Raw genomic sequence first — 115343 nt, forward strand, 5'->3', positions numbered from 1 at the left:
AATGACCAGGCGCAAGATCTCGGCCTGCTGTTCCTGCGGGTCGCCAGCGGACTGTTTCTGCTGTTCGTCCACGGCTTGCCCAAGCTGCTGGACTTCACCGCACAGCTGCAACTGATCGAAGATCCGTTCCACCTCGGTACCCACCTCACTTTGATTCTGGCGATCTTCGCCGAAGTCCTCTGTCCGCTGCTGATCGTCGCCGGGGTGCTGGCGCGTCTGGCGTGCTTGCCTATTCTCTTTGTGCTGCTAGTGGCGCTGCTGCTTGTGCATCCGCAATGGAGTGTGGCCGAAGGGCAGTTCGGCTGGTTGCTGTTGATCCTCTTCACCACTGTTCTGATCGCCGGGCCCGGACGGCTGGCGCTCAATGTTCGTTTGCCCGGAGTACTCCGTTATGCCTGATGCCCAGACCCTGAAAAAACCGGGACCCGAAGAAACCGTGACGCTGATCGTCAAGCACCGGGTCAAGGCCGGATTTGAAGCGCCTTACGAAGCCTGGCTGCGCAACATCGTCAGCGTGGCGGGGCGCGAAGAAGGGCACTTGGGCGTGGACGTGATGCGCAGCCAGCAGGGCGGGCTCGCACTGTTCACCTGCGTGCTGCGTTATTGCTCGACCGAGGCGATGCAGCGCTGGCTGGACTCACCGCAGCGTCAGAAACTGATCGACGAAGCCGCGCCGATGCTCGCCGACGGCGACCAGACCGAAGTCAATGCGGCCAACGAATTCTGGTTCACGCCGCTGGCCGAGGCCGGCTCACCGCCACCGCGCTGGAAGCAGGCTGTAGTGACGCTGCTGGTGATCCTGCCGCACACCTTGCTGGTGCCGCTGATCTGGGGGCCGCTGCTGCAACTCAATGCCTTTCTCTCCAACTACGTGGTCGCCACGTTCCTGATCACCCTGACCATCGTGGTGTCGGTGGTCTACGTGTTCATGCCGCCCGTGACCCGTCTGTTCGCGCCGTGGCTGGAAGCCGGTCAGTCACACAAACACCTCGAATCCAACGCCAACCCGCCGCGCTGAGCCGGCGGGTTCGCTCCGTTTCACTTATCTCGAAGGAACTGCGATGAACGCCGATCTGATTCTGTTCAATGGCCAATTTCATACGGTAGACCGCGAAAAACCCCTCGCCAGTGCCGTGGCGATCAAGGACGGTCGTTTCGTCGCCGTCGGTAACGATGCCGAGGCGATGGCCCTCAAGGGCGCCGGCACTCAAGTGGTCGACCTCAAGGGCCGCTGCGTGATTCCCGGCCTCAACGACTCGCACTTGCACCTGATCCGTGGTGGCTTGAACTACAACCTCGAACTGCGCTGGGAAGGTGTGCCGTCGCTGGCCGATGCGCTGCGCATGCTCAAGGATCAGGCCGACCGCACGCCAACGCCGCAATGGGTGCGCGTGGTCGGTGGCTGGAACGAATTCCAGTTCGCCGAAAAACGCATGCCGACCCTCGAAGAAATCAACCAGGCCGCACCGGACACTCCGGTGTTCATCCTGCACCTGTATGACCGTGCGTTGCTCAACCGCGCCGCGTTGCGCGTGGCCGGCTACACCCGCGACACGCCGAACCCGCCGGGCGGCGAGATCGTGCGCGATGCCAACGGCAACCCGACCGGCATGCTGGTGGCGCGGCCGAACGCGATGATTCTGTACTCGACGCTGGCCAAGGGGCCGAAGCTGCCGCTGGAATATCAGGTCAACTCGACCCGCCAGTTCATGCGCGAACTCAATCGCCTCGGCCTGACCAGCGCCATCGATGCCGGCGGCGGTTTCCAGAACTACCCGGACGATTATCAGGTGATCGAACAACTGGCCAAAGACGACCAGCTGACCGTGCGCATCGCCTACAACCTGTTCACCCAGAAGCCGAAAGAAGAGCTGACCGACTTCCAGAACTGGACCGGCAGCGTCAAGTTGCATCAGGGTGATGACTTCCTGCGTCACAACGGCGCCGGCGAGATGCTGGTGTTTTCGGCAGCCGACTTCGAAGACTTCCTCGAACCGCGCCCGGACCTGCCGCAGACCATGGAACAGGAACTGGAGCCGGTGGTGCGCCACCTGGTCGAACAGCGCTGGCCGTTCCGTCTGCACGCCACTTACAACGAATCGATCAGCCGCATGCTCGACGTGTTCGAGAAGGTCAACCGCGACATTCCGTTCAACGGTCTGCCGTGGTTCTTCGATCACGCTGAAACCATCACCCCGCAGAACATCGAGCGGGTGAAAGCGCTGGGCGGCGGCATCGCGATTCAGGATCGCATGGCGTTCCAGGGCGAATACTTCGTTGACCGTTACGGCAAACAAGCCGCCGAAGCCACGCCGCCGATCAAACGCATGCTCGCCGAAGGCGTGCCGGTCGGCGCGGGCACCGATGCCACCCGCGTGTCGAGCTACAACCCGTGGACTTCGCTGTACTGGATGGTCAGCGGTCGCACCGTTGGCGGTCTGGCGCTGTACGAAGAAGGGTTGCCACGCAGCACCGCGCTGGAACTGTTCACCCATGGCAGTGCCTGGTTCTCGTCCGAACAGGGCAAGAAGGGCCAGATCAAGGTCGGGCAACTGGCGGACCTGGCAGCGCTGAGCGCGGACTTCTTCAGTGTCGAGGAAGAAGCGATCAAGTGGATCGAGTCGGTCATGACCGTGGTTGGCGGCAAGATTGTGTACGCCGCTGGCGACTTCGAAGACCTCGGCCCACGTTCACTGCCGGTGCTGCCGGACTGGTCGCCGGTGGTGAAAGTCCCTGGCCACTGGCGCCCGAACTCGCCATTGCAGGCCCAGGTGCACCAGTGCAGCGGCCCGTGCGCGGTGCATACCCACAGCCATGAAAAAGCACGGATGTCGAATGCGCCGGTCAGCGATTTCGCCGGTTTCTGGGGCGCGTTCGGCTGCTCCTGCTTCGCGTTCTGATCCTTTTGAAAAAGCGCCGCTCTGTGTGAGTGGCGCTCCCCGCAACAACCATCCATCGAGGAGTTTCACATGAGCAACGTTCCTTACAGCCGCCTGAACAAAGACGATGCCGTTGTGCTGTTGGTCGACCACCAGACCGGTCTGATCTCGCTGGTACAGGATTTCTCGCCGAACGAGTTCAAGAACAACGTGCTGGCACTGGGCGACATCGCCAAGTTTTTCAACCTGCCAACCATCCTCACCACCAGCTTCGATTCCGGCCCGAACGGCCCGATCGTGCCTGAGCTGAAAGAGCAATTCCCGGACGCGCCGTTCATTGCCCGTCCTGGCCAGATCAACGCCTGGGACAACGAAGATTTCGTCAAGGCCATCAAGGCTACCGGCCGCAAGCAACTGATCATCGCCGGTGTGGTGACTGACGTCTGCGTGGCGTTCCCGACCCTGTCGGCCATTGCCGAAGGTTTTGAAGTGTTCGTGGTCACCGACGCTTCCGGCACCTTCAACACCACCGTGCAACAAGCAGCGTGGGCGCGCATGTCGGCTGCCGGTGCACACCTGCTGAACTGGTTCGCTGTGGCTTGTGAGCTGCAAGTCGACTGGCGCAATGACATGGAAGGCCTGGCGAATCTGCTGTCGCAGCGTCTGCCTAACTACCGCAACCTGATCAACAGCTATACCAAGTTCACTGCCAAGTAATTGGTAGAAAGAGAGATGCCCGCTGAAGAGCGGGCATTTTTTCGTCTGTAGCAAAGGGCTCAGCGCTTCTGCAACCACCCCAAAAACCCACCCTTGCGAACCGGCACAGGCTTGGCCATCAACGCCAACCGACTGTTCTGCTGCCGTACCGCCTGCAACTTGTTCAACGCGCGACCCACTTCGCTGCGCTGCTCCATGCACTGGCGGGTCAGGTTCTTGTCGAGGCGATAAATGATCGAAGACGTCAGCGCGGTAAACGTCGCCTGCGAAGGCGTGTCGGCCAGAATGCTCTGTTCGCCCATGACCTCGCTCGGCCCCATGCGCCCGGCCTCGGTGAAGCCGTTGCCGTCCGGCACGCTGGCGCTGACCACGCCGGTGGCGATCACGAACAGGCTGTCCGGGACTTCCTCCAGATTGAGCACTACCTGCCCGGCGCTGTACTGCTGCGCGACCATCGATTCGGCGAGGCGATCGCGTTCCTCATGGCTCAGCGAGCGGAAGATTTTCACTTCATCGAGCAACGCGCGAGCGCGGGTCGAAGGTTCGATCACGCCATCCGGGTGCCGCGAGATGCCGGCGGCTTCGAGGTGGCGGTGGGCGAGGTCGAACAATTGATTGCGCACGTCGCTTTTCTTGCCCAGTTCGGCGATGAAACCGCTGGCCACGTATTCCGACATTTCTTCGCCGGCCTCTTTCAGTACGGCTTTCGGCGCAGGCGACAGCAACAGGCTGCTGCTGCCTTGCAGCGTGCGGTCGAGGGCGTCGAGCACCCGGCGCGGGCGGATGTGGTTCGGCACCTTGATGCTGATCGACACGCCGTGCAGGTTGTTCGGCCGGCTGAGGTTGACGATCTTGGCCTTGGCCGCCACCGAGTTCGGCACCACGGCCAGAGTGCCGCTGCTGGACAGCAGGTGCGTGGCGCGCCAGTTGATGTCGAGCACCTTGCCCTCGACGCCGTCGATGACCACCAGATCATCCACCTGATACGGCTTGGTGGTGTTGAGCACGATGCCGGAAAACACGTCGGCCAAGGTGCTTTGCAGCGCGAGACCGATGACGATCGCCACCACGCCGGAGGTCGCAAGCAGGCCTTTGACCGGCAGATCCAGCACATAACCGGCCGCCGCGACGATGGCCGCCAGAAACACCAGCGCACCGATCACGTCCTGCAACAGCCGGCCGCTGTGGCCGATGCGACGCATCAGGATCAGGCCGATAACTTCGGTCAGCACCCGCGCGGCGTACAGCCACCAGAGAATCCCCAGCGCTGTCGCCCCGAGTTGCGCTACCGGGTCATCGGCAAACAACGGTGCCTGCAACGGGCTGACGCCGGCGTTGATGGCCAGCGCGCTGAATGCCAGAAACAGCACCAGCCGCACACCGACCCGCGGGGCACGGTGTTTGAACGGCGCCAGATGCCAGAGCAAGGCGTCGAGCGCCAGCAGCAGGGCGCTCCAGGACAGCAGATGGGCAGAAAAAAGGCTCATGAGTCGAACTCCGGCGGGCACAAAAGAAAAAGCCACACCCGAAGGTGTGGCGAGGGGTTGCACTCAGTTCAGATGGGTCTTGAGTTCTGCCGCTGCCTGGCGCACGGCGGCTTTGACTTCAGGAATCCCGTTCAGCGGGTTGAGCAGACCGAAGTCATGAATCATCCCGTTGTAACGCACCGAGGTCACCGGCACGCCGGCCGCGTCGAGGTGGCGGGCGTAGCCTTCGCCTTCGTCACGCAGCACGTCGAACTCGGCGGTCTGCACCAGCGCGGCGGGCAGGCCCTTGAGCTGTTCGGTGCTGGCGTTGAGCGGCGAGGCATGGATCTGTGCACGCTCGGCCGGGTTGGTGGTGTAGTTGTCCCAGAACCACTGCATCATGCCCTTGGTCAGGAAGTGGCCCTCGGCGAATTGCTGGTACGAGCCGTTATCGAACCCGGCGTTGGTCACCGGCCACATCAGCAACTGGAAGCGCAGGGCCGGGGTCTTCTGTTCCTTGGCCATCAACGCCACGACCGCAGCCATGTTGCCGCCGACGCTGTTGCCGGCCACCGCCAGACGCTTGCCGTCGACACCGATTTGCTTGCCGTGCTCGGCCACCCATTTGGTTGCCGCGTAAGCCTGATTGATCGCAGTCGGGTACTGCGCTTCCGGCGACGGCGTGTAGTCGACATACACCGCGACCGCGCCAGAACCCACCACCAGATCACGAATCAGGCGTTGGTGCGTCGGGAAGTCGCCCAGCACCCAGCCGCCACCGTGGAAGAACATGAACACCGGCAACTCGCCTTTGACCTTGGCCGGACGCACCACTTTCAGATTGATCGTCTGGCCGTCGACCTTGATCGCCTTGTCGCTGACTTCAACGCCGGACAGATCAACCTTCACCGAAGCCTGGGCGCCGGTCAGCACCGCACGGGCGTCTTTCGGGCTCAATTGCTCGAGCGGTTTGCCACCGCCGGCGGCGAGGGCGTCGAGGAAGGCCTGGGTGGTGTGTTCGACGCCAGTGCTTTCAGCGGCGAAGGCGTTGCCGATGGACAGGGCGAGGAGGGAAGTGGCGAGGGTTTTCTTGATGTTCATGTGCAATTCCTTTTTAAGTCGTTTGAGTTTTTGTATGCCTTGGGATCGGGCTGCTGTGGCGCTGGGCTTCAGGCCTCAGCAACACCGTGAGCACAGATTAATGAGGTGCCGGGAAGTGAAAAAGCGGCTATAAAGCGTTTAACTGTCCACCAGAGAGTGACAATGAACCCGTTCGAAGACATGCGTATTTTTTGCCAGGTGATGGACTCCGGCAGCTTCACGGCGGCGGCCGATCAGTTGGGCCTGTCCAAGCAGTTCGTCAGCCGTCGTCTGATGCAACTGGAAGAGCGCCTCGGCGTACGATTGCTCAACCGTTCGACCCGGCGTCTGGACGTGACGCCGCTGGGCCAGAGCTATTACGAATCGGCGCTGCGTTTGCTCGGTGAAGTGGAGTCGGTGGAGCAGGGCATCGCCGGGCAGACCGCCGAGCCGCGCGGGGCGATTCGCGTGAGTGCGCCGCTGTCGTTTGCGCTGGCCCATCTGGGCTGTTTGCTGCCGCCGTTTCTGCAGCGTTATCGCGAGGTCACGGTGGAAGTGGACCTGAGTGATCGGCCGGTGGATCTACTGGGCGAGGGGTACGACCTGGCGCTGCGCATCGGTGTGCTGGAGGACTCGACCCTGATCGCCCGACGCATCGCATCAATCGAACGGGTGTATTGCGCCAGTCCCGGGTATCTGGCCGAACGCGGTACGCCGGTCAAACCGGAAGACCTGCTCAGTCACGACTGCCTGCCTTACGGCCACGGACGTTCGGTGCAGTGGCGGTTCAATGCGGGGCAGGGCAAGCCGCTGCTGGTGAATGTCACCGGGCGGATGCGCGTCAACAACGGTGAGTTGCTGCGGGATGCGGCGGTGGCGGGGATGGGGATTACCTATCTGCCGACGTTCATCGTTGGCGCGGCGCTGAAGGACGGACGGCTGGTGCCGGTATTGGATGAGTTTCGGCCGGAGCCGCTCACGTTGTCGGCGGTGTACCCGCAGCATCGCCAGGCGTCGCGGCCGGTGCAGGCGTTGATCGAGTTTTTGCGCGAGCGACTGGATCAGACAAAAGGCGTTTTGTAGGCGCTACAAAACATTGTGGGAGCGGGCTTGCTCGCGAAAGCGGTGGATCAGTCAATACAGGAGTGACGGACCTGACGTTTTCGCGAGCAAGCCCGCTCCCACAGGGGTAGGGCATTTCAAAGTGATTTAGTTGGCGCGCTTGTCATCGCCAGGCTCGCCACCGACGTGTACGCCGCGATCATCACCGATTTCACCGGCACGGTGTACGCCGTGGTCATCGCCGATTTCACCGGCGCGATGCACACCGTGGTCATCCCCGATCTCTCCGGACCGATGCACACCATGGTCGTCGCCAGGTTCAGAATGCGTGCCGCTGCGACCGGATGACGCCGTGTTGCCGGAATGGCCCGAGCCGTGGTCACTGCCGCTGTGGCCACTGTTGCCACCGCCGCCACTGCCACTGTTGCCGCCACTGCCGCTGCCGCCGTGACCACCATTACCGCCACCACCGCCTCCGCTGCCGCCCCCGCCATTACCGCCACCACCGCCTCCGCTACCGCCCCCTCCATTACCGCCGCCACCCCCACCGTTACCACCGCCGCCGCCCCCGCCGCTTCCGCCACCACCACTTCCCCCATCCTTGGCCAGAACAGTCGACACCCCGGACAGGTTGTCCGGAATCAGTACGGTAGACGCCGACAGGACGGCGCCGATGGCCATTGCGAGCACGAGCTTTTGAATGTGCATAGCGTTCTCCGACTTTGTTGTCTTGATTGGGAACGTGGATGTGCCTTGTTTTTGCGTGTGATCCGACCCGTTCCCGAGGTCAGTGGATACTCGAAGCCAGTTCGAAGATCGGGATGTACATCAGGATCACGATCACCCCGATCAACAGGCCGATGAAGGTCATGAGCAGTGGTTCGAACAGCCGCACGAACCACTCGATCCAGCGGCTGATTTCCTCGTCGTAGAAATCGGCGCTGCGTTCCATCATTTGCCCCAGGTTGCCGGACTGCTCGCCAGCGCGCAGCAGGCGCAGGGACACGGGCGTCACAAGACGGTTGAGCTCAAGGGCAGTGGACAATGACTGCCCCTCGCGCACCCGCTCGCAGGCCTGGTCCAGCCGCGCTCGCGAGGCCACGGTGAGCAGGCCGCGCACCATGCCCATGGCGGTCACCAGCGGAATCCCGCCTTGCAGCAGAATCCCCAGCGACCGGTAAAACCGCGCCAGCTCGTACATGAAAATCCGCTGATGCACGGCGGGCAGTTTCTCCACCAGCCGATCCAGCCCACGGCGAAACGCCGGTTGTTTCTGCAGCACGGCGAGGGCGATGACGATCGTCGCCAACAGGCCGAAAAACTCGCCCTGATGGGCGTGTAGAAACATGCCGCTGCTCATCAGAATCTGCGACAGCCACGGCAGGTTCGAGCCCAGTCCTTCGAACACCAGGCTGAAGCGCGGCACCACGTAGCCCATCAAAAACAGCACCACACCACCGCCGACCACCAGCAACAGCAGCGGGTAGATCGACGCGCTGACGATCTTCTGCCGCACCTCGTCCATGCGCTGGCGATAGCTCACGTAACGGCCCAGCGCATCGCCGACCGCGCCGGTCTTCTCGCTGGACTGTACCAACGCCACGTACAAGGGCGGGAACACCGCCGACAACTGGCCCAGTGCCTGGGAGAAGGATTTGCCCTCGTACAGCAGCCGCACCAGCTCGCTCAAGGTTTTGCGGGCGGCGGGGGCGGTTTCTTTTTCGGCCAGGCTTTCCAGCGCATCGATCAGCGGCAGGCCGGCATTGAGCAGGGTGGTCAGCTCCTGGCTGAACAGCACCAGGTTGAAGGTCTCACGCTTGCTCAGGCGCAACGAACGCCAGTGGCGCTCGGCGTGCAGGCTGACCACGCGCAAGCCCTGATCCTCGGCGATGCGCCGTGCTTCGCTCTGGCCGGGCGCCTCGACGCTCAGCGACACCACCCCGGCCTTGCCCACTGCTTTGAGTTGAAATCGCATGCCGTGTGCTCCGCTTATTGCCAGTTGGTGACTTCGGCATTTTCGCCTTCGCCGCCGGGCTGGCCGTCCTTGCCCATCGAGAGCAGGTCGTACTCGCTGTTTTCGCCGGGATAGCGGTAGGTGTAATTACGCCCCCACGGATCCTGCGGCAGTTTTTTCTGCAAGTACGGGCCGGTCCATTTGGCTTCGTCGCTCGGTGCGGTCACCAGCGCTTGCAAGCCCTGTTCGGTGGACGGGTAGTGGCCGACCTCCAGCCGGTACAGATCCAGCGCCTTGCTCAGGCCTTCGATCTGCGCCTTGGCAACCTTCACCTCGGAGCGCCCCAGCTGGGCGAAATATTTGGGCGCGACGATCCCGGCCAACAGGCCGAGCACCACCAGCACCACGAGCAATTCGAGCAGGGTGAAACCGCGTTGGGCACGCGGACGAAATTGCAGCTTCATGATGACCTCCCGTGAGTGGCAGCCGTGTCGCCGCAAGGGCTTATGCAATTGCCATGCTCAGCCACCGATTATTTCGGCTGTCGGGCTGAAGCCCTTGTATTACGGGCTTTTCAAGAGTCGGCACAGTGCTTGCGTACGGCTGATCAACGACGGGTCAGTGGGGCATTTCCCCCAATTTTTCGGGGCCTGTCAGGGGAGGCCCAATGATCCATTCATTCACTGCAGGACTGCTCGGCTGCGTGCTGTCGGTCGGTGCCGCGCAAGCCGATGTCTTCGTTTCCATGGACGCCAAGGGCAGCTACGTGCTGTCCAACGTCCACCGTCCCGGACGCACTTACGAGCGGGTGATCCGCGAAGCCGATGCGCCACTGGTCAGCCTTGACCGGCAACCGCAATTGATCGCCAACCAGCCCTACGCCGAGCTGGTGTCAGCCGCCGCCAGCGCCAATCACCTGCCCGAGGCCCTGCTGCACGCGGTGATCAAGTCCGAATCCAACTACAACCCCGGCGCCACCTCGCCCAAGGGCGCCGGCGGACTGATGCAATTGATGCCCGACACCGCCCGCGAGCTGGGGGTGAAAGACGTCTACGACCCCAAGGCCAACATCCAGGGCGGGGCCAAATACCTCAAGCGCCTGATGACCCTGTTCGACAACGACATCGCCCTGGCCGTGGCGGCTTACAACGCCGGGCCGGACGCGGTGCTCAGCCGCGGCCGGGTGATTCCGCCGTTCGCCGAAACCCAGCGCTATGTCCCAAGCGTGCTGCGTCAGTACCGGCGCCTGCAGGGGCTGGCGGTGGATGCACCGTTGTAAAGCCTTTTTTTTCTAAATCCAGCCCCGGCTTTCCCCACTATCGGGGCAAACCCAAGGGGCCCGGAAAAGTGGGGAAACGGGTGGGGAATATCCCCCGTATTCTCAAGTGACCTGTGTAACTGATTGAGATGGAAGGCAATTTTTTGTGGCATGCGGATTGCTCTCAGGGCTTTAACGAGAATCGTTCCCTGTGAGCACCCACTACGAGGTTTCCGATCATGGTTGGCATTCACCACGCTCCGCCCCTGTTGAACTGGCTGCTGTTGCTGGTCTCGATGCTCAGTGTCGAACTGGCCAGCGCCGCCGTGCGCTGCGAGCGCAATCTGGTGGCCAATGTGGTCGCCTTCGATCAACCGCTGATGTTCAACCGCCTCGGTGCGCAGAATGCCAACGGCATGATGTACGCCCTGCGCCGCGATGTGGTCGATGAGCACGATGTCTCGCTGGCCTACGGCGGCAGTGCGGTGCCGGGCAAGGTGTCGCTGCGTGCGGACAAGCGTCCACGGCCGCTGGTGCTGCGGGTCGCCGCCGGTGATTGCCTGACGATCAACCTGCAGAACCTGCTCGATTATCAGGCCAACCCGAACAAGCATTTCGAAGGGCCTGAAGGCGAGGAGGGCACCGTGAACCCCGGTGGCGCCGATGCCTTCAAGGTCGACGAGCAGGTCGCCGACCGCCATGTCGGTTTCCAGGTCAACGGCCTGCAAGCGGTGAACAGCATCGATGACATTTCTTCCTACACCGGGCGCAACGCCAACACCCTGGTGCCGCCGGGCGCGAGCCGCTCGTACGTGCTGTACGCCGAGCGCGAAGGGGCGTTTGCCGTCAGCAGCCGTGGCGCGACATTCGGCGGGGAGGGCGCGGCCGGCAACACTGCCAATGGCCTGTTCGGCCAGGTCGTGGTGGTGCCGAAGTCGGGACGCACCTATCGCAACACCCTCACCGAAGAAGAAATGCGTCTGGCCACCACCGGCCGCACACCGGCCGGTCACCCCATCGTCGATTACCAGGCCCGCTACCCGCAGCGCGAACCGTGGTTGCGTGAAGGCAAGGCCGGCACGCCGATCATCAGCATGGTCGACGGCAACGAAATCATCTCCAGCGAAAGCGACGCGATCGTCATGGGCAGCAATGCCGATGGCAGTTTTGCGCCCAGCACCTATCCGCTGGAATCGGTGGGCAAACGCAACCCGGCGATCCCCAACCGCCTCGAGCCGTTTCGCGATTTCGCTTCGCAGTTCCAGGACGAAACCGCCGCCACCCAGGCATTCCCCGCTTACTGGGCTGACCCGGTCATGGCCCATGTGCTGGAGCCGACCCGCGACTCGTTCATGATCAACTACGGTTCCGGCGGCATGGGCGCCGAAGTGGTCGCCAACCGCCTCGGCGTGGGGCCGATGCACGATTGCCTGTCGTGCGCCTACGAAGAATTCTTCCTCAGCTCGCACACCGTCGGTGACGTGGCGATGCTGGTGGACGTGCCGGCCAACACCGGGCTCGAGAACATCGCCCCCGGCCAGACACCGAGCGCCGATCAGATCGGCGTGAAAGCGACCATGGCCCTGTATCCGTCGGAGCCGTCGAACGTCAACCACAGCTACATCGGTGACTTCGTCAAATTCCGCAACACCCACAATGGTCACGAGCAGCACATTTTCCACCTGCACGGCCATCAGTGGCTGTTCAACCCCAATGACGACAACTCCGATTACGTCGACGCTCAAGGCATCGGTCCGGGCGCCGGCTATACCTACGAAATTGCCAACGGCGGCTCCGGCAACCGCAACCGGGTGGCCGGCGATGCGATCTATCACTGCCACTTCTACCCGCATTTCGCCCAGGGCATGTGGTCGATGTGGCGGGTGCACGATGTGTTCGAAGAAGGCACCCGGCTGGAAGTCTCGCAACAGGGCGCCGATGGTTATCACAGCGAACCTTACGCCCTGCGCAGCGGTAAACCGGCCGCCGGTGCCCGCGCCTTGCCGGATGGCGAGATCATCGCCGGCACGCCGATTCCTGCCGTGGTGCCGCTGCCCGGCAAAGCCATGGCGCCGATGCCGGGCAAAGTGGTGGTGGTGCCGAAAATCGGCGAAACCCTGGTCGCCGGCAACGATGACGACGATGAGGAAGAAGAGGGCGATGACGACGGCGAACACCACGGCGGTAACGGTGGTTCGCAAGCCATCGGTTCCCTGGCACTGGTCGATCGCAGCGAAGCCAACCGCAACGCCGACGGCAGCCTGAAAAACCCAGGCTATCCGTTCTGGATCGGCGGCATGGAAAGTTCGGTAGGTCAGCGTCCGCCAACCCCACCGCTGGACATGCTCGACGCCGCCACCGCGCAATCGTTGAAAGCCAGCGGCAAAGCGCTGTGGGCCAACCTCGATCCGAATCAGTCCGGCGGCTGGGACGGCGGCTTGCAGCGTCACACCCTCGACGGGGTGGCGGCCGGAGGCGAGGCGCACACCGTGACCACCTCGCTGGACTTCTCCAAGGAAGTCACCCGCGCCAAACCGATTTACCTGCCTGAAGAGGGCACCGAAGTGGAACAGGCCGCGATGGCGTTCCACGCGAAAAAGGATCACCCAAGCTTTGCCTTGCTGCCCGGCAACCAGATCGTGGCCAAGGCCTTCCGCACCAACGGCGCCTTGCCGATGGCCGGCGCGCCGTACTATGAACCGTGCATGGACGACCGGCAAAAACGCCTGACCAGCAGCGCCGGCACCGGTGAATTCGCCAGTGGCGATCGGCTGGACGGTATGTCCTTCGTTGGCGCCTCGACCTTCACCGCCGACCGGCCACGGATCTACAAGGCCGCCAACATCCAGTTCGATGCGGTCTACAACAAAGTCGGCTATCACTTCCCGCAAGCGCGGATTCTGGCGCTGTGGGAAGACGCCTGGCCGGTGATCACCAAGCAGCGGCCGCCAGAGCCGCTGGTGATGCGCATGAACACCTTCGACTGCGTGCAATACCAGCAGACCAACCTGGTGCCTGCCACCTACGAGATGGATGACTATCAGGTCCGCACGCCGACCGACGTGATCGGCCAGCACATTCACCTGCCGAAATGGGACCTGACGGCCGCCGACGGTTCCTCCAACGGCTGGAACTACGAGGACGGCGTGCTCTCCCCAGGCGCTGTTCAGGAACGCATTCACGCGATCCGCGAATTCAACCAGTGCGAGAGCAGCGACCCGCGCGACGGCACCCAAGCCTGCCCGAAAGCCAAGGCACATCCGTTCTTCGGCCAGTTCGGGCGCAGTGACTGGATGGGCGCGCGCACGGCCATGCAGCGCTGGTTCGTCGACCCGGTGGTCAACGCCAAGGGCGTGGATCGTGGGCTCGGCACCATCTTCACCCACGACCACCTCGGCCCATCGACTCACCAGCAGATCGGACTGTATGCCACGGTGCTGGCGGAACCGGCCGGTTCCACCTGGTTCCACGCCGAAACCGGCGAGCCTCTGTACAGCGGCGCGCGCCAGGACGGCGGGCCGACCTCGTGGCAGGCGGTGATCAACACCGGCGACCTCGACGGCGACGGCAAGAACGACAGCTTCCGTGAGTTCTTCCTCGAATACAGCGACTTCCAGCATGCCTATGAAGCCGGTGTGTACGTGGGCGCCGGCCCCAACGGCGTGCCTAATCCGCAAGCTTTCCCGGCTACCGCCGACAGCTTCCGCTACGCGATCAACCCACCGGTGCGCAACAACGCCAGCACCCTGCTCGAAGGCGTGCTGGAAGTGCAGGGCGGTCAGGTGCCGGGCTGTCCGAGCCGGCCTTGCCCGCAGGCGATCTCCGTGGATGATCCGGGCATGTTCGTCGTCAACTATCGCAACGAGCCGCTGGCCCTGCGGGTCTACGATCCGAACAAGGTCGGCCCGGACGGCAAGCGCGGCATGCAGGCCGACGGCCTCGGCGGCGATCTGGCCTATGCCATGCAAAGCCGTACCGACCGGGCGATCCCGGCGATGAACCTGGCACCGAACCTGGTGACGGCTGCCACCGGCCCGACCGGCGGCACCACGCTGTTCCCGCCGCACATCAACAAGGGCGGTAGCGAGCCGGGCGACCCGTTCACCCCGATGCTGCGTACCTACACCGGCGACAACGTGCGTCTGCGGGTGCATGCCGGCGGCCACGAGGAAGAGCACAACGTCACCCTGCACGGCGTGAAGTGGCTGCAGAGCGGTTCCGGTTTCGGCAACAGCTCCAACTCCGGCTGGCGCGCCTCGCAGATGATCGGCATCTCCGAACAGATGGGCTTCATCGCACCTGTGTCGATGCTCTCCAGCTCTGCGGCGACCACCGGTGACTATCTGTACTCGATGGACGCTTCGATCGAAGGCTACTGGAGCGGGATCTGGGGCGTGATGCGCAACTACACGGCCAAACGCAATGACCTGTTCGCCATCCCCAACAACCCGAGTCCGGCCGGCATGCGCAACACCGTGGCGTTCGAAGGCAGCTGCCCACGGATCAGCGCCAACCCCAACGGCATCGGCACCCGTCCGACGGTGCAGCGCAACTATGAAGTGGTGGCGGCGCTGGCCAACGACATCCTCGGCAATTCGCTGGGCCTGAGCATCGGCGATTCTGCCGGGCTTGGTCAGCATGTCGGCGGGCCGCTGAATCCGGCGGGCGGCACCCTGGTGCTGAACTCGCGCACGGTGAGCATCCCGCAGGTCACGGTGACCGATCCGGAGGACGGCGAGACCATCACCATCGGTGGCCAGAGCGGGCCGCTACATGATCCGACGGCGATCCTGTACGTGCGCAAATCCGACCTCGATCCGGTCAGCGGCAAGCTCAAACCCGGCATTCCGGTCGAACCGCTGGTGCTGCGCGCAGCGGCCGGGGACTGCATCAATATCACCCTGGAAAACCGTCTGCCGAGCGTGATGCCCGACCTGACCCAGACCGCCGTGATGCAGGGCATCGTCAAACGTGATCGCAACAGCGGCCTGGGCTCGACCACTTTCAGCAACAACCTGATGCGGCCGTCCAGCCATGTGGGTCTGCACGCGCAACTGCTGGCCTATGACATCACCAAATCCGACGGTGCCAACGTCGGCGCCAACCCGGTCCAGACCGTCCCGCCGCGGGTGGGCAGCAGCGGCGCCTACCCGACCCGGACCTATCAGTACTACGCCGGGCACCTGGAGCGTGAAGGCAAACCGGTCACGCAACTGGGCCGCAGTGTCGACAACATCAACGCCACGGCCGTGGAGTTCGGTGGCCTGAACATCACCCCGGCGGATGTGATCAAGCAACCGCAAAAAGGCCTGGGTGGTGCGATGAGCATCCTGCCGATCGGCGCGACCTGGGTCGACGATGCGCGCAAGGTCAACGCCACGGTCACCGCACCGGGGCAGACGACTTACCGCGACTTCGCGACGGTGTGGCACAAGGCGCTGAACACCCGCTGGGCCAATGGCCGGCCGGTGGAAGGCATCGCAGCCGAGGGCTTCGGTGTGCCGACCGATCCGCAGGACAACTCGAGCATGGCGATCAACTACAGGACCGAACCGCTGTGGTATCGCTTCGGCCTCGCCCCGGATGCGCCGTTCGGTCATGCCGATGGCGCGGGTTACGGCGACATGACCAACGCGCACATGGCCTATAGCAATGCGCTGGTGGGGGGCGATCCGCAGACGCCGGTGCTGTATGCCAAACCCGGTCAGCCGTTGCGCACGCACATCCTGATGCCGAGCGGCGGCAGTCGCGGCACGACGTTCCAGCTCGACGGACACGTCTGGTCGCTCAACCCGTTCCAGGCCGAGAAGAGCGACACCGGCGGCTACCCGATGGGCACGCCGGGCGTGGGTTCGGTGCGCTTCGGCTACAACCCGATGTCGATGTACATCGGCGCTCACGAAAGCATCCTGCCGGCGGCGCACTTCAGCTTCATGATCCCGAGCGCCGGGGGCAGCAACGCGATACCGGGGGACTACCTGTTCCGCGATTACGGCGCCTATGGCAACACCTCGGGGCTGTGGGGATTGCTGCGGGTGACCAATGAGCCGGAGCCGGCGCCGCCTGCTCAGTAGGTGCCAATGCGCGACCTGTGGGAACCGGTGAACCCGCTCCCACAGGTGGGGACAGGATTTGTAGGGGAGAGCGACATGAACAGGATCATCAACATCATCGGCGTCTGCCTGCTGACGATGGCCGGCGCGCTGCTCACGCTGAGCGAGATTGCCCTGGCGCAGACCGGTGCCGGGCAGGTGCTGACCCGCGACGGTGTGTCGATCGCCTTCGATCTGAAGCCGCTGGCCAGCGACGGCCAGTTGCGTGAGGGCGAGTTCGCCGACGTGCAGTTTCGCGTCACCGACGGTGCGTCCGGCCAGCCGTTGTCCGGTGTGGCGCCGGGGGCGTGGATCGATCCGCAAGCCGTCGCCGCTGATCAGGCCCAGGGCCGTGATCAGAGCTGCAAGTCGCGGGTCGGCACGTTCCTCAAATCCAATATCGGCGCGCGGCCGCTGCTCGACCTCAACAGCTATTTCCTGCTGGTGATGAACCGCGATGCCAGCGTTTCGGTGGTCGACCCGTCAGTGTCGGTGGGCGGCATCACCAGCACCCTGGCGCGGATCGAACTCAAGCAATCGCCGATGGACTGGGTCACGCCCAAGGACAACAAAAAGGTCTTTGTGTCGATGCCGACGGCGGGGGAAGTGGCGGTGATCGACAGCGAGCAATTCAAGGTCATTGAATCGGTGGCCGCCGGCAGCCAGCCGGTGCGGGTCGCGCTGCAACCGGACGAGCGTTTGCTGTGGGTCGGCAACAACGCGAGCAAGGCTGAAGAGTCCGGCGTTACGGTGATCGACACCCAGAGCCTCAAACCGCTGAAACACCTGGCGACCGGTCGCGGCCACCACGAAATCAGTTTCAGCAAGGACAGCCGTTTCGCCTTCGTCAGCAACCGCGACGACGGCACCCTCAGCGTTATCGACATCGCCAGCCTGAGCCTGGTGCAACAGGTCAAGACCGGCTCCAGCCCGTTGTCGGTGGCCTACTCGCCGCTGTCCGGCGCGGTGTACGTGGCCGATGGCAAGGACGGCACCGTCACGGTGATCGACAGCAACAGCCGCGCCGTCCGCCGGGTGATCAAGCTGCAACAGGGCCTCGGCCCGATGGGCTTCAGCGCCGACGGTCGTTTTGGCGTGGTGCTGAACACGCTGGAAAACCGCGCCACGGTGATCGACGCGGCCAACGATTCGGCGATCCATGATCTGGAAGTCTCGGCCGAACCCTATCAAGTGGTGTTCACCCAGGCCTATGCCTACGTGCGCGGACTGGCCTCGCCGAAAGTCACCATGATCAACCTGTCTTCGCTGGGCGAAGGGCGTCAGCCGATTACCCAGGGTTTCGAGGCCGGGCCGCAGCCGCCACGGCTGGCCGGGGACCTGCCGCTGGCGTCGAGCCTCGCCGTATCGCGCGATGACAACGCGGTGTTCGTGGTCAACCCGGTGGATAACACCACCTATTTCTACGCCGAAGGCATGAATGCGCCGATGTCCGGTTACCCCAACCGGGGGCAAATCGCCCGCGCCGCGCTGGTGATCGACCGCAGCCTGCGCGAAGTCTCGCCGGGGCTCTATAGCGCCCGGGTCAAGCTGCCGGCGGCGGGGCGCTTCGACGTGGCGTTCCTGCTCAACCAGCCGAACATCATTCATTGCTTCAGCGCCCAGGTGGCGTCCGACGGCGCGCCGGAAAAACACCTGGGCGCGGCAAAAGTCGAGTTCCTGCTGGACAAGACCGCCGTGGCCCTCAACGACCCCTACGTGGTGCGCTTTCGCATCGTCCAGGGCAAACAGAAAATCCAGCGTAGCGGCGTGACCGACGTGCAGTTGCGCTACTTCCTCGCGCCGACTTCCCGGCCCCGTGAAGTGGCCGCACGGGAAGTCGCTGACGGCGTGTACGAAGCGCCGGTGACCCTCGACCGCAGCGGCGCCTGGTACCTGCATGTGCGCGCGGCCTCGCTGGGCGCCGGTTTCGACGACAAGACCTTTGCCAGTGTCCGGGTGCTGCCCGGCCAGACTCAGTGACGAGGAAACGACCATGAACCGATTTGCATCCCGTGGCCTGCTGACCCTGTGCCTGTTGGCCGTCGGTATCCAGCAGGCCAGCGCCCACTCGGCGGACGAACATGCCGGGCACACCGCACCGGCCGCCAACAGCCAGGAACACGCCCAGGTCAAGTTCGCCGACGTGCCGCTGCTCGACCAGAACGGCAAGACCGTGCACCTGGAACAGGATCTGGTGCACAACAAAATCGTGGTCATGAGTTTCATCTACACCAGTTGCACCACGGTGTGCCCGGTGGTCTCGTCGATCATGGGCAAGGTGCAGAAACAGCTCGGTGCCCGGGTCGGCACCGAGGTGCAGCTGGTGTCGATCAGCATCGACCCGCAGCGCGACGACCCGAAACGTCTGCAGGATTACGCCCGCACCTTCCAGAAAGGCCCGGGCTGGAGCTGGCTCACCGGTTCGCCGCAATCGATCAGCGCCACGCTCAAGGGGCTGGGCAGTTTCAGCGGCGACTTCAAGAATCATCAGCCGCTGATCCTCGTCGGTGACGGCAACAGCCGCCACTGGACGCGCTATTACGGCTTCACCGACCCGGCATTGCTGGCCAAAGAAGTCGAGAAACTCAGCGGCCTGCGCACCCACGCCAAACACACCGCGATTGCCATGGAGCAACAACCATGAGAACCCTGGACTGGATCACCCTGACGGTGTGTTTCTGGATTTTCAGCGCCATGGCCCTGGCTCACGAAGGCCACGAACAACCGGCACCGGCAACGACAACGACCAGCGCTGCGCCCGCACCGGCGAAAGGCACCCATGATGCGAAAACCTGGTTCACCGACACGCCGCTGCTGGATCAGAACGGCGACGTCCAGCGTTTCTACAGCGATGCGCTGCACAACCGCGTGGTGCTGCTCAACGTGATCTTCACCAGTTGCAATGACGCCTGCCCGCTGATCACCCGCAAGCTCAAGGAAGTCCGTGAGCTGCTGGGCGACAAGGCCGACGGCATCACCTTCATTTCCCTTACCAGTGATCCGCTGCGCGACACGCCGGCGGTGCTCAAGGCTTACACCTTGAAGCAGGGCGCCGATGACCCTCACTGGCTTTTCCTTACCGGCGACAAGGCGCAGATGGACCTGGTGCTGGGTCGCATCGGCCAGATCGTGCCGACGCCCGAGCAGCACTCGACCCAGTTGATCGTCGGCGATGTGGCCAACAAACGCTGGAGCAAAATCCGTCCCGACGCCCCGGCCGCCGCCATTGCCCAGCGCTTGCAACTGCTGACAATGCCTGTGGCCGGCCGCTGAGTCCGCGCCATGAACCTCGGCCGCGTCCTCGCCCTGATCCTGCTTGCTGGCGTCAGCCTCGGCGCGGCCGCGTTGCCGCTGACCGATGAAGAAAGCGCCGGCAAGCGCCTGTACCGCGAAGGCTTGTCCGCCAGCGGCGAGCCGATCATGGCGCGGGTCGGCGCGGCGGATGTGTTGCTGCCGGCCACCAGCCTGCCGTGTGCCAACTGCCACGGTGCCGACGGCCTCGGCCGGCCCGAAGGCGGGGTGCGCCCGCCGGAACTGAACTGGTCGCGGCTGACCAGCATCCACGGTCAGCAACAGGTCAACGGCCGCAACTACCCGGCCTACACCGACAGCAGTCTGGCGCGGGTGATCCAGCAGGGCCGCGACCCTGGCAACAATCGCCTTGACCCGAGCATGCCGCGTTTCCTGCTGTCGATGAAGGATCAGCGCAACCTCACGGCGTACCTCAAACGCCTGGCCGATGACCGCGATCCGGGGCTCGATGACCAGACCTTGCACCTGGGCACCTTGCTGCCCAGCCAAGGGCCGCTGGCCGAGGAGGGCGCCACCATCGCGGCGGTGCTCAACGGCAGCGTCGCGCGGATCAATCAGGCCGGTGGCATTCACGGCCGGCAGTTGCGCCTGACCGTGGCCGATCCCGGTCCGGATCGCGCCAGCGCCGAACAGGCCCTGCAACGGTTGATCGAGGAAGAGCAAGTTTTCGCCCTGATCGCGCCGTTGGCCCCGGCGCTGGACAGCGAGCTGGCGCCGCGTCTGGAGCAGTCCGGTGTGCCGCTGATCGGGGCCCTGTCGTTGCTCGGTCCGGTGCAGGCCAGCCCGCAGATTTTCGAACCGTTGCCGGGCCTGCGTGAGCAACTGATCGCACTGGCCGACTACGCCACCGCCAGTCTGCGAGTGCTGCAAGGGCCGACGCTGATTGCCTATCCCGATGACCCGGCCCAGGTGCTGGCGGCGCAGACCCTTGGCCGCTATCTGCAGGAACACGGCTGGGAAAAAGTCCATCTGCAGGCCTACGACCCGGCGGCGGACAGCTTGCCGCTGGGCTCACGCTCGGTGTTCTACCTGGGCAACGGCGGTGGTTTCAGCCGGCTGGCGGCCGGGTTGCAGAATGCCGGGCAGGTACCGTACCTGTTTGCTGCGTCGAGCCAGGTGGCGGGGGATTTGTTGCAGGTGCCGGAGGGGTTTTCCCGGCGGGTGTTTCTGGCTTATCCGTTCGTGCCCAGCGACTGGACCCAGGCCGGGCGCATGGCCCTGACGCTGTTGCGCGAGCATCAGGGCCTCGGCGCCCAGCACGCGGTGCTGCAAGTCGGCGCCTACGCCTCGATGCTGTTGTTCAGCGAAGGCATGAAGCAGGCCGGCCGCGACGCCAGCCGCGAAAAACTGGTGGCGGCGCTTGAAGGCCTGCACGACTTCGACACCGGCCTGACCCCGCGCCTGAGCTTCGGCCCCGGCCGACGATTGGGCCTGAGCGGGGCGCACGTGGTCACCGTGGACTTGCCCGACCAGCGTTTTTATCTGGTCGCTCCCTACAAACCGATTCTTGCCACGCCCTGACCGGAGGCCCTGATCATGAAGCTCAAAACCCTGTGTTGGCTGCTGACAGGCTGGTTGTCGGTGGGAATGGCGAACAATGAACCGGTGGCCGCCCGGGTCAACGGCGAGGCGATTTCCGAGTTTCGCCTGGAACGTTTTTTCGCCGAGTACCTGGAAGATCAGGGCCGCGCCGTGGCGAGCATCCGCAACCCCAAGGCCTATAAACAACTGCGTCAGGCCGCGCTGGACACGCTGATCGACAAGGAATTGCTCTGGCAGGAATCGCGCAAGCGCGGGGTGAAGATCGATGAGCAAACGGTGCGCGACCAGGTCGAACGGACTCGCACCGCCATCGGTGGCACCGACAAATTCCTCCAGCGTTTGCAGGACGCCGGTTTCGACGAGGCCTCGTTCGCCGAGTACACCCACCGTGAACTGGCGGCGCAGCGGATGTTTGCCGAGCTGACCCAAGTCCAGGCCCCGGACGAGCAAACGGTGCGGGCGTTTTTTGAGGAACACCGCGCTGAAATGGGCGCGCCGGAGCAAGTGCAGGCCCGGCACATTCTGATCAAGGTTGCCGGTGATGCCGATGCCGCCACGGTTGAAGCGGCGCGACTACGCTTGATGCAGATGCGTGCGGCTATCGCAGGGGGGCAAACCTTTGCTAGCGTCGCGCAATCGGGATCGGAAGATGTCACCGCCAGCCAGGGCGGGGACCTGGGGTATTTCGCCCGTGGGCAAATGGTGCCGGCGTTTGAAGCGGCGGCGTTTGCTCTCAAGCCTGGTGAAGTCAGCGAGGCGGTGCGCACACCGTTCGGCTGGCATTTGATTTTTGTCGAGAACCACAGGGAGGCGGCCGATGTCCCAGAGGAGCAAGGGCTGGAAACAGTCAGGGCGTACCTCGCCCGACAGCAACAGACCCAGGCTCGTCGTCAGGTGCTCGCGCAGTTGCGGGCAGAGAACAGGATCGAACGAATTGACGACGACTGAAGGTTCCCCCCCAATAGTGGGGAATGGCTTCGATGCCCATTCAGGTGCTTCCCCGTTTCTGGGGAACGGGGTACCGGGACGAGCGGGCATTTCCATTCAATTCAAGGACATGAAGACAAAAAATTACCGGCATTCAGCCTGGCATGAAGTGTGCGTTACCTCTTGTGAGGCGCACTCCAGCAGGTTCGGGTCATTGAATTTCAATTGCCGGCACTTGAGGTTTCAGGGAGTCCACCTTGGTTAACAAAGTACTGGTTGTCGAAGACGAACAGCTGCTTGCACAGAACCTTCAGGATTATCTGTCGGCGCAGGGGCTGGAAGTCCGGATTGCACATGACGGCGCAGAGGGAATCGGCCTGGCCGAGACTTTCGCCCCCGACGTGCTGGTGTTCGATTACCGCTTGCCCGATATGGAAGGGTTCGAGGTGCTCGACGCGGTCCGCCAGAACAGGACGTGTCATTTCGTGCTGATAACGGGTCACCCGACCGCTGAAGTCTGTGAGCGGGCGCGGCAACTGGGAGTCAGTCACATCCTGTTCAAACCGTTTCCCTTGGCGGAACTGGCCCGAGCTGTCTGCGACCTTCTGGGGATCCAGCGCGAAGCGAAACCCGGTGCGAGCCCATCCGAAGGCTTTGTCGAACGACGCCAGAGCAGGACCGAGAGCTTCCCGTTGCAGTTGTACGATGGCAGTTGGGTGCTGGCAGACCGCCGACGAAACCGGTCGGAGGCCATGGCACCGGACGACGATCAAATGCTCACCGGGGAGTAATGGCGCGATAGACGTTCCGGCACTCGCCGAACTCGCCTCCCGCGCCGTCAGGGCCTCAAGCCCCGGGTGTTGGAGAGCAAGCCATGGATCGTCTGTCCGTTGTCGTCGAACCGCTGTCGGTCAATCCTCCGCTGGAGGCCCAGACCCCGCCACGCTTTTCCAGTGAGCAACTGGCCCAGGCCCGGGCACGGGCCAGCACTTCCGGGGAACGGGTGCTCGATGCGCTGGCCGTGCTCTGTGAGCTGGCGCCGATGCCGTTCATTGCCAGCCTCGGCGCCACCCTGCATTACCCGGTGCTCGACACCGACACGCTGTTTCTGGCGACCCCGGTGTTCGACCGGGTCACTCTCGCGCAATGCCTCAAACGTGAATTCATCCTGCTGCGCCATAACGACGAAGTCATCGGCGTGTTCGCCGACCCCTTCGACACCGCGCGCCTGGCCTGGATCGACGAATGCCTGCACGGCGCGCCGCTGTACCTGGTGCACGCCGACGACCTCAAGGCCTATCTGGCCCGCCACGAAGAAAGCTTCCACGCGGTCGAATCGCTCAACGCCCAGGCCGACGCCGGCAGCGAGACCGACACCCTGCAAAGCCTGTCGCTGACCAGCATCAGCGAAGACTCGAGCGTGGTGGTGAAACTGGTCAACTCGACCCTGTACGACGCGCTGAAAATGCACGCCAGCGACATCCACCTCGGCACCACCGGCCAGGGCCTGGTGATCAAGTACCGGATCGACGGCGTGCTGAACAACATCGGCAAGATCCAGGGCAGCGAGTTCGCCGAACAGGTGATCTCGCGGGTCAAGGTCATGGCCGAACTGGACATCGGCGAAAAACGCGTGCCCCAGGACGGTCGCTTCAAGATCGGCATCAGCGGCCGGCAGATCGACTTCCGCGTTTCGATCATGCCAAGCATCTTCGGCGAAGACGCGGTGCTGCGGGTGCTGGACAAACAGGACCTGGCCGACAAGGTCTGCGGCGTGCAACTGCAAGTGCTGGGCTTTGAAGACGAAACCCTGCGCCAACTGCGTCGCCTCGCCGCCGAACCCTACGGCATGGTGCTGGTGACCGGCCCCACCGGCAGCGGCAAGACCACCACGCTGTACGCGATGATCACCGAGATCAACCACGGCGTGGACAAGATCATCACCATCGAAGACCCGGTGGAATATCAGCTGCCCGGCGTGCTGCAGATCCCGGTCAACGAGAAAAAGGGCCTGACCTTCGCCCGTGGCCTGCGCTCGATCCTGCGTCACGACCCGGACAAGATCATGGTCGGCGAGATCCGCGACCCGGACACCGCACAGATCGCCGTGCAATCGGCGCTCACCGGTCACCTGGTGTTCACCACCATTCACGCCAACAACGTGTTCGACGTGATCGGCCGGTTTACCCAGATGGAAATCGACCCCTACAGCCTGGTCTCGGCGCTCAATGCGATTCTCGCCCAGCGCCTGATCCGGCTGGTGTGCAGCAGCTGCAGCACACCGGTCAACCCGAGCGATGAAGAGCTGCGCGCTTCGGGCCTCGATCCACAGAAAGTCGATCACTACCACTTCGTCCACGGCAAGGGCTGCGGCCACTGCCGGGGCAGCGGTTATCGCGGCCGCACGGCGATTGCCGAGCTGCTGCACCTGGACGACGAACTGCGCCAGATGATCGTCGAGCGCCAACCCATCACCCAGATCAAAGCCCTGGCCTGCGCCCGTGGTTTGCGCCTGTTGCGCGAATCGGCGCTGGAGCTGGTGGAGCACGGTCGGACCACGCTGGAGGAGATCAATCGTGTCACTTTTATCGCGTGATCAATTTATCGCCGTGCTCGGCGCCAGCGGTGTCGGCCTCGGCCAGCGCCGGGGCAGCGACACCCTGTGGCTGGGCAGCGTCGGCTACATCGACGAAGGCTTCCAGAGCTACGCGGTGGCGCTGGACACCCTCGACCGTGTGCTCGGCGAACACACCCGTGCCGGTGCCGAGCTGAGCGTGGTGATCTCCGGCCACTTCAGCCGCTTCTGTCTGGTGCCGTGGAGCGAGCAGATCAGCAGCCCTGACGAACTGCGCGGCTTCGCCCAACTGTGCTTCGAAGACCTGTTCGGCGCCCCGACCCAACCGTGGAGCCTGGTGCTGTCCGCCGAGCCGGCCGGGCATGACCGCATCGCCAGTGCCTTGCCGCAGGATTTGCTGGAACGCCTGCGCACGCTGGTCAACGGCCGTGGCCTTCGCCTGCGCTCGGTGCAGCCGTACCTGATGACCGCGTTCAACCGTTTCGACAAAAGCCTCGACGCCGGTGACTTCCTGTTCATCGTCGCCGAGCCGCAACGCAGCGTGTTGCTGCTGGCAAGGGAAGGGCGCTGGTCGTCGGTGCGTTCGGTGGGCGGCAGCGACAGCGACGCGGCACTCAGCGCGTTGATCGGTCGCGAACGGCAACTGCAAGCCTCCACCAGCGAACGCGCCTTCAACGTTTATCTGCATGCCCCGGCGCGCCTCGATGCGCAACCGAATGTGGCGGGGGTGCACCTGCGCACCCTCGAAGACGACTCGATGACCGTGCGTGACGCCTTGTACGTCATGTCCCGGGCGGTGGCCTGACATGCGCGCCTTGAACCTCGACTTCCAGCCACGTCCGCGTTCCGGCCCGTTGGGCTGGAGCCTGCTCGGCGGTGGTGTGTTGCTCGCGCTGGTGTGCTTCGGCGTGCAGCAGCACCTCGGCGAGCAGGCCGAACAACAGCAAGGTCACTTGCAGCACACCCAGCGCCAGCTCACCGGTGACAGCGGCAGCAAGACAACACTGAGCCCGGCGGAAACCCGCGAGCAGGCGCAGAACCTCGCTGAAATGCGCAAGGTCTCGCAGCAACTGCGCCGGCCCTGGGAACGCCTGTTCGCCATGCTCGAAGCCATGCCGCGCGACGACATCGCCTTGTTGACCCTGACCCCGGATGCCCGCAAGGGCCAGGTGCGGATCAGCGCCGAAGCGCGGGATCTGCAAGCGATGCTGGATTTCCACAAACGGCTGGAGGCCAGTGACGAGCTGTCCGACGTGTCGCTGCTGAGCCACGAAATCGTCGTCAAATCGCCGGAGCAACCGGTGCAATTCAACCTGTCGGCGACCTGGGAGATAGGCGATGCGAATCCCTAGACTGATCGTTCACGAATACCTGCAAGGCCTCGGCGTTCCGGGCCTGGCCGGTCTGGCGCTGCTGCTGGTCACGCTGGCCTGGGCACTCGGCGGTTTGCTGCCGGGCTGGCAGTCGCTGCAACAGCTCAGCCAGCAAACCCGGGAAGCCACCGAATACCTGGCCAAGGTCGAGGACGGCAGCATCGCCCCGCCCGTGGTGCCGCAACGTCAGCTCGACGATTTTCGCAACAAGCTGCCGGCCCAGCCGCAAGCCACCGTCGCCATCGATCGCATCTACGCCCTGGCCGCGCAGGAGCACATCACCCTGGCGCGCGGCGAATACGCCCTCGGCGTCGATCCCAAGACCCATCTGGCGCGCTACCAGATCCTGTTGCCGGTGCGCGGCAGCTACCCGCAACTGCGCCGCTTCCTGCACGCCTTGCTCGGCCAGTTGCCGGCGGTGGTGGTGGAAGACGTCGAGTTTCAACGCAAAAAGATTGCCGACACCGACCTCAGCGGCCGGATCCGTATGACCCTCTACCTGTCGAGGTCGTAATGGACAGCAAACGCATAACCGGCTGGGTGGCGTTCTTCGGCGTGGCGGCGGCGCTGGCCTGGTTGCCGGAATATTTCTCGCCGAGCGACGAAGCGGATTCGACCGAAGTCGCCGTGGCCAGCCCGACAAAAGCCAGCGCCCGTGGCGCCTTGCCCGCCAGCAGCGCCAAGGCGAATGCGGCGCCGATCAAGGACCTGAGCCCGGCCGGCGACCTGTTTGCGAGCAAATCCTGGAAGGCCGCGCCGACCCTGGCGACGGTCACCGAACAAGCGATCAACCCGACCCCGGTGGTGCAAGCCCCGAGCCTGCCACCGGTGCCGTTTCAGTTCGTCGGCAGGCTGCATGACCGCAGCGACCTGCAGGTGTTCTTGCAGGACGGCGAGAAAATCTACGTCGTGCGCAGCGGGGATGTGATCGACGACACCTGGAAGATTGCGGCGATTTCCGATGTGGAACTGAGCCTGGTCTACCTGCCTTTGCATTTGTCGCAGACCTTGTCTGTGGGGAGTACGCAATGAACAGATCCCGTTTGCTGATGAGCCTCGGCCTGTGTGCCGGGCTGGCCGCGTGCAGTTCCGCGCAGGTCGCCAACCAGGAGGCTTCCGACCTGATCGAGCAGGGCCAGTACGAGGCGGGCCTGGCCCGGATCGAGGAAGGCTTGCGGGAAAATCCGCGCGACACCGAGCTGCACCTGCTGCTCAACAGCGGCCGGGCCAAAGCCATCACCGCGCTGCTGACCTCCGGCGACACCGACCGCGCCCGCCGCGATTTCGCTTCGGCCCGTACCGCCTACAGCCGGGTGCTGACCATCGAGCCGAACAACCGCCGCGCCCAGGATGCCCTGCGCCAGCTCGACTACCTGCGCAGCATGGACGAGAAACTTGAGCTGGCCCGTGGCGACCTGCGCCGGGGCGACATCTACGGCGCCGACCGCCAGGTCAAACAGATCCTTGAACTCGATCCGAAAAACGACGGCGCGCTGGAGCTGCAAGGCAACATCCGTCTGGTGCAGAGCCGCAACGTGATCCAGTACCCGCAACTGCGCACCCGGCTCGACCGCCCGGTGACCCTGGAGTTTCGCGACGCCAACCTCAAGACCATTTTCGAAGTGCTGTCGCAGGTCGCCGGCCTCAATTTCATCTTCGACAAGGACCTGCGTCCGGACATGAAAGCCACGATCTTCGTGCGTGACGTGCGCATCGAAGACGCCGTACAACTGCTGCTGCAACAGAACCAGCTGCACCAGAAAGTGGTGAACGAAAACACCTTGCTGATCTTTCCGGACTCGCCGCAAAAGTTGAAGGATTATCAGGAGCTGGTGATGCGCACCTTCTACCTGACCAGCATCGACGCCAACACCGCGCTGAACATGATCAAGACCATGCTCAAGACCCGTGACGTGTTCGTCGACGAGCGCCTGAACACCCTGACCATGCGCGACACCGAAGACGCCGTGCGCATGGCCGAAAAACTCCTGCAATCGCAAGACCAGTCCAACCCCGAAGTGGTGCTGGAAGTGGAAGTGATGGAAGTCGCCACCCAGCGCATTCTCGACCTGGGCCTGCAATGGCCGAACACTTTCGGTGTGATCAACAGCGACGGCACAGGGGTGTCCGTTCTCGATCAACTCAAGGGCATCAACTCCAGCCGGATTTCGATTTCGCCGTCGCCGCAAGCCAAGATCAATGCGCAAGACAACGACATCAACACCCTGGCCAGCCCGGTGATCCGCGTCAGCAACCGCGAACAGGCGCGCATCCACATCGGTCAGCGCGTGCCGATCATCAGCGCCACCTCGGTGCCGTCGACCCAGGGCCCGGTGATCACCGAAAGCGTGACCTACCTCGACGTCGGTCTGAAGCTCGAAGTGCAGCCGACCGTGCACCTGAACAACGAAGTGGCGATCAAGATTGCTCTGGAAGTGAGTAACGCCACGCCGCTGGAGCCGACCCGCCAAGGGACGATCCCGGTGCAGGTCGACACCCGCAACGCCCAGACCTCGCTGCGCCTGCATGACGGCGAAACCCAGATCCTCGCCGGCCTGATGCGCAACGACCACGGCGCCACCGGCAACAAGATTCCGGGCCTCGGCGACATTCCGGGTCTGGGCCGGTTGTTCGGCAGCAACAAAGACACCATCGGCAAATCGGAACTGGTGCTCTCGATCACCCCACGGATCGTGCGCAACCTGCCGTACCAGAGCCCGTCGGACATGGAGTTCCCGACCGGCACCGAAACCAGCATGCACATCCAGGCGCCGGACCGTTCGCAGAGTTACTCGATGCCGACGCCTGCCGCGCAGCCTCGTGCAGTCGGTGAAGCGGCCGTGGCCACCACCCGTGTAACTGTCGAGAAGCCTTGATCATGAACGCCTCCCAACGCGGTTTTACCTTGATCGAAGTCGTGGTGACGCTGGCCCTGATCGGCCTGCTGGCCGGCATGGCCGCGCCGCTGACCGAGACCCTGGTACGGCGTGGCAAGGAGCAGGAACTGCGCACCGCGCTGTATCAGATTCGCGATGGCATCGACGCCTACAAGCGTGCCTTCGATGCCGGCTACATCGAGAAATCCCTGAACAGCAGCGGCTATCCGCCGAACCTGAAAGTGCTGGTCGAAGGCGTGCGCGACGTGCGCAGCGCCAAGGGGGCGAAATTCTACTTTCTGCGCCGGATACCGCGGGATCCGCTGGTGCCGGCCAAACGTGACGACAACGGCGGTTGGGGCCTGCGGGCCTACAACAGTTCGGCCCAGAACCCGCGCGATGGCGAAGACGTGTTCGACGTCTACTCCCTCGCCAGGGGTAAAGGCCTCAACGGCATCGCTTACCGCGAGTGGTGATTCTCATGCGCCGGGAAAAGGGTTTTACCTTGCTCGAGCTGATGGTGGTGATGGCGATCATCGCGACCCTGATGACCATCGCCTTGCCGCGCTACTTCAACAGCCTGGAGGCCTCGAAAGAGACCACGTTGCACCAGAGCCTGTCAGCCATGCGCGAGGCGCTGGATCACTACTACGGCGACACCGGGCGCTATCCCGATTCCATCGAGCAACTGGTGGAGATGCGTTACCTGCGCAACGCGCCGCTGGACCCGATCACCGAGCGCAATGACCAATGGGTGCTGATCGCACCGCCGGACGGTGTGGCGGGCGGCGTCGCCGACATCAAGAGCGGAGCTACCGGGAGGGCGCGTGATGGCAGCCAGTATTCCGAGTGGTAAGCACGTGGAGCAGGGTGGGTTCACCTACCTGGGCGTGCTGTTCCTGATCGTGATCATGGGCATGGGCCTGGCCAGTGCCGGCGAGTTGTGGTCGACCGCGTCGCGCCGCGATCGCGAGAAGCAACTGCTGTGGGTCGGCACCCAGTACGCCCAGGCGCTGCGCAGCTACTACCGCAGTTCGCCGGGCCTGGCGCAGTACCCGAAAGAACTGGTCGACCTGCTGCAGGACGAACGTTTTCCGGACGCCCGCCACCACCTGCGTCAGCTCTATCCGGACCCGATCGGCGGCGGTGAATGGGTACTGCAACGGGGTTTCGACGGGCGTATCACCGGCATCAACAGTGCCTCCACCGAGGTGCCGTTGAAGCAGGCGGACTTTCCGTCGCAGTGGTCGGATTTCGAAGGCATGCAGCGTTATTCGGACTGGCAGTTCGTGGCCGAGAAAGCCTTCCTCGACGGCACCGGCTCTGGCAACGGGGCCCCGGTCAAAGGCCAGTCAGCGCTGCCGCAGGCGTTGCAGCCATGAGCCGGAAATGGTGGTGCGCGTTGATCCTCGCGGCCGTGGCGTCTTTCGCCAGCGCCAGCGAAGAAGACGAAATGATGGGCTTCATCGTCGACGACACGATCTCGCACATCGGCCACGACTTTTACTACTCGTTCAGCGAACGCCTGCGCGACACCAGCCGGATGGATTTCAACCTGGTGGTGCGCGAGCGCCCCGACGCACGCTGGGGGAGCCTGGTGACCGTCGAGTATCAACAACGCCTGGTGTATCGGCGCTTCCTGCCGCCGAACACCGTGGAACTGAAGGACGAGGCCTATGCGGCCGCCGACTCGGTTCGACTGGAGGTCGTCCGGCGCAAGCTGGAAGCCTTGTTGCAGGACACCACCGACCTTGAGAAGGACGAACTATGAACACGACAACGTTCTCACGGCGCAGCGGATTCTGGATCTCGGGGTTGTTGATCGGGCTTGCCAGCGCCGCTGCCGTCCAGGCCACCGAACTGGTCTACACGCCGGTCAACCCGTCGTTCGGCGGCAACCCGCTCAACGGCACCTGGCTGCTCAACAACGCCCAGGCGCAAAACGACCACGACGATCCGGATCTCAAGAAACGCTCGACGGTGGCCGGCACCTCGGCACTCGAGCGCTTCACCAGTCAATTGCAGTCACGGTTGCTGGGGCAACTGCTGGACAACATCTCCACCGGCAACACGGGGAGCCTGTCCACCGACGCTTTTATCGTCAACGTCGTTGATGACTCGGGGGCACTGACGATTGAAGTGACCGACCGGGCGAGCGGCGAAGTTTCCGAAATTCAGGTGAACGGCCTCAACCCATGACGGGATGACGGTTCCGGGGAGCGATGGACATGAAAAAAATAATTGCGCTAGGGCTGATGTTGGCAGCATTACAAGGGTGCAGTCTGCGCGAGCCGATGCCGGCCGAGCAGGACACCGATACCCCGACCCTGACCCCCAGGGCCTCCACTTATTACGACTTGCTGAAAATGCCGCGACCCAAGGGCCGGCTGATGGCGGTGGTGTACGGCTTCCGTGACCAGACCGGGCAGTACAAACCGACGCCGGCCAGCTCCTTTTCCACCAGCGTCACCCAGGGCGCGGCGTCGATGTTGATGGACGCGATGCAGGCCAGCGGCTGGTTTGTGGTGCTCGAACGCGAGGGGCTGCAGAACCTGCTGACTGAACGCAAGATCATTCGCGCGTCGCAGAAAAAGCCGAATACGCCGGTGAACATTCAGGGTGAGCTGCCACCGTTGCAGGCGGCGAACATGATGCTTGAGGGCGGGATCATCGCTTATGACACCAACGTGCGCAGCGGTGGGGAAGGGGCGCGGTATCTGGGGATCGATCTGTCCCGTGAGTATCGGGTGGATCAGGTGACGGTGAATTTGCGTGCGGTGGATGTGCGTAGTGGGCAGGTGCTGGCGAATGTGATGACCAGCAAGACGATTTATTCGGTGGCGCGCAGTGCGGGGATTTTCAAGTTCATCGAGTTCAAGAAGTTGCTTGAGGCTGAGGTCGGGTATACGACCAATGAGCCGGCGCAGTTGTGTGTGCTTTCGGCGATTGAGGCGGCGGTGGGGCATATGGTGGCGCAGGGGATTGAGCGGCGGTTGTGGCAGGTGGCGGGGGATGCTTCTACGCCTTCTCAGGATGATGTGTTGAATCGGTATTTGACTCAGAACAAGATTGACCCGGATGCGGAGTGAACTTGGCGGCCTTTGGGCCGACCAGGTTCCTTTGGGGCTGTGTGAATATCCGTTTCTTTGGGTGCGGCCGCTGACGGTTCCGCCCTTACGGCGGGTCACTTTGGCAAACGCCCCAAAGTAACCAAAGGTCTGGGCCCCGGCGTTCGGCCCCTCGCTGGGGCTCGGGGTTCCTTCGCTCCGGGATTCATCCGGGGGCATCGCCTCCGGTTTGCTTCGCTGCACCTCCTCTCGATGCATGCGGCTTCGCCGCACGGTCGCTGCGCTCCCACCTCCGGATGAATCCCTCCACTCCGCCTTCCGAAGGGGCCGGCACGTCAAAAGCTTTACTCGAGCTAACGCTCATTGTGTTGAGTGGTGAGACGCGGAAAGCGGAAAGCGGAAAGCGGAAAGCGGAAAACAGAAAGCAGGAAGCGGAAAACAGAAAGCGGATTGCTTTTGCTTTGATCGTTCCCACGCTCCGCGTGGGAATGCAGCCCGGGACGCTCCGCGTCCCATTCTCGAATGTTTAAAAGTTGTGTCTGTTTCAGCGATCCTTCCCACAAGGTTTTCAGGTTGTCCGTCGGAAGCGCGGGCTCTAGCCTGTTTCGGTCGCTGCCAATTCAGTGATCGGGCATGGAAACCCGCGTAACAACAGAGCGCACAAGCGCCATTCATAACGTATCCTGCGCACCCTCATGGTGTGCGCTTTGTTATGGCGGCTGTGCGTAGGAGACCTCGTGTCTGCCGGGTTGCTCTGTCCCGGGTTTCCAGCCTGCGTACAGCTGCCACCTATTCGCTTGGAAACCGAATAGGGCCAGCTATAACCGTCATACAGGGTAAAAATCATGAAGAAACCAACACCCAACCCACCCGAAACCCAAGCCAACCCCGAAACCGACCCAACCTCCCCATACACCTCCGCCCACTCCAGAAAACTCCACGAAGCCGCCGAACGCGCCCTCGATCATTACCTCTGCCCCGGCGCCCACATCATGGGCAGCGTCAACGAACCCGCCCCGATGTACCTCGCCAACCCGGCCTACAACACCGAATCCTTGCTCGCGAACGCCAGTGAATCCCTGGGCTCGGCCAGCGAAATGCTCAACAACTTCGCCGCCACCCTCGACCCCGCCCATCGCAAGACCGCCCTGGGCATCGCGCAGATCCTCATGCTGGGTGAATTGGCCGTAAATCAGGCCTTGGATCACGTCGAGCTGAACGATGAATAGCTCGGTACAGAAACCAAGTCCCTTCGAATCAGAACATAGTCGACTTACCTTGGAGGCGATGGACGATGTGGATGCTGATCGGGTGATTGACCATCAAGCAGTGCTGGACTGGGCCGACTCTCTGATCTGTCCGGAGAAACCATTAGATAGTCCCCAATAGCTTGAGAGCCATCAGAAACAAAAAAGAACGCGATCCAAGAACAAGGTCGCGTTCTTCACTTTCAATCCGGAGCCACCATGGATCCCCTAATATCCACAATCGTTTCAGACTTCGAAAGCGAAGAGCAGGCCGCCAGCTACGACCGGTGGTTCCGTGCCGAAGTCCAAGCGTCAATCGACGACCCGCGTCCAAACATTTCTCATGAGCAGGCAATGGCCGAGATTCGGTTATTGATGGAGGAAATGGAACGCAAATACGAAAATCTTGAGGCAGCGAGCAAGAATTCATTTCAAATATCGTTCGTTCAGGATGCATAAAAGTTCAGGTAAGATCCGTAGATCGTGATATTCAAAGGAGAGAATTGATGGCAGGAAAGCCAGTCGCAAGGCTCGGAGATCCAGGTAGTCACGGCGGAAATATCATCACTGGATCAAGCCCCATTTTTGTTAACTCAATGCCAGTGGCCTTGGTAGGTGATACCTATGCTTGCCCTGTTCACGGCAGTAACCCCATAACGACAGGCGCGCCCCATGTTTTCGGATTGGGGAAGGATGTTGCACATGTTGGCTCGCAAACAGCATGTGGAGCGACGATCACGGCTGGCTCACCGGATACCTTCGTTGGTGAGTCTGGTGGCGGTGCTCCCACCAGCTTTCTGTCGCAGTTTCTGAAAGAAAAGACTTTTGTCGAGTTTCATCTGCTTAACGAAAGAGATGAGCCTATCGCCAACGAGGCGTATGAACTGACACTTCCCGATGGAACCTTAATGACAGGCACCCTTGACGATAATGGTTTCATGCGTGTGGAAAATATTCCCAGAGGAAGTTGCAGCATAAAATTTCCGAAACTTGAAGATACGGAACATCTTTAATGGTTCAGCCTACTAAAACTACCAGCACAACCCAGACGGCAAAAAATGCAGGCACATCAGGGAAAACTACGAAGACCAACCAGGTAGTCGTGTCCGGAGCCTATATGGAAATACTGGTGGGTGGTCCCTATACTCGCGATAAAGAAGAACATCCTTTCGGACACGCAGCTTTACATGTCGTAGTCGGTAGTAAAGACATTACCTATGACTTTGGTCGCTATGGAAAGACGTGGGGCACATTCGATAGCGAGGGTGAAGGTGTGCTGAACGTTTGGACTTCCTTCAGAGCGTATATCTCTGGTGAGAACAGTCTGGGGCGTACAACAACAGGCTTTGTTTATTTTTTGGATAATACAAAGGCTGAGGCTGTGATCGCTCATTTCGACGCTATTGTTGCTCTGCAAAAAGAGCAGAGAAAAAAGACTGCGTCATCAGCAAGGTATGTCTTGCCATCCAACTATCATCCGACGACAAATAACTGCACAACTGTGACAATCGCAGGGGCAAAGGTTTCGGGTAAGTCAATTGTGCAGAACCCGGCGAAATATAACGAGATGCGAGGTCTTTCTTTTATCGAAAGACAAGCCGCACGTACGCAGAGTAGTCCGAAGGATGGGATTTTCATGCCAGCGGATTTACAAGCCATGCTCGAAGCGAATACAGAGGCCCCCTATGATAAGAAAAATGTTTACAAATAGGCGATTGGGCCTGTGGCTGGTGGCTGTTTTATCCGTAAATGCAATTTTTTTGGCGTTTCTGATTTTTGACGATATTGCGAAGGGGCACGATATGAAAATGATCAAAACTAAAGAACCGTTGCTGATCGAAGGTCCAAATGGCGACGAGAATTACTATGTCCTGCCTCTGGGGACTACGCTATATCACGATAAAAGCTTTCCTGAAGGGCATGATCGTTATGTGGTGTATCTCAACCATAAAGGCGCCATTGCCCACGAAGAAGTACCCATGAAGCCTGAATATGGCGGTTCATTTATCGATCCTCTCTGGTTGGCCAACGTTGATGCGGACACCTTGAAAGAAATTTTCAAGCGTTTCCCGCTTTCAAAAAATGACATTGCCGCTGCTATTAAGGCCAATGGAATAACCAAGGATGATCTGGCCGACATTATTCGTTCTATGCCAGATTGACCGACGTTACACAGGGGTATAAAGACCGCGCGTCCTCTCACCAGAGGATCGCGGTTTTTTATGCCTCAGACTTTCTGCTGTAACACCGTCGCCTGGTTAGCCGACCCGCACTGATGAATATTCGCAGTTTGCGTCATCCCGCCCCGGGCCACATACGCCACATTCATGGTTTGATCATTCCCACGCTCTGCGTGGGAATGCAGCCCGGACGCTCCGCGTCAAATTCGCGAGCTGGAACGCGGTGCGTCCCTTGAGGCATTTCCCGAGTCGGTTCGACGTGGGAACGATCAACGACTCAAGCACCAGCGAAAAAAACGCCCCCAAAAGGGAGCGCATTTTTTGCTTCAGTGGGGTTATTCATTCTGTGACCGAGCGCCACATCACGGATATTCCTGACGTGCGTGCACAACGCCCAGAATATGTATCCGGCCCACCGCTTGGTAAATGAGCAAGTAGTTGGGATGCACGACCATCTCGCGAGTGCCGGGAGTTCGCCCCACTCGATAGAGGTGTGGATGTTTGGTAAGGGTAACCGTGGCGGCTTCGATAGCGTTTGAGAGCTTGTTAGCCGCTTTGAAATTACGGTCACTGATGTAGTCAAGAATGTGCAGGAGTTCAGCCCGAGCTTCGGGCTGCCACTCAACCTGCATCGTATTTTTTACGCTTTGCTTCCATCAGGGCATGCATTTCGGCCATCACCTGATCATTAGGAATGCTCGGACGTGGGTCATTCATGGAAGCTTGTATTTTGGCGATCAACCAACGGTCATAACTCGCAGCCTGCTCCTCAGGACCAAGATCCGAAACAACCGGGCACAGTGGGTCGATCAAAGACGGGTCGATCATGGAACCTCCGGGTGTGGTGCCGGGAAGTCTATTCGGTAACGGTATCGCTGTCTGGATGAATTGCATGTAGGCCAAGCTCCATGGGGATCAAGTTGTCCCGGCAAATCCTAGAGCCTGCACTTCCGACGGCCAACCGCCAGAATTCGTCAGAAAACTCCTCGAATTTCTGAAAACGTTCCGTTTTCCGTAGGACGCAGCCGTGTGTTTCTCCAAAGCTGTGAGGTTAGAATGCCATCAGTTTCAAGTCGTATATCTAAACAAAAGGAATGAGCTAGTGGTTGCACTGATAGGGTTGGTGTCGTTGTTTGGATTGCTGTCTTTGGTGGTGGCGGTGGTTGGCTTGATTGCGCCGACGGTCTTCAAGAGCAAGAAGACCGGCAAGGTCCCGACTCGATGGACTTTATTCATGGGCGGGTTGGGTTTTATGTTTCTTGCTTCTGCCCTGGTTGATTACCTCAACCCGAAATCTGAAGATCTTGAGCCAGTGGCTGCTGTCGAAGCTACGACCAGTGCCATTAGCGCCGAGAACAACACCGCACGTTCAATGAACTCCATGGGTTTGACAGTCAACGAGTTCCATAACGCGTTCAACGACGCAATCGGTCAATACAAGGAGGAGTTCAAGACTGCGGATTTCGACGTCCAGGGTGGTGGGGCCACTGATACGTTCTCGCATGTTTTCAATCAAAACCTGTCGATGATGGGGACCATTGATAAGAGTGACGGCAACGTGGATATGGTGATCATTAATGTTTCCATGGGGCAGGAGAATTTGCTGCAACCGTTAGCTGTTCTGCTCGCCGCCACTGAGGCTGTCAATCCTGACGTTTCATTGGAGGAGAACAAAAAAATCGTGATGGAAATCTTTAATGAGTCCGTCGCGAAAATCGACTCTGAGAAAAGTGTCGAGCGTAAGGTAGGCGACCTCCACTACTCAGCGACGACCACTCGGTACACCGGCATGATGTTCGGCATCACAAAGAGCAGCGAAGGCTGAATCGTCCTGCTGGCATAAAGAAGCCGCGATCCCCTCACCCGGGGACCGCGGCTTTTTTTTACCCAACACTTACTGCTGCAAAACCGTCGCCTGGTTAGCCGACCCAAACTGCTGAATGGTCGCGGTCTGCGTCATCCCGCTCTGATCCACATTGGCAATGTTCCCGGTGCCGCCCTGGGTCACGTACGCCACGTTCATAGTGTCAGCCTGTTTCACGGTGATCATGTTGTCGCTGCCATACAGCTGCGCGGTGTAGGCCTGGTTGCCGGTGCCGGATTGATCGAATTCGGCGCTGTTGCCCGAACCGTTCGATGAGCCCTGAACCAGGTTGGTGGTGCCGCGCTGGTCGGCGATGAGGATGTTGTCGCTGCCGTTCTGATCGAAGTACAGCTCGTTGTAGGAATCTGCCTGGCTGACCGTGGTCTTGTTGCCAGTGCCGGTCTGGTGGGTGGTCATGATCTGGCCGATGCCGTCCTGTTTGAAGCTGGCGATGTTGCCGTTGCCGGCCTGGGTGACGGTGGCGCGCTGGTTGCTGCCGAACTGGCCGCCCAGTTGCGGGCCTTTCCAGTTGCTGGCGTAGACCTTGTTGTCGTTGCCCACCGACGTGGCGTTGAGGGTGTGGCTGTCGCCGTTCTGGTAGGTGAAGTGCACGTTGCCGTTGCCGACCTGATACAGCGCCAGCGTCGAGTTGACCGATTCGAACTGGTCGGCATAGATCGCGTTGGTGTTACCGACCTGAGTGACGGCGGCGGTGTTGTTTTCGCCGAAGCTTTGGTCGACCACGGTTTCGTTGCTGTCGCCGTACTGGTTGACGGTGGCTTGGCTTGCCAGTTGCGAGTCTTGCCAGATTTCGGTGCCGTTGAGGTTGCCGAACTGGTTGATGGTGATGTTGCCGCCGGTGCCGTTGCGCTGGTCGCCGTAGGCGTAGTTGCCTTCGCCGGCCTGGTTGATGCCGATCTGGCCGCCGTTGTGCAGCACTTGTTCGGCGGTGCCGTAGTTGGCGGTGCCGTACTGGGTGATCACCGAGCTGTTGCCGGTGCCTTCGTACAGTTGCTCGATGTTGGCTTCGTTGCTGTCGCCGAACTGGAAGGTCTTGCCTTCGCTGCCGTTCTGCGAGTCCTGATAGACGAACGAGAAGTTGCCGGTGCCTTGCTGTTGTTGCAGCGCCTGGTTGCCGGCGCCGAAACCCAGGGACTGGCTGGCGTGGGCGGTGTTGAAGGCACCGGTCTGTTGTTGGGTGATGGTGCTGTTGTCTTCGAAAAGCTGTTCGGCGTAACCGGCGTTGTAGTCGCCGACCGCGTCCTGGGTGATGACGCTGGTGGCGGTGTCCTGCACGGCGGCGGCGTTGTTGCCCTGGCCCAGTTGGGTCTGGGTCGCGGTGCTGAACGGGGCCTGGGTCTGCTTCACATCAGCGATGTTGGCCGTACCGAACTGGCTCTGGGTGGAAAGGCTGTCGTCGGCCATGGCCTGGGCACTGATCATGACCAGGATGGCGGCGGTGAGGGGCGTCAGTTTGTACATGATGAACTCTCCGATGATTGCAGTGCTTAGCGATATTGCTTGACCGAAACGCTCATGCCGTTGCCCGACTGGGTCACGGCGCTTTGCAGCCCCGTGCCGGCCTGCTCGATGCTGGCGTCGTTGTTGTTGCCGTTTTGCGAAATCTGCGCACGGTTGTGGCTGCCGGTTTGCGTGATGGACGCGGCGTTGCCGGAACCGTTTTGCGTAATCAGGGCCATCAGGTCGCTGCCTTGTTGCAGGATGTACGCCTCCTGATTGCTGCCCGACTGCACGATCCTGCCCAGCAGCGACTGACCGTTCTGCGAGAGCAGCGCCAGGTTGACCTGGCCGTTCTGGTCGATCAGGGCTTGCTGGCCCACGGGGGGTGGCAGTTCGCCGAGATCGGCGCTGTTGGGCGCCAGGTCATCGTTTTCCATCAGGTCGTCGGCGCGCACGCCCGCACTGACGCACAGGGCGAGCAGGCAAAGCAGGGCGGCGGTCGGCGTGTTCATGGCGTTGTCCTGTGTTGTGTGCTGCCCGAATCCGAAATCGTGGCTGAGTCAGCCCCACCCACCCCGCGCCAAGCGGTTTGGGTTGGGTGGGGCGTGGGCTCAGAGCGTGTTCACCGAGACGGTGCGAACGGTGCCCTGGGACGAGCGGATGGTGGCGGTCGGGTTGGCTGATGGCACGACCAGCGTGTTGTTCAGCGTCAGCCGCCAGCGTCCGGTCACCGGTACCGTGGTGGTGCCCAGCGTTACCAGCCCGGTCGGGGTGGTGACCTGCACGGTGATGGTGTTGCCGGTGGTCACCGACGAGGTGCCGGCGAAGTCCCAGTTGAAGCGGCCGCCGGAACGGGCTTGCACGGTCGAAGTGGTGATCGTGAAGGTTTCCGCTGCTGGCCGTGGCGACACTTGCACCGTGACGGTCGCCGGCGTCGACTGGGCGTTGAAGCTGTCCCGGGCGATGTAGGTGAAGGTCGTGGTGAAGGCCGTGGTCACGGTGGCCGGTGGGGTGTAGGTGATCACCGTGCCGTCAGTGCTGACCGTGCCGCGTCCTGCCGGCGGTTGGGTCAGGCTGGCGACGCCCAGCGGCGTGTTGCCTTCCGGATCGGTGTCGTTGGCCAGGACGTTGATCGGGATCGCGACACCCAGCGTGGCGACGCTGTCGGCGACGGCGGTCGGTGGCCGGTTCGGCGCGACGGTCACCGTCACGGTCGCCGGGTTGGCCGAGGCCAGGCCTTTGTTGTCCTGGGCCTTGTAGGTGAAGGTGGTGGTCAGAGGAGTATTGACCACGGCTGGCGGGGTGTAGACCACCGACGTGGTGCCGCTCAGCGCGACGGTGCCTTGGCCTGCGGCCGGTTGAGTCAGCGCGGTGATGGTCAGCGGCACGTTGTTGTCCGGGTCGCTGTCGTTGGTCAACAGGCTGAGGGTGATCGGCACGCCGAAGCTGGTGCTGCCGGTGTCGGCGTTGGCCAGCGGCGCCTGGTTCTCACCGGTGTCCGGTGCTGCACCGACCACCACGACTGGCTCGGTGTCGCTGCCGCCGGCGGCGGATTTGACCGTGACGGTGGCCGGAGGCTGGGTCAGGTCGGCGACGGTGATTTTTTGCAGGGTGCCGGTTTTCGACAGGCGTCCGTAACCCTGGGCAACCATGTCCGGCACCGCGACTTCATCGGTCGAGGTGGCTTCGATCAACAGGCTGTGGTTGGCCCAGCTGTAGCGGGCGGTCTGGATTTTCACCACGTCGGTGAGTTTGGCCGAGACGGCGGTCGGACGGGTCGTGCCGGCCGGGTTGGACGCGGTCACGACCACCACCGACGGCAGGGGGCCGTTGCCCAGGCGCTGGCCGAAGAACAGCCCGTTGTTGTCACCCAGCAGACTGGTCTGGCACGGCGTCGGCGGTGGGCCGGGCAGCAACGCCACGGTTTCGCGGAAGCACAGGGTCGAGCTGCTGTCAGCCTTGGCGAACACCTCGGCGCGCACACCGGCCGAGGTCCGGCGATAGGTGGCGCGGTCGATGGCGACTTGGGTTTGCTGACGATTGTCGAGGACCTTGCCGGCGACGGTGAACAGGTTGGTCTGAATCGAGCCGGCACCCGACGGACCATCGATCCGCAGGAAGTTGGTGTTGAACGGGCTGCCGGTCACCGCTTCGGTGAGATTCGGGTCGCCGACGAAGGTTTCGACGCCGCCGGTGTCCGGGTTCACTTCGGTATACGGCCCGTTGATGCTGCGCAGGAACGGGCCGAGAGCGCCGTTGAGCGCACCGCTGAAGTCGCCCGGCGCGCCGATGCCGATGTCTCTGGTGATGTTGATCGCCCGCCGGCCCGGTGTGGTGACGTTGACGGTTTCAACGCCGTACGGGTGGGTGATGGTGTAGGTGCCGGCCACCGGGACGTTCACCCGGATGCGGATCCGCGCGAAGCTTTGCTGATCGCCATCGACCGGATTTTCCGAGGCGAACGCCGCTTCGATGCCTGCGACGTAGGCGTCCACACCGAAACCGGCACCGTTGTTGGGGATCGCGGTTTCAGCCAGGAACCAGAAAGCTTCCGGTGGCCAGTTGTCGGGGAACACCATCGGCAGGCTGTCATCGAACACGCCAGGTTCCGGCAGCAAGGTGCACATGTAGGCCGGCGGGGTGCTGGCCGGCACCCGCGAACTGGCGGCGCGCGACTGGCAGAGTTCCATCGACAGTTGATTGTTGTCCTGGTACCACATCGGGAATTTCCCGGTGGCGAAGGTGTAGGGGCCGGGATCGACGGCGGCCAGTTGCGCGAACGCACTGCCGGTCAGCGAGATTGTCAGCCCGAGCGCGTTGAGCGCGAAGCGTGGCCACTTGTTCATGATGCCTCCTGATGCGGATCTGGGCATGTGAGCGTTCATTGCACGATGACCACTTCTTCGGTATCGCTGCCGCCGTTGGACGACGTCACCCGAACCTTGGCCGGTGGAATCGGCGTGATCCCGGTGGCCAGGGTTTTCACCGCGCCATCACCGCCCAGCGCACCGATGGTGGCGCCGGTGCCGGAGGTGGCGGTGAGCACCGGTGGCGAGGTTTCGTCACTGGTCGAGGCCACCACGGTCAATTGCCCGGAAGTGAGGCTGTACTCGGCGCGCTGGATCACCACCAGGTCGGTCAGGTTCATGGGCAGGGTGGTCGGCGAACTGGTGGCGATCGCCAGGTGGTTGTCGGCGGTCACTTGCAGCACGGCCGGCAAGGTCGGGTTGACCGCCGATTGCGCGTACCAGCTGCCGGTGCTGTCGGCTTCTGTCATGTTCACCACGGGCGTGCTGCTGGTGATGGCGGCGGTGCCCGGCGCGGGCGGTGCTTTGACGAACACGTCTTGTTGGGCCACTGGTGCGCTTTCGCCGGGCTTGCGCGAGTAGGTGCTGCGCTCGGTGATCAGAGGCGTTGGCCGCACCACTGTCGACAACTTGCCGGACACGGCGAAGGTCGTGCTGCGCAGGTCGATGCCGCCCGGGCCTTCGATGCGTACGTAGTTGGTGTTGAACGGGCTGCCGGTGACCGCTTCGTTGAGGTTCGGATCGCCAACAAACTGTTCGGCCGCGCCGGTCAGCGGATTGGTCTCGGTGTACGGCCCGTTGACACTGCGCAGGAACGGCCCGATGTCACCCTTGAGCGCGCCGTCGTAGGTTTGCGGGGTACCGATGCCGATGTCGCGGGTCATGTTGATGGCGCGCCGGCCGGGGGTATCGACGGTGAACACATCGACGCCGTACGGGTGGGTGATGACGTAGGTGCCGGCGGTGGGCACGTCGACCCGGATGCGGATTCGGGCGAAGCTGATCTGGTCGCCCTCTGCGGGGTCGCCGCCGCCGAACGCGGCTTCGACGGCGCTGACGTAAGTCAGGTCGATGCCGCGTGCTGCATCGACGACGGTGGTTTCGCCGGTGAACCAGAACGCTTCATCGGGGAAGTTGGTGGGGAACACGATCGGCTGCGCGTCATCGAACACGCCGGGGGTCGGCAGCAGCGAGCACATGTACGACGGGGCGCCGGGTGTGCTCGGTACGCGGGAGCTGAGTGCTTTGGACAGGCACAGATCCAGGGTGCGACCGTGGCTGTCCTGATACCAGCTGGCGAAACCGCCATTGGCCGGTGTGTAGGGACCCGGATCGACGGCGAACAGAGCGGCCTGGGCAATGCCCTGGGCCAAGGCGCTCACGACCAGGACGGTCGCGGTTTTGGACAGTAAAGGGTGCATGAGTTAATCCCTCTATCGAAGTACCTGCCCCGTGGGGTTGGGTCAGTTGCTGAGGGCTTTACAACTTCCATACCAACGATTGGCCAACCGGCGGCAAAGGCCCGTGGCGCAAGGGTTCGAGGCTCGTCGTGGGGGAAAAGGACGCATGCCCGGATAGGGCGACTGTCCCCAGGATTGGGGATTGTGGGGGCATGAACGCCTGGCGGTTTTTCCCTGACCGGGAAATCGGCTGAGTGTGGGGCCGTTCACCCCCCGCATCCGGGCAAACACCCAACCGTGGGCTATAACCCTATAGGGACGTATCGGGAAGTCGCCGCCATGAACATGCAGTCACAATCGCTACCGGTCGAGGAGGGCAGCCAGCGGCTGAACTCGCGCAAGCAGCCGTTCAACCTGTTGCGCTGGTTTTCATTGATCAGCATGGCGGTGATCGGCACCGTGGCGGTGGCGCTCGGGGCGGTGTCGACACGGTTCGTGATCGAAGAAAGCGTGCAGCGCGATGCCTTGCTGACCGCGCAGTTCATCCAGGCGATTGCGGCGGCGGAGGTGCGCCACGTTTCGATCCCCAATGTCCGCACCATGGGGGAGTTGCTCGACCCGCGCCAGGACAAGGACTTTCCCGACGTCGACCCGGCGGCCCGAGCCAGCGCCCGGGGCGAATTTCTTGATCACATCGAGCATTTGCCGGATGTGATCCTCGCCAACATTTATGCGCCGGACCGTACCGTGATCTGGTCGACCAACCCGGCGCTGATCAACACCCGGATTCATGCCGACGAAGACCTCGACCGGGCCTTCGATGAAAAGATCCCGGTCTCGGCCAGCTATCACGACGTCGACAAGGCCCGTGAAGAACAAAAGTTCGTGGTACCGCCGGAATACATCTTTATCGAAAACTACATCCCGCTGTTCGACGCCGAGGGCAGGAACGTCACGGCGATGGTTGAAATCTATAAAGAGCCCAAAGACCTGATCGCCCGCATGGAACGCGGGCTGACGCTGATCTGGCTGGCCACCGCGCTGGGCGGCGGGCTGATTTACCTGGGGCTGTACTGGATCGTGCGGCGGGCGGCGATTCTGCTGGCGGCCCAGCAAAAACAACTGATCGCCAACGAAACCTTTGTCGCGCTGGGCGAGATGTCCTCGGCGGTAGCCCACAGTCTGCGCAATCCGCTGGCGACCATTCGCTCCAGCGCCGAGCTGGCGCTGGAGTTCGACGCGGGGCCGGCACAGAAGAACATCAAGGACATCATCGGCCAGGTCGACCGCATGTCGAAGTGGGTGCGCGAACTGCTGCAATCGTTGCGACCGCTCAATGACGACCCGGAACCGGTGAACCTGGTGGCGGCGCTGCACGACAGCCTGACGGCGTTCGAGCAGCAGATCGCCAGGGCCGGCGTGCAGGTGGTGTTTCAACCTCAGCAGACGCCGATGGTGCTGAGCCAGCCGGTACAACTCACGCAAATCCTCAACAGCCTGCTGGCCAATGCGCTGGAGGCGATGGACAAGGGCGGCACGCTGACCATCACCCTCGAACCGAGCGACAGCCGTGGCGTGAGCGTCATGCTCAGCGACACCGGCAAAGGCATGAACGAGGAACAGCGCAGCATGGCGTTCCGGCCGTTCTTCACCACCAAGCAGGGCGGCCTCGGCGTGGGGCTGGTGCTGGTCAAACGGATCATGGAGCGCTTCGGCGGCGGCGTGAGCCTGGACAGCCGCGAAGGCGAGGGCACCACCGTTCGTCTGGCGTTTCAGCTCATTCAGTAAGTTGGGGTGAACTTTCCCCCAGCAGTGGGTGTCAGGCCCCGGTCACCGGGGAGTGGGGAATGCAACAGCGCGTCCAAGTCCCTGTTACAACTGGAAATGATTTTTTGGCGAGGTAATTGCAAAACACCATCACCCCTTCCTTAGATGAGGCGGCTGGTGATGGACAGAGCAACGCATGACCCCAAAAAACTCTTCCTGTTGACGCCACTGAGCGTCTTCCTGATGTTGGCCCTCGGCCAGATGACCGGGGTTCGAGCGAGCCCGATCGACGACGAGAATCAGCCGGAAGCGTCCGACCCGTCGGCCTATTACGACGAGCCCGCAGACCGCGCCGGCGCCCTCAACGCCATCCTGACGATGCCCGAGGCTAACGAAGACTCCTTCGATCTGCCCGACAGGGTCAAAGGCACGCGGGACACGACGCGCACGGAAAACATCCTGCCGCCCACCGTCCAGACCAGTTTCAATTACCCCACCAATGGCAAGCCGAGCCCGCTGTACGGTGCCCAGCCGTTCACTCAGCAACTGGTGCTGTTCGAAGAGTTCGGCCCGGAAAAACTCGACCCGACCACACCGGCCGCGCCGTTGAGTTTTCCACCGGCCGCCATTGGCCCGGCGCCGGCGCAAGACCCGAACAACATCGCCCGCAGCGCGCCTCCCGGCACGGCGCTGGATGCGTTTTTGCGTCAACCGGGGCTCACGCCATTTCCGAGTCAGTTCGCCAACGTGGTTGACCGCAACCCGTGGCAGGCGCAGATCGAACTGTTCCTCAATCGTCACATCGGTTCCTCCGCCGAAGGCCGGCCACCGGGAAAAGGCTGGGCTCATCAGCGCTGGAACGAGTTCTACCCGCAAGTCGCCTACAAGACCGTGCAGACCGGCGCGCGTCTGAACGGTGGCCTGCGTGACAGCCGGCAGATGCACGGTTATGCGGTGGGCGAGTTCGGCCCCGGCGGTCTGTACCACAACGTCGCGGGTGTGCCTGCGACCGATGGCACAGCCAAGGGTGTCGACCCACGGTTCCACCCGGCGATGCCGGTGCAGGACCACAACTCGGTGTGGACCTTCGACGGCACGCTGCCGCCGAAACTGTTGATGGTGCGCTACGGCCAACCGGTGCTGATGCGGCACTACAACGGTTTGCCGATTGATCCTTCCGCCAACCGCGGTTTCGGTCTGCACACCATCACCACCCATGAGCACAACGGCCACGCGCCAGCGGAAAGCGACGGTTATGCCAACGCGTTCTTCTTCCCCGGCCAGTTTTACGACTATCGCTGGCCGATCCAGCTCGCCGGTTACGACAGCATCAACACCAAGGCTGAAGATCCACGCGCCGCATTCCCCTGCGCACCGGGGGAAACCCTGTGGGTCAACGACCTGCAGCCTGCGAAAAAGACCTGCGACCACGGCACCATCAAGATTCGTGGCGACTGGCGCGAAACCATGAGCACTCACTGGTTCCACGACCACATGCTCGATTTCACCGCGCAGAACGTCTACAAGGGCAACGCGGCGATGATGAACTACTACAGCGCCCTGGACCGTGGCAACGAATCGGTGAACGACGGCGTCAACCTGCGTTTCCCCAGCGGCAGCGCCTTGCCGTGGGGCAACCGCGACTACGACGTCAACCTGGTGTTCGCCGACAAGGCCTGGGATCAGCAGGGCCAGTTGTGGTTCAACCCGTTCAACACCGATGGCTTCATCGGCGATCAGGTGCTGGTCAACTGGCAATGGAAACCGACCCTCGACGTGCGGGCGCGCAGTTATCGCTTCCGCATTCTCAACGGTTCGGTGTCACGCTACTTCAAGCTTGCGCTGGTGCGTGAAGTCAAAGGCACCAGTGGTGAGTTCCAGGGGCCGAGAAACTCCGGTGTGTCGTACAGCCGCGTGCCGTTCCACATGATTGCCAACGACGGCAACATCATGGAACACAGCGTGCCGTTCGACGGCTCGATGGACCTGGATGCCGACGGCGACAAGCAGAACCACAACGCGATCCTGCCGACCCAGGGCATCGCCGAGCGGTTCGACATCATCGTCAACTTCGCGAAAAACGGCATCAAGCCCGGTGACAAGCTGTTCTTCGTCAACCTGCAAGCCCAGGACGACGGCAAGGGCCCGAAAGAAGTGATCCCGCTGGCCGACGTGCTTTCGGAGAAATACCTGGCGGTCATCAAGCAGACCAGCAAAGGCCCGCAATGGGACCGGGGCGACCCGGTAGTGGGCAAGGTCCTGCAACTCAACGTCAAGGCTTATACCGGCCAGGATCTGTCGATGAACCCGGCGGCCTACGAACCGGCCAAACCGGGCAAGGCCGAAGGCATGGTGATGATTCCGCTGAAGATTCACCGTGACAACGCTGCCGACAAGGCGCTGCTGGCCAAGGCCTTGCACCGGACCTTCATCTTCGGCCGCTCCGACGGCACCGATGAAGCGCCGTGGACGATCAAGACCGATGGCGGTTTCGGCTTCCACATGGACCCGCGCCGGTTGAATGCGTCGACCAAACTGGCCAGCGGCCCGACCGACGCCGGAGTCAGCGGCATCGGCACCCTGGAAGTGTGGAACATCAAGGCCGGTGGCACGGGCTGGAGTCATCCGGTACACGTGCACTTCGAGGAGGGGATCATCCTCAGCCGTGGCGGCAAGGCCCCGCCTGAGTGGGAAAAATGGGCGCGCAAGGACGTCTATCGCATCGGCTCCGAAGCCGACGGGCTGGACAGCGTCGAGATGGCGATCAACTTCCGCGAGTTCGCCGGGACTTACATGGAGCACTGTCACAACACCCAGCATGAGGACAACTCGATGCTGCTGCGTTGGGACCTCGAGAAACCCGGGCAACTGCAGTTGATGCCGACACCGCTGCCGAGCTGGGATGGCGTGCGTTACGTCAACTCCGCCGCGCTGCCAACCTTCCGCACCGGCGACGGCTTTGGCCCGCAAGTGACCGTGAAACCATGAGCCGGGAGGGAGCCGACATGACCCAGCCAACGCCGCGCTCCCGCGCCTTGGGCATGCACCTGATTCTGGTGCTGGTCACCTGCCTGCTCGGCAGTCAGGTGCTCATCGCCCATCAGGCACAGTCCGACGGCGCCAGTGAATCCGCCACCCCGTGGGGTGGCGACTATTTCCCCAACACCCTGCTGACCGACCAGGACGGTCGGCAGGTGCGCTTTTTCGATGACCTGATCAAAGACAAGGTGGTGGTGATCAACTTCATCTTCACCTCGTGCAGCGACTCCTGCCCGCTGGAAACCGCGCGCCTGCGCCAGGTGCAGAAACTGCTGGGGGACCGGGTCGGGAAAGACATCTTTTTCTACTCGATCACCATCGACCCGTTGAGCGACACCCCCGAAGTGCTCAAGGCCTATGCGCAACGCTTCAAGGTCGGCCCTGGCTGGAAATTCCTCACCGGCGAGTTCGAAGACGTCACCGAGCTGCGCAAGAAACTCGGGCTGTTTATCGAAGGCGTCGACAACGGCCGGACCAAGGATCACAACCTGAGCCTGATCGTCGGTAACCAGAGCACCGGGCGCTGGATGAAAGCCTCGCCGTTCGAGAACCCGTGGATCCTCGCCGACCAACTGGCCAACACGCTGCAGAACTGGAAACAGGCCAGCACCGAAGAAAGCTACGCCGACGCCCCGCAGATCCGGCCGCCGAGCAATGGTGAAGAACTGTTCCGTACCCGCTGCGCTTCGTGTCACAGCCTCGGCCCGCAGGATGGCGAAGGCATCGGCATGCGCAACATCGGCCCGGACCTGATCGGCGTGACCCGCCAGCGTGACCCGGCCTGGCTCAATCGCTGGATCCGCGAACCGGATCGCGTGCTGGCGGAGAAAGACCCGATCGCGCTGCAACTGTTCGAGCAATACGAGCGCATCCCGATGCCCAATCTGCGCCTGGACGAGGCCTCGGCGCAGTCGATCATCGACTTTCTGAGTGCCGAAACCGAGCGTCAGCATCCGTCGGTGCAGCCCTTGGCCGACGGGGCATTGACGCCAGTAAAACCGGGTTCTGCCAGCGAAACGGTGAGTCGTATGCAGTAGCGGCTAAATAGCATCATTGAACCGTGTGTCACGGTCATTGCCACCTACACTCATTCGAGAGGGCGGCTGTAACCGGCTCGATACCAGAACGCCAGGGCATCCCCATGCAACGACTGGAAGAACAGAAAACATCGGCACCGAACCTCGCGCTGGCGGCCATCAAGAGCTGGGGCGGGCAGTTCAATCTGCTGCGCTGGTTTTCGCTGGCGAGTTTTTTCATCATCGCGGCCGTGGCGCTGGGGCTGGGCTACATCTCCACGCGTTTCGTGGTCACCGAAAGCGTGGAGCGGGACGCGCTGCTCACGGCGCAATTCGTGCAGGCCATCGGCGATGCGGAAATGCGCCACGCCAACATCACGCCGCAGCGGACCATGGGCGAGATGCTCGACCCGCGCCAGGATCACAGCTACCCCGACGTTGATCTGCTGGCTCATGCAATGGCCCGTGCCGAGTTTCTCGATCATGTCGAACACCTGCCCGACGTTTTGCTGGCCACGGTGTATGCCCTGGACCGCACGATCATCTGGTCGACCAATCCTGAGCTGATCAACGTCAGGATCGAAGATGACGATGAACTGGACGAGTCGTTCGAAATGAAAGTGCCGGTGTCTTCCAGCTATCACAAGATCGACGATGAAAAACCCGAGCAGCGGCTGTCCCGCGAACCCAAATACCTGTTCATCGAAAACTACATCCCGATGTTCAACGCCGACAAAAGCAAAGTCATCGCCATGGTCGAGATCTACAAGGAACCGGCGGATCTGGTGGACCGCATCGACCGTGGATTCGCCTCGATCTGGGCCGCGACCATCCTCGGCGGCGCGGTGATTTACCTCGGGTTGTTCTGGATCGTGCGGCGCGCCTCGAGCCTGTTGCAGAGTCAGCAACAGCAACTGATCAGCAACGAGACCTTTGTCGCTTTGGGCGAGATGTCTTCGGCGGTGGCCCATAGCCTGCGCAACCCGCTGGCGACCATTCGCTCCAGCGCCGAACTGGCCCAGGAAATTGCCAGCCCGGGGGCACAGCGCAACATCGGCGACATCATCAGCCAGGTTGACCGCATGTCGCGCTGGGTTCGCGAACTGCTGGTGTCGTTGCGTCCGATGAGTGATGACGGCGAGGCGGTGGACCTGCTCGCGGCGGTCGAGGACACCCTGGGAGCATTTGACGCGCTGATCCGGCGCAATGGCGTCGAAGTGCGATTCACGCCGCAGAATTGCCCACCGGTCGTCAGTCAAAAGGTGCTGCTCACGCAAATACTCAATAGCCTGTTTGCCAACGCACTGGAAGCGATGCCCAGAGGCGGCGTACTCAGTGTCGAGATTGAAACGGCGCAGTCCGGTCAGGTGCGCATGACCCTGAGCGATACCGGCAAAGGCATGAGCGCGCAGCAGCAACAACAGGTGTTCAAACCGTTTTTCACCACCAAGCAGGGCGGCCTCGGGGTCGGCCTGGCGCTGGTCAAAAGAATCATGGAGCGGTTTCAGGGTTCGGTCGTGCTGACCAGCCGCGAGCAGGAAGGAACCCGCGTCAGTCTCAACTTTAGAGTGGCATCGGGAGGGGAATATGGAACACAGCATTCTGCTGGTCGAGGATGACGAACTGTTGGCCGAGAATATTCAGACCTACCTGGAGCGCAAAGACTTCGAGGTGACAGTCTGCCACTCGGCCGAGGACGCGCTGGGGCAACTGGAAAGCTTCATGCCGGACATCGTCCTGACCGACAACTCGCTGCCGGGCATGAGCGGGCACGATCTGATCCAGAAGCTGCGCATCAGCGCGCCGGACCTGAAAGTGATCATGATGACCGGCTACGGCAACGTCGAAGACGCGGTGGTCGCAATGAAGGAGGGCGCCTTTCATTACGTCACCAAACCGGTTGCGCTGCCGGAACTCAAACTGCTGCTGGACAAGGCCCTGGCCACTGAGCGGATGGAGCGCACGCTGTCGTTCTACCAGGAGCGCGAGGCGCAGAAATCCGGGGTGCAGGCGCTGATCGGCGAGTCAGCGCCGATGCTGCATCTGAAGAACACCATCGGTCAGTTGCTCGACGCCGAGCGGCGCATGGCCAACGGCGATCTGCCGCCGGTGCTGGTGGAGGGCGAAACCGGTACCGGCAAGGAGCTGGTGGCCCGCGCGCTGCATTTCGACGGCGCGCGCAGCAAAGGCCCGTTCATTGAATTCAACTGCGCGTCGATTCCGGCCAACCTGGTGGAATCGGAGCTGTTCGGCCACGAGAAAGGTGCGTTCACCGATGCCAAGGACCGCCGGGTCGGGCTGGTGGAAGCCGCTGATGGCGGCACGCTGTTTCTCGATGAGATCGGTGAAATGGATCTGGTGCTCCAGGCCAAGCTGCTGAAGCTGCTGGAGGATCGCACCATTCGCCGGGTCGGCTCGGTGAAGGAACGCAAGGTCAACCTGCGGGTGATCAGCGCCACCAATTGCAACCTTGAACAGATGGTTCAGCAGGGCAAGTTCCGTCGTGATCTGTTTTTCCGGCTGCGGATCATCTCGATCAAGGTCCCGCGCTTGTACGCCCGTGGCGAAGACATCCTGCTGCTGGCCCGGCACTTCCTCGCCAGCCACGGCAAGCGCTATGGCAAACCGAACCTGCACTTCAGCGATCAGGCCGAAGAGCTGCTGCTCAGTTACACCTGGCCGGGCAACGTGCGCGAACTGCGCAACATGCTCGAACAGACCGTGCTGCTGGCGCCAAACGACACCATCGCCGCGCATCAACTGAACGTGTGCATGAGCCTGTGCGATGAGCTGCCACCGCAACATCAGCACGAGGTGCAGCACCCGCACTTCGAACCGCGCCCGGCGAGCAACACCGAATCGATGAACCTGCCGGAAGTCGAGCGCGACATGGTGCGCAAGATGCTCGACAAGACCGACTGGAACGTCACCAAATCGGCGCGCCTGTTGGGCCTGAGCCGCGACATGCTGCGCTACCGCATCGAAAAACTCGGCCTCGCGCGGCCGGACAAGCGTCAGTGGTAAACGGCGGTGCTGCTTGGATTCGGCGGGCTCAGGCATTCGAGCACGCACGTCGGGTCCAGCACTTCGTCGTTGACGTAAATGCCGCGTTCGGCATCGTAGGTGCGGATGAATACCCGCACCGTCGCATCGGCTACGGTCGGCAACTGCGAGTCATGGAACACATGGCGATCCGGGATGACGATGAAATCCTGTGGCGGCGTGTCATCGAACGGCCGGGGCGGCTGGGCCGACAGCGACGGTGGAGCAGGGTGGGCAAAGGGCTGGTCCGCCCCGTAGTAGTTGAAGTTGCTGTCCAGCGCCTGCGCCTGGGTGGCGGCGAGCAGACAGGCGGACAACAGCAGTCGATTGAACATTCCCATGGCAGCACCTGTGGAAGCGGATTTCCCCAAGGCTATTAACTATAGCTGCCCATCGAAGCAGGCGTTGTTGCAGGCGTCGGCGGCTTACAAGTTCGCAACAACCTGTTGCGTGCGGCTGAACTAGACTCGGGCCGCTCAATTGTGAGCATCCCCCGGAGTGCGCCATGGAAGTGCCAAACCATAAAAACGCCGTCGAGAGCAATCGTCAGGCGTGGAATGATTCCGCCCGTCATCATCAGGACTCGCCCGATTGGCAGGCCTTGCTGACCGAGGTTACGCAGGCGGATTTTTCCTGCCTCGACGACACCCTGCGCGGTTTGCTCGAGCAGGTCGGTGTCGATGGCAAAGACGTCGTGCAACCGGGTTGCAACAACGGCCGCGAAAGCCTGTCACTGTTCGCCCTCGGCGCACGGAGCGTGGTCGGTATCGATCAGTCGAGCGCGTTTCTCGAACAGGCCCGCGAACTGAACAAGCGTTCGCCGCACAACGCCGAATTCATCGAAGCCGATATTCATCATTTGCCTGAATCGCTGCGCGGCCGTTTTGACGTTGCGCTGATCACCATCGGCGTCCTCAACTGGATGCCCGACATCGGCGAATTCTTCCGCCACGTCGTCTCGACCCTCAAACCGGGCGGACAACTGGTGATCTACGAAACCCACCCGTTCCTGGAAATGGTCGACCCCGAGGCCGAAGACCCGTTTCGCCTCGCCAGCTCGTATTTCCGCGAAGAACCGTTCGTGCAGGAGGAGCCGATCGTCTACGTCGGCAAGGTCGAACAGCCGGCGGCGAAGTCTTACTGGTTCGCACACACCCTGGGCGCGATCTTCACCGCCGCCCTCGAGGCCGGCCTGAACATCACGCACTTCAAGGAATACCCGCACTCGAACCGGGAAGAAGTGTATGACCAGTACCAGAACCGCGAGGCGCAGATGCCGATGTGTTTTACGTGGGTGGGGGTGAAGCGCTGAGGCAGCTACAAGAGGGGAAGGCGAGAGGCGCTGTCTCTTTTTCGGTGAGTCGGATACGGGCTTGCGTCACGTATCCGATTGCTCGAAACAACTCTTCGTCGTCACCTTCTGCCAGTACCTGAGAGAGGTACTCACGGATGGCATTCAGATCAACCAGCAGTGCCGTCATTTCAAAATCGGATGTGTTTTGTTCCATCGGTTTGTCTCTGCGTTTCTGCATGAATGTATTCATTCACATGATTGCGAGCAGCCAGATGGAGCCGAAACTGAATGTCGCTGGTTCCTGTACGAGCGTAGGAAGATTCTGCGGCGCCGTCCCGGCCGCCGCAGGTTAAACCCGTCAAGCCTGCGCAGCCGCCGTCACCACCGGCCGTCCCGGTTTGCGCAGCGGGTCCAGGCGTGAGCCCTCATAGCGGGTTTCGCGGAAGAACCGCCATTTGCCGAACAGGCAATAGACGTGGGTGATGCGACCCTGTTCGTGGTAGCCCATGCGGATGTGCAGTTTCAGCGCCGGGATGTTGTGGGTTTCGCAGACGTCCACCACCTTGTTGCAACCCTGGGCGGCCATGGCTTCCCAGAGGGCGACCTGGACGTCCACCGACAGGCTGCTGCCGAAGTAGGCGCGAATCATTTCACCGCCGAACTCGAAGAACTCGCCGGGTTTGACCGGGAAGGTGCAGCCGTAATAGTGGCGGTCGTGGTAGTCACGAGTGCTGCCCCAGATAAATCCGACCGCGTGGCCGTCGGCATCCAGGTACATGTGCCCGATGTGGCCCTCGTCGGCCAGTTCGGCCATGGTCTGCACCCGGTCACCGAAGTGTTTGGCGAACGCGCCGGCATTCTGTGCGGTGATGTCGACCTTGCGCAGGCCGTCGTAGGGGCGCAGCTTGTGCGGCGGTACCGGGCTGACCAGGTCGCGCTCCATCCACAACAGCTCCCAATGGAAGAACACGTAGCGTTTCCACAACGTGCCGAAAGTACGGCCCAGGCCTTTTTGCTTGATACGTTCACGCAGCTTTTCAATGACGCTCATGATGCCCTCCGAGGCCGGAGCCCGGGTGTTGTGGATGACGCTGTTGTGGGTATAGATCAAGCCGGCAAATGCATGTCAAAGCGCCGGCTTTGAAAATATTGCAAGTTGTGTAACGGTTCAGATCGCCTCGGCACCCCGCAAAAAATCCTTGTTCAGATCGGCATAGGAAACCCGTGGAACCCCCGTCAGCCGCTGCTCTAGCAAGCGGCTCAGAGACTCTTCGGGTGGCAGATAGGCGTCGCCGAAATCCGCCCCGAGCTGGTTCGGATGGGCGACGATTTCCAGCACGCCGTCGGTCGGCGCGGGGGCATTGCGCAGGTCCACCGGGGTGCAGACGTAATCGGCCGTGACCCCGGCCAATCCCTGCAATCGGCGGTTGAGCAACCCCTTGAACAGGCGCTTGGGCAGACTGAGGTTTTGCCCCAGGTTGCGCGCCAGGCGCACGGGCACCCCTTGATGGGCGGCGAAGCGCGCGACGATCTCGCCGATCGGCCAGATGTTGTGCACGTGCTGATGCGAATCGAGGTGGCTGGGACGCACGCCGTGATCGACGCAGCGCTGCCACTGCGCCTGCAATTCTTCCTGCACCGCCTCGCGGTCTTCGCGGCTCAGCCACAGGCTGTGGCGAGGCAGGTTGAGGTCGAACACGCCGTGGCTGTCGCAGAAGGTGCGGCGCTCGACAATGGCCCGGCTCAAGGGACGGCCGTAGGTCAGGTTGAAATGCAGGCCGATCCGGCCCTCCAGCAGCGGCAGCCGGGCCATGGCGCAGGCCGCTTCGAACGCCGGCATGTTGGCCATAGCGGTGGCGGAACTGATGACCCCGGCCTGGAACGCACCGAGGATCACCGCGTTTTCGTTCGGGCTCAGGCCGAAATCGTCAGCGTTGACTATGACTTGGCGAGGCATGTTCGCCCTCCTTGGTGGGGTTGATCACAGGTGTCGCAATGACCGCCGCTTTGGCCGCCGCACGCTTCGCCCGCCATTGTTGCAACGCCGGTTTGAGCCGGTGCCAGGCGCGCAGCCCCAGCCCCAGCAACAGACCGCTCGGGCGCCAGGAGTAGAAGCTCCAGCGCCAGTGCTCCAGTTGTCCGGTCATGCGTTCGTGCAATTGATGGCTGGAGTTTTCCAGGCTGACCCGTGAGGCATCGATCCAGCGCCAGTTGTCGTCCAACCCCCAGCGAATCCATTCCTCCAGCAACACCCGGCCGCTGCCCAGATCGGCGTATTGCGGCAGGAAGGCGAGGTTGTAATCGTAGAGCCGGCCTTGTTCGAACAGACCGAGCCGATAGCTGATGCAACGTCCGTCCAGTTCCAGCATCACCACGCGCACCCGATCCGAAGCGGCGAGGGCGGTGAAGGCGTTTTCCATGTAGCGGCGGTTGCGGTCGCTGGCAAAGATTCCGACGCCTTCGTCACCTTTCCAACTGACCGCTTCGACTTCGCTGATGGCCTGCAATAACGGGCCCATGCTGGTCGCGTCGGGCGTGATCCGCCGGACTTCGGCGCCGCACGCGGCAATCCGCTTGCGCGCCCGGCGCAGTTTGTAGCGCGGATCGCCCGAGACTTCCTGGCGGTCGGCGTCGCTGATCAGGTGCACCGGCACCCGGCAGCTCAAGCGATGTTCGCCGGTGGAGCTGTGGGCCATCCATTCGGTGAGCACGCTTTCGGCGCCGACCGGCTCGGTGATTTCATTGAGTTGCAGCAGGGCGTGGGGCACGCGCTGGCGAATCAGTCGCAGGGCCTGGCGCATGTCTTCGGTGTCCAGCCGTGATAACAACGCAAGGCGATCGGCCAGTGGATAACCCAGATGATGCACCACCCGAAACGGCACGCCGAACAACCGCTCACGGCTCGCCACCAGCGGCAGGCACAGGCGCAACTCGTCCGCTTCCCAACCCAGCAATACGTGCAGGCGCTCGTGCGTGTCGAGCGCCTGCTCTGCCGCACACAGCCAGTCGAGGCTGTTGAACGGTGTGTGGTCCGTCACCCGCAGGCGCAGCGCTTCATAGGCCGCCGCCGGGAAGTCGGGTGCGCACAACGAAGTGCGCCATTCGAGTCGCGCCATAGGTTCAGGTCACCGTTGCTGTGACAGGTGGACGGGAAGGTTTGCGCAGTGCCTCCAGACGCGAGCCGCTGTAGCGGGTTTCGCGGTAGAAGCGCCAGCGGCCGAACAGTTTGTAGATGTTCATGATCCGGCCCTGTTCGGTATAGCCCATGCGCAGGTGCAGCTTGAGCGCCGGGATGTTGTGGAATTCGCAGACGTCGACCACCTTGTCGCAGCCCTGGGCGGCCATGGCTTTCCACAGTTCCAGTTGCAGGTCCACCGACAGTTCGGTGCCCCAATAAGCGCGGGTCAGTTCGCCGCCGAATTCGAAGAACTCGCCGGGTTTCACCGGGAACAGGCAGCCGTAGTAGTGCCGGTCGAAATAGTCTTGAGCGGTGCCCCAGATGAAGGCCACCGCATGGCCCTGATCGTCCAGGTGCATGTGCCCGGTGTGATGTTCCCGGGCCAGTTCGGCCATGGTGCCGACCCGGTCACCGAAGTGGCGGGCGAAGGCGCTGACGTTGTCCGGGGTGATCTTCACTACCCGCAGGGGCGGGTAGGGTTTGAGGCTGTGGGGCGGCACCGGACTGACCAGGTCGCGCTCCATCCACAGCAGTTCCTGATGAGAAAAGACGTAGTGCTTCCACACCTTGGCCAAGGTGGCCCGCAGGCCTTTGTGTTTGATGTGATCGCGGATTTTTTGCAGAACATTCATGGTCGTGGCTCCTGATGACGAGTCATCGCGCGGCACAGGCCAGCGCGGCCGGACATCAACGGGGCGGTCATGAGGCGCTCCAGCGCAGGGCAAACAGGGTCTGTCCCGGCAGTTCGAAGCGCACGCGGCCGTCCTGGCAGCGAAATGGTGCGTCGCGGCTGCGGTTGTCGGCGCCGAAGTAGCGCAGCGCGCCGTTGTTCAACGGGCATTTGGCGCCCGCCAGGTCGACACGCTGCAAACGCGTGCCCTTGTTCACACCAAGCAAGCCGCGCTGATCATCGCCGGCCATCGCCAGCACATCGACTTCGAACGCGTCGTTCTCCAGCCACAGCACGTTGTGCAGCCAGTGCTGCTGGATGAACTGCTGGGCCAGGCCCACCGGTTTCAACTCGAAGCGGTCATCGCCCAGCACCCGCAACATGCCTTTGGGGTATTGCGGCTCATCGGCGGCCTGAAACCAGTTGAGCATGGTCAGCAAACCGTCCTGGGACGCGTTGATCACCACCGAGGCCCACCACAGCGAGGTGAAATGGGTTTCCTGATCGTAGGGGCTCAGGCTCGAGCCGCTGGACAGGTTGGTCTGATCCAGCAGCAAGGCCTTGCGCGGCTGGCCCTTGGCATCGAGGCCAACCAGATCCGCCGCGCGGCGCACGCTGTCGCGGTACACGCGGGTGGCGAGCAGGTCGCGAATCATCCATTCGTGCCAGGCCAGCGCATCGACCTGATCGGCGGATTCGCTCAGCAGGCGTCGCGCCCAGTCGATGCCACGCTTGTTCGCCGCGTTGTCGGCGAACGGGCCGTTGACCAATCGCGAGCTGGCCGGCATTGCAATGCGCACGCCGGCCTTGGCATTGGCCGGATCGCTGCGCACCTGCCGGGCCATGCTGGTGAAGATCGAACGGTATTGCTCGTAGCTCGAATAATTCAGGTTGGGCTCGTCGGCGAACCCGATGTAGTGCGTGCCTTTGCCGCCCAGCGCCCGGGTGCTGCCGAGCCAGGCGTCGAGGCCGTTGTTGCTTTGCACGTCGGCGCGCAGATCGGCCTGACGCTGACTGCCGGCAAGCAAGGTGATGTCCTGACGAATGCCGAACCGGTCCTGATAGACCTGACGAAACGCATCTTCGAAGTGCGGATTTTTTGCCGTCACGTCGACGAACGTGTAGTAACTGGCGGCCGTCGGTTTCAGTGCATCGAGCACCGGATGACTGGCGGGCGGCGGCATCACGTAGGGCAGGGCGATGCCCAGGTCCGGGGTGCGGCCGAGGACTTTGTCGTGCAGGATCAGGCGCGTCTGGCCGTCGTCTTCGCGCAGCGGTTTGAGCTGTTGCGGGGTCTGAGCGAACAGATTGGGCGTGCCGTCGAGCCAGAATGCCGCTTTGCCGCTGCCTTGCAAACGCAGGCGCCAGACCTGCTCGCGCTGACTGACGGGCAGCGCGAGCTGATCGAACTGCCAATAGGCGCGATAGGGTTTGAGCGACAGTGTCAGGGGCTGCCCGTCGCCGACCCCCTGCGCTTGCAGGGCGCTGACCCCGCCGTGAAACTTGCCCGCCAATATCGCGTGCTCACCGGCGGCGACCTTGAAATACAGTTCATCGCCATTACGGGTTTCTGCACTGAAATGCACCTTGGCCGGGGCAAACAGCGCCACGGTGGTTTCGTCGTGTTCGACCCGGTAACTGCGGAAGCTGTAGCCGGGGATCTCCAGCTGATAACTCGCGGCGCCCGGCGCCAACGGCCAGCTCTGGCTGCCACGGGTTTCACTGGCCTTGATGAAGCGCTCGCCCTGCAATTGGCCCCGGCCGTCGAGCAGGTAAATGTGCTCTTCGTTGGCCTCCGCCTGCCACGCCGGCGCCCAGCGCACGGTCACCGTGTCGGGGCGATCCGCTTGCAGGTACAGACTGCCGTCGCGAATGTCGCCCCAACGCATAGACGCCGCGAAGGCGTCCAGCGACAGGCCGAGACCGAGCAGCAGGGCCAGGCCTTTCATGCTGCCTTCCGACGCTGCCACATCAGCCACATCGGCGTGAGGTCGCTGGGCAGAATGATCAGGGTTTGCCAGAACGCCACGCCGCTCAGCCGGCAGTACAACACCAGCATCGCCACGGTCACCGCCAGATAGGCAATCGATGACGCCGCCGCCGCGCCGACGATGCCGTAGGCCGGAATCAGCAGCAGATTCAGCGCAAGGTTGAGCAGCGCGCCAAGCCCCATCATCAGCGACACCGTGCCGGGGCGGTTCTTGCCGATCAGGTCCAGGCGCAGGATGCTCGCGTAGCACAGGCCCAGCAGCCCCGGCAGTAACGCCAGCAGCGCCGGATACGCCGGCTGGTAGGCGACGCCGAACAGGGTGACGATCAGCCATTCGCCGATCACGGCCATGGTCAGGCAGGCGCCGAGCATTACCGTGGCGGTCAGGCGCAGGGCCAGCGGGGTGACCTTGTCCATGCCTTCGTCCTGTTGCAGCAGGCGTTTCATCAGCGGCGTGGTCACCGCTTCCGGAACGATCAACAGCAATTCGGCGGCGGCGCTGGCCATCGCGTAATGCCCGAGGGCGGTGCTGCCGAGCAGGGCGCCGATGAACAGGTAATCGGAACGCAGGATCACTTGCTGGAACAGCAGATCCGGGTGGCTGCGGGCACTGAAGCGCAGCAGTTCGTTCTGGCTGGCGCGATCCCATTGCAGCTGCAACGGCTGCGCGCGTTTGAGCCAGACCCAACCGGCCAGCACCACCAGACTGATGCCGGCCAGCCAACTGATCAGCGCCGCTTCCAGGGCCGCTTCTTTCCACATCCAGAACAGCGCGAGAAACAGCAACAGCGGCGCCAGGGATTCCACCAGTCGCAAGGCATTGAACGCGACCACGCCGCCGGACGCATTGTGCAAGGTCAGCAGACCGCTTTTGAGCACGGTCAACGGCACCGCCAGCAGCAACAGCCACGCCAGCAGACCGAGTTGCAGGGTCACGTCCAGTTCGCTGCCGAATTCGCGCACCAGCGCTACCACCAGCAAGGTCAACAGACCCGCCAGCAAGCAGCCGAACACCAACACCTGCGCGAGCAACAAGCCCATCGGTCGTTGCTTGGCGGCCTGATAACCGACCGCCGAATTCAAGCCGCCGCTGGTGGCGGCGCTGATCAGATCGGGCAGGGTGCTGAGCAGGGCGAACAGACCCCGTTCGCTGGGCCCGAGAATTCGCGCCAGCAGCACATTCCTCAGCAGGCGCAGGGCGATCATCGCCAGTTTGGTGCCCATGCTCAGCGCCAGATGCTTGAGGTAGTTGCCTCGGCTCATGGCCGCGCTCCACGGTAGATCCGCCACGACAGCAGTTGCGGATTGCGCGCGGTACGCTGACTGACTCCGAATCGCGGCAGGTTCAGCGGATCGCCGGTGCCGCGATAGAGGCCGCTGCCGGTACCGAGGGCGAACGGGTAATCGTGATTGGCGATCTGTTCGCGCACCCGCTCGTCGTTGTCGCCGTTGGGGTAGCAATACACCGGCAGCGGCCGGTTGCAGCCATTGAGCAGGGCATCGCGGCTGCGGCTGATTTCTTCGCCCAGGCGCACATCGTCAAGGCCGGTGAGGATGGCGTGACTGGCGCCGTGGGGGCCGAAACGCACCAGCCCCGACGCTTCCATCGCCCGCACCTGATGCCAGTCCAGCGCTTGTGGCAACGACTCCTGCGGACACTCGTCGGTCAGGCGTTCGAGTCTCTTCGGATCGAGCGCCTTGAGGCTTTGCAGATAATGCAACAGGGTCAGACTGCGGCGATCCACATCAATGTCGTCCAGCAGCACTGGCAACGGCTGGCCGGCGGCACGCAGGCATTCGATCAGGTGCGTGCGGGCTTTTTCACCATGACTGCCCCACAGGGTTTCGCCGATGCTTTCCCACCAGAAGCGCTGGCGGCTGCCGATGAAATCGGTGGAGAGAAAAATGCTCGCCGGCACCTGATGTTTCTGCAGCAGCGGGAAGGCGTTGGCGGCGTTGTCGCGCCAGCCGTCGTCGAAGGTCAATGCCACTTGCGGACGCTCGGTGCGCAAGGCATTGGGTTGCAGGATCTCCATCAGCGGCACGCAATTGAAATGCTTGCGCAGCCACAACAGCAAGTGTTCGAAGGCCTTGGGCCCGACGCACAGTTCGTTGCGGTGCGGCAGGTCGGCGGCGCGGTCGTTGGACAGCACCCGGTGGAGCATCAGGATCACGCCGGCGCCGTGCAGCTGGTTGCGCCCCACGGACGAGTTGAGATAGAGCCAGCCGCTGGTGCGTTTAATCAGTTGCTTGATCGCCATGGCTCGATCCCTCTCAACGGTTTTGGTCAGGGTTCCACTGGGCATAACGCTGGCCGCGAAGGAACTGCCACAGGCCGATGCTCATGCCCGCCAGTGTCACCAGCAGGAACGCCGCAAGGCGGAACGGCTTGGGCAAGCGGTGTTGCGAATCCAGCAGGCCGGCAATCGCGATGGCATAGCCGACCAGTTGCGCGATCAGGCTTAGCCGATAGAAACCGTGCTCTTCCCACAGCCAGAAATTGCTCAGCAGCAGCGGCAGCAACAGGATCGGCGCCAGGCGCCGGATCAACTTGTGGCTGATCAACGCAATCGAATACAGCCCATGCTTGAACGGATTGAGCAGCTCGCTGCGTTGCGCCAGGCTTTGCAGGCCGCCGACGGTGACCCGCTGGCGCCGGCGGAATTGCTTGTCGGCTTCGTCCACGCCGTGGTCGATCACTTGCGCTTCGGGCACGTAGACGATGCGTTTGAATTTCACTGGCGCGCAGGTGCTGATGAAGAAGTCGTCGTTGACCTCCGCCGGCACGTTCTCGAACAGTTCGCGGCGCAGGGCGAGCAGGGCGCCGTCGGCGGAAACCATGCAGCCGGTACGGTTCTCGACCCTGCGCAGCCAGCCTTCGTAGTGCCGATAAAGGCTGTCGCCAATGCTCAGTCCGCCACCGGTGACCGGAATCACCATGTGCCCGGCGCAGGCGCCGACCTGCGGATCGCTCAGGGGCGCCAGCAGGTAGCCGAGGGTTTCCCGCGACCATTGGTTGTCAGCGTCGGTAAACACCAGTATGTCGCCCGTAGCCAGCGCCGCGCCGGCATTCAGCGTGGCGGCCTTGCCCTGGCGGGGCAGATCGAGCACGGTGATTCGCGGGTCGACGACCTTGTGTGCACAAGCCACGGTGTCGTCAGTGGAACCATCGCTGGCCAGAATGATTTGCAGGGTCGCCGGCTGATAATCCTGGGACAGCAGCGAGCGCAGCTTGTGTTCGATGTGCCGCGCTTCGTTGTGGGCGGCAATGACGATGCTGACGTTCAGCGGCGGAGCCGGGCTGTGGCGCCACGCCGGAAACAGCGGCGCGAGCAGCGTCAGCAGCAGTGGATAGCCGACATAGGCGTACGCCGGCAGCAGCAGGCACATCCAGAAAATGAATTCAGCCACGGGCAGGCCTCCTGGCGTTCCAATGACACAGACTGAGAATGAACGCGGCGCCCGCCAGGTGCAGGCGCAGCCAGTGCAGGCCCCACAGTTGCAGGGTCAGGCAGACGTTGTGGTGCTTGGCGCTCTGGCGCACGCTGAGCACCAGCCCCGGCACCAGCGTCAGCATCACCATGATCGCGGCGTGATGGGGAAAGCCGTCGAGCAGCGCGGAGATCGCCAGGAAATCGAGAATCCAGACCAGGATCGACAGCATCGGAAACCGCAACAGGCGCAGGCTGAAACCATGGCTGCGCAGCAGTTGCAGGTGACTGCCCTGGCGCCACAGTTCCTTGCCCATCCACTCGCGCCAGTTCATTTCGTAACCCCAGTGCAGCGCGACGTTCTCATTGATCGACAGCAGTCGGGCGCCGTGCTCGCGCAGGCGCAGGGTGAATTCCTTGTCTTCGCCGGTGCGCAGGGATTCGTTGAAACCGCCGACCTTGTCGAACCAGCGCCGGCGCATCAACAGGTTGGCGCTGGGCAGCCAGTCGACGACATGGCTGGTATGTGTGGTCGGGCGCAAGGTCCGGCGCTGCCAGGCAGTGGCGTACCACGGCGCGGCGGCGGGGGTGTGCAGGTCGAGACCGAAGACATCGGCCTGGCCACTGGCTTCGATGTCGAACAATGGGCGTAGCCAGTCTTCCGGCATTTCGATGTCGGCATCGATGAACGCCAGCCATTCCCCGGTGGCGATGGCGGTCCCACGATTGCGCAACGCGCCGATCAGCAGGCCTGGCATCACCAGTACGTGGGCGCCGAACTGCCGGGCGATCTGCGGCCCTTCGTCGCTCGAACCATTGTCGACGACGATCAGTTCACACTCGACATCCGCCGCGTGCGCCGCTTTTTGCGCGGCCAGCAAGGTGCGGCCAATGTGCCGGGCCTCGTTGTACATCGGAATGACGATACTGATCCGGCTCATGTCCTGCTCTCCGTCAGCGGTGCCTGCTCGGCTTTGAGGCGCAAGACGCTGGTCATGGCGAGCATGATCCACACGTATTTCTGATTCGGCGCGCTGAGGAACATCAGGAACAGCGTCAGCGACAGAAAACTCACCCCCAGATGGGTCATCAGATCCGCCTGTTGCCAGTCACGCCGCAACATCCACGCCTTGCGCGCCCGCATCAGGTTGTACAGACCCAGCGCGAGCATGCCGACGAACATCAGGCCGGCAGGAATCCCCAGCTCACTGAAAATTTCCAGGTAGGTGTTATGCGCCCGGCGATACAGGTCGCCGATCTTGCGGTTGGCGGAAAACGCCTTGGCGTAGCCGGTGGTGGCGTAGTGCAGCGGAAAGGTGCCGGGGCCGGAACCGAGCAACGGGTTCTCGCGGATCATCTGGCCACCGACCACGATGTACGAGGCACGGCGACCGAGGGATTCGTCGTTGTGGCCCTTGGCGCCGGCGCTCAACACGCTGAGGGACTGGATGCGCGCGATGTAACCGGCGGGCATCGCGTAGATTGCCAGCGGAATCACGATCGCCGCACCGAGCATGGCAAACCCCAGATGACGCGGGCGAATCCGCGCCAGTTGCGCGCGGTAGTGCCAGCAACCGATCACCAGACTCAAGGCCAGCACCACCAGCCCGGAGCGCGATTCGGTCTTGGTCATGCCGCCGAGCAACAGCAGGCAGCAACCGCCCCAGAACAGGCGATGCAACAGGTTCGGGCTGCGGATCACCAGCAGCAGCCCCAGCGGAATGGCGAAGGCGATGAGCAGGGCGAAAGCGTTGGGGTCTTCGAGCAGGCCGGCGGCGCGGCCCTGATCCTGGAATTTGCTGGAGAACATGGCCATGGCGCAGGTCGTGCTGACGGCCAGGGTCACCAGCCGGGCGAACAGGTCGAGGTTCAGCTCGCGGCCGATCAGCAGGGTGATGACAAACAGAATCAGGCCGACGCTGATTTCCCGCAGATGACCGAGCGACATGCCCATGTCATCGGTGTTGAGCAGGCTCAGAAAGTACAGAACCATGAAGGCGATCAGGAAGCGCCAGATATTGCTGCGCAGACGATCCGAGGGAATCTGGTGCATCGCCAGTTGCAGCATCAGGATCACCGCCAGCGAAGCGCCGATCAGCTTGCTGCCCGACAGTGAACTGTCCTTGAAGAAACCCTCGAACGGCACCAGGGCGGCGATACCGAGCAGGCCCCAGGTCGGTTTGCGGTACAGCACTGCGAATCCGACCAGGCCGATGACTGCGCCTGGCGCCAGATAGGGCCAGGGACTGGCCAGCAGAGCGATGCAGGCCAGACCCAACAGACTGACGATCGAGAGCGGGAAAATCATGCGCGTGCCTCCCGTGCCGTGCGGATGTACAGCTGCGACCAGCGTTCGGCCAGGGCCTTGAGGTCGTAGCGGTCCTGTTGCGTGCGTTTTGCGTTGTCGCGCAGTTGCCGCGCGAGGCCAGGCTCGGACAGCAACGTGTCGAGCTGGCGGGCGAGGGCGGCGCTGTCGGTGGGGGCCGCAAGCAAACCGTTGTGGCGATGCTCCAGCACGTCGGGAATCCCGCCGACGCCGAACGCCACCACCGGCACCCCGGCCTGCATCGCTTCCAGCAGAATCATCGGCGTGCCTTCGGTGCGCGAGCTGATCACCAGCGCATCGAGTTGTTGCCACCAGGGGCGCATGTCGGTCTGGTAACCCGGCAGGCGGATGCGCTGCTGCAAACCGGCGGCGTCGATCCGCGATTGCAATTCTTCGTGTTCCGGGCCGTCGCCGAGCATCACCGCGTCGAGTTGCGGGTGCTGGTGACACAGCGGGATCAGCGCGTCGAGAAACAGGTCCGGGCCTTTCTCACTGCTCAAACGCCCGACGTAACCGGCGAGCCAGCGTGGTCCTGGGGCATCGCAAGGCAGGGCGGCCGCTGCCGGCAATCCGTTGGGGATCACTTGCAACTTCTCAGCGCTCACGCTGGCCTGACGGTGCAACACCGCGATGCTTTCGGCGACGCACACCACCCGATCCACCGACGCCGTGCGGCACAGTTGCAGGCTCAGCCAGGTGTAGAACTTCTGCTTGCGGCTGCGCGGGGTGAAGCCGTGTTGAGTGATCACCAGCGGCAGGCGCAAGAGCGTGGCGCCGACCCAACCGAACAACAGCCCCTTGAAATTGTGGGTATTGATCAACGGACGCTCGCTCCGGCGCTGACGCAGGTGCCGCAGCAGGGCACCCAGCCCCGCGCAGCCTTGCGCATCAACGCCAGCCTCGCGAAAGCGCGCGATCAGTTCCGGCGGCGCATCGAGGAACAGCACTTGGTGCTGCCCCGGCGTCGCCAGGCAATGATCGAGCAACATCCGCTCGGCACCATAGAACCCGCCGCTGCTGAGCAAATGCATGATCGGCAGCGCGGCGTTCTGGGTAGGGGACGTGTTCAATTGCGCACCCAGTGCACGAAGCTCGGCACGGTCCAGTTCTTGTGCGGGTTGCTCGGTTGCGCGTTCTGATCGTTGATCACCAGCAGCACCGGCAGGCCCAGCTCGTGGCTGATTTGCGCCGGGTGTTTGAAGCGGTGGTCGAAGAACTCACGCACGTAGACCAGTGCAATCGCCAGCAGCAAACCGGTGAACAGCCCGAACGGAATGATCAGCATCGGCTTGGGGAACGCCGGTTCGGTCGGTTCGAACGGCGGGCTCAACACCCGGGCGTTGGACAGGTCATCGCTCAGCGAACGGGTGGTGCTGCTTTCGGCAAAACGCTGGGCGTAGGTCGAGAACGCGGCGTGCAGGGCATCGATCTCGGTATCCATTTGCCGCAGCTTGCTCTGGGTTTGCTGCAGCTCGTGGATACGGTTCTTGAACTCGGCGATGCGCGCGGTTTTCTGATCGATCACCTGCTGGACCACCGCCAGATCGTTGGTGCGTTCCTGGATACGGTTGCTCACCACCTTGAGGAACTGCTGACGGGTGCGGGCAATCTGCTCGCGGGTCAGCAACATCGGTTCACTGCTGGGCTGGAACACTGCCAGATCGTTCATGTAGCGGCTGACCTGGGTGGTCAGTTGCTCGCCCATCTGTTTGATTTCACGATCCTCGAACGCGACGTTGTCGACCGTGGTGGTGAAGGTGTAGGGGAAGGTGTAGTCGTTGAGTTTGCTGTTACTGGCGGCGGCCAGCGCGGTCTTCAGGTACTCGAGCCAGCGCTGGCTTTGCAGCAGGCGGTCGCGATACAGGTTCAGCGCCTGCTCTTCGGTGTTGATCGCGTTGAGGCGGAAGGTGATTTCCTCCTTCGGATCCGACGCGCCGACACTTTCCAGCAACGCCTGGCGATTGCCTTCCAGTCCATCGAGACGCACCTGATACAGGTGTTTCTTGGTTTCGTAGAACGATTGCGGCAGGTCGATCGATTGCAGCGCCTGACGGCTCACCAGATAGTTCTGCAACAGGGCAGAGACGAAGGTCGTGCCTTGATGCGGATCGGGGAAGCTGTAGATGATCGAGATCACGTTGGAACCAGGCAGGGTCTCGATTTTCAGGCTGTCTATCGCATCCTGGGTCAGCGCATCGAGCGCGCTGTCGCGCACCGGATCGGTCTCAAGCCCCAAGGTGTTGCGCACGGGGTTGATCACGTACTGGCGCAGCGGCGAACTGATGTAGCGCTTGAACGGCTCGCTCACCAATTTGCTGAACATGCCCGGTGAAGGCGTGTATTCGCCCTTGTCGCGCAACTCGCTGATGGTCTGACGAATCAGCGCCGGCGAACGCAGGATGTTGCTCTCGGTTTCCATGTCCGCCAGCGATGGCGGGATGAAGGTGGCGTTGTCCACGGTCAGCGACGTGGTGGCGTCGCCCTGCGACAGTTTTTTCGACTGCACGATCACCTGAGCGGTGATATCGAAGCTCTGTTTGAGCAGCAGCGGCAGCACCAGCGCGATCACTGCGAAGATCAGGAAGACCCGTTTCACCAGTTGCTTGTTGGCGAAGAAGATCCTGAAGAACTCATGCAGGTAGTTTTCCTTTGGGTTCATGTCGGTCACCTGAGCTTCAGTTGCTGTCACTGTCTTTGTTGTCGACGCGGTAGCCGAAGCTGAAGCCCACGCCCTGGAACAGCACCACGTCGGCCAGTTGCCGGGCGAGTTCGCCGGCGCTGGCCAGTTTGGTTTTCGGCACGTACAGCATGTCGTCCGGTTGCAGGTAGGCGATTTGCGGCGCCTCGCCCGACAACGCTTTCTCGACGTCGTACCGCACCGCCTGCACCTGATTGCCGTTGCGCCGCATGATCATCACCGAATCGAGCCGCGCCTTGACGTTGGTGCCGCGGGCCAGGGTCAGTGCCTCAAGCACCGACACCGGCCGGCGGATCGGGTAGGAACCCGGCTGGCCGACTTCACCCAGCACATAGATTTCGTTGCCGGCGGTGGACTTGAGCAGCACGTCCACGGTCATGCGGCCCGGCAGTTGTGCGTACTTTTTGTTGAGGAAGGCTTCGAGCTGGTTGACGGTCATGCCTTGCAGCGGCACCGCGCCGATTTCCGGGAAGCTCGCGTAGCCGTCGGTACCAACGGTGATCTCGCGGCTCATGCCGGTGGCCGGGTGGTTGAGGGCGCTTTTCAGGTTCTGCTCGTTGGTCAGCGGGCTGATGATCTGCACCGTCAACTGATTGCGGTTGGGCTGGAACAACTGTTTGCGTTGATAGGCGCGCTGGATTTCCTGGCGCGCTTCTTCGCTGGTCAGCCCGGCGATTTTCACCGAGGTGTTGGCGCCCGGCAGTTCGATGGTGCCGTCCGGCAGCACCAACTGGTTGCCATTGAGCTGGCTGGCAGCGGTGAAGTTAAGGCCGATCTGGTCCCCCGACTGCACGCGATAAGCGTCCGAGCCGCTGGTGCTGATGTGGAAGATCACGTCCAGCACATCCTGCGGGCGCAGGGTCTGCTCGACCTTCGGCATGTCGGTGGCCTGGGCGTTGGCCGGGGTAGCGGTGAGAATATTCACCGGCATGTTCTGGGTTTCGGAGGTGCTCGAGCAGCCTGCAAGCGGCAGCATCAGCAGCACAAGAATCCTGGCGTTCATGGCGTCATCCTTTGCGGTTGCTTACAGGTTTTTGTAGAGCCATTTAGGCATGTAGTACTTGCGTCGGTTGAACACGCTGCCGACCACTTTCGCCCCGGCCTGGGTCAAGCGCTGGACCGCCGCCTGGGCAACTTCCCAGCGAGTGTCTTCGGCGCGTACCACGAGCACCACGCCGTCGACCTGGGTGCTGATGACCAGCGTGTCGGCCGCCGAATACACCGCGTCGCCGTCGATCACCACAAAGCGGTACTGGCTGCCCAGTTGATCGAGCAACGGGCTCAGACGCTCGGCGGTCAGGTGCTCCAGGGTGCGGATCGGCCGGCCGTTGGGCAGCACATGGAATGGCAGGCTCGACACCTGCACCACGCAGTCCTGCAACAGCGGCGGGTTGTCCGGGTTGAACAACAGGTCGCGCAGGCCGCGCTCCTTGCTCAGGTTCAGTTGCTGGGTCAGGTTGCTCGCCGACTGGCTGGCGTCGACGTACAGCACCTGGCCGCTGCTCATCTGTGCCAGTTGGCTGGCCATGGCCAGGGCGCTGGTGGTGGTGCCGGCGCCGGGGTTGGCGGCGGTCAGAAACAGGATCCGCAGATCCAGGTCCAGCACGGTCGAGGTCAGGTTCGACTCGCTGGGGCTGGCAATGCTCAGGCTTTTGTTGGTTGAACCGTCCATTAGCTTGCTCCGTGGCCGCTGAATACTTTGAAGGGGGTTTTCAACAGAATCTTCAGATCAAGCAGTAGGCTCTGCTCGGCGATATAGCTGAGGTCCAACTCAACGCGCTGGTCGAAGTCGATATTGCTGCGTCCGGAGATCTGCCACAGGCCGGTCATGCCGGGGTAGATCGCCAGACGCGCGAGGTGACTGTCCTTGTAGCGGTAGGTGTTGAACGAGGTCGGGCGAGGGCCGACCAGGCGCATGTCGCCGGTCACTACGTTGATCAGGTTGGGCAGCTCGTCGAGGCTGGTGCGCCGCAGGAAGCCGCCAATCCCGGTGATGCGCGGGTCCTGGTCGATCTTGAAGTCGATGGCGTCGGCACCGTGCTTGTTCAGGTGGCGCAGCGACTCTTTAAGCTCTTCGGCGTTGGCGACCATGGTCCGGAACTTGTACATGCCGAACTTGCGGCCGCGATAGCCGGTGCGTTTCTGCACGAACATCACCGGGCCTTTGCTGGTGAACTTGATGGCCAGCGCCAGACCGATCAGCAGCGGCGAAATCATCAGCAGAATCATCAGGGCGCCGAAACAGGCCACCACCCGATTGGTGCGCGACAGTTGCCACGGCCGGCCACCTTCTCGACCGGTCATCCAGCCCTGGCCCTGGCGGTGGATTGCCGCGTCGAGGCGCATTCGCTGTTCCGGATCCATGCGTTTGTCACGCACCAGTTGTTGGATCGGTATACCTTTCTCAAGTCCAGTCATGGAGTCCTCCGCTGATGTTCAGCCGCGAACGGCGCGTGGGCGATAGGCAGTGGGGTAGTAATCGCGGAACCAGGCGACAAACCGTCCCAGTCCCTCATCCAGCTCTATCCGGGGCTGAAACCCGGTGGCCTGTGCCAGGTCGCTGGCCTCGGCGCAGGTATTGAGTACGTCGCCCGGCTGCAGCGGCAGCAGCTCGACCACGGCTTTCTGGCCGAGGTGTTTTTCCAGCAGGGCGAGGTAGGTTTTCAGCGCCACCGGGTGCTGGCCGCCGATGTTGAACAAGCGCCACGGCGCCATGCTGCTGGCCGGGTCGGGTTGTTCGCGGTTCCACTCGGGATTGGCCCGGGGTGCCAGCTCGATCAGGCGTGCGATGCTTTCGATGATGTCGTCGATGTAGGTGAAATCGCGCTGATGCTCGCCGTAGTTGAACAGCTTCAGTGGCGAGCCTTCGCTGATGGCCTTGGCGAACTGGATCGGCGACATGTCCGGCCGGCCCCACGGCCCGTAGACCGTGAAAAAGCGCAGCCCGGTGCAAGCGATGCCGAACAGATGGCTGTAGCTGTGGGCCATCAATTCATTGGCTTTCTTGGTCGCGGCGTACAGCGACAGCGGGTGATTGACGCCGTCCTGCACCGAATACGGTGTGCGCTGGTTGGCGCCGTACACCGAACTGGACGAGGCGTAGATAAGGTGCTCGACCGGGTACTGGCGGCAGCACTCCAGGATATTCAGGAAACCGTCGAGGTTGCTGTGCAGATAGGCCCGTGGATTTTCCAGCGAATAGCGCACTCCGGCCTGCGCGGCGAGATGGACCACGACTTGCGGCCGTTCGCTCGCGAACAGCGCTTCCAGCGCCGCAGCATCCGCCAGATCAATCGTGGCAAGCTGGAAATCTCCAATCTGCTTGCGCACCCAGTCCACCCGATCGTGCTTGAGCTGGGGATCGTAGTAGCCGTTGAAATTGTCCAGGCCGATCACCTGATGCCCGTCGCGCACCAGCCGCAGCACGCAATGAGCACCAATGAACCCGGCCGCACCGGTGACGAGGATTTTCATGGCCGCAACCCGTCAGGCGCGATGTGGCGCAGACCGATGCCGCTGTAGTGCAGGCCGGCAGCTGCGACTTGTTCCGGGTTGTAGAGGTTGCGTCCGTCGATGATGACTTTCGAGCGCAGCTTGCTGGCCAGCAGCTCGAAATCCACGACGCGGAAATTCTTCCACTCGGTGCAGATCACCAGTGCGTCGGCATCCTCGAGGGTGTCGTCGCGGGTGGCGCACAGGTGCAGGTCATTGCGGTAACCGTAAAGGCGCCGGCACTCGGACATCGCTTCCGGATCGTAGGCCTGCACGCTGGCGCCTTCGGCCCACAGCGCTTCCATCAGATAACGACTCGGGGCTTCGCGCATGTCATCGGTGTTCGGCTTGAACGCCAGGCCCCAGATCGCGATCGACTTGCCGGCCAGACCTTGAGGGAATTGCGCCCTGAGTTTGCTGAACAGAATGTGCCGTTGCGCGTCATTGACGTCGGTGACGCTGCGCAGCAGTTTCAATGGCATGCCGTTGTGTTCGGCGGTGTGCAGCAGGGCGCGCAGGTCCTTGGGAAAGCACGAGCCACCGAAGCCGCAGCCCGGGTAGATGAAGTGATAGCCGATGCGCGGGTCGGAGCCGATGCCCTTGCGCACCGCTTCGATGTCGGCGCCGAGCAGTTCGGTGAGGTTGGCCAGCTCGTTCATGAAGCTGATGCGGGTGGCGAGCATGGCGTTGGCTGCGTACTTGGTCAGCTCGGCGCTGCGGTTGTCCATGAACATCAGTTTTTCGTGGTTGCGGCAGAACGGCGCGTACAGCTCGCTCATCTGCTCGCGGGCCAGGTCGTCGCGAGTGCCGACGATGATCCGGTCCGGCCGCATGCAGTCGGCGAGGGCGCTGCCTTCCTTGAGAAATTCCGGGTTGGACACCACTCGCACCGCCAGACCATTTTTGCCGCGCCGCTGCAGTTCTTCTTCGGCGGTGTGCAGCACCTGATCGGCCGTGCCGACCGGCACCGTGGATTTGATGATCAACGTGCGATCGTCTTCCATGAAGCTTGCGATCTGCCGCGCCACGTTGAGCACATGGCTGAGGTCGGCGGAGCCGTCTTCATCGGCCGGCGTACCCACGGCGATGAAGATCAATGCGGCATGTTCCACTGCATCGCTGGCCTGGGTGCTGAATAACAAACGCCCGGCCTTGATGTTTTCTTCCAAAGTTGCCGAAAGACCCGGTTCGCTAATAGGCGGTACCGCCTGTTGCAGTTGTTTAATCTTGTTCGGGTCAATATCGACGCACAATACGCGATGTCCGACATCGGCAAGTGCGGCTGCTTGTATCAGGCCAACATAGCCCGTACCAAATACGCTCACGTCCATATTGGCGTGCCTCGTAAGACGGTGGTGGAAGATTGAAAATGGAACTGTCAAAAGGGGTATAGCGCAGCGTGGGAAAAGCGTGTCAGCAAAATGACATGTTGCAAGGGTATAACACCCCCATTTTTGGGGGCGAAAGGCCATCAAGTGCTTGCTGTAGCTGGATTTGTCCCGTTCTTGACGTGTTCGAAGAAAACGATAAACGGTCGTAGGCCACGTATTTCAAGGGTTTTAACGACTTGGGTGTGTCAGATTTGAGTCAACGTTTTTTTGACGCTTTTTGATTATGTCCGACATTTCTTGCGCTTTAATGGCCCGGTGCTAGTGTCAGATTTTGACCGACAAACGCTTGACAACCTCTCGTCGGACGCACTCCGGAATTGCCATGTTTCGATATCTGAAAGAACTGCTTTTAATTATTTATCTATTGCTTTATTCCGAATATTACCTTGACCGTTTAAATGCGATGGGTATCGGTCTGGCAGTACTTCTTTTTGGCGCGATGTTTTTGACGCTGACTTTCGCATTAATACTGACAGCCTATATACGTCAGACTTTCATTCGGCATTTGTTCGCATTAACCCTGTTTGTTTCGGCGGTGTTCTTCGACGTTTACACGAGGGTCACCGCCGATTACCTGACCTATAGCAGTTTTGTCTCACTGGTGTACTCCGGCGGCTTCATCCAGGAAGCGGCGTATCAGTACCGGGGGGCGATCATCCACGGTCTGCTCAACGGGTTGTTGCTGTTGTTCGGGATCGGTCTCAAGCCCCGGCACACGATCCCGGTGCCCAACGCCTTGCGGATCGCTGCGCCGTTGTGCGGTGTGTTGCTGCTCAGCGCCGTACTGTTCGTGCGCGCCGGGGAGGGCGCGCGCGGGTTGCCGATCATGTACACACCGCTGGCCTATCTGAACCTGTTCGGCTACGAAGCGCTGCACAACACCGTCGGCCCGCGTGAGCCGGTGACCCTGGCGCGCAATGGCCCGGCGGTCGGCCACGACATCGTGCTGATCATCGACGAGAGCATTTCCGGCAATTACCTGGACATCAACGCGCCGTTCGGCGTGCACAGCAACCTCAAGCAGGCCCGTCCCGGCGTCGAGATCTTCAACTACGGCTACGCGGCGTCCATCGCCAATTGCAGCGCCGACACCAACATCACCCTGCGCTACGGTGGCACCCGCGCCGACTACATGCGGATCAACAGCACGCTGCCGTCGATCTGGCAGTACGCGAAAAAGGCCGGCCTGCGCACGGTCTACATCGACGCTCAGCGCACCGGCGGCAACCTGCAGAACCTGATGAACGATGCCGAGAAAAAGGACATCGACGAATTCGTGCAATTCGACCAGACCAGCGTGCGCGACCGCGACATGGCTGCCGCCGCCAAGCTGATCGAACTGCTCAACGACGGTAAACCGCAGCTGGTGCTGATCAACAAGGTCGGCGCGCATTTCCCGGTACACGACAAATACCCGGACGCCTTCATGGCCTACCGCCCGACCTTGCCCCGCGGGCAGTTCACGGAAGTCGCCGACACCGGTGAACGCCCCGGTTTCAACGGCCAGCCGGATGACTGGCTGCTGTATCGCAATGCCTACAAAAACACGGTGCTGTGGAATGTCGGCGAGTTCTTCTCGCGGGTGTTTGCCCAGGCCAATCTGAACAACGCGCTGCTGATCTACACCTCCGACCACGGGCAGGACTTGCACGAACGCGGCAATCCCGGGCTCAACACCCACTGCGGCGGCGACCCGGTGGAGGAAGAAGGGCTGGTGCCGCTGGTAGTGATTCAGGGCGATCAGTTGCAGACACTCGACTGGTCGGCGCAACTGGCGGCGAACAAGGATCGCTCCAGTCACTACAACATCTTCCCGACCCTGTTGCAGTTGATGGGCTACGACCTGCCGGGAATCGAAGCGGTGTACGGCAAACCGTTGAGCGTGGCGACGGCGGATGAATTCACCTTCAACTACCGCTTCAACGCGCGGCTGGGGGCCAAACCCGAGTGGAAACACATCGATCTGAACAGCATCGTGACGCCGGGTGAAGCGCCGACGAGTGTGGCGGTGGGTCAGTAACGCGTCGGTATCCGCTATCCTTGGCCGACACGGATCGATCGGATGGCGGCATGCTCCAGGTTCAAAACGTCTTCAAAAGCTACCTCACCCCGCAAGGCCCGTTGCCGGTGCTGCAAGGCATCGACCTGACGCTCGGGCCCGGCAGCAGTCTGGCACTGATGGGCGAGTCGGGCAGCGGCAAGAGCACGCTGCTGCACCTGATCGCCGGGCTCGACAAGGTCGACAGCGGCAGCATCAGCAGCGGTGAACATCGGCTGGACCGGATGAACGAGGCGCAACTGGCCAACTGGCGGCGCACCGAAATCGGTCTGGTGTTCCAGCAGTACAACCTGATCGGCAGCCTGCGGATCGAAGACAACCTGGCGTTTCAGGCGCGGCTGGCCGGGCGGCATGACCCGCGCTGGCAGCAGCATCTGGTGCAGCGTCTGGGGCTGGGCGAATTGCTCAAGCGCTATCCCGAACAACTCTCCGGCGGCCAGCAACAGCGGGTCGCGCTCGGTCGGGCGCTGGCCGCGCAACCGAAATTGCTGCTGGCCGACGAGCCCACCGGGAGCCTCGACGAAGCCACCAGCGACGAAGTACTGCGACTGTTGCTGGAATTGCTCGACGACACACCCACCACCTTGCTGATGGTCACCCACAGTCAGCGCGTGGCGGCGCGGCTGGCGGAGCGCGTGGTGCTGTCCAGCGGTCGGTTGACGTGAAGGTTTTCCGCCACGCGCTGATGGCGCTGCTCAGTCACTGGCGGCGCCATCCGGTGCAGTTTTTCAGCGTGCTGACCGGGCTGTGGCTGGCTACCAGTCTGTTGACCGGAGTCGAAGCCCTCAACAGTCAGGCGCGGGACAGTTACGCGCGGGCCAGCCAAATGATCGGCGGCGAGCCTCAGGCCAGCCTCAGTACGCCGAACGGCGCAACGTTCCCGCAACAATGGTTCGTTGACCTGCGGCGTCTGGGCTGGCCGGTGTCGCCGGTGCTGCAAGGGCGCCTGATGCTCAAGGGCCACGAAAACCAGCGCCTGCAGTTGATGGGCATCGAACCGGTGTCTTTACCCGGTGACAGCGCGGTGGCCGGGCAGGCGATGCCGATTGAACGCGTCGTCGAATTCTTCACCCCGCCGGGCAGCACCTGGATTTCTCCCGAGACCTTGCGGGCGCTGAACCTCGCCGAGGGCGCGACCCCGGCCAGCGAAACCGGCCAGACGCTGCCGCCGCTGCGGGCGCAAACCGACATGGCCCCCGGCGTGCTGCTGGTGGACATTGGCGCCGCTCAGCGCGTGCTCGAACAACCCGAGCAACTGTCGCGTCTGCTGCTGCCGAAGGATTTTCACGCCGAGGTGCCGGCCGCGTTAAAAGGCCAGTTGCAGCTCAAGAGCAGTGGCGAGGAAAACAACCTTGCGCGATTGACCGAAAGCTTCCACCTCAACCTCGATGCGCTCGGGTTTCTCTCGTTCATTGTCGGTTTGTTCATCGTCCACGCGGCCATCGGTCTGGCGCTTGAACAACGCCGGGGATTGCTGCGCACCTTGAGGGCCTGCGGGGTCAGTGCGCGGATGCTGATCGCTTGCCTGATCGTCGAACTCGGCGCGTTGGCGTTGATCGGCGGGCTGTTCGGCGTGGTCAGCGGTTATTGGCTGGCGAGCGTGCTGTTGCCGGATGTCGCCGCCAGCCTGCGCGGTCTGTACGGCGCGGAAGTGGCGGGGCAGTTGCGTCTGAGTCCGTGGTGGTGGTTCAGCGGCATCGGTTTGAGCCTGCTCGGCGCGTTGCTGGCCGGGGCCAACAGTCTGCTGCGGGCGGCGCGACTGCCGTTGCTGGCGGTGGCGGATCCGCAGGCCTGGCATCAGCAACATGCGCGCTGGTTGCGGCGTCAGGGTTGGGTGGCCGGCGTATGTGCAGTGATTGCCTTGGCCGCGCTGGTATGGGGCAACAGCCTGGCCAGTGGGTTTGTGTTGATGGCGGGGCTGTTGCTCGGCGCCGCGCTGGCGCTGCCGGTGTTGCTCAGTGCGCTGCTCAACGGGTTGCTCGGGCGCAGCCGCTCGGTGCTCGGGCAATGGTTTCTCGCCGACTGCCGCCAACAATTGCCGGCGCTGAGCCTGGCGTTGATGGCGCTGCTGCTGGCGATGGCGGCGAACATCGGCGCCGGCAGCATGACCGCCGGTTTCCGCCAGACCTTCAACGACTGGCTCGAACAACGGCTCACCGCCGAGCTTTATCTGAACCCGAGCAATCCGGCGCAGGCGCGGGAACTGTCCACCTGGCTCAAACAGCAACCGAGCGTCACCGCGATCATGCCCAACTGGCAGGTTTCGGTAACGCTGCAAGGCTGGCCGGCGGACGTGTTCGGGATCATCGATCATCCGCACTATCGCCAGCACTGGCCATTGCTCGAAGCGCGGGGTGACGACCCGTGGGCGGCGCTGGCCAAGGACGATGCGGTGATGCTCAGCGAACAACTGGCGCGTCGTTTGAAAGTCAGGCCGGGCGATCACCTGACGATTCCCACGCCGGGCGGGTCATGGTCGCCGCGTATCGTCGGGATCTACGCCGACTACGGCAATCCGAAGGGCCATGTGCTGGTCAACAGCAATCACCTGTTGCGCGGCTGGCCGCAGCTGACGCCGAACCGCTTCAACCTGCGCATCGACCCGCCGAACATCCCGGCGCTGCTCACGGCCTTGCAGGCGCGCTTCCAGCTCGATGACAGCCGGATCGTCGATCAGGCGCGACTCAAGGGCTGGTCGGTGCAAGTCTTCGAACGCACCTTCGCCGCGACCGCCGCGCTGAACAGCCTGACGTTGGCCGTCGCCGGCGTGGCGCTGTTCATCAGCCTGCTGACCCAGAGCCAGAGCCGCCTCGGCCAGCTCGCACCGTTGTGGGCGCTGGGTGTGACGCGGCGGCAGTTGATGCTGCTCAATCTCGGGCAAACGTGGCTGTTGGCGCTGCTGACGCTGGTGCTGGCGTTGCCGTTGGGCATCGGTCTGGCGTGGTGTCTGGACGCGGTGATCAACGTGCAGGCCTTTGGCTGGCGTCTGCCGCTGCGGGTGTTTCCATGGCAGTTGCTGCAACTGATGGGGCTGGCGCTGCTGGCGACCTTGCTGGCCTCGGCGTGGCCGCTGTATTCGCTGTACCGCACGCAACCGGCGGACTTGCTGAGGACGTTTGCTCATGAGGACTAGGTTTGCGCTGGTGTTTTTGGCGTTGTTGCTCGGTGGTTGCGACAACCCCACAGCGGAGCAGAAGGGTTTCGCCGGCATGGGCGCTCAGGCGCAGGCGTTTACACCGGTGGTGCCGGGGCGGGTGTTCAGCTTCCCGGCGGATCACGGCGCCCATGACGGCTTTCGCATCGAATGGTGGTACGTGACGGCCAATCTCAAGGATGCGCAGGGCAACGATTTCGGCGTGCAGTGGACGTTATTCCGCAGCGCCCTGAACGCCTCGCCGCAGCAACCGGGCTGGGCCAACCAGACGATCTGGCTCGGGCACGCGGCAGTGACCTCCGCCAGCGTCCACCACGCCGCCGAGCGTTATGCCCGTGGCGGTGTCGGGCAGGCCGGGGTGCGTGCGGCGCCGTTCGAGGCGTGGATCGATGACTGGCGTTTCGTCAGTCAGGCGAGCGATCCCCTGGCCGACCTGCAACTCAGCGCCCGGGACAAGAACTTCAGCTACCAGCTGCGCCTGACCTCCAGCCGCCCGCTGGTGCTGCAGGGCGACAAGGGTTTCAGCCAGAAATCCGAACAGGGCCAGGCGTCGTATTACTACAGCCAGCCGTTTTTCCAGGCCAGCGGCACCCTGCAGATCGACGGTCAGACCTACACCGTCAACGGCCCGGCCTGGCTCGACCGCGAATGGAGCAGCCAGCCGCTGACCGCCAATCAGACGGGCTGGGACTGGTTCTCACTGCATCTGGACGGCGGCGAACACGTCATGCTGTACCGCATGCGCCAGAAGGAAGGGGCGCCGTACCTGACCGGCACGTGGATTGCCGCCGATGGCCAGACCGAAACCCTGCACGCCGAGCAGATCAAGCTGACCCCGCAAGGCACTGCGAAGGTCGCCGGCCGCTCGATGCCGGTGCGCTGGTCGATCGAGATCCCGACGAGGAATCTGCAGATCACCCTCGATGCAATCAACCCCGACGCCTGGATGAACCTGCGCATTCCGTATTGGGAAGGGCCGGTGCGCCTGAGCGGCAATCGGGGCGGGCAGGGCTATCTGGAAATGACCGGGTACTGATTCCGCGCACCTGCCTGCGAAGGAATCGATTGGAACTCTGTCCAGGATGCCCCCTCTACCGAGGAACATGGCCGAGGATCCGATCCATGAGCGAGGAACTGAAATCTCCAGACCTGACGACCTGGCAGCAAATGTTTGACGATCAGACGTACTGGCAACAATCCCCGGATGCCCATTACTTCGATCTGCAGCGCATCGCTGACGATTTGCTCGGCCAAGGTGCCATCGATCTTGAGCAATGGCAGATTCTCAGAGCCAAGGCCGATGACCTGCACAAGGACTCGCCCGCCATGAACGTCGCGCGGGAACTCGACGACCCCGAAGCCTGAGGAGGCCTGGAATGAACACTGTCCCTGATAACGAGCACCCCGACGAACCTCGTCCGCCGGGTGAAACCGAGCGCGACAACGACGCACTGCGTCCCACCGATCCCAAACAGCGGCAGAGCTCCGGGAAAGGCACCGCCAGTGGCGAGTCCACCGCGCAGGACACCGCGCAACGATCGCGGAACAAACCCTGAAGGGCGTCTATGCTCAGTGGCACATCCGTCGCTGATCACGTTGGCGATGGGTGCTGCCATCCATCACAGGGAATGTATCGCTTATGAAGCTCCAAGCACTGACGCACGCCATAGCACTTGCCACCGTCCTTTCTACGGCCAGCTTTTCGGCGATGGCCGCCGATATCCCGCTGTCGGCCGCTGTCGAGGCCGACCGGGTCACCACCAAAGTGCTGGCGGTTGACCCGGCCAATCATCAAGTGGTCCTGGAAGGCGCGGAAGGTCGCCAGGTGCACATTCAGCTCAGCGACAAGGCGAAAAACCTCGGAAATCTCAAGGTGGGGGATCTGGTCCAGATCGAGGTGACACGTTCGGTCGCCGCTTATCTGGACACCGACGTGGATAAAGGTCTGCCAGGCTCCACCGAGCGCACGGGTGAACTGCGCAACGCCGTGGGCAGCAACAACCCCGGTGGCGAGGCCTTCCGCCAGGTTCAGGTGCAACTGAAAATCACCAAAATTGATTTGGCGGCAAACCAGGTCACCCTGGAAAACCCTTCGGGCCAGTCGAAAACCCTCAACGTCGAAAAGCCTGAGATTCAGGCCAAACTGAAAGATTTGAAAGTCGGGCAAAGCGTCGTGGTCACTTACACCGATGTATTAAAAGTGACCAGTCAGCATGAAAGTTGAGTATTGACTCTACAGAATGGCTGTTCTTGTACAAGTAATTGTATGAGAACAGTCATATGAAGTATTCGAGGTGGTGATGTCAGAAAGTTTGTCGGGAAATATCGACGAATATTTTCTTTAACTTTTCAGTACATAAATTTCATGTTGAAGCAGGACGACATATCCGCCAATTTCCATTAAAATCCTTCGCGTTCGCCCAGTGTCAGGGCTCTTTACCGGTGCATGGATTGCCAGGCCATTACACTGGGCGAACACCTCCTCGGAGTGGAGGCCAAAGAATTCAGATGCAAAAAGGGCGACTTTGAAGTCGCCCTTTTTTATTGTCTTACGATTTGGCGGGACGCATGCCCTGTTGTAACTGAAGGCGCTTGAGCGTTTCCTGATACATGGTGGTGCGGCGGTGCTGTTTGCCGTATCCACCGATAGCGGCCACGGTGCCGGCCTGGATGTGATCCAGGTAGCGGAAGATCGTCCGCGGCGAGAGGCATTTGATGCCGTAGCCAAGGCTGCTTAAACGATCCTGCAGCGTGTATCCCGGGACCCGGTCGTCCATCGAAAAATGCAGCCCGTGAGCCTTGATCAGCCGTGCATTCCACAAGGTGCAGAAGCTTTTCAGGTGAGTTTCCCGGTAGGGTTTTGGATCTCGGGAGGGCAACCCCAAGTGCTGTTTTGCCCGGCGGAAATAGTGTTTGAAATAACGAGAAGACAAACGCCAGGTGTCTCTAAGGACGCCGCGATCCAATTGTTCGACGCAACCAACCGCCGCTGTATCCAAAGATTGCATGCACTCATTCATCATCATCGAAAAGACAGTACTGTCAAAAACGAAAGTATCGGTGTGCAGCAAAAACAGGTAATCGGTTTCAACTTTCGCAAGTGCCAGATCAAGTGCCTTGCCATGAGCAATATGCCCCGCTTCCTTGCCGGGAGAAGGGCGCTCGATCAAGTTGATCCAGTCCAGGGACCGCAAGTAGATCAGGCTTTCATCGGCGGAATCGTTGTCCACCACCCACACCGGAATTTGATGATCCTTGACGTATTGCTGGAGAAACTCCAGGCACATCCGGGTTATTTCCGGCGTCTTGTAATTGACCAATACAAGACTGAAGGCGGGCAGTTGTTTAGAGGTGGAATCGATCGCACTCATGGTCCGGGCTCACTTCAAGTTGAAGGGTTCTGCTGACGGCAATCAGCACACAGAACCGCTGCTTTGTGGCCCGGATGGTAGGGACGCAACCTTAGTTGAAGCTTAATTTCCGAGCGCCCGGGCCGGGCGACTTGTTACGGCTTGCGACACTGGCGAGGCGCTTGGCGATCAAGCGCGGTTCCACGGTAAGATGCGCCGCCATTTCAAGCTCAAGGAAGACAACGGCCCGCGCCGTTCGCCAAGGATGAAACCACTTTCCCTCTACCACCCGGCCCTTTACTGGCTGCGCGTGTGGCAAAAAAGACTGTTCCGCCACATCGCCTGGCACTGCTCGAGCAAACGCTACGCGCGTCCTGCCACGACGTCCGAGCGCCTGCCTTACCGCTACCTCAAACACACCTCAAAACTGATCCGCAAACTCGGCGACTCCGACCTCGCGCTGCAACACAACAAAGTCATCAACCTCAAACTCGCCGTCGCCGCCATCGACGGCGTCACCATCGCCCCCGGCGAATATTTCTCCTTCTGCCGCCTCGTCGGCCGCCCGACCCGCCAACGCGGCTACGTCGAAGGCATGGAACTCTCATTCGGCGAAGCCCGCACCGGCATCGGCGGCGGCATCTGCCAACTCAGCAACCTCATCCACTGGATGGCCATTCACTCACCCCTGGTCGTCATCGAACGCGCCAACCACAGCTTCGACCCCTTCCCGGACGACGGCCGCGTCCTGCCATTCGGTTCCGGCGCGGCAATCTTCTACAACTACATCGACCTGGTACTGCACAACCCGACGGATCGCAGCTTTCAGCTGAAGCTGAAGGTGGGGGAGACGCAGCTGGAGGGGGAGTTGTTGTGTGATCGGGAGCGGGCTTATCGGTATCACGTGTTTGAAGTGGGGCATCGGTTTGTGCGGGAGGGGGAGCGGGTGTATCGGGAGAATGAAATTTGGCGGGAGGTGAGGGAGAAGGGGCAGGTGGGGGCGTTGGTGGAGAGGGAGCGGTTGTATGGGAATCGGGTGGTGGTTAAGTATGAGGTGGGGGAGCAAATCATCGAAAGGCAGCAGTAGGTTGCGTTTTTTGCCTTAGGGTTTTCAGCGTGTGACGGAAATAAGGCAATTACAGGTTTCGGTAGGGATACGTTTCGCCGCATAGGTGAAACGTATCGTCCAGATAATAAACTCCGGAAATCGAGTTTATTAATAGTTCGAGTTCTCCCTTTGATGGGAATAGCAAATAGAACAGCTCAAAGAATAAATAGTCCTTGATGAGGGTTGCTGCAACGTCTGGGTGGTTTTTTATCAGGGTTGAAAGTGGCGGGTAATTGCAATCTCGTAATTCGGGGATGTCGGCGTAGCCTTGTTTGTTATCGTCTTGTATGCATTCGGCGATGAGTGCATTTGTTAGCTCGTAGAATTGCTCGGGCAGTTCGTGGATTTTTATTGATAAAGTATATTTTTTGGCATTGTTGGAGAGAGGTTCCCCGAAGCCAAGGCTGCGGTAGGTTACAGAGGTTGGGTCAATGATGTTGTTTTCTGATTTGAAGATCATGATTTTTTAATCGCGGGAGGAAACGAAGGGGATGCTGTATGTACGCAATCGTGGTCGTCTACATAAGTTAAGAAGCTAAGGGCTGTATTGGTTATCCAGAATGGAAAGCCAGTCGTTTCTGAAAGCAATATTTTCAAATCGGAAGATGACTGAAGCGTCCAAGCATGGATTTGGTTGTCGAGGACGATTAATGTTGGTTTTTCAGAAGGGTATAGGAGATCGACTTTTTTCCAAAAGTCTGGGTCGTGTTGTTTTGTTACGGATTTTAGATTGAGGGGATCAAGGTTTTTTGTGTTTAAGTAAAAGAAGCAGGTTTTTATGTTTGAGATTGTTTTCTCTAATTCATTGTCTTTGAGTTGCTGGTTTTTTAGATGGTTTGTTTCGAGTGCTGATGTGATTTCTTTTTTTAAGTAACTCATTGAGGTATTCCTGTTGTTTTTTGGAGCGTGAATAGAAGTGAGCCTATTCCCTTTTGTGGAAGTATTTTAATTATTGATTGTAGATTCGATAACCAGCGCCAAAGTTGCTAGTGGTGTGAGTGTTGCTATATGTGGGGTCGAATAGGCCAGTGAGAGGTGGTTGAGTAGGTTTTTCTCTTGAATTTAGTTTTTCTAAAGATTTTTGAAGCTCGGGGTAGCTTTCTATGTATGTGCAGTCTGATGAATTAAATTTAAGTGTTGTAGTGCTGGGTGAAATGAATGCGAAGTTAATTAAAAGATCCGGGTTCGAAAAGAGTCTTCCGCTGATGTCGTAGATCTTGTCTCCGGTGTTCAATTTTTGGCCGTAGCGTTCGTGGGTCAAATATCCGTGGTCTTGGTTTAATAGTCGTAGTAATTTTTCGTAGCCTTTTATTGAATCAAAGGAAATACTGGCTTGTCTTATTATAAGGAAGCCGTCTTCGGTCATGTTCTCCAAAATGGTTGAATTCTGCCTGTTGATCGAATCGATGACTGGCTCGTCGATTAAGTTAAGTACAAAGTTTGATAGCTTAAGGTGAAATTTTTCCCGAGGGCGTTCGATGGGGGGGATGTTGATATAGCTTATGATCCCGCCTGCGTTATCGGAGTCGATCGCGCCAAAGCACTCTGTGATATCAATTGAGAAAATCATTGCGCTCTCCAGCGAGAACTGAATACACCTATAAGATGTTGGATGTAGATGTTTTTAATCTTCTTCATTCCATTCCGCATGGGTCTCAATGGCTATTTTTAGCCATGCGCTAAAGTCAGGATGTTCTCCGTGAAGCTCCCATCCCTCTGAAGCATATGCATGTATTATTAGCACTTTTGGATTGCCGGATAAATCATCTCCGTCAAAGCAAGCAATATCATCATTCGCATTGAATTTAGCGAAAGGAACTAGCGTGCGGTTTGGGTAAAGGTTTTTTAGCGTGTTGTGCCAGTAATTTATTTTTCCCTCTTGATATATTAGTAACCACCAAGGCTCAATGTCCGGTTCAGGTTCCGTAGTCGCGAATTCTATGAATGCACTAGGGAAGTTGAAGTTTTTCAGGTGTTCAATGTTGAGAAAAATTTTCATTTTGCCTATTTGAAAAGGACTGAAAAGGGGAAGAAATTATTTTCTTCAACGAAAGCAAATTCGAACCCCTCCGATTGCAGTTTGGCACCTAGAGCGGGTATTCACAGCGCCATGGCGTGGTGAACAGTTCTGGGTCTATGTTGAGGTTTTCAAGAAGGGAGTTGATTTCCGCTTCAGAGTTCATGGTTTCTATTTTTGCGATAAAAATGTCTCGGTCGTCCACGCCATCGCTTGTTTCAAGTGTTTTGGTGGGGATTGTAAATATTACTAATGCATGTTGGAAGTTTTTTGATTGGTGGATGAAGTTGTAATATTGATGTGGGTCATTGGTAAGGGGGTATTTGTAGATGGAATATAATGAAATCCATTTTCTTAGTGAATGGTTTTCGGCCTCTAGCTCTTGCGCAATGTTGTTATAGCCTGTTCCGTCGAACCCGTTCCATACACTTCTTGGGATACATTTAAGCGCTGTCATTTTTGCCCCTCGAACGGATTCTGAAAAGGGGTAGATTTGAAAAGGGGACAGATTTATTTTCTTTAGCGAAAAATAAATCTGTCCCCTTTAGTTTCTGTCCCCTTTAGTTTCCTGGGTTTGAAAAGGAGACAGATTTTTCCATTTTTGTTGAGTTCAGTCTAGGGGGTACTCGCAGGTCCATGGGGGCGTAAATAACTCGGGGTTTATGTTGTTTTCATAAAGAAAAGAGTTTATTTCTTCCTCTGTTTCCATGGTTTTGCACTTTGTGATTGTTGTGTCGTTGGCGCCAATGCTATCTCTTGTTTCGAGAAAGTGGATTGGGAGAGTGAATTCAATAATGACGTATTTAGAATTTTTTGCATCCTCTAGAAACTTGTAGTAACTCTCTCCAGGATATCTATTTTCAAAGTTTAAATGATAAACAGCGTAGATTGCGATCCACTTTCTAAGTGACTCATCCTGCGAAGGTAGTTCCTGCGCAATCTCTGTATATGATTTTGCCTCCAAACCCCACCAAACTTTTCTAGGGATAGTCTTCTGGGTGCTCATTTTTGTCCTTCAAATTGGTTTGGCCAATAGATTCTTATAACTTCCCCTTTCACAGGGTGAAGCTGCAAATGTGGATGATCACCATGTGGGTCGCTCGGGTCGTGATTCGCCATTGTGACCTTTCTTGTCTTAATGTCTGAAACCGGTGTGTCATCCCAGTGATAATATTTTTCGGGTTCTTTTGTTTTTCTAAAATGCGTTTTGGCAGTCGCAGAGTTGAATTCTTCGGCGTTTCTATATCCTTGGCCTACATATTTCCCTAAAAATAGCTCTTCAGCTTCAGCTCTGCTGTTCACGGTGACGGAGGTAGCACCTCGATCAAGTGCGTCTGATGCCCTTTTTACAGAACCATTCGACCACGGGATATCGGGTGCCGAAGGTTCTTTCGTATCGACTCGTGCCTTCTCTGTTGGTGCGGTTGGGTTTCCTTGACCATCCCCATCTGGTGGGCATCCATTCAAACCCAACGGATCCACCCACCCCGTGGGGTTTGGCACGTACTGGTAGTTATTCAACCCACCCGCAAGCTTGATCGGATCCGGTGTCAAAAACCGCCCAGTACCCGGATTGTAGTAGCGATGACGGTTGTAGTGTAGGCCCGTCTCGGCATCAAAATACTGACCCTGGAACCGCAAAGGGTTGTCGATTTCGCTGACGTCCAGCGCCGCGAGGTTGCCGTAGGCGCGGTACTTCGCGGACCACATGATCTCGCCACTGTAGTCGGTGAGTTCCTGCGGTGTGCCCAGATGATCGAGTTGATAGTAGAACGGCGTCGCCTTACGCGGGCCTTCGCCGTCGAGCATCGCCAGCGGGCGAAAGCTGCCGGGTTCATAGATGTAAGTGCGATAGCGAATGTCACCGCTTTCGGCGATCAGGCGTTCGCCTTGCCACAAGAATTCGGTGGTATGGCCATCGACAGTTTTCTCGATGCGGCGACCGAAGGCGTCGTATTTGTAGGATGCAGTGCTGCCGCCCGGTAGGCTGGCGCCAATCAAGCGGTGCTGGCAGTCGTAGCGGTATTCAGTGACGAGTTTCTGGCCAGCGCCACGGCGTTCGCGAATCAGGTTGCCAAAGGCGTCGTAGTCGTAATGGCGATCACCCTGCATCAACAGACGGTTGCCTTTGACGTTGGCGAGGTTGGCTGTGCCTTCGTTGTTCTGGCCGAGCAGGTTACCGGCCGGATCGTGAGCAAAGCTTTCCGGCGTAGCGCCACGTACGCTGATCAAGCGATCGAGCGGGTCGTAGTGGTAGCTGCGGCTGCCTTTGCGGCTGTCGTCGATGCCGGCGAGGTTGCCGTTTGCGTCGTAGTTGTAGCGGCGCTGGAACAGGTTTTTGTCACGTTGGCTGACGCTGTGGGCCTGCAAGCGGCCCTGTTCGTCATATTGATATTGGCTGAGCAGCAGGCCTTGCTGGCGCTGCTGTTCGCGACCACCGCTGAATTGGTGAGACGTCAGGCGCGAGCCGTTGAGATCGATGCCGCTGAGCAGGCCGCCGGGATGGTGGCGATAGTCGAGTTTGCTGCCATCGGGCAAGCGACAGTGCTTGAGCTGGCCGACGCTGTCGTACTCATAGCGCAAGGTGCCCCAGCCCTGGTGTTCGGTGACGAGGCGATCTTGCACGTCGTATTCGTAGGCGAGCGGCCAGTGTCCGTCGTCGACGTTGACCAGGCGACCGAGGGCATCGTAGCTGTAGTGGATTTCTTCGCCATCGGGAAGAGTTTTCACCAGAAGCCTGCCTGCGGCATCGCGTTGGTATTCAGTCACCAACTCGCTGCCGTCATCGCCGAATTCGGTTTTCTTCAGCAACTGGCCATTGAGGTCGTATTCGTACGCAGTGCGACGACCGTCGAAGCCGGTTTCCTGCTGGATCAGGCCATTCGGGAAGTAGTCGAGGTTGTAGTGCTCGCCGCGCTCGTTTTCGATTTCGGTCAGCAGCAGGCGCGAGTTGTCGTAGCGGTAGCGCAGTTGGCTACCGTCAGGATTGATGCGTCGGCTGACAAGGTGCAGGTTGTCGGCATATTCGTAACGGGTGACGCGGCCGAGTTCGTCGCGTTCGGCAGTGACGTTGCCGTAGGCGTTGTAGGTGAACGCGCGCGTTGCGCCGCCCGGCAGGGTAATTTGTGCAAGGCGGTTGGCGGTGTCCCATTGGTATTGGGTAATGGCCCCGGACTCTTCTTGCCGAGTAATCTGCCGCCCCAACGCGTCGTAGCGATATTTGCGTTGACCACCGTCGGGCAGGCGTTCTTCAAGCAATTGACCGAGGTTGTTCCAACCCAGTTGGTGGCGGCTGCCATCCGGATGGCGGATCTCCAGCAAGCGTCCTTGACGGTCGTAGCTGTAGAACGTCGAATTTCCGTCCGGGTCGATTTGCTGGGTAACATCGCCCTGTCTGTTGCGTTGATACTTCCAGCTGGCTTTGCCGCGATGAACATCACTGACGAATCCGTTGCTGTACTCGTAGGTGATGGCCTCATCTTCAGGAGGGATGACGGCGATCATCAATCCATTGTCGTCGTACCGGTATTCGGTCACGGCGCCGAGAGGATCCTTTTCCGCGACCAATTGGCCTTTATCGTTATAGGCCTTGAGGTGCTCGGCACCATCCGGATCGATCTTGCTGATCAGTCGTGCCTGGTCGTCATGGGTGTAGACCTCTTCGCTGCCATCGGCGTTGGTAACGGTCACGCTGCCTTTGTCATCCCAGGCGTAGTGCGCGTCCATCTGCGAGAAGTTTGCCCAGTGGTGGATGCATCGAGCCAGTTTGCCTTCGTTCTCCCACTCCCAGAAGAAGCTCGCGCCGCCGGCCAGTTGCCGTTCCAGAATCACATGTTGATCGTTGTAGCGATAACGCTCGGCTTCCCCGGCAGCATTCTTCGCTTCAATCAACCGATGCTGCGCGTCATAGGTGTAGGTGACCAGCGTCTGGACAGTGTTCCAGGCATCCTCAAGATTGTCTGCTGGAAGAAACTGCTGATAGTCCACAGCCACAATGTGTTTACGGTCGTAGCGTAAAAGCAGGGCACGACCTGCGCCGTTGTCGAGGCGTTTGATGCGCCCGTGGATGTCCCGTGTGATGTGCAGGCGATTGCCATAGCTGTCGCTGATGGCGATCAGAGTTGCGCCTTTGCTGTTGAAACGGAAGTGATAGAACGAAGGACGCTTGCCTGCTTGGGCCAGTACCAGTTCTGACGGGTCATCGCCGAGGAAAATGGCTGCACGCGAGAGGCTGTTGGTGATCGCCGGGCGCTGTTCGCTTGGAAGCGGGAACGGTGTGGAACGGTTTTCGTGGTCGGTCCAGATGACTTCATCGCCCACGATTTCAATGCGGTGAGCAAGGGCGTGACTCCATCCGTATCCCAAGCCACAGTCGATTTCCACGGCGCTGGTTCTGTACAGGCGTGTCCATTCAAACGGCAGCAGGCCGTCAAGTTGGCCATCTGTCAGCGTCAATAGTTCTTCGCCGGTGACCATCGACACCGGGCATCCGTTGGTACATGTATCCGAGGCCGGTTCGGCGCTCTTTTCCGCAGGCGTCTTTGCCTGTTTTGAAGCGTCATCACCGACTTCGCCTTTACCCAGCCTTGCGTTCTTTTTCCCGTCGAATCGCAGCTGAGAGACGCCGTTTCTCACCTTCGCCGTCACCCCACGCGCCGCAACGGCAGTGTATTTGGCGACGTACTCCATAAAGCCATTGATGATCTTGAACAGCGACTTCACGAAGCTGGTGACAGCGTTGATGACAAGCTCACCGTACTTCTTCAGTCGGGCGGCGAGGTAGATAACCCCTGTGCCTTCAGCTGCAATCGTCAGTACCACGCCAATCACGATGTCGATCGCGATGCCGACGACAATGGCCGTGGTCATCTTCGCAACGTCGCCGGCCATCTTCATTGGCGGCAAGCCTGCCAGCCAGATCACGGCACTGCGTACCAGCAGGAACAAAGCGGCTTCGTCGCTGGCCAGCAACATGGCTTTTTTCATGATTTCTGGCGAGCTTTTGGCGACGTTGATCAGGTCCTGGGCGCCTGCGCCGAGATCATTCGCAAATTTCTTGGGATCTTGCAGAATGTCGAGCACCAGACTGATGCCATCCCACACGCCTTTGATGGCTTCCCAGCCACCTTCAAGAATGCCGTTGCCGATCGCCATCGCAGTGCCCGAAGCCGACAGGTTCGACCACTGTGGTTTGAACCCGGCCCACTCCTTGCGCAGGAAACCTTCGAGGTCTGCTGTCACGCCGCTGTAGGAGCTGAACAGAGCGTCGATCTGCGCGGGTGTCACTTCGTTGTGAACACGGATTTTGTAGAACTTGCCAGGAATCCCACCGGTCCAGCTGGCTTTGCCTTGTTGATCGAGTTTGACCTTGCTGACTGCTCCACCTTCCACAGCGACGATCTCGACTTCGATATCGCCTACAGGAATGTCATAAACCGATTCGAACTTGCTCTCTATCAGCAGCGGACCCTTCAACGGGCACTGGGCCACGTTCGAAGTGAAGTCGCCGTCGGTCATGCTCACCGACTTGCTGGTATCACCAACCTTGATCACTCGCTCCATGCCCAGCAGGGAAGGGAGATCAGCCGCCCGGCTGGCTTTGTCGGCGACGCTGGCGTACCAGGTTTTGGTCTGTTCCTGATACAGCTTCAGACTGTCCTTGAAGGTGTTCAGTTGGTTGTCAACAAAGGCAACGCGATCCATCAGCCTTGCTCCAGAATCAGGTGGTTTAACAGTGCTTCTTTAAGGTTGTCCGGAGCATCCGGGCGACGCACGAAACGGGTGATTTTCAGTTTCAGGTTGTTCTCGGGCCACGCGCTGTAGACGTCCGGGCGTGCTTCTTCGAGCCATTGCATCAAGTTGCCGATCAGGGTCGTGTGATCCTCTTTCGCCAACTGATCCAGCAACTTCTTCGGCACCTCCCACCACGGCCAATCCTTCGCCTTCGGCACCACCCTCGGCCCGACTTCCAGGCTCCGACCATTAATCAGATACCGCTCAAACACCGGCAACACTTCCCCAGCCGTTTCACCCAACCCTTCAAGAATCGGATAGATATGCCGTCCATCCCAGAACCGGAAAAACACTTCGGTCCCGTCCGGCATTTTCACTTGGGTCAAACTGCGCAGATGTTCGAAAACTTCGTTGGGTTCCGAGCGGGAGACCGCCAGCCAGCCCCAGTCGAGGGCGTCGGTTTCGGTGATCCAGGGCAGGAAGGCCGAGTTGGCCTTGAGTTCGGCGACGTATGGCATCACCGGTTGCCAGGTGGAGTAGGGCGTTCCACCCCAGACGGGAATGGCCTGGACGGACGGTTCGCTTTGATACAAGGCCTTGAGCGCTTCGGCATCACTGGCGGCGCTGACGATCAGATACAGACGTTCGTCTTTTTGCAGCGGTTGTTGTGCCAGCCAATCCTTGGGTGTCATTCGATTAGATGGCACAGGCACCTGCCTTGCATTTTTCGCACTCTTCGCAGAACGGCGCATTACGTTTGAGGGTGTTGATTTGCGCCGGCGTCAGTACGGCGCCAGCCTTGTCGGCATCCGCCTGTTTCAGCACACCCGGCATCAATGGCGCGGCACCCGTGCCGCTGCCCGGCCCACCGCCCGAGTTGATGTTGATCGCCGGCCCGCTCATGGTCACGCCGCCGCCATCGATCTTGATGAAGCTGCCACCGCCGACCAGCGTCAGTTCGGCCCCGGCTTCCAGCACCACCTTCATGCCGCTGCTGAGGTGAATTTCCTGGCCGGCGTCGATGAATTGCCCGGTGCCGATCTTGATGTGCTGGTTCACGCCCACGGTCAGGTGGTCGTTGGCCCGTGCTTCGACTTTGCGGTCTTCGTAGACGGTGTGGTGTTCTTCGGCCTTGAATTCCGTGTAGCTGTTTTTTTCCACGACGTCGTGGCGTTCGTTGCCGACGCGGATTTTCTGGTCGTGTTCGATGTTTTCGTCCCAGTCGCGCTGGGCGTGGAGGAAGATCTGTTCCTGGCCTTTCTTGTCTTCGATGCGCAGTTCGTTGAAGCCGCCGCCACCCATCGAGCTCAGGGTCTTGAAGGTGGTGCGGGTCTTGTTCGCCGGCAGGGCGTAGGGGACGGTGTTTTCCTTGTGGTACAGGCAGCCGCTGATCAGCGGCTGGTCGGGGTCGCCCTCGAGGAATGTCACCAGCACTTCCATGCCGATGCGCGGGATGGCGATGCCGCCGTACTGGGCGCCGGCCCAGGCGCTGGAGACGCGCAGCCAGCAGCTGGTCTTGTCGTCGGCCTGACCTTCACGATCCCAGTGGAACTGGACTTTGACGCGGCCGTATTCGTCGCAGTGGATTTCTTCGCCTTTCGGCCCGGTGACCACGGCGCTCTGGCTGCCGAGGATGCGCGGTTTCGGGTGGCGCAGGGGCGGGCGGTTCGGCACGTCCCACGGGGTGGCCTGGAAGCGGTTGCGGTAACCCTGATGGAAATCGTCTTTGAGCGCGGTGGTGTCGCTGGTGACCGACTCTTCCAGCACCTGCGGCTGCTTGCCTTCGTGGTGGACTTCGGTGAGCAGCCACAGGTCATTCCACTTGGCTTTCGGGTGTTCTTTGAGCGCGAGGAAATGGCCGCTGACCAGCAACGGCTGATCGCTCTTGCCTTCGGCGAGCTGGAAGTCGCTGCGATGGCGTTCGAGGGCGCGTTTGGCCAGGTGCTTGCCGCGCTCGCGGTCGACGAAACGGCCCGGGTAATCGTAGTCCTCGAGGTCGGGCAGGGCGTCGCCGCGGTTTTCGCTTTCCAGCGTCAGGCGCGGTTTTTCGAAGTCGTAGTCGCGGCGGGTGGTGCGGCTGGTGCGGGTTTCCAGGCGCAGGTCGAAGCGTTTGATCACCGGGTTGCTGGCGACCATGCCGGAGTCCTGCTGATAGGCCACCGGCGCCAGTTTCTTGAACACCGTCTGGTCATCGCCGAACACCAGTTTGTGGCCCGTGGCGCTGTGCTGGAAGTGGTAGTGAATGCCTTCTTCTTCGCACAGGCGCTGGATGAAATGCAGGTCCGATTCGTCGTATTGCACGCAGTAAATGCGCTCGGGGTAGATCGAACCGGTCTGGAAGGCGTAGGCGTTGCCCTGGATGCCGTGCTCTTCGAGGACCTTGCCGATGATTTTCGGCACGCTGAGGTTCTGGAAGATCCGCTGGTTGATCCGGTGCGCGAGATACGCCAGTTGCGGGCGCAGGGTCACGGAATAGCGCGTCAGGCGCTTGCCGGAATCGCCTTGCGCGGCGCGGTAGATCAGGCCGTGGATGCCGCTGCCGTCGGGCGACAGCTGCAGGAAGGCCGGTTTGTGCAGCAGGGTTTCGAGGTCCAGCGACGGCTGCTCACTGACCAGCTCCACCTCGAACACAAAAGGCTGGCTGATGGCTTCCCGGCCGCTCAGGGTAAACACCTGAAAGTCGGCGGAAAGACCTTCGATGGTCAGGGCAAAGTGGGTTTCATTGGCCGGCGCGAACATCCCTTGTTCCTCGTGCTGTACAGCGGCGTTCGTCGATTACCGTCAAGCGGTTCAACGCACGCGAAATTCTGGAGGGGCGTAAACAACATCGACCAGCAGAGCTGGCCGATGCTTGTAACGATCAGCCGTAATTAAACGACTGGAGCACGCCAGTCATCGGAACCCGAAGTACCGGATACTTCGTGGGTCCAGGTGATTTTGCGGTAGGTGAACTGCACTTCTTCCAGGTGGGTGAAGTGGGCGTTCGATGGATCCTGGCAGTTGTGCATCTTGTTGTTGATGGCGACGATGATCGCGTCTTCCAGTTTGGTGGTGTAGTAGTGCTCTTGGGTACCTTGAGCCGAAGTGCGGTACCACTGGATAACGATTTCGCTCATGCGCTCGCCCGAGGTCAGGGCAGCTTGCAGCAGTGGCGAAGCCTTGTCGTAGACCTTGGTGATGATCACTGGCTTGTGAACGCGCTGACCGGTTGGCTGACCGGATTGCGGGTCACGCGGGATGATCACGTCGTGGCTGAAAGCCTGAACCATGACCTGGTCTTCGTGGCCTTCCTGGTAGGTGTTGCCAACGGAGTCGGCGGTGAAGGCGCCGGCAGTGATCAGGCCTTGTTTTTCGCCGGTAACCGACATGTACGCTGGTGTTGCCATGGGAGGTGCTCCTTGCGGATAAAGTTAGGGTGCCCGGGAGGCGAAATCGCCCGGTGGGTACCTGACTGTTATCAAGGAGCGTGCCAGCTTTTGGCACATGCCCGGGAGCTGGGGACTTCGCTGCTCTGATTCGCGTGTTTGAGCGTTTTTTGATCAGCCAGGTAGCTCAAAGTGCGCAAGAAGTTGCGCAGTACTGCGCAACTTCTTGCGCACTTGGCTGGAGGCCTTTAAACACATGGCCTCCAGCGGAATCGGTGAGCATTTTTACGAAACAAGTGCGCAACTTCTTGCGCAGTATGGCCAATCGCCGCTTTTCACGCGGATCGGGCGATTGTAGCGAGGCATTCCTCAATCGAACGTTGCTGGGTTTCGGCATACAGGCCCAACTCATCAATGGTCGAACGCCCCAGGGCCAGCTCGAACGCCTGTCGATTGGAATGCTCGCCATAGTGCGTCTGCGCCGCGTCCCCCAGGTTCGACTGAAAAATCCCTGCCGCACTGACTGGCAGGAAATCTTCGTACACCAGCGGTTCGGCTTTCACATAGCCGTCGCGTAATAACCCTTGCAGCGAAGCATCAGCGGGACGACTCGCCGCCAGACCTTTGTCTGTCAGGAAATAACGGAAATACGCCAATTCCTGCTCGCGCATGCCCTCGAGGCTGTCAGGGAATTCGCTGAAATGCCGGGCCATCAGCGCGTTGTAGCGTGAGGCGTTGGCTTCGTTGGGGAAATCGCCCAATTCATCGCGCGCCGCGTTCAGCAGCCGGTCGTACAACGCACGGCCCTTGGGGGTCAGCGCCGCGCCACGCTGTTCGATTTCGCCGAAGCGGGCGCTGTGGCTGCCGCGGGTTTGCGTCTGGTCGGTGAAGGCGATCGGCTCGTCCAGCGCCTTGAAACTGGTCTGACGCAACAGGATCGGGTGCTGCCGGCGCGGAGGGCCTTCGATCACCGCTTTGGGCGTGATGCCATGCAGCGGCATCTGCGCCTGGACGATGTCGATGTCCAGCGTACGCGGGGTCAGGTGGTTGATGTGCGGACCTTTGAAGGCCACGACATCGGCAATCAGGCGATGCTGAGCGCTGAGGGTCTGGTATTGCGCGGCGGTGACGGTGGCGCTGTGGTGCCAGCGAAAAGTCTCCAGTGCTTGCAGGACAAATTCCCCGGCCTCGGATTCATTCAGGCCGCCAGCGGACTCGGCCTGTTCGATCAGCCTTAGCGCCGATGGCGTAAAGATCGAACGCTTATCCAGCACCGATTGCGCGAAGGCCCGCAGCTCGGGGTCTTCAATCAATTCCAGTCGCAACAACGAAGTGAACACCCGGAACGGACTGACCTGCAGCGCATCTTCATGCACCGCCCGGAACGCCGTGGAATGCACCGGCACCCCGGCAGGGGTCAGGTCGTAATAGCCCACCGGTTGCATGCCCATCACTGCGAACAAACGGGCGAGGGTGGCGAGTTCGGTGGCGGTCCCGACGCGGATTGCACCGTGGCGCTCCATGTCCAGCCGCTCGATTTCGCCAGTGCTGTGCAGTTGACTGGCGATTTGCGGCGCGCTTGCCAGCACGTCGCGGTTGGTCTGTTCCACCAATTCCATCAACGCGCCGTACAGCGGCACTTCTTCGCGGTACATATCGGACATCGCTTTGGAGAAGCGTTGACGGATCAGGTCGGGGCTGACGAAAGGCTGCACGGTCATGAAAAAAATTCCTGGCACGGTCACGTAAAGGATGTCGGAAAAGATCGCAGCCTTCGCCGACGCGGGCAAACGAAGAATCCTACGAACTTCATTCTGCCAACGACTGACCGTTTACCTGTCCTGACGCGAGTTTTCCCCCAGAAACTCCCGATACAGACGTGCCGTGTTCGACGGCTGTTCGACCATCGGCATATGGCCGACGCCGTCCCAGACATCGACCCGCAAATTGCTGATGCCTTTGCTCCACACCGGCACGCTGCTGACGTCGATCAGCCGGTCCTTGCGGCCCCAGAGCAACAGCGCCGGGCATTTGATGTCCGGCAGTTTCGGTTCCATCGGCGGGCTGGCGCGAAAGTCCCGGAAGATCTCTTCCAGTTCGTCGCGGCATTGTTCGTAGCGCTGGGCGATCGCGTCGAGCACCAGGCCGGGCACCCACGGTGGCGAGGCCATGGTCATGGCATAGAAACGTCGGAATTCTTCCCGGGAATTGATCAGAAACGGATTGTGCCCACGGGCGAGGTGGCGCTCCATGTCGCTGGGCTCGGGCGCTGTGACACCCGCCGGGTCGATCAGCGCCACCGAAGCAATGCGATCCGGGTAGGTCGCCGCCAGCCACGCGGCGATGTAGCCGCCCATGGAGTTGCCGATCACGTGGACTTTCTCGACCCCGCAGACATCGAGCAACTGGATCATACGCTTGGCCTGCACCGGAATGTCGTAGCCACCGCCGGCCTTGAAGCCGGTTTCGCCGTGGCCGGCCAGGTCCGGGATGATTACCCGGTACTGCCCGACAAAGTGCCGGGCGAAGCGCAGCCACAGGTTTTTTTCAGCGCTGTAGCCGTGCAGCATCAAAATGCTGCTCGACGCTTCATAAGGCCCGCCTTGCCAGGTCGACACGGTCATTTCGGCAATCGGCACTTCAATCTTGTGCAACCGGTACAGCCTGGCCTCCAGGGCCGCGCTCAGATCGTAGAGCCAGTGGCCGACCGCCGGGTAACTCAACCAGCTCCAGGCCACGAAAACCGCGAGGGCGATAAACAGCAAAAGCATCGTGGGTCTTCCTTGTTCAAGACAGAATGTGGTCGGCCGGTTTCAGCGCCCGGGTCAACCGGTGATAGCTGAAACTGAAGCCGGGGAACATCGCGATCACATGACCGCTTTTGCTTTGATACCAACTGTGGCAGCCGCCGGTTTTCCAGACCGTGCGCTCCATCTCCCGGTGAATCATCTGAGTGTAGGTACGTTCTGCTTCGGGGCGAACCTCGATGCTGCGCAGACCTTTGGCCTGCAAGGTGCGGATGCAGTCGAGGATGTAGTTCATCTGCGATTCGATGATGAACAGCGCCGAGGTGTGGCCGATGCCGGTGTTCGGCCCGGTGACGATAAACAGATTGGGAAAGTCCGGCAGGCTGGTGCCGAGGTAGGCGCGCGGGTACTGCGCCCAGACATCGCGCAGTTGCACGGCGTTTTTTCCGCTGACCGGGTAGGAAATCACGCCGTCGGTGGCGTCGTAACCGGTCGACCAGACGATCAAATCGACGTCGATGTGCTGGCCGTCCGTGGTGAGGATGCCGGTTTCGTCTAGGCTGGCGATGCCTTGCTCGCGGCTGTGCAACTTGACGTTGGGCCGGGTCAGCGCCGGGTAATAGGTGCTCGAAAGCAATACTCGTTTGCAGCCGATGGTGAAGTCCGGTGTCAGTTTTTTCCGCAACTCGGGGTCAGTCACTTGGCGCTTGAGAAACTTCAGGGCCTGGCTCTGCACCATGTGAATCGCCGGTTTCGAATATTTGAAGGCGATAACCCGGGTTTCGAACTGCCAGTAGATCATCCAGCGCAGCAGCTTGTAGGCCGGTTTCAGACCCAGCAGCCAGCGCTGGAATCGCCCGAACGTACGATCGGCCCGGGGCAGCACCCAATGCGCTGTGCGCTGAAACACATGCAATTGGGCGACCTTCGGTGCAATGGCCGGAATCACCTGAGCCGCACTGGCACCGCTGCCGACAATCGCCACGCGTTTACCGTGATAGTCGTAGCTGTGATCCCAATTGTTTGTATGAAAGGTCTTGCCCTGAAAGCGATCCTGGCCGGGAAAGTGTGGGATAACCGGTTGGCTCAGCGGCCCGGTGGCATTGATCAGGAACTGCGCATAAAAAGTGCCTTTGGTGCCGGTGTGTACGGCCCAGCGTTTTTCTGCGTCGTCCCATTCGACGCGCTCGACGTTGGCCTGCAGTTCCACTCGGTCGCGCAGGCCAAACCGCTCGACCACATGGTCGGTGTAGCGGTGCAGTTCCGCCTGTTCGGCGAACATCTGCGTCCAGCGGTAAGGCGCAAACGACAGGGAATACAGCGGCGACGGCACATCCACCGCCGCGCCGGGGTAGGTGTTCTGGCACCAGGTGCCGCCGAAGAAGTCGCGGCGCTCCAGCAAGCGAAAGTCGTCGATACCGGCCTTGAGCAGGTTGACCGCCGCGCATTGGCCGCCAAAACCGCTGCCGATGATCAACACTTGATAGGTCTGCATGGGCCTCCTTCTTAGAGTCTTTTTTCCATTTTCTTACTTTCATGTATAGCCAATCATTTGCTCGCCGTGTGGTGCTGATGACGGGGTATTCGGCCCGCTGGCCGGTGATGGCTATTTGACGTTGCCCTGATAGACTCCCAATACATCGGGTCTGCGGTCTGCGCAGTGCCGTCGAGTGGTCGAGGCCCCTATGGGAAGAACGGGAGGAAAGGGACTTTCACTGGCCAGGAGGCTCTATACATCGCGAATCCTCGGGCTGGTTCTGGGGCTTTTATGCGTGAGCGTCGCGATGTATCCACTCGATCCGCCGGCCTGGGTCTGGGCGGTGATGCTGTTCAACGCCCTGGTCTGGCCGCACCTCGCGTATCAATGGGCGCGCCGGGCGAAGGTTCCGTACCACGCCGAACACCGTAATTTGTTGATCGACGCCTTTCTCGGTGGCTTCTGGGTCGCCGCCATGCACTTCAATCCCTTGCCCAGTGCCACGACCATTTCGATGATGGCGATGAACAACGTCGCCATCGGCGGCCTGCGTTTTCTGCTGGCCGGCGCGGCGGCGCAGTTGCTTGGCGTCGGCGTCGGGCTGGTGGTATTTGCCCCCGCGTTCGTCCCGATGACCACGTCGGCACAGCTCTTTGCCTGTCTTCCTTTGTTGATGCTGTATCCGCTGGCGCTGGGCTGGATCTGCTTTCGCCAGGCCTACACCCTCGGCTTGCATAAACGCGAATTGCTGGCGCTGAGCCGCACCGACAGCCTCACCGGTCTGCTCAATCACGGCGCCTGGAAGGATCAACTGGAAGTCGAGTTTCAACGCTGCAAACGCCAGCAGAGCGGTGCGGCGATTGCGCTGATCGACATCGACCATTTCAAGGCGATCAACGACACCTACGGCCATGTGGCCGGCGATATCGTCCTGCGCCAGCTGAGCAAGATGCTCAAGCAGAACCTGCGCATGGCCGATGTGGCGGGGCGCTACGGCGGTGACGAATTTTGCGTGATCCTGCCGGACTTGCCGCTGTTCAATGCGGTGCAGGCGATGGAAGCCTTGCGTGAGCGTTTTTCCTTTCTGGTGTACGAACAGAACCCGGCGCTGAAAGTCAGCCTGAGCATCGGTCTGGCGGCACTCGATCCGGCCCAAGGCGACGCGACACGCTGGCTCGATGACGCCGACCAGGCGCTGTACGAAGCCAAGGCCGGCGGGCGTAACCGGGTGATTTGCTGCAGCGACGACAAGCCGCGGCGCGAGGTATTCGATTCGGTTTGAACGGATCGGGTGTCGCATCCGGGATGGAGCCTTGGGGCGATGTCAGGTACGGTTCAGTACCCGACACGAAACAAGGATTGATTCATGACGTTCAATTTCCGTCGTTCTCTGCTGGCCGGTCTGTCTCTCACTTTTGCAGCCTCCGGTGTCTTTGCCGAACCGCACAAACAAGTGCTGGCCGATGCCGAGCAATACAAACCCGAAGCCCTGAAGTTGCTCGAGCGCCTGGTCAATATCGACTCCGGTTCAGGGTATGAGCCGGGGCTCAAGCAAGTCAGCGAAATCGCCATCGACGAGCTGAAAAAGCTCGGCGCCACCATCGAGCTGGTGCCCAATACGCCGGAAAAAACCAACCACGTGCTCGCCACGCTCAAAGGCACCGGCAAGGCGAAAATCCTGCTGATGGCGCACATGGACACGGTGTTCAAGGAAGGCTCCGCCGCCGAGCGACCGTTCCACATCAAGGACGGCCGCGCCTACGGGCCGGGCGTGATGGACGACAAGGGCGGGATCGTCGCCGGCATCTACGCGCTGAAAATTCTGAAGAACCTCGACTTCAAGGACTACGCGCAAATCACCTTCCTGCTCGATGCCAGCGAAGAAACCGGCTCGGACGTCGCCACCGACCTGATCAAGAAAACCGCCAAACTTCACGACGTCACCCTCAATCTCGAGCCGGGCCGTCCGGCGGATGGACTGGTGGTGTGGCGCAAGGGCAGCGCCACCGCGCTGGTCGAGGTCAAGGGCAAGGCCGCCCACGCCGGCGTCGCGCCGGAACTGGGGCGCAACGCGGCGATGGAGGCGGCGCATCAGATCCTGCAACTGGGCAAGCTGGGCGACGAAGCCAGGAAAACCACCATCAACTTCACCGTGCTCAAGGCCGGCGACCGCACCAACGTAATCCCGGATCAGGCCACGGCCAAGGCTGACGTGCGGGCGGCGGTGCCGGAGGAGTTCGACCGGATCGAGAAGGATCTGGCGCGGGTGTCCCAGGACAAGCTGATCCCTGAGACCGAAGTGAAGACTTCATTGCAACGCGGCTTGCCACCGATGCCGCAGACTGCGGAGTCGGATCGTTTGATGGCGATGGCGCAAGGGATTTACGGCGAAATCGGCCGCAAGTTGACCGAAGAAGGCAGCGGCGGGGCGGCGGATGCCAGTTTGTCGGCCGGGGTAGGGACGCCGACGCTGGACGGGTTCGGGATTGTCGGCGGCAACATTCATACGCCGGAGGAATACGCGGAGGTGGAGAGTGTGGCGCCGCGGATTTATCTGTTGTCGCGGATGATTATGGAGTTGGCGAAACGGTAACGGCAGGCAGCGGTATCGCGGCGGGCGCCATGCGAGTGGACTCGTGATGGCGTCGGGCCGCTCTGCCTCTTTGTAGCGTGGTGCGAGGTTACTCTTTGACGCTCATGTATTCCTTGGCCCAGAGGATGTATTCCTCAGGCTGGGTGTAGGTGTGGGTCAGTTCGGTGGCGCTCAGGTCGGAAGCCTGGGTGAATATCTGGCGCTGTTCGCGAAGGCTGTCGTAGGTCGCCTTGATCGCTGCGAAGTAGGCACCGTGGCCGTCGATGGTCACGCGCACACCCAATTCGGCCAGGCGTTTGTCGTCGCGCAGCGCCGGGTTGCCGTAGGTCACCAGCATCAGCGGAACGGTCAGGTGTTCGGCGATTTGCTCAAGCTGATCGAAGTCCTGAATACCCACCATGCAGATACCGTCGGCACCGGCAGCCTGGTACTGCTTGGTGCGGCTGATGATTTCCTGGTTCGGCAGGATGCCGGCGTTGGTCCGGGCGATGATTGCCATTTCCGAATCGACCCGGGCTTCCAGTGCGGCGCGGATCTTGCCGACGCCTTCGGCGACGGTGATCAGGTCGGTGGATTTGCGGCCGAATTGTGCTGGCAGCAGGGTGTCTTCGATGGTCAGCGCGGCGACGCCGGCGCGTTCCAGTTCAACGATGGTGCGCATCACGTTGAGGGCGTTGCCGTAGCCGTGGTCGGCGTCGGCGATCACCGGTAATTGGGCGACGCGGCCGATGCGGGTGGCCTGTTCAGCGAATTCGCTGAGGGTGATCAGGGCAAAGTCCGGAGCGCCCAGCACCTGCAACGAGGCGACCGAGCCGCCGAGAATCCCAACTTCAAAACCCAGGTCAGCGGCGATGCGGGCAGACATCGGATCGAACACCGAGGCGGTGTGATAGCAGGTGTCGGAAGCCAGCAGCTGACGGAAGTTACGGCGCAAATCTTGATGAGAAAGCCTGGTCATACGAGTTCCACCAATACAAAGGAATGGAAAGGCTTGAGCAAAGGTGTCAACGCCGAAGGTGAAAAGGCTATCACGCCAATGGGTCAAGGATCATGACGAATTAACGAGGAAGTTAACCAGGAAAATCCTGTTCAGGCTTTCTTGCTGCAGGCAGAGGCGCTCAGGCCGCTACCGCCTGCTGCTGTCGGTTGGGCAACGGCACTGCCCGCACCGAGTTGCCCGGCTGCAATTGCAGGCGTTTGGCGGTCAGGCGGTCGATCACCAGACTGCTGCCGACCCGGCGTCCCGCCGCCACGGTGATGCGGCAGTTTTCCAGGCGCCGGTTGTGGATCAGCCACAGCGGCGCCTGATCGTCCGGCGTGCCGATGCTCAGGCTCAGTTCCAGGCTGTCGCGTACGGTGCGGATATTGCGGATCGGCGCCTCGATGACCGGGCCGCCGTCGAAGATATCGATATAGCCTTTATGGGCAAAACCCTCGGCCTGGAGGATCTTCAGCGCCGGCTCGGTGTTGGGGTGGGCCTGGCCGATCACGGCCTGGGCCTGTTCGGTGAGCAGGCAGGTGTACAGTGGCTGGCGCGGCATCAGTTCGGCGATGAAGGCCTTGTTGCCCAGCCCGGACAAGTGGTCGGCGTGGCTGAAGTCCATCTGGAAGAAGTGCCGGCCCAGACTGTCCCAGAACGGCGAACAGCCTTGCTCGTCGGCACTGCCGCGCAGTTCGGCGATCATCTTCTCGCCGAACAGGTGCGGGAATTCGGCAACAAACAGCAAGCGCCCCAGCGATAGCAGACGTCCATTGCTGCCGTGGCGCTGGTCGTGGCGCAGGAACAGCGAGCACAGTTCCGATTGGCCGGTCAGTTCATTGTTGAGGAACAGCGTCGGGATCTGCCGCTGAATGCCCAGGTCCGGCGCCGAACTGACGGTCAGCCCGACCCGATAGTTGTACCACGGCTCGCGCAGGCCGACGGCCCCGGCCAGGGCGCTGACGCCGACCACGCGTTGTTCGTCGTCTTCAAGCACGAACAGGTAATCAGCATCGGCCCGCTCGACCTGCTCGGCGAACGCCCGTTGTGCCCAGCGCACCCGGTGGGCCAGGCGATCTTCGTTGGCGGGCAGGGTGGTGAACCCCGGGCCGGCCTGTTGCACCAGCGTCATCAACGCTGGCAGGTCGCTGACTTGGACCGGACGAACAATCATGCTGCAACTCCTTTTGCGCGCCTGCTCGGGCACTGTCGTTGGGTAGGGGCGCGGTTCACAGAGCGATCATCCGGATCGTACCGCCAGCACGGACGTTGAGCGCCGCGCACAGGGCCGGGTCAAGCGCCAGGGGCTGACCGGGCTGGAAATCCAGCTCGGCAACCACCGCCCGGAAGCCATGCAGGGCCTCATTGCTCACCAGATAGCGACCGCGGGCATCAATCAGGGATTGCTCCTGAACCGTGGCGGTCTGGCTCTGCGCGATCGAACGGATGTTGGCGGTGCGTGCATACAAGGTCGGGCCGGCATCGAACAGGTCGATGTAGCTGTTGGTTTCAAAACCTTCGCGCTCGAGGATGTCGAAGGCTTCCTGGCCGTCCGGGTGAATGCGGCCGATGCAGTCCTGCGCCGCTTGCGGCAGCATTGGCACGTAGATCGGGTATTGCGGCATCAGCTCGGCGAGAAACGTACGGCTCTGCAAGCCGCACAGGCGCTCGGCCTCGACGTAGGGCAGGTCGAAGAAATGTTTGCCCAGCGCATCCCAGAACGGTGAATGCCCTTGCTCGTCGCTGTAACCGACGATTTCGGTGATCACCGCTTCGGCAAAACGTGGCGCGTGGGCGGCGATGAACAGCAGGCGTGCCCGCGACAGCAATTCGGAAAACGGCGTGCGCACCAGTGCCGCGTCGATGTGGAAACCGCGCAGCAGTGTGTGCCCGCTCAGGTCGTGACACAGCGACAGCGCCGGCACGCCGTGCTCGATATTCAGCTCCCGCGAGGCACTGGTGAAGTGGCGGTTGCGCAGGCTGTAGAACGGCTCGTTGAAACCTGCGGTGGCGAGAATTTCCGAACAGCCGACCAGTCGATGGCTGTCGATGTCTTCCAGCACGAAGAAGTAGTTCTCCGGGCCCTGAGCGGCCGCATCGCTGTCGAACGAGGCGCAGGACGCGGCGATTTTTTCGCCCAGGCGTTCGCTGTCGTCCGGCAGGGACGTGACGCCTACCAGGCTGTCGCGCGCCAATTGTTGCAATTGAGGCAGGTCGTTTGGCTCGACTGGACGTAAGACCAGCATGGATGCACTCCTGTATCAAAAGGTTCGGCCCATTCGCCGAACCTGACTATCACTGTCGGTTTCCACGCGTTAAAGCGGCGGTCGCCTGATTTGTTGTCAGACGCCGCTCTTTTTCTTGTCAGCCATTGCTCGGGTCAGGCAGCGCGGTACTGGCGCCGAGCTTGTTCAGGAAGAACAGGTACACCAGACCCAATGCGATCCAGATCAGGCCGAGTTTCTGGGCATCGACGCCCATGTTGTACATGATGGCCGCGACGATGATGAAGCCGATCACCGGGCAGATCAGGTGACGGATCACCTGTCCGGACTTCTGCCGGCGCCAGTAGTAGTTGATCACGGTCAGGTGCAGCAGCATGAAGCCGCTCAGGGCACCGAAGTTGACCAGCGAAGTCAGGGTGTCCACCGAATTGATGAACAGGTAGCAGATCACCAGCGACAGCACGGCCACCAGATAAATGCTCAGGTAGGGCGTGTTGTGTTTCGGGTGCACCTTGGCCAGCACTTTCGGCAGCTTGCCGTCGCGGGCCATGCCGAACAGCAGGCGCGAGACCGCGGCTTGCGAAGTGATTGCCACCGCCACGCCCCAGGCCAGCGCCGTGGCCACACCGGTCAGGGTTGCGAGCCAGCTGCCAGCGGCGATTTCGGCGATTTCATAGAACGCGGTGTCGGCGGACTTGAAGCCCATGCCCGCTGCCAGATCGGTCGCGATCCAGGTTTGCGCAACGAAAATCACACCCATCACCACCAGGGTGATCAGCGCCGCTTTGCCGACGCTGCGGCCCGGATCGCCCTTGATCTCTTCGGCAAGGGTGGAGATCGCATCGAAGCCGAGGAACGACAGCACCGCAATCGACACCGCTTGCATCAGCAGGGCGAAGTTGAAGGTTTCCGGGTGATACAGCGGCGCCAGGGTCAACTGGCCGTTGCCGCCACCGTTATGCAGGGCGTTCCAGGCGTAGAACAGGAAAATCCCCAGGACAACAAGCTGTGCCAGCAGGAACACAATGTTCATGCGAGCGGTGAAGGTGATACCACGCAGGTTGACGAAGGTCGCGCTGACCAAAAACGCCAGAATGAAACCGACTTTCGGGATGTCCGGGTAGAGGTGGTTGAGCGCCATCGCCGCGTAGACGTAAAGCAGCGGCGGAATCAGCAGGTAATCGAGCAGCATCAGCCAGCCGGCGATGAAACCGACGTGTTGATTCAGGCCCCGTTGCGCGTAGGAATACACCGATCCGGCAATCGGAAAGGCTCGGGCCATGCTGCCGTAGCTGAGCGCGGTGAAGACCATCGCCACCATGCCGATGATGTACGCCAGAGGCACCATCCCCGGTGCCTCGGCGTTGACGTAGCCATACACGCCGAACGGGGCGATGGGGATCATGAAGATCATCCCGTACACCACCAGATCGGTCAGTGTCAGGCTACGTTTCAACTCCTGTTTGTAGCCGAACTCTTCTATTTCCATGAAGCGCAACTCCTTGTCAGCCAATCGGTCGTTTTAGTTGTTATATCGGTCCGTCGTTTACAGCATCAGCAGTGGTTACAACATTGTTTACAGCAGTGGTGCCAGATAATTCGCCCAGCGAGAAACCGCTTCCGGGCTGCGCAGAAGGTCGTTGCGCACTTCGATCAACACCGAATCGAGGCCCCGGGCATCGCCATGCACTGGCACGGTCATGTCGCCCAGCGGGTCGATCCTGTACGGCTGGTTGCCGGCGACTTTCAGCGGATGTCGCTCCAGACCGTCGAGCATCCGCTGGGCATAGGCCCGGGCCTGACCGAACAGCACGCCGACTTCCAGCTCCCGCGGCTGGCCGTAATACACCGGGGTGAAACTGTGAATCCCTACCACCCGCACCGGTCGACCTTCGGCCAGACGTGCATCGATCAGTTGTTGCAGGCGCGTGTGAAACGGCTTGAACAGGCACTGGCGACGGTATTCGCGGGTGGCCTCGTCGAGCTCACGGTTGCCCGGCACCTGGTAGATCTCGCTCTGCGCCGGGATGCTGTCGGGCGCATGCCGGGGGCGATTGAGGTCGATCAGCAGGCGCGAATAGTTGGCGCTCAACAGCGTGGCCCCCAATTGCTCCGACAGTTGCTCGGCCAGCGCCAGGGCGCCGATGTCCCAGGCAATGTGTTCGCGCGCCGCCGTATCAGCCAGGCCCAGATTGTTCAGGGCCTCGGGGATGTAGCGGCTGGCGTGTTCGCACACCAGAATCAGCGGGTGCGTCGAATCTTCACGGCTCAGGTTGTAGACCGGTCGGGTGTACAACCCAAGCTCAACGGATTCAGTACAGGCGTGCATAGTGCTCACAAAGATCAGCGGGCGAGAGCTGTTCCGTCAGCGCCAGTTCCTCGGTTTTAAGGGCGAAAAAAGTATCGAGCAACGCGCTTGGCAGCGCTTCGACCAGCGCTTCACTGCGACGCAGGCAATCCAGTGCCTGGGCCAGGGAGGCGGGCAGGGCTACGATGCCCCGGGCCTTGCGTTGTTCGTCGTTGAGTGAATCGGGGATTTCATCGGTGATCGCGTTCAGCGCCAGACGCTGCTCGATGCCCAGGCGTCCGGCGATCAGCAGCGCAGCCATTGCCAGATGCGGTGAGGCGGTGGCGTCCATGGCGCGGAATTCCAGGTTGTATTGCTTCGCCACAGGTTTGTCGCCCAGGCTCACGGTCGGGCAGATGCGCAGCGCCGCTTCGCGATTCTGCTGGCCGAGGCAGGCGTAGGACGCGCTCCAGTGGTGCGGCTGCAAGCGTTCATAGGACACCGGCGTCGGTGCAGTGAACGCGCACAGTGCCGGCAAGTAATGCAGCACGCCCGCCGCCCAGTGCTGGCCGAGGGTCGACAGACCATTGCTGGTGCCGGCGTCGTAAAGCATTGGCTGACCGGCCAGATCGAGCAGACTTACATGCAGGTGAACGCCGTTGCACACCGCGTCGGCCGCGGTCTTCGGCGCAAAGCTCAGATCCAGACCCATCTGCCGGGCGATTTCGCGGGTGATCTCGCGCACGTTCACCGCGCGATCAGCTGCCGCCACGCCGAGGGTCGGGCGGCAGGTGATTTCGTATTGGTGCTTGCCGTATTCGGGCAGGAACATTTCCGGCTCGACGCCACCGGCGCGCAACGCGCTGAGCAGCCAGCCGCCGAATTCGGCGCCCTGGCGCTGGGCTTCGAGCGAGAACGCCAGATGCTCGGCAAACCCGGCGTGCAGGTTGAATTCGTGCTCGAACGCGGCGTTGATCTGCAGGCCAAGCTCATCGCGGTAGCGCTCGACCTCGTTGCGCAGCAGGGTGCGCGGGCACGCCGCCCATGGCCGGCCATCAGTCTCGCGGATGTCGCCGTGGATGAAATCCAGCGCCGGCGCTGCGGCGTCCGGGCCGTTGCCGACGGTGACGCGGCTGGTCAGATCGGGAATCAGCCGCAGATCGCCATAAGCGCCCCACGGACTGGTCGAGGCAATGATGTCCTGCGGCGTCAACGCGCTGTTGGCCGGCACCCAGCCACAACCGGCGGCCTGATAGTGCTCCAGCTCATCGGTGGGAAACGAGCGGCCACGGGTGACGCCGATCAGGTCGGTGGTGACGATGGTGGTCATCGGCAACGGCGACAGGCGTTCGCTCATGGCTGCATCTCCTGCAACCGGCCGAGCACGGTGTCGGTGTCGGTGATCCAGCAGTAGCCCTTGATCGCGTTCAGGCAGGCGTCGTGGCGTGCTTCGGTGTAGGTCGCGCAGGCGTCCGCCACCAGAGTGACGAGGTAGCCACGGTCGGCGGCATCGCGCACGGCCATGTCCACGCACTGGTCGGTGACGATGCCGGCGATGATCAGGTGACGGGTTTCCAGATTGCGCAGCACGTAGTCGATGTTGGTCGAGTTGAAGACGCCGGACGAGGTCTTGGGCAGCACGATTTCGTTTTCTGCCGGGGTCAGTTCAGCGATGACCTGTGCCTGCGGGCTGCCCTTGGGCAGGTGCATGTCCGACAGTTTGTGGTCCAGCGAGCGGTCGCGGCCGTCGGCGGTCAGGCTTTCGATCAGGGTGTGCAGCACGTTCTGCCGAGCGTCGCGGAAGGCCTTGAGCAGGCGGACTTGATTGGGCACCACTTGCGAGCGCGTGCGGTTGAGGAAGTACGCGGCGTCCGGGCCTTCGAGGTGCGGGTCGAACTGTGGCTCGAGCCAGGCACGCTGCATGTCGACCAGCAACAGGGCGGAGTGGTCGGTGACAAACGGCAGGTCCCGTGGCGAGCGATGGGGAAGGCTGAACATCCTTATTTATCCTCCAGCAAGTGGGTGTCGAAGTCGTTGCGCAGGGCATCGATGCCTTCCAGGCGATCGGCCAGGTCCGGGCAGCGCAAGGTCAGGCAAGCGATCAGTGCTTCAACCTGAGCCAGCGCCGGGACCATGGTGTCGAACGGCGAGGCCGACTCCACCGGGGCGCTGATGATCATGTCGGCCAGTTCGCGCAGCGGCGAGGCATAGATGTCGGTGAACAGCACGACGCGAGCATTGTTGTTTTTCGCGGCGCTGGCCACGCGCAAGGCCTGGGTCTGGTAACGGCGATAGTCGAACACCAGCACCACGTCCTGACGTTGCAGGTCGAACAGACGATCCGGCAGTTGCGCGTTGTCTTCCAGCGCAAAGCAGCCGGGGCGCAGCAGGCGCAAGTGATTGAGCAGGTAAGTTGCCATCAGGCTGCTGAAGCGCCCGCCGAAGCAGTAGACCTGATGCCGGGTGTCGAGCAGCCAGTCGGCGAGGATCCGCACGTCTTCCGGCTGGGTCAGGGCCTGGGTTTCGGCCAATAAATTGTGGCTGTGAGCCAGATAGTGACTCCAGGCGTCGTCCTTGTTCTGATGCGAGCGCGGCTGCAACAGGGTACGCGGCGAGCGCAGGCGGTGGTCCATGTCGCTGAGCAGGGCGTCCTGGAATTCGGCATAACCGCCGAAACCGAGCTTTTTTACCAGCCGCACGATGGTCGGATCGCTGACTCCGGCATGTTCGGCCAGGCGCGCCATCGGGCCAAGCCCGTTGCGTGGATACTGATCGAGCAAGGCGCGAACGACTTTGCGCTCCGACGGCGTCAGGTCAAGGCCGGGGTCGGTGATCAGGTCTCTTAAAGGGGGCATCCGGGCTCCTGCTGGATGGGGTGTTGAATTCGCTTCATAATCCGTTAAAACAGTATTTATGTAACTGACGCTACATGTCTAGCGAATTTTTCGCCGTTTAAACCAAGCCCCAAAATGGGGCGGAAAGCCCGTAACGCAAGGGTTACACGGATGTCGATCAGTCTTGTAGTCCATTGCCCATAGTGGTGTCAGACATTGCCGCTTTCACGCGCTCGGATCACCCAATCGACTTGCCCGGAGCATCCCGGTTTACGGCACAATTGCCGCTCCATCAGCGATTACGTCGATGACCGTCCTGTCTTCCAGCCGAGTGACTTCCCGTGCAGACCACCCGTTTGACATTGATCTGCCATGCCAGAACCGTCGCACAAAAATTGGCGTGTTTTCCTACGAACGAACCTGTTGAAGAAACCGCGCTGGCGTCCTGCTCGCTGGCTTCGCGTTTCGACACGGAACTCCGTCTGATTTGCGGCCCTGAATTGCGTACCTGCCAGACGGCGGCGTGGTTTGGCCATGAAGCGCAAATCGATCAGGCTTTGCGTGATTGCGACTGGGGACGGTGGCAAGGTCAGTCGATCAAGGACTTGCAACGCAACGAACCCGAGGCCTTGCAAGCCTGGCTCGAAGATCCGCACGCCGCCCCCCATGGCGGTGAGTCGGTGGCGCAACTGCGCGAGCGAGTGGCGGCGTGGCTGTTTTCACTGCAAGCCACCCCGGGGCACGTGGTGGCGGTTACCCATCCGTTCGTGATTCGTGCTGCATTGATGCAGGTCGTGCAGGGCGAGGCGTTTCACAGCCTCGATGTCGAGCCGCTGGCGGTGGTCGATCTGCGGTTTACCGGGCGCTGGCGGCTACGCTTGTCCGGCATGAATCTGGAAGGAGCAGAGTAATGAAGCGATTGCTGGTGATCGGCATCGGTGCCGGCAACCCGGACTACATCACGATGCAGGCGGTGAAGGCGCTGAATCGGGTGGACGTGTTTTTCCTGATGGACAAGGGCCAGAGCAAGGACAAGCTGATCGACCTGCGGCGAGAAATCTGCGAACGCTACATCACCGATCGTACGTACCGTTTCGCCGAAGCCCACAGCCCGGAGCGCGAGCGCGGCGATGTGGACTACAACGTCAGCGTCGATGATCTGAACCGCGCCAAGCAACAAACCTTCGAGCGGCTGATCAATGACGAATTGTCTGAGGGGCAGTGCGGCGGTTTTCTGGTGTGGGGCGATCCTGCGTTGTACGACAGCACGATTCGCATCCTGCAGGCGATCCTGGCCACGGGGCAATGTGAGTTTGAATTCGACGTCATTCCCGGCATTACCAGCGTTCAGGCCTTGGCGGCACAACACAAGGTGCCGTTGAACACCATCGGCCGCTCGATTGAAATCACCACCGGCCGACGCCTGGCGGCGGGGCAGGTGAGTGACACGGACAGCCTGGTGGTGATGCTTGATGCTGAAGATTCCTACCACCAAGTGGCAGATCAGGAGACCGAGATTTACTGGGGGGCCTACCTCGGCACGCCGGACGAAATCCTCATCCATGGCAAGCTCAACGACGTTGCCGATGAGATCGAGCGGGTGCGCAAGGCTGCCCGGGCCGAGCATGGCTGGATCATGGACACTTATCTGTTGCGCAAGCCTTGATCTCTCGACCAAAGCGTTCGCGATACACCGACGGCGGCACCCCGACCACGCTGCGAAACGCCACACGAAAGCTTTCCACCGAGCGATAACCGCAGCGCAAGGCGATCTGCTCGGTGTTCTGCGGCGTGCTTTCCAGCAATTCCCGGGCTCGGGCCAGACGTTCGTGTTGCAACCAGGCCTTGGGTGACTGGCCGCTGGCTTCGCTGAATTTGCGCAGAAAGGTGCGCTCGCTCATCGCCGCTTCGCTGGCCAGATCGCGCACTTCCAGCGGTTCGTGCAGGCGCTCGCGGGCCCACTGCATCACACGCGACAGATCGCTGCGCGGGGTCGGGCTGACCGGCGTCGGAATGAATTGCGCCTGACCGCCGGTGCGTTGCGGCGACATCACCAGCCGTCGCGCCACCGAGTTGGCGATCTGGGTGCCAAAGTCTCGCGCCACCAGATGCAGGCAGGCGTCGATCCCGGCTGCGCTGCCGGCCGAGGTAATCAATTGGCCGGAATCGACGTAAAGCACATCCGGGTCGACATCGATGGCCGGAAAGCGCTCGGCCAGCTCCGAGGTGTAGCGCCAGTGGGTGGTGGCGCCGTGCCCGTCGAGCAGGCCGCTGGCCGCCAGAACAAACACCCCGGAGCAGATCGACAGCAATCGGGCGCCGCGTGAATGGGCATCACGCAATGCTTCAAGCAAGGCTTCCGGCACCGGCGCATTTCGGTCGCGCCAGCCGGGAATAATGATGGTGCGCGCCTGCGCCAACAACTCCAGCCCACCGTCGGCGAGCACCTGAATCCCGCCCATGGCGCGCATCGGGCCTTGATCGACGGCGGCGATGCAGTGCTCGTACCACGGGAAATCGAACTCCGGCCGGGCCAGGCCGAAGATCTCCACGGCGATGCCGAACTCGAAGGTGCAGAGGCCGTCGTAGGCCAGGATCGCGACCAATCCAGGTGAATCAGGCATTTGGCGGAAAATTCCCGGTGAGTGTCTTGTGCGCCACTGTAGCGGCCAGCGGCGGCTCGATAAAGTCCGTTCATCCCCACAGACAAAGGAGTGATTCAACATGCCCAGCCTGGTTCGCGAAATTCCTGCCGCCCCTTCGGCCATTGCCCTGATGCATTTCAGCAACCGTCTGACCTTCGAAACCGATTGTTCCGACGTCTTCAGCAGCCAGGAAGCCGGCGAAGTCGACTTTGTGCTGGTGGACGTGCGCGGGCCGCTGGCCTTCGAGCGTGGGCATGTGCCGGGAGCGATCAATATTCCGGGGCGTTTGCTTACAGCGGAAGGGCTGGCGGACTACTCGAAAAACACACTGTTCGTGGTTTATTGCGCCGGCCCTCACTGCAATGGCGCCAACAAGGCCGCGGTGAAGCTGGCGGCGTTGGGTTATCCGGTCAAGGAGATGATCGGTGGAGTGACCGGGTGGCTGGATGAAGGCTTTCAGTTGAGTGTCGCGACACCGCGCGTCACCGCCGCACCGATCGCTTGCGATTGCTGATAGCCGGAGGGTTGCCGCTTCGGCGGCAGCTTTTGTCGGCTTTGTCCTACAACCCTTTGCACCGCTCTGGCGCACACTTTTCCCATGTGATGGCACTCGCCGATTTTCTGTAAGTATTTGTCGCTTAAAAACAATTTGCCCCGTGCGCGCCGCCATAGACTGCCGGCCACGTCGGTTTCTTTGTGCTGCACAGCCCAAGGCCGAACCTGACAATCGAAAGCTGCCAATAAAAGCCTCCGCACACGGGAGTAATAAATGAAAAAGCTGGTTATGTTCGGTGCCCTGGCACTGTCGATGTTGTCCCTGACCGCCGTGGCCGAAGACGCCAAGCCGATCCGTATCGGTATCGAAGCCGGTTACCCGCCATTCTCGATGAAAACCCCTGACGGCAAACTGGCCGGTTTCGACGTGGACATCGGCGACGCGCTGTGTGAGCAGATGAAAGTCAAATGCACCTGGGTCGAGCAAGAGTTCGACGGCCTGATCCCGGCGCTGAAAGTGAAGAAGATCGACGCGATCCTGTCCTCGATGACCATCACTGACGACCGCAAGAAAAACGTCGATTTCACCATCAAGTACTACCACACCCCGGCGCGCTTCGTGATGAAGGCCGGCTCGGGCGTGAAAGACCCGCTGGTCGAGCTCAAAGGCAAGAAAGTCGGCGTGCTGCGTGCCAGTACCCACGACCGTTACGCCACCGAAGTGCTGGTGCCGGCCGGGATCGAGCTGGTGCGTTACGGCTCGCAGCAGGAAGCCAACCTGGACATGGTGTCCGGTCGTATCGACGCAATGCTGGCCGACTCGGTCAACCTGAGCGACGGTTTCCTGAAAACCGACGCCGGCAAAGGCTTCGAATTCGTCGGCCCGACCTACGAAGACGCCAAGTACTTCGGCGGCGGCGCCGGTATCGCAGTGCGTAAGGGCGATACCGCGCTGGCGGAGAAATTCAACGCCGCCATCAACGAAATCCGCGCCAACGGCAAGTACAAGCAAGTGCAGGACAAGTACTTCGACTTTGACGTATACGGCCATTAATACGCAGTAAGAAGAAAGTGGCCCCGTTTGCGCGGTGGCCACTTTTTTTTCGCCCGTGATTTATCCTGTCAGCACATTTTCATTGCGGTCATTGCCCCGGCAGCGACCACAGAATTTCCGGAGTTTCCCATGCAACGCATCGATCATCTTCTGCCCTGGAGCCACCTGGGCAGCGAACGTTCCCTGAGCGTGTTCCGTTACGGCGCCGGCCCGCGCAAGGTTTACATCCAGGCCAGCCTGCACGCCGATGAACTACCGGGCATGCGCACCGCATGGGAACTGAAAAAACGCCTGGCCGAGCTGGAGAGCAACGGCCAGTTGCAAGGTATGATCGAACTGGTGCCGGTGGCCAACCCGATCGGTCTCGATCAGCACCTGCAAGGCAGCCACATGGGGCGTTTCGAGCTGGGCAGCGGCAAGAACTTCAACCGCTCCTTCGTTGAACTCAGTGCGCCGGTGGCCGAGCGGATCGGCGATCAGTTGGGCAGCGATGCCGAAGCCAACATCACGCTGATCCGCCAGACCATGGGTCAGGTACTCGACGAACTGCCGGCCCCGGCATCGCAACTGGAAGCGCTGCACCGACTGTTGCTGCGCCACGCCTGCGACGCCGACATCACCCTCGACCTGCATTGCGATTTCGACGCGGCGATTCATATTTACGCCTTGCCGCAACACTGGCCGCAGTGGCAATCCCTGGCCGCTCGACTGAAAGCTGGCGTGGCGCTGTTGTGTGAAGATTCCGGTGGCAACTCGTTCGATGAGTCCTGCTCCACACCGTGGCTGCGCCTCGCACGGATGTTCCCGGGCGCGGCGATTCCACCGGCGAACCTCGCCACCACCCTGGAACTGGGCAGTATGGGCGACACCCGCGTCGATCAGGCTCAGGCCAATTGCGAGGCGATCCTCGGCTTCTTGGCCGAGCAGGGCTTCATCAGCGGCGAATGGCCGAAAGCGCCGGAAGAATGCTGCGAAGGCATGCCGTTCGAAGGCACCGAATACCTGTTCGCCCCGCACCACGGCGTGGTGAGTTTCCTGCGCGATGCCGGTGAGTGGGTCGAGCGCGGCGATGCGCTGTTTGAAGTGGTCGATCCGCTGAACGACCGCGTGACCACCGTGCGCGCCGGCACCAGCGGCTTGTTGTTCGCCATCGATCGCGGGCGCTACACCCAGCCGGGCATCTGGCAGGCGAAAGTGGCGGGGCGCGAGCCGATTCGGGTGGGCAAGCTGAGCAACGACTGATATCCCGTCCTCCCGATCACAGTGTTAGGCTCTGCCCCGAACCCTGCACTGTGTGAAGGAAGGCTTATGTTGAAGGTGTTTGCGCTGTTGACGCTGCTGGCGTCCACGGCCGTCCAGGCTCAGACCTCGCTGCAAAACGATCTGCCGCTCAACTACCTGGCCCAGGTGCACCCGGACGCCGAACAGCGTCCGCTGGTGATTTTCCTGCATGGCTATGGCAGCAACGAAGCAGACTTGATCGGTATGAAATTTCAACTGCCCCAGCAGTACAACTACCTGTCGGTGCAGGCACCGATGGCGTTGGGAGAAGGGCGTTTCCAGTGGTTTCGCAAGAAAGGCGAAGGCGCCTACAACGGCGAGACCGATGATCTGAAGGCCAGCAGCCAGAAACTGCGGGCCTTTATCGCCGCAGCGGCGCAGAAATATCACGCGCAACCGGAGAAGGTGTACCTGATCGGTTTCAGTCAGGGCGCGATGATGACTTACGAGGTCGGGTTGCGTCAGCCTGCGGCGGTGGGTGGCATTGCAGCGTTGAGCGGGCGGGTATTGCCGGTGCTCAAGAGCGAGCTGAAGTCAGAGCAACAGCATCCGCCGCTGGACATCTTCATCGGCCACGGCACGGCGGATGACCGGGTGCCGTACAGCGGTGGCACCGAAGCCGATGCGTTGTTGCAGAAGCTGTCGTACAAACCGCAATTTCATGCCTATCCCGGCGTCGGCCACAGCATCAGCGCGGCCGAGCTTCGGGATTTGAACGACTGGTTGCAGCAACTCAACCCGTGAAGATCATTTTTCCTTGAGGATGGTTTTCACCAGCGCTTCGTGACCGCTCTTGTCGCTGGCCCGGGAAATCACCTGGACCAGCGCCATGCGCGTGCCGGAACCGGCCAGCAACGTGGTGTTGAGGGTCTGGCCGCCGCCCTGGGTGGCGGTGCTGTCGACTTGGCGCAGGCCCAAGCCGTTGCCTTTCTGGGTCAGGCTCTTTTCGCTGAGCTTGTTGAAGTCCGGCAGGGCCTTGCGCTGGGCGTCGATGAAGTCGGACACCGTACCGTCGAGGAACGCACTGTCGTTGTCCTTGACGTTGTTGCCTTCGGGAATCTGGTTTTCGGCGGTGATGACCACGGTCTTTGTCGTTTGGTTGGTGTACATCGTGCCCTTGGCACCGGTCGGGCCGGCGGGCAGCGGGTCGGCGACAAAGCCCTTGGGAAGGACAAAACTGAATTTGCCGTCGAGCATCGAGACCTTCTCGGTGACAGCCTTCTCTTTGGCCTTGGCCGCTTGAGCATTGATGGCGCCGAAACCGGCCACCGCCGCCAACAACAGGACGGCGGCTTTCTTGCAAAGCAATGACATTCGAATCTCCGAGGGATGGGTCGCGCTTGGGCGGCGATCATCCCATGGAGGGTGCCTGGCACTCCAGCGCGGTTTGTCCGGTCGGGTTCAGTTCGGCGATGGCGCCGGCGCCGGTTTGGCCAACAGCTGCCGAGTGACGCCGAGCATCGCCA

Annotated in this window: 107 protein-coding genes and 2 pseudogenes (2 of these 109 cut by a window edge); 54 read left to right on the forward strand and 55 right to left on the reverse strand. The window is 61.3% G+C overall.

What is annotated here, in order from left to right; translation table 11 throughout:
• The 4 genes from K3819_RS11190 to ycaC form a co-directional block, all read left to right on the forward strand.
• Positions 1-399, forward strand: partial view of a DoxX family protein gene (locus K3819_RS11190; protein ID WP_085612771.1) — the 3' portion only. 18 nt of this gene lie to the left of the window's left edge; 399 of the gene's 417 nt are visible here — the last part of the coding sequence; the start codon falls outside the window, past its left edge; the stop codon is at positions 397-399.
• The gene (locus K3819_RS11195; RefSeq protein ID WP_085612770.1) at positions 392-1018 is read left to right on the forward strand and encodes an antibiotic biosynthesis monooxygenase; all 627 of its coding nucleotides are present in this window, start codon (positions 392-394) and stop codon (positions 1016-1018) included. The genes K3819_RS11190 and K3819_RS11195 overlap by 8 nt, the downstream gene beginning before the upstream one ends.
• A 43-nt stretch (positions 1019-1061) precedes the next feature.
• Entirely contained in the window at positions 1062-2900 is a 1839-nt protein-coding gene (locus K3819_RS11200) for an amidohydrolase (RefSeq protein WP_163974546.1), read from the forward strand.
• Between the two features lie 69 nt (positions 2901-2969).
• On the forward strand, positions 2970-3596 hold the full coding sequence (gene ycaC, locus K3819_RS11205; protein ID WP_085612768.1) for an isochorismate family cysteine hydrolase YcaC: 627 nt from the start codon (positions 2970-2972) through the stop codon (positions 3594-3596).
• A 59-nt stretch (positions 3597-3655) separates the two neighbouring features.
• Here the strand turns inward: ycaC and K3819_RS11210 are convergent, their stop codons facing one another.
• Complete coding sequence (locus K3819_RS11210; RefSeq protein WP_221399305.1) at positions 3656-5083, reverse strand: mechanosensitive ion channel domain-containing protein; 1428 nt, start codon at positions 5081-5083, stop codon at positions 3656-3658.
• Positions 5084-5146: 63 nt separating this feature from the next.
• Positions 5147-6163 (reverse strand): alpha/beta hydrolase, encoded by a 1017-nt coding sequence (locus tag K3819_RS11215; RefSeq protein WP_085612767.1) that lies wholly within the window; start codon positions 6161-6163, stop codon positions 5147-5149.
• A 162-nt stretch (positions 6164-6325) separates the two neighbouring features.
• Between K3819_RS11215 and K3819_RS11220 the strand changes: the two genes are divergently transcribed.
• A complete protein-coding gene (locus K3819_RS11220; protein ID WP_085612766.1) occupies positions 6326-7225 on the forward strand; it encodes a LysR family transcriptional regulator in 900 nt (299 codons plus the stop codon).
• Positions 7226-7351: 126 nt separating this feature from the next.
• On the opposite strand, the gene K3819_RS29580 is transcribed toward K3819_RS11220, so the two are convergent.
• The 3 genes from K3819_RS29580 to gspG all read right to left on the reverse strand — a co-directional run bounded on the left by K3819_RS29580 (position 7352) and on the right by gspG (position 9622).
• The gene (locus tag K3819_RS29580; RefSeq protein WP_221399306.1) at positions 7352-7912 is read right to left on the reverse strand and encodes a hypothetical protein; all 561 of its coding nucleotides are present in this window, start codon (positions 7910-7912) and stop codon (positions 7352-7354) included.
• 79 nt (positions 7913-7991) lie between these two features.
• Entirely contained in the window at positions 7992-9179 is a 1188-nt protein-coding gene (locus K3819_RS11230) for a type II secretion system F family protein (protein WP_007956102.1), read from the reverse strand.
• Between the two features lie 14 nt (positions 9180-9193).
• Positions 9194-9622 carry a type II secretion system major pseudopilin GspG gene (gene gspG / locus K3819_RS11235; RefSeq protein ID WP_011333421.1) on the reverse strand — a complete coding sequence of 143 codons (429 nt, stop codon included), beginning with the start codon at positions 9620-9622 and terminating at the stop codon, positions 9194-9196.
• Positions 9623-9825: 203 nt separating this feature from the next.
• Here gspG and K3819_RS11240 point away from each other — a divergent pair, with 203 nt between their 5' ends.
• From K3819_RS11240 to K3819_RS11360, 26 genes and pseudogenes are all read left to right on the forward strand, one after another.
• Positions 9826-10437, forward strand: coding sequence for a lytic transglycosylase domain-containing protein (locus tag K3819_RS11240; RefSeq protein ID WP_085613420.1), 612 nt, complete (start codon positions 9826-9828; stop codon positions 10435-10437).
• 218 nt (positions 10438-10655) lie between these two features.
• Complete coding sequence (mnxG, locus tag K3819_RS11245; protein ID WP_221399307.1) at positions 10656-16490, forward strand: manganese-oxidizing multicopper oxidase MnxG; 5835 nt, start codon at positions 10656-10658, stop codon at positions 16488-16490.
• Positions 16491-16565: 75 nt separating this feature from the next.
• The gene (locus tag K3819_RS11250; protein ID WP_221399308.1) at positions 16566-18488 is read left to right on the forward strand and encodes a YncE family protein; all 1923 of its coding nucleotides are present in this window, start codon (positions 16566-16568) and stop codon (positions 18486-18488) included.
• Positions 18489-18501: 13 nt separating this feature from the next.
• Positions 18502-19152, forward strand: a complete 651-nt coding sequence (locus K3819_RS11255) for an SCO family protein (protein WP_085613423.1) — start codon at positions 18502-18504, stop codon at positions 19150-19152.
• Positions 19149-19781, forward strand: a complete 633-nt coding sequence (locus tag K3819_RS11260) for an SCO family protein (RefSeq protein ID WP_085613424.1) — start codon at positions 19149-19151, stop codon at positions 19779-19781. The genes K3819_RS11255 and K3819_RS11260 overlap by 4 nt, the downstream gene beginning before the upstream one ends.
• 9 nt (positions 19782-19790) lie before the next feature.
• The gene (locus K3819_RS11265) at positions 19791-21341 is read left to right on the forward strand and encodes an ABC transporter substrate-binding protein (protein ID WP_221399309.1); all 1551 of its coding nucleotides are present in this window, start codon (positions 19791-19793) and stop codon (positions 21339-21341) included.
• Positions 21342-21356: 15 nt separating this feature from the next.
• Positions 21357-22310, forward strand: coding sequence for a peptidylprolyl isomerase (locus tag K3819_RS11270; protein ID WP_221399310.1), 954 nt, complete (start codon positions 21357-21359; stop codon positions 22308-22310).
• 236 nt (positions 22311-22546) lie between these two features.
• The gene (locus tag K3819_RS11275) at positions 22547-23080 is read left to right on the forward strand and encodes a response regulator (protein WP_007956122.1); all 534 of its coding nucleotides are present in this window, start codon (positions 22547-22549) and stop codon (positions 23078-23080) included.
• 83 nt (positions 23081-23163) lie between these two features.
• Complete coding sequence (locus tag K3819_RS11280) at positions 23164-24885, forward strand: GspE/PulE family protein (protein ID WP_221399311.1); 1722 nt, start codon at positions 23164-23166, stop codon at positions 24883-24885.
• The gene (locus K3819_RS11285) at positions 24866-25669 is read left to right on the forward strand and encodes a hypothetical protein (protein ID WP_221399312.1); all 804 of its coding nucleotides are present in this window, start codon (positions 24866-24868) and stop codon (positions 25667-25669) included. Before K3819_RS11280 ends, K3819_RS11285 begins: the two co-directional genes overlap by 20 nt.
• A 1-nt stretch (position 25670) precedes the next feature.
• Complete coding sequence (locus K3819_RS11290) at positions 25671-26216, forward strand: PilN domain-containing protein (protein WP_064595156.1); 546 nt, start codon at positions 25671-25673, stop codon at positions 26214-26216.
• The gene (locus K3819_RS11295; RefSeq protein WP_074687733.1) at positions 26203-26751 is read left to right on the forward strand and encodes a GspMb/PilO family protein; all 549 of its coding nucleotides are present in this window, start codon (positions 26203-26205) and stop codon (positions 26749-26751) included. The genes K3819_RS11290 and K3819_RS11295 overlap by 14 nt, the downstream gene beginning before the upstream one ends.
• Positions 26751-27269: a hypothetical protein gene (locus K3819_RS11300; RefSeq protein WP_221399313.1), complete on the forward strand. Its 519-nt coding sequence runs from the start codon at positions 26751-26753 to the stop codon at positions 27267-27269. Before K3819_RS11295 ends, K3819_RS11300 begins: the two co-directional genes overlap by 1 nt.
• Positions 27266-29113 (forward strand): secretin N-terminal domain-containing protein, encoded by a 1848-nt coding sequence (locus K3819_RS11305; protein ID WP_221399314.1) that lies wholly within the window; start codon positions 27266-27268, stop codon positions 29111-29113. The genes K3819_RS11300 and K3819_RS11305 overlap by 4 nt, the downstream gene beginning before the upstream one ends.
• A 2-nt stretch (positions 29114-29115) precedes the next feature.
• Complete coding sequence (locus K3819_RS11310; protein WP_011333434.1) at positions 29116-29589, forward strand: type II secretion system protein; 474 nt, start codon at positions 29116-29118, stop codon at positions 29587-29589.
• Positions 29590-29594: 5 nt separating this feature from the next.
• Complete coding sequence (locus K3819_RS11315) at positions 29595-29969, forward strand: type II secretion system protein (protein WP_011333435.1); 375 nt, start codon at positions 29595-29597, stop codon at positions 29967-29969.
• Complete coding sequence (locus K3819_RS11320; protein WP_221399315.1) at positions 29944-30495, forward strand: type II secretion system protein; 552 nt, start codon at positions 29944-29946, stop codon at positions 30493-30495. Before K3819_RS11315 ends, K3819_RS11320 begins: the two co-directional genes overlap by 26 nt.
• Positions 30492-30884: a curli production assembly/transport protein CsgE gene (gene csgE, locus K3819_RS11325; protein WP_221399316.1), complete on the forward strand. Its 393-nt coding sequence runs from the start codon at positions 30492-30494 to the stop codon at positions 30882-30884. Before K3819_RS11320 ends, csgE begins: the two co-directional genes overlap by 4 nt.
• On the forward strand, positions 30881-31312 hold the full coding sequence (locus tag K3819_RS11330) for a curli assembly protein CsgF (protein ID WP_007956141.1): 432 nt from the start codon (positions 30881-30883) through the stop codon (positions 31310-31312). Before csgE ends, K3819_RS11330 begins: the two co-directional genes overlap by 4 nt.
• Positions 31313-31341: 29 nt before the next feature.
• Positions 31342-32202, forward strand: a complete 861-nt coding sequence (locus K3819_RS11335) for a CsgG/HfaB family protein (protein ID WP_064378912.1) — start codon at positions 31342-31344, stop codon at positions 32200-32202.
• 824 nt (positions 32203-33026) lie between these two features.
• Positions 33027-33410: a DUF6124 family protein gene (locus tag K3819_RS11340; protein ID WP_085613434.1), complete on the forward strand. Its 384-nt coding sequence runs from the start codon at positions 33027-33029 to the stop codon at positions 33408-33410.
• 25 nt (positions 33411-33435) lie between these two features.
• Positions 33436-33570, forward strand: a pseudogene (locus K3819_RS29430) (CopG family transcriptional regulator); the annotation flags it as partial.
• 77 nt (positions 33571-33647) lie between these two features.
• Positions 33648-33887, forward strand: coding sequence for an antitoxin (locus K3819_RS11345; RefSeq protein WP_221399317.1), 240 nt, complete (start codon positions 33648-33650; stop codon positions 33885-33887).
• A 47-nt stretch (positions 33888-33934) separates the two neighbouring features.
• Entirely contained in the window at positions 33935-34441 is a 507-nt protein-coding gene (locus K3819_RS11350) for a PAAR domain-containing protein (protein WP_085613436.1), read from the forward strand.
• A complete protein-coding gene (locus K3819_RS11355; RefSeq protein WP_143492993.1) occupies positions 34441-35139 on the forward strand; it encodes a hypothetical protein in 699 nt (232 codons plus the stop codon). Before K3819_RS11350 ends, K3819_RS11355 begins: the two co-directional genes overlap by 1 nt.
• A gap of 91 nt (positions 35140-35230) precedes the next feature.
• Positions 35231-35590, forward strand: a complete 360-nt coding sequence (locus K3819_RS11360; protein ID WP_256575378.1) for a hypothetical protein — start codon at positions 35231-35233, stop codon at positions 35588-35590.
• Positions 35591-35970: 380 nt separating this feature from the next.
• Here the strand turns inward: K3819_RS11360 and K3819_RS11365 are convergent, their stop codons facing one another.
• Positions 35971-36240, reverse strand: coding sequence for a type II toxin-antitoxin system RelE/ParE family toxin (locus tag K3819_RS11365; protein WP_085613438.1), 270 nt, complete (start codon positions 36238-36240; stop codon positions 35971-35973).
• The gene (locus K3819_RS11370; RefSeq protein ID WP_085613439.1) at positions 36230-36436 is read right to left on the reverse strand and encodes an antitoxin; all 207 of its coding nucleotides are present in this window, start codon (positions 36434-36436) and stop codon (positions 36230-36232) included. Before K3819_RS11370 ends, K3819_RS11365 begins: the two co-directional genes overlap by 11 nt.
• Before the next feature lie 274 nt (positions 36437-36710).
• Here K3819_RS11370 and K3819_RS11375 point away from each other — a divergent pair, with 274 nt between their 5' ends.
• Positions 36711-37433 carry a hypothetical protein gene (locus K3819_RS11375; RefSeq protein ID WP_221399318.1) on the forward strand — a complete coding sequence of 241 codons (723 nt, stop codon included), beginning with the start codon at positions 36711-36713 and terminating at the stop codon, positions 37431-37433.
• Positions 37434-37502: 69 nt separating this feature from the next.
• Here K3819_RS11375 and K3819_RS11380 read toward each other — a convergent pair whose 3' ends face one another.
• From K3819_RS11380 to K3819_RS11395, 4 genes are all read right to left on the reverse strand, one after another.
• Entirely contained in the window at positions 37503-38954 is a 1452-nt protein-coding gene (locus K3819_RS11380) for a curlin (RefSeq protein ID WP_221399319.1), read from the reverse strand.
• Positions 38955-38980: 26 nt separating this feature from the next.
• Positions 38981-39445, reverse strand: a complete 465-nt coding sequence (locus tag K3819_RS11385) for a curlin (protein ID WP_064595177.1) — start codon at positions 39443-39445, stop codon at positions 38981-38983.
• Positions 39446-39544: 99 nt separating this feature from the next.
• Positions 39545-41779, reverse strand: coding sequence for an Ig-like domain-containing protein (locus K3819_RS11390; RefSeq protein ID WP_221399320.1), 2235 nt, complete (start codon positions 41777-41779; stop codon positions 39545-39547).
• Positions 41780-41814: 35 nt separating this feature from the next.
• The gene (locus K3819_RS11395) at positions 41815-43161 is read right to left on the reverse strand and encodes a hypothetical protein (protein ID WP_221399321.1); all 1347 of its coding nucleotides are present in this window, start codon (positions 43159-43161) and stop codon (positions 41815-41817) included.
• Positions 43162-43479: 318 nt separating this feature from the next.
• Here K3819_RS11395 and K3819_RS11400 point away from each other — a divergent pair, with 318 nt between their 5' ends.
• From K3819_RS11400 to K3819_RS11420, 5 genes are all read left to right on the forward strand, one after another.
• Complete coding sequence (locus tag K3819_RS11400) at positions 43480-44928, forward strand: sensor histidine kinase (protein ID WP_221399322.1); 1449 nt, start codon at positions 43480-43482, stop codon at positions 44926-44928.
• Positions 44929-45087: 159 nt separating this feature from the next.
• Positions 45088-47895 (forward strand): multicopper oxidase domain-containing protein, encoded by a 2808-nt coding sequence (locus tag K3819_RS11405; protein WP_221399323.1) that lies wholly within the window; start codon positions 45088-45090, stop codon positions 47893-47895.
• A gap of 17 nt (positions 47896-47912) precedes the next feature.
• Positions 47913-48983 carry an SCO family protein gene (locus K3819_RS11410; RefSeq protein ID WP_409348325.1) on the forward strand — a complete coding sequence of 357 codons (1071 nt, stop codon included), beginning with the start codon at positions 47913-47915 and terminating at the stop codon, positions 48981-48983.
• A 104-nt stretch (positions 48984-49087) separates the two neighbouring features.
• Positions 49088-50581, forward strand: coding sequence for a HAMP domain-containing sensor histidine kinase (locus tag K3819_RS11415; RefSeq protein ID WP_210710356.1), 1494 nt, complete (start codon positions 49088-49090; stop codon positions 50579-50581).
• Positions 50550-51986 (forward strand): sigma-54 dependent transcriptional regulator, encoded by a 1437-nt coding sequence (locus K3819_RS11420; protein WP_039767735.1) that lies wholly within the window; start codon positions 50550-50552, stop codon positions 51984-51986. Before K3819_RS11415 ends, K3819_RS11420 begins: the two co-directional genes overlap by 32 nt.
• Here the strand turns inward: K3819_RS11420 and K3819_RS11425 are convergent.
• Positions 51977-52345, reverse strand: coding sequence for a hypothetical protein (locus K3819_RS11425; RefSeq protein WP_064595189.1), 369 nt, complete (start codon positions 52343-52345; stop codon positions 51977-51979). The two genes, K3819_RS11420 and K3819_RS11425, sit on opposite strands and share 10 nt — an antisense overlap.
• 164 nt (positions 52346-52509) lie before the next feature.
• Here K3819_RS11425 and K3819_RS11430 point away from each other — a divergent pair, with 164 nt between their 5' ends.
• Positions 52510-53316, forward strand: coding sequence for a bifunctional 2-polyprenyl-6-hydroxyphenol methylase/3-demethylubiquinol 3-O-methyltransferase UbiG (locus K3819_RS11430; protein WP_221399325.1), 807 nt, complete (start codon positions 52510-52512; stop codon positions 53314-53316).
• A 55-nt stretch (positions 53317-53371) separates the two neighbouring features.
• Here the strand turns inward: K3819_RS11430 and K3819_RS29685 are convergent.
• The 18 genes and pseudogenes from K3819_RS29685 to K3819_RS11515 all read right to left on the reverse strand — a co-directional run.
• Positions 53372-53512: pseudogene (locus tag K3819_RS29685) on the reverse strand (transcriptional regulator); the annotation flags it as partial.
• A gap of 144 nt (positions 53513-53656) precedes the next feature.
• Complete coding sequence (locus tag K3819_RS11435) at positions 53657-54349, reverse strand: GNAT family N-acetyltransferase (protein WP_221399326.1); 693 nt, start codon at positions 54347-54349, stop codon at positions 53657-53659.
• Between the two features lie 117 nt (positions 54350-54466).
• Positions 54467-55255: a ChbG/HpnK family deacetylase gene (locus tag K3819_RS11440; RefSeq protein ID WP_064595195.1), complete on the reverse strand. Its 789-nt coding sequence runs from the start codon at positions 55253-55255 to the stop codon at positions 54467-54469.
• Positions 55227-56414: a GNAT family N-acetyltransferase gene (locus tag K3819_RS11445; protein ID WP_221399327.1), complete on the reverse strand. Its 1188-nt coding sequence runs from the start codon at positions 56412-56414 to the stop codon at positions 55227-55229. The genes K3819_RS11440 and K3819_RS11445 overlap by 29 nt, the downstream gene beginning before the upstream one ends.
• Before the next feature lie 4 nt (positions 56415-56418).
• Positions 56419-57108, reverse strand: coding sequence for a GNAT family N-acetyltransferase (locus tag K3819_RS11450; RefSeq protein WP_085613453.1), 690 nt, complete (start codon positions 57106-57108; stop codon positions 56419-56421).
• A 67-nt stretch (positions 57109-57175) separates the two neighbouring features.
• Positions 57176-59095, reverse strand: a complete 1920-nt coding sequence (locus K3819_RS11455; protein ID WP_221399328.1) for a hypothetical protein — start codon at positions 59093-59095, stop codon at positions 57176-57178.
• Entirely contained in the window at positions 59092-60399 is a 1308-nt protein-coding gene (locus tag K3819_RS11460; protein ID WP_221399329.1) for a lipopolysaccharide biosynthesis protein, read from the reverse strand. The genes K3819_RS11455 and K3819_RS11460 overlap by 4 nt, the downstream gene beginning before the upstream one ends.
• Positions 60396-61397: a polysaccharide deacetylase family protein gene (locus tag K3819_RS11465; protein WP_221399330.1), complete on the reverse strand. Its 1002-nt coding sequence runs from the start codon at positions 61395-61397 to the stop codon at positions 60396-60398. The genes K3819_RS11460 and K3819_RS11465 overlap by 4 nt, the downstream gene beginning before the upstream one ends.
• Positions 61398-61410: 13 nt before the next feature.
• Positions 61411-62547, reverse strand: a complete 1137-nt coding sequence (locus tag K3819_RS11470; RefSeq protein ID WP_221399331.1) for a glycosyltransferase — start codon at positions 62545-62547, stop codon at positions 61411-61413.
• The gene (locus K3819_RS11475) at positions 62540-63508 is read right to left on the reverse strand and encodes a glycosyltransferase (RefSeq protein ID WP_085613458.1); all 969 of its coding nucleotides are present in this window, start codon (positions 63506-63508) and stop codon (positions 62540-62542) included. The genes K3819_RS11470 and K3819_RS11475 overlap by 8 nt, the downstream gene beginning before the upstream one ends.
• Positions 63505-64875 (reverse strand): O-antigen ligase, encoded by a 1371-nt coding sequence (locus K3819_RS11480; protein WP_103387244.1) that lies wholly within the window; start codon positions 64873-64875, stop codon positions 63505-63507. Before K3819_RS11480 ends, K3819_RS11475 begins: the two co-directional genes overlap by 4 nt.
• A complete protein-coding gene (locus tag K3819_RS11485) occupies positions 64872-65924 on the reverse strand; it encodes a glycosyltransferase family 4 protein (RefSeq protein ID WP_221399679.1) in 1053 nt (350 codons plus the stop codon). The genes K3819_RS11480 and K3819_RS11485 overlap by 4 nt, the downstream gene beginning before the upstream one ends.
• Before the next feature lie 35 nt (positions 65925-65959).
• On the reverse strand, positions 65960-67552 hold the full coding sequence (locus K3819_RS11490) for a Wzz/FepE/Etk N-terminal domain-containing protein (RefSeq protein ID WP_221399332.1): 1593 nt from the start codon (positions 67550-67552) through the stop codon (positions 65960-65962).
• A 16-nt stretch (positions 67553-67568) separates the two neighbouring features.
• On the reverse strand, positions 67569-68594 hold the full coding sequence (locus K3819_RS11495; RefSeq protein WP_039767762.1) for a polysaccharide biosynthesis/export family protein: 1026 nt from the start codon (positions 68592-68594) through the stop codon (positions 67569-67571).
• 21 nt (positions 68595-68615) lie between these two features.
• Entirely contained in the window at positions 68616-69263 is a 648-nt protein-coding gene (locus K3819_RS11500; RefSeq protein ID WP_221399333.1) for a CpsD/CapB family tyrosine-protein kinase, read from the reverse strand.
• Entirely contained in the window at positions 69263-70009 is a 747-nt protein-coding gene (locus tag K3819_RS11505; protein WP_085613462.1) for a sugar transferase, read from the reverse strand. Before K3819_RS11505 ends, K3819_RS11500 begins: the two co-directional genes overlap by 1 nt.
• An 18-nt stretch (positions 70010-70027) precedes the next feature.
• Positions 70028-71065, reverse strand: coding sequence for an NAD-dependent epimerase/dehydratase family protein (locus tag K3819_RS11510; RefSeq protein ID WP_085613463.1), 1038 nt, complete (start codon positions 71063-71065; stop codon positions 70028-70030).
• The gene (locus K3819_RS11515; protein WP_085613464.1) at positions 71062-72414 is read right to left on the reverse strand and encodes a UDP-glucose/GDP-mannose dehydrogenase family protein; all 1353 of its coding nucleotides are present in this window, start codon (positions 72412-72414) and stop codon (positions 71062-71064) included. The genes K3819_RS11510 and K3819_RS11515 overlap by 4 nt, the downstream gene beginning before the upstream one ends.
• 382 nt (positions 72415-72796) lie before the next feature.
• Between K3819_RS11515 and K3819_RS11520 the strand changes: the two genes are divergently transcribed.
• The 7 genes from K3819_RS11520 to K3819_RS11550 all read left to right on the forward strand — a co-directional run bounded on the left by K3819_RS11520 (position 72797) and on the right by K3819_RS11550 (position 79911).
• Positions 72797-74494: a sulfatase-like hydrolase/transferase gene (locus tag K3819_RS11520; protein WP_221399334.1), complete on the forward strand. Its 1698-nt coding sequence runs from the start codon at positions 72797-72799 to the stop codon at positions 74492-74494.
• 50 nt (positions 74495-74544) lie between these two features.
• Entirely contained in the window at positions 74545-75198 is a 654-nt protein-coding gene (locus K3819_RS11525) for an ABC transporter ATP-binding protein (RefSeq protein ID WP_085613465.1), read from the forward strand.
• Complete coding sequence (locus K3819_RS11530; protein ID WP_221399335.1) at positions 75195-77666, forward strand: ABC transporter permease; 2472 nt, start codon at positions 75195-75197, stop codon at positions 77664-77666. The genes K3819_RS11525 and K3819_RS11530 overlap by 4 nt, the downstream gene beginning before the upstream one ends.
• Entirely contained in the window at positions 77656-78723 is a 1068-nt protein-coding gene (locus tag K3819_RS11535; RefSeq protein ID WP_085613467.1) for a lipocalin-like domain-containing protein, read from the forward strand. The genes K3819_RS11530 and K3819_RS11535 overlap by 11 nt, the downstream gene beginning before the upstream one ends.
• Before the next feature lie 86 nt (positions 78724-78809).
• Positions 78810-79052: a hypothetical protein gene (locus tag K3819_RS11540; RefSeq protein WP_074687761.1), complete on the forward strand. Its 243-nt coding sequence runs from the start codon at positions 78810-78812 to the stop codon at positions 79050-79052.
• A gap of 11 nt (positions 79053-79063) precedes the next feature.
• Positions 79064-79243: a hypothetical protein gene (locus K3819_RS11545; protein WP_039767781.1), complete on the forward strand. Its 180-nt coding sequence runs from the start codon at positions 79064-79066 to the stop codon at positions 79241-79243.
• A gap of 83 nt (positions 79244-79326) precedes the next feature.
• A complete protein-coding gene (locus K3819_RS11550) occupies positions 79327-79911 on the forward strand; it encodes a hypothetical protein (RefSeq protein WP_085613468.1) in 585 nt (194 codons plus the stop codon).
• Between the two features lie 325 nt (positions 79912-80236).
• On the opposite strand, the gene K3819_RS11555 is transcribed toward K3819_RS11550, so the two are convergent.
• Positions 80237-81058 (reverse strand): glycosyltransferase family 2 protein, encoded by an 822-nt coding sequence (locus K3819_RS11555; RefSeq protein ID WP_221399336.1) that lies wholly within the window; start codon positions 81056-81058, stop codon positions 80237-80239.
• 244 nt (positions 81059-81302) lie between these two features.
• Between K3819_RS11555 and K3819_RS11560 the strand changes: the two genes are divergently transcribed.
• Positions 81303-82124, forward strand: coding sequence for a VanW family protein (locus K3819_RS11560; protein WP_221399680.1), 822 nt, complete (start codon positions 81303-81305; stop codon positions 82122-82124).
• 49 nt (positions 82125-82173) lie between these two features.
• On the opposite strand, the gene K3819_RS11565 is transcribed toward K3819_RS11560, so the two are convergent.
• The 13 genes from K3819_RS11565 to K3819_RS11625 all read right to left on the reverse strand — a co-directional run bounded on the left by K3819_RS11565 (position 82174) and on the right by K3819_RS11625 (position 97502).
• Positions 82174-82605 (reverse strand): hypothetical protein, encoded by a 432-nt coding sequence (locus K3819_RS11565; protein ID WP_221399337.1) that lies wholly within the window; start codon positions 82603-82605, stop codon positions 82174-82176.
• Complete coding sequence (locus K3819_RS11570) at positions 82602-83024, reverse strand: hypothetical protein (RefSeq protein WP_143492995.1); 423 nt, start codon at positions 83022-83024, stop codon at positions 82602-82604. The genes K3819_RS11565 and K3819_RS11570 overlap by 4 nt, the downstream gene beginning before the upstream one ends.
• Before the next feature lie 70 nt (positions 83025-83094).
• Positions 83095-83715, reverse strand: coding sequence for a hypothetical protein (locus K3819_RS11575; protein WP_221399338.1), 621 nt, complete (start codon positions 83713-83715; stop codon positions 83095-83097).
• A gap of 54 nt (positions 83716-83769) precedes the next feature.
• Positions 83770-84144: a hypothetical protein gene (locus K3819_RS11580; RefSeq protein WP_082934388.1), complete on the reverse strand. Its 375-nt coding sequence runs from the start codon at positions 84142-84144 to the stop codon at positions 83770-83772.
• 88 nt (positions 84145-84232) lie between these two features.
• The gene (locus K3819_RS11585) at positions 84233-84619 is read right to left on the reverse strand and encodes a hypothetical protein (RefSeq protein WP_085613473.1); all 387 of its coding nucleotides are present in this window, start codon (positions 84617-84619) and stop codon (positions 84233-84235) included.
• A 153-nt stretch (positions 84620-84772) separates the two neighbouring features.
• Complete coding sequence (locus K3819_RS11590) at positions 84773-85168, reverse strand: hypothetical protein (protein ID WP_221399339.1); 396 nt, start codon at positions 85166-85168, stop codon at positions 84773-84775.
• A complete protein-coding gene (locus K3819_RS11595; protein ID WP_260329051.1) occupies positions 85165-89865 on the reverse strand; it encodes an RHS repeat protein in 4701 nt (1566 codons plus the stop codon). The genes K3819_RS11590 and K3819_RS11595 overlap by 4 nt, the downstream gene beginning before the upstream one ends.
• Complete coding sequence (locus K3819_RS11600) at positions 89865-90587, reverse strand: DUF4123 domain-containing protein (RefSeq protein WP_409348350.1); 723 nt, start codon at positions 90585-90587, stop codon at positions 89865-89867. Before K3819_RS11600 ends, K3819_RS11595 begins: the two co-directional genes overlap by 1 nt.
• Before the next feature lie 4 nt (positions 90588-90591).
• Positions 90592-92634: a type VI secretion system tip protein TssI/VgrG gene (gene tssI / locus K3819_RS11605; RefSeq protein ID WP_221399341.1), complete on the reverse strand. Its 2043-nt coding sequence runs from the start codon at positions 92632-92634 to the stop codon at positions 90592-90594.
• Positions 92635-92765: 131 nt separating this feature from the next.
• Positions 92766-93281: an Hcp family type VI secretion system effector gene (locus K3819_RS11610; RefSeq protein ID WP_039767797.1), complete on the reverse strand. Its 516-nt coding sequence runs from the start codon at positions 93279-93281 to the stop codon at positions 92766-92768.
• 314 nt (positions 93282-93595) lie between these two features.
• The gene (locus K3819_RS11615) at positions 93596-94981 is read right to left on the reverse strand and encodes a VOC family protein (RefSeq protein ID WP_221399342.1); all 1386 of its coding nucleotides are present in this window, start codon (positions 94979-94981) and stop codon (positions 93596-93598) included.
• Between the two features lie 111 nt (positions 94982-95092).
• Positions 95093-96031, reverse strand: coding sequence for an alpha/beta fold hydrolase (locus tag K3819_RS11620; protein ID WP_221399343.1), 939 nt, complete (start codon positions 96029-96031; stop codon positions 95093-95095).
• Between the two features lie 16 nt (positions 96032-96047).
• Positions 96048-97502, reverse strand: a complete 1455-nt coding sequence (locus K3819_RS11625; RefSeq protein ID WP_221399344.1) for an NAD(P)/FAD-dependent oxidoreductase — start codon at positions 97500-97502, stop codon at positions 96048-96050.
• Between the two features lie 190 nt (positions 97503-97692).
• On the opposite strand from K3819_RS11625, the gene K3819_RS11630 reads away from it, so the two are divergent.
• Positions 97693-98766, forward strand: coding sequence for a diguanylate cyclase (locus tag K3819_RS11630; protein ID WP_221399345.1), 1074 nt, complete (start codon positions 97693-97695; stop codon positions 98764-98766).
• 84 nt (positions 98767-98850) lie between these two features.
• Positions 98851-100077, forward strand: coding sequence for a M20/M25/M40 family metallo-hydrolase (locus K3819_RS11635; protein WP_085613522.1), 1227 nt, complete (start codon positions 98851-98853; stop codon positions 100075-100077).
• An 88-nt stretch (positions 100078-100165) separates the two neighbouring features.
• On the opposite strand, the gene K3819_RS11640 is transcribed toward K3819_RS11635, so the two are convergent.
• The 8 genes from K3819_RS11640 to K3819_RS11675 all read right to left on the reverse strand — a co-directional run bounded on the left by K3819_RS11640 (position 100166) and on the right by K3819_RS11675 (position 108423).
• A complete protein-coding gene (locus K3819_RS11640) occupies positions 100166-101035 on the reverse strand; it encodes an oxaloacetate decarboxylase (RefSeq protein ID WP_007956238.1) in 870 nt (289 codons plus the stop codon).
• A 160-nt stretch (positions 101036-101195) separates the two neighbouring features.
• Positions 101196-102230 (reverse strand): arginine N-succinyltransferase, encoded by a 1035-nt coding sequence (gene astA / locus K3819_RS11645; protein ID WP_085613523.1) that lies wholly within the window; start codon positions 102228-102230, stop codon positions 101196-101198.
• Positions 102231-102285: 55 nt separating this feature from the next.
• On the reverse strand, positions 102286-103302 hold the full coding sequence (locus K3819_RS11650) for an arginine N-succinyltransferase (protein WP_085613524.1): 1017 nt from the start codon (positions 103300-103302) through the stop codon (positions 102286-102288).
• Positions 103303-103420: 118 nt separating this feature from the next.
• Positions 103421-104770 (reverse strand): APC family permease, encoded by a 1350-nt coding sequence (locus tag K3819_RS11655; RefSeq protein ID WP_011333496.1) that lies wholly within the window; start codon positions 104768-104770, stop codon positions 103421-103423.
• Positions 104771-104857: 87 nt separating this feature from the next.
• Positions 104858-105610 (reverse strand): N-formylglutamate amidohydrolase, encoded by a 753-nt coding sequence (locus K3819_RS11660; protein WP_064595283.1) that lies wholly within the window; start codon positions 105608-105610, stop codon positions 104858-104860.
• Positions 105594-106925, reverse strand: coding sequence for a glutamine synthetase (locus K3819_RS11665; RefSeq protein WP_085613525.1), 1332 nt, complete (start codon positions 106923-106925; stop codon positions 105594-105596). The genes K3819_RS11660 and K3819_RS11665 overlap by 17 nt, the downstream gene beginning before the upstream one ends.
• Positions 106922-107566, reverse strand: coding sequence for an isochorismatase family cysteine hydrolase (locus tag K3819_RS11670; RefSeq protein ID WP_221399346.1), 645 nt, complete (start codon positions 107564-107566; stop codon positions 106922-106924). The genes K3819_RS11665 and K3819_RS11670 overlap by 4 nt, the downstream gene beginning before the upstream one ends.
• 2 nt (positions 107567-107568) lie before the next feature.
• Positions 107569-108423 carry a MurR/RpiR family transcriptional regulator gene (locus tag K3819_RS11675; protein WP_007956246.1) on the reverse strand — a complete coding sequence of 285 codons (855 nt, stop codon included), beginning with the start codon at positions 108421-108423 and terminating at the stop codon, positions 107569-107571.
• Positions 108424-108743: 320 nt separating this feature from the next.
• On the opposite strand from K3819_RS11675, the gene K3819_RS11680 reads away from it, so the two are divergent.
• Both K3819_RS11680 and cobF read left to right on the forward strand, forming a co-directional pair.
• Positions 108744-109313, forward strand: coding sequence for a histidine phosphatase family protein (locus K3819_RS11680; protein ID WP_221399347.1), 570 nt, complete (start codon positions 108744-108746; stop codon positions 109311-109313).
• Positions 109313-110068, forward strand: a complete 756-nt coding sequence (cobF, locus tag K3819_RS11685; protein ID WP_221399348.1) for a precorrin-6A synthase (deacetylating) — start codon at positions 109313-109315, stop codon at positions 110066-110068. Before K3819_RS11680 ends, cobF begins: the two co-directional genes overlap by 1 nt.
• Here cobF and ftrA read toward each other — a convergent pair.
• Complete coding sequence (gene ftrA / locus K3819_RS11690) at positions 110037-111026, reverse strand: transcriptional regulator FtrA (RefSeq protein ID WP_221399349.1); 990 nt, start codon at positions 111024-111026, stop codon at positions 110037-110039. The genes cobF and ftrA overlap by 32 nt on opposite strands.
• 100 nt (positions 111027-111126) lie before the next feature.
• Between ftrA and K3819_RS11695 the strand changes: the two genes are divergently transcribed.
• The 4 genes from K3819_RS11695 to K3819_RS11710 all read left to right on the forward strand — a co-directional run bounded on the left by K3819_RS11695 (position 111127) and on the right by K3819_RS11710 (position 114621).
• Positions 111127-111561, forward strand: a complete 435-nt coding sequence (locus K3819_RS11695; protein WP_085613531.1) for a rhodanese-like domain-containing protein — start codon at positions 111127-111129, stop codon at positions 111559-111561.
• 255 nt (positions 111562-111816) lie between these two features.
• On the forward strand, positions 111817-112596 hold the full coding sequence (locus K3819_RS11700) for an ABC transporter substrate-binding protein (protein ID WP_085613532.1): 780 nt from the start codon (positions 111817-111819) through the stop codon (positions 112594-112596).
• 129 nt (positions 112597-112725) lie between these two features.
• The gene (locus K3819_RS11705) at positions 112726-113838 is read left to right on the forward strand and encodes a succinylglutamate desuccinylase/aspartoacylase family protein (protein ID WP_221399350.1); all 1113 of its coding nucleotides are present in this window, start codon (positions 112726-112728) and stop codon (positions 113836-113838) included.
• 66 nt (positions 113839-113904) lie between these two features.
• Complete coding sequence (locus K3819_RS11710) at positions 113905-114621, forward strand: alpha/beta hydrolase (RefSeq protein ID WP_221399351.1); 717 nt, start codon at positions 113905-113907, stop codon at positions 114619-114621.
• Between the two features lie 3 nt (positions 114622-114624).
• On the opposite strand, the gene K3819_RS11715 is transcribed toward K3819_RS11710, so the two are convergent.
• Together K3819_RS11715 and K3819_RS11720 are read right to left on the reverse strand one after the other, a co-directional pair.
• Positions 114625-115191, reverse strand: coding sequence for a hypothetical protein (locus K3819_RS11715; RefSeq protein WP_221399352.1), 567 nt, complete (start codon positions 115189-115191; stop codon positions 114625-114627).
• 87 nt (positions 115192-115278) lie between these two features.
• Positions 115279-115343: the final stretch of a hypothetical protein gene (locus K3819_RS11720; protein WP_221399353.1), read on the reverse strand. 709 nt of this gene lie beyond the right edge of the window; the window shows 65 of its 774 coding nt (coding positions 710-774); its start codon lies off the right edge, out of view; the stop codon is at positions 115279-115281.

This window comes from Pseudomonas sp. 3-2 (genome assembly GCF_019710535.1).
GTDB classification, from domain to species: Bacteria; Pseudomonadota; Gammaproteobacteria; order Pseudomonadales; family Pseudomonadaceae; genus Aquipseudomonas; species Aquipseudomonas pharyngis.

Coding starts and splice junctions, on each gene's coding strand:
- K3819_RS11585 (WP_085613473.1), bottom strand. CDS start 84,619: ATGACAGCGCTTAAATGTATCCCAAGAAGTGTATGGAACGGGTTCGAC.
- K3819_RS11560 (WP_221399680.1), top strand. CDS start 81,303: ATGAAACCACTTTCCCTCTACCACCCGGCCCTTTACTGGCTGCGCGTG.
- K3819_RS11270 (WP_221399310.1), top strand. CDS start 21,357: ATGAAGCTCAAAACCCTGTGTTGGCTGCTGACAGGCTGGTTGTCGGTG.
- K3819_RS11700 (WP_085613532.1), top strand. CDS start 111,817: ATGAAAAAGCTGGTTATGTTCGGTGCCCTGGCACTGTCGATGTTGTCC.
- K3819_RS11455 (WP_221399328.1), bottom strand. CDS start 59,095: ATGAAAGGCCTGGCCCTGCTGCTCGGTCTCGGCCTGTCGCTGGACGCC.
- K3819_RS11195 (WP_085612770.1), top strand. CDS start 392: ATGCCTGATGCCCAGACCCTGAAAAAACCGGGACCCGAAGAAACCGTG.
- K3819_RS11320 (WP_221399315.1), top strand. CDS start 29,944: ATGGCAGCCAGTATTCCGAGTGGTAAGCACGTGGAGCAGGGTGGGTTC.
- K3819_RS11625 (WP_221399344.1), bottom strand. CDS start 97,502: ATGCAGACCTATCAAGTGTTGATCATCGGCAGCGGTTTTGGCGGCCAA.
- K3819_RS11435 (WP_221399326.1), bottom strand. CDS start 54,349: ATGAGCGTCATTGAAAAGCTGCGTGAACGTATCAAGCAAAAAGGCCTG.
- K3819_RS11385 (WP_064595177.1), bottom strand. CDS start 39,445: ATGAACACGCCGACCGCCGCCCTGCTTTGCCTGCTCGCCCTGTGCGTC.
- K3819_RS11295 (WP_074687733.1), top strand. CDS start 26,203: ATGCGAATCCCTAGACTGATCGTTCACGAATACCTGCAAGGCCTCGGC.
- mnxG (WP_221399307.1), top strand. CDS start 10,656: ATGGTTGGCATTCACCACGCTCCGCCCCTGTTGAACTGGCTGCTGTTG.
- K3819_RS11340 (WP_085613434.1), top strand. CDS start 33,027: ATGAAGAAACCAACACCCAACCCACCCGAAACCCAAGCCAACCCCGAA.
- K3819_RS11535 (WP_085613467.1), top strand. CDS start 77,656: ATGAGGACTAGGTTTGCGCTGGTGTTTTTGGCGTTGTTGCTCGGTGGT.
- gspG (WP_011333421.1), bottom strand. CDS start 9,622: ATGAAGCTGCAATTTCGTCCGCGTGCCCAACGCGGTTTCACCCTGCTC.
- K3819_RS11515 (WP_085613464.1), bottom strand. CDS start 72,414: ATGGACGTGAGCGTATTTGGTACGGGCTATGTTGGCCTGATACAAGCA.
- K3819_RS11525 (WP_085613465.1), top strand. CDS start 74,545: ATGCTCCAGGTTCAAAACGTCTTCAAAAGCTACCTCACCCCGCAAGGC.
- K3819_RS11200 (WP_163974546.1), top strand. CDS start 1,062: ATGAACGCCGATCTGATTCTGTTCAATGGCCAATTTCATACGGTAGAC.
- K3819_RS11400 (WP_221399322.1), top strand. CDS start 43,480: ATGAACATGCAGTCACAATCGCTACCGGTCGAGGAGGGCAGCCAGCGG.
- K3819_RS11215 (WP_085612767.1), bottom strand. CDS start 6,163: ATGAACATCAAGAAAACCCTCGCCACTTCCCTCCTCGCCCTGTCCATC.
- K3819_RS11445 (WP_221399327.1), bottom strand. CDS start 56,414: ATGGCGCGACTCGAATGGCGCACTTCGTTGTGCGCACCCGACTTCCCG.
- csgE (WP_221399316.1), top strand. CDS start 30,492: ATGAGCCGGAAATGGTGGTGCGCGTTGATCCTCGCGGCCGTGGCGTCT.
- K3819_RS11505 (WP_085613462.1), bottom strand. CDS start 70,009: ATGACTGGACTTGAGAAAGGTATACCGATCCAACAACTGGTGCGTGAC.
- K3819_RS11335 (WP_064378912.1), top strand. CDS start 31,342: ATGAAAAAAATAATTGCGCTAGGGCTGATGTTGGCAGCATTACAAGGG.
- K3819_RS11595 (WP_260329051.1), bottom strand. CDS start 89,865: ATGGATCGCGTTGCCTTTGTTGACAACCAACTGAACACCTTCAAGGAC.
- K3819_RS11310 (WP_011333434.1), top strand. CDS start 29,116: ATGAACGCCTCCCAACGCGGTTTTACCTTGATCGAAGTCGTGGTGACG.
- ycaC (WP_085612768.1), top strand. CDS start 2,970: ATGAGCAACGTTCCTTACAGCCGCCTGAACAAAGACGATGCCGTTGTG.
- K3819_RS11250 (WP_221399308.1), top strand. CDS start 16,566: ATGAACAGGATCATCAACATCATCGGCGTCTGCCTGCTGACGATGGCC.
- K3819_RS11550 (WP_085613468.1), top strand. CDS start 79,327: ATGAAGCTCCAAGCACTGACGCACGCCATAGCACTTGCCACCGTCCTT.
- K3819_RS11315 (WP_011333435.1), top strand. CDS start 29,595: ATGCGCCGGGAAAAGGGTTTTACCTTGCTCGAGCTGATGGTGGTGATG.
- K3819_RS11565 (WP_221399337.1), bottom strand. CDS start 82,605: ATGATCTTCAAATCAGAAAACAACATCATTGACCCAACCTCTGTAACC.
- K3819_RS11280 (WP_221399311.1), top strand. CDS start 23,164: ATGGATCGTCTGTCCGTTGTCGTCGAACCGCTGTCGGTCAATCCTCCG.
- K3819_RS11650 (WP_085613524.1), bottom strand. CDS start 103,302: ATGCTGGTCTTACGTCCAGTCGAGCCAAACGACCTGCCTCAATTGCAA.
- K3819_RS11655 (WP_011333496.1), bottom strand. CDS start 104,770: ATGGAAATAGAAGAGTTCGGCTACAAACAGGAGTTGAAACGTAGCCTG.
- K3819_RS11665 (WP_085613525.1), bottom strand. CDS start 106,925: ATGAGCGAACGCCTGTCGCCGTTGCCGATGACCACCATCGTCACCACC.
- K3819_RS11405 (WP_221399323.1), top strand. CDS start 45,088: ATGGACAGAGCAACGCATGACCCCAAAAAACTCTTCCTGTTGACGCCA.
- K3819_RS11575 (WP_221399338.1), bottom strand. CDS start 83,715: ATGATTTTCTCAATTGATATCACAGAGTGCTTTGGCGCGATCGACTCC.
- K3819_RS11390 (WP_221399320.1), bottom strand. CDS start 41,779: ATGAACAAGTGGCCACGCTTCGCGCTCAACGCGCTCGGGCTGACAATC.
- K3819_RS11555 (WP_221399336.1), bottom strand. CDS start 81,058: ATGAGTGCGATCGATTCCACCTCTAAACAACTGCCCGCCTTCAGTCTT.
- ftrA (WP_221399349.1), bottom strand. CDS start 111,026: ATGCCTGATTCACCTGGATTGGTCGCGATCCTGGCCTACGACGGCCTC.
- K3819_RS11305 (WP_221399314.1), top strand. CDS start 27,266: ATGAACAGATCCCGTTTGCTGATGAGCCTCGGCCTGTGTGCCGGGCTG.
- K3819_RS11630 (WP_221399345.1), top strand. CDS start 97,693: ATGGGAAGAACGGGAGGAAAGGGACTTTCACTGGCCAGGAGGCTCTAT.
- K3819_RS11705 (WP_221399350.1), top strand. CDS start 112,726: ATGCAACGCATCGATCATCTTCTGCCCTGGAGCCACCTGGGCAGCGAA.
- K3819_RS11300 (WP_221399313.1), top strand. CDS start 26,751: ATGGACAGCAAACGCATAACCGGCTGGGTGGCGTTCTTCGGCGTGGCG.
- K3819_RS11410 (WP_409348325.1), top strand. CDS start 47,913: ATGACCCAGCCAACGCCGCGCTCCCGCGCCTTGGGCATGCACCTGATT.
- K3819_RS11600 (WP_409348350.1), bottom strand. CDS start 90,587: ATGACACCCAAGGATTGGCTGGCACAACAACCGCTGCAAAAAGACGAA.
- K3819_RS11360 (WP_256575378.1), top strand. CDS start 35,231: ATGAAAATGATCAAAACTAAAGAACCGTTGCTGATCGAAGGTCCAAAT.
- K3819_RS11640 (WP_007956238.1), bottom strand. CDS start 101,035: ATGACCAGGCTTTCTCATCAAGATTTGCGCCGTAACTTCCGTCAGCTG.
- K3819_RS11520 (WP_221399334.1), top strand. CDS start 72,797: ATGTTTCGATATCTGAAAGAACTGCTTTTAATTATTTATCTATTGCTT.
- K3819_RS11465 (WP_221399330.1), bottom strand. CDS start 61,397: ATGGCGATCAAGCAACTGATTAAACGCACCAGCGGCTGGCTCTATCTC.
- K3819_RS11610 (WP_039767797.1), bottom strand. CDS start 93,281: ATGGCAACACCAGCGTACATGTCGGTTACCGGCGAAAAACAAGGCCTG.
- K3819_RS11675 (WP_007956246.1), bottom strand. CDS start 108,423: ATGCCCCCTTTAAGAGACCTGATCACCGACCCCGGCCTTGACCTGACG.
- K3819_RS11460 (WP_221399329.1), bottom strand. CDS start 60,399: ATGAGCCGAGGCAACTACCTCAAGCATCTGGCGCTGAGCATGGGCACC.
- K3819_RS11495 (WP_039767762.1), bottom strand. CDS start 68,594: ATGAACGCCAGGATTCTTGTGCTGCTGATGCTGCCGCTTGCAGGCTGC.
- K3819_RS11580 (WP_082934388.1), bottom strand. CDS start 84,144: ATGAAAATTTTTCTCAACATTGAACACCTGAAAAACTTCAACTTCCCT.
- K3819_RS11355 (WP_143492993.1), top strand. CDS start 34,441: ATGGTTCAGCCTACTAAAACTACCAGCACAACCCAGACGGCAAAAAAT.
- K3819_RS11615 (WP_221399342.1), bottom strand. CDS start 94,981: ATGACCGTGCAGCCTTTCGTCAGCCCCGACCTGATCCGTCAACGCTTC.
- K3819_RS11260 (WP_085613424.1), top strand. CDS start 19,149: ATGAGAACCCTGGACTGGATCACCCTGACGGTGTGTTTCTGGATTTTC.
- K3819_RS11635 (WP_085613522.1), top strand. CDS start 98,851: ATGACGTTCAATTTCCGTCGTTCTCTGCTGGCCGGTCTGTCTCTCACT.
- K3819_RS11210 (WP_221399305.1), bottom strand. CDS start 5,083: ATGAGCCTTTTTTCTGCCCATCTGCTGTCCTGGAGCGCCCTGCTGCTG.
- K3819_RS11240 (WP_085613420.1), top strand. CDS start 9,826: ATGATCCATTCATTCACTGCAGGACTGCTCGGCTGCGTGCTGTCGGTC.
- K3819_RS11450 (WP_085613453.1), bottom strand. CDS start 57,108: ATGAATGTTCTGCAAAAAATCCGCGATCACATCAAACACAAAGGCCTG.
- K3819_RS11350 (WP_085613436.1), top strand. CDS start 33,935: ATGGCAGGAAAGCCAGTCGCAAGGCTCGGAGATCCAGGTAGTCACGGC.
- K3819_RS11620 (WP_221399343.1), bottom strand. CDS start 96,031: ATGCTTTTGCTGTTTATCGCCCTCGCGGTTTTCGTGGCCTGGAGCTGG.
- K3819_RS11485 (WP_221399679.1), bottom strand. CDS start 65,924: ATGCATTTGCTCAGCAGCGGCGGGTTCTATGGTGCCGAGCGGATGTTG.
- K3819_RS11440 (WP_064595195.1), bottom strand. CDS start 55,255: ATGCCTCGCCAAGTCATAGTCAACGCTGACGATTTCGGCCTGAGCCCG.
- K3819_RS11265 (WP_221399309.1), top strand. CDS start 19,791: ATGAACCTCGGCCGCGTCCTCGCCCTGATCCTGCTTGCTGGCGTCAGC.
- cobF (WP_221399348.1), top strand. CDS start 109,313: ATGAAGCGATTGCTGGTGATCGGCATCGGTGCCGGCAACCCGGACTAC.
- K3819_RS11330 (WP_007956141.1), top strand. CDS start 30,881: ATGAACACGACAACGTTCTCACGGCGCAGCGGATTCTGGATCTCGGGG.
- K3819_RS11345 (WP_221399317.1), top strand. CDS start 33,648: ATGGATCCCCTAATATCCACAATCGTTTCAGACTTCGAAAGCGAAGAG.
- K3819_RS29580 (WP_221399306.1), bottom strand. CDS start 7,912: ATGCACATTCAAAAGCTCGTGCTCGCAATGGCCATCGGCGCCGTCCTG.
- K3819_RS11230 (WP_007956102.1), bottom strand. CDS start 9,179: ATGCGATTTCAACTCAAAGCAGTGGGCAAGGCCGGGGTGGTGTCGCTG.
- K3819_RS11540 (WP_074687761.1), top strand. CDS start 78,810: ATGAGCGAGGAACTGAAATCTCCAGACCTGACGACCTGGCAGCAAATG.
- K3819_RS11380 (WP_221399319.1), bottom strand. CDS start 38,954: ATGTACAAACTGACGCCCCTCACCGCCGCCATCCTGGTCATGATCAGT.
- K3819_RS11420 (WP_039767735.1), top strand. CDS start 50,550: ATGGAACACAGCATTCTGCTGGTCGAGGATGACGAACTGTTGGCCGAG.
- astA (WP_085613523.1), bottom strand. CDS start 102,230: ATGATTGTTCGTCCGGTCCAAGTCAGCGACCTGCCAGCGTTGATGACG.
- K3819_RS11480 (WP_103387244.1), bottom strand. CDS start 64,875: ATGATTTTCCCGCTCTCGATCGTCAGTCTGTTGGGTCTGGCCTGCATC.
- K3819_RS11545 (WP_039767781.1), top strand. CDS start 79,064: ATGAACACTGTCCCTGATAACGAGCACCCCGACGAACCTCGTCCGCCG.
- K3819_RS11500 (WP_221399333.1), bottom strand. CDS start 69,263: ATGGACGGTTCAACCAACAAAAGCCTGAGCATTGCCAGCCCCAGCGAG.
- K3819_RS11395 (WP_221399321.1), bottom strand. CDS start 43,161: ATGCACCCTTTACTGTCCAAAACCGCGACCGTCCTGGTCGTGAGCGCC.
- tssI (WP_221399341.1), bottom strand. CDS start 92,634: ATGTTCGCGCCGGCCAATGAAACCCACTTTGCCCTGACCATCGAAGGT.
- K3819_RS11475 (WP_085613458.1), bottom strand. CDS start 63,508: ATGAGCCGGATCAGTATCGTCATTCCGATGTACAACGAGGCCCGGCAC.
- K3819_RS11365 (WP_085613438.1), bottom strand. CDS start 36,240: ATGCAGGTTGAGTGGCAGCCCGAAGCTCGGGCTGAACTCCTGCACATT.
- K3819_RS11425 (WP_064595189.1), bottom strand. CDS start 52,345: ATGGGAATGTTCAATCGACTGCTGTTGTCCGCCTGTCTGCTCGCCGCC.
- K3819_RS11510 (WP_085613463.1), bottom strand. CDS start 71,065: ATGAAAATCCTCGTCACCGGTGCGGCCGGGTTCATTGGTGCTCATTGC.
- K3819_RS11695 (WP_085613531.1), top strand. CDS start 111,127: ATGCCCAGCCTGGTTCGCGAAATTCCTGCCGCCCCTTCGGCCATTGCC.
- K3819_RS11415 (WP_210710356.1), top strand. CDS start 49,088: ATGCAACGACTGGAAGAACAGAAAACATCGGCACCGAACCTCGCGCTG.
- K3819_RS11660 (WP_064595283.1), bottom strand. CDS start 105,610: ATGCACGCCTGTACTGAATCCGTTGAGCTTGGGTTGTACACCCGACCG.
- K3819_RS11430 (WP_221399325.1), top strand. CDS start 52,510: ATGGAAGTGCCAAACCATAAAAACGCCGTCGAGAGCAATCGTCAGGCG.
- K3819_RS11570 (WP_143492995.1), bottom strand. CDS start 83,024: ATGAGTTACTTAAAAAAAGAAATCACATCAGCACTCGAAACAAACCAT.
- K3819_RS11220 (WP_085612766.1), top strand. CDS start 6,326: ATGAACCCGTTCGAAGACATGCGTATTTTTTGCCAGGTGATGGACTCC.
- K3819_RS11715 (WP_221399352.1), bottom strand. CDS start 115,191: ATGTCATTGCTTTGCAAGAAAGCCGCCGTCCTGTTGTTGGCGGCGGTG.
- K3819_RS11490 (WP_221399332.1), bottom strand. CDS start 67,552: ATGAACCCAAAGGAAAACTACCTGCATGAGTTCTTCAGGATCTTCTTC.
- K3819_RS11290 (WP_064595156.1), top strand. CDS start 25,671: ATGCGCGCCTTGAACCTCGACTTCCAGCCACGTCCGCGTTCCGGCCCG.
- K3819_RS11590 (WP_221399339.1), bottom strand. CDS start 85,168: ATGAGCACCCAGAAGACTATCCCTAGAAAAGTTTGGTGGGGTTTGGAG.
- K3819_RS11710 (WP_221399351.1), top strand. CDS start 113,905: ATGTTGAAGGTGTTTGCGCTGTTGACGCTGCTGGCGTCCACGGCCGTC.
- K3819_RS11370 (WP_085613439.1), bottom strand. CDS start 36,436: ATGATCGACCCGTCTTTGATCGACCCACTGTGCCCGGTTGTTTCGGAT.
- K3819_RS11670 (WP_221399346.1), bottom strand. CDS start 107,566: ATGTTCAGCCTTCCCCATCGCTCGCCACGGGACCTGCCGTTTGTCACC.
- K3819_RS11255 (WP_085613423.1), top strand. CDS start 18,502: ATGAACCGATTTGCATCCCGTGGCCTGCTGACCCTGTGCCTGTTGGCC.